The 115,343-nt window shown below is 62.4% G+C and carries 98 protein-coding genes, 4 tRNA genes, 4 other RNA genes and 1 pseudogene (2 of these 107 cut by a window edge); 77 read left to right on the forward strand and 30 right to left on the reverse strand.

What is annotated here, in order from left to right:
- A protein-coding gene (locus VC212_RS11260) for a C40 family peptidase (protein ID WP_193552458.1) crosses the window boundary here: on the reverse strand, positions 1–203 show its start. 451 nt of this gene lie to the left of the window's left edge; only the first 203 of its 654 coding nucleotides appear in the window; the start codon lies at positions 201–203; its stop codon lies off the left edge, out of view.
- Here VC212_RS11260 and VC212_RS11265 point away from each other — a divergent pair.
- The 4 genes from VC212_RS11265 (at position 202) to gorA (ending at position 4,608) form a co-directional block, all read left to right on the forward strand.
- Positions 202–681 (forward strand): peptidylprolyl isomerase, encoded by a 480-nt coding sequence (locus tag VC212_RS11265; protein WP_055849982.1) that lies wholly within the window; start codon positions 202–204, stop codon positions 679–681. The two genes, VC212_RS11260 and VC212_RS11265, sit on opposite strands and share 2 nt — an antisense overlap.
- 233 nt (positions 682–914) lie before the next feature.
- Positions 915–2,159 (forward strand): DUF418 domain-containing protein, encoded by a 1,245-nt coding sequence (locus tag VC212_RS11270; RefSeq protein WP_323514964.1) that lies wholly within the window; start codon positions 915–917, stop codon positions 2,157–2,159.
- A 30-nt stretch (positions 2,160–2,189) separates the two neighbouring features.
- Positions 2,190–3,116 carry a hypothetical protein gene (locus tag VC212_RS11275; RefSeq protein WP_323514963.1) on the forward strand — a complete coding sequence of 309 codons (927 nt, stop codon included), beginning with the start codon at positions 2,190–2,192 and terminating at the stop codon, positions 3,114–3,116.
- Positions 3,117–3,237: 121 nt separating this feature from the next.
- Entirely contained in the window at positions 3,238–4,608 is a 1,371-nt protein-coding gene (gorA, locus tag VC212_RS11280; RefSeq protein ID WP_323514962.1) for a glutathione-disulfide reductase, read from the forward strand.
- A 536-nt stretch (positions 4,609–5,144) separates the two neighbouring features.
- On the opposite strand, the gene VC212_RS11285 is transcribed toward gorA, so the two are convergent.
- Positions 5,145–5,222, reverse strand: a non-coding RNA gene (locus VC212_RS11285) — sX9 sRNA.
- A gap of 90 nt (positions 5,223–5,312) precedes the next feature.
- On the opposite strand from VC212_RS11285, the gene VC212_RS11290 reads away from it, so the two are divergent.
- Both VC212_RS11290 and VC212_RS11295 read left to right on the forward strand, forming a co-directional pair.
- Entirely contained in the window at positions 5,313–5,726 is a 414-nt protein-coding gene (locus VC212_RS11290; RefSeq protein WP_323514961.1) for an MGMT family protein, read from the forward strand.
- Positions 5,727–5,767: 41 nt separating this feature from the next.
- Entirely contained in the window at positions 5,768–6,469 is a 702-nt protein-coding gene (locus VC212_RS11295; RefSeq protein WP_323514960.1) for a rhomboid family intramembrane serine protease, read from the forward strand.
- 575 nt (positions 6,470–7,044) lie between these two features.
- On the opposite strand, the gene VC212_RS11300 is transcribed toward VC212_RS11295, so the two are convergent.
- The 4 genes from VC212_RS11300 to VC212_RS11315 all read right to left on the reverse strand — a co-directional run bounded on the left by VC212_RS11300 (position 7,045) and on the right by VC212_RS11315 (position 16,250).
- Positions 7,045–9,057 (reverse strand): M13 family metallopeptidase, encoded by a 2,013-nt coding sequence (locus VC212_RS11300; RefSeq protein ID WP_323514958.1) that lies wholly within the window; start codon positions 9,055–9,057, stop codon positions 7,045–7,047.
- A gap of 186 nt (positions 9,058–9,243) precedes the next feature.
- The gene (locus VC212_RS11305) at positions 9,244–11,346 is read right to left on the reverse strand and encodes a M13 family metallopeptidase (protein ID WP_323514957.1); all 2,103 of its coding nucleotides are present in this window, start codon (positions 11,344–11,346) and stop codon (positions 9,244–9,246) included.
- 394 nt (positions 11,347–11,740) lie between these two features.
- Positions 11,741–13,843, reverse strand: coding sequence for a M13 family metallopeptidase (locus tag VC212_RS11310; protein ID WP_323514955.1), 2,103 nt, complete (start codon positions 13,841–13,843; stop codon positions 11,741–11,743).
- A gap of 304 nt (positions 13,844–14,147) precedes the next feature.
- A complete protein-coding gene (locus VC212_RS11315; protein ID WP_323514991.1) occupies positions 14,148–16,250 on the reverse strand; it encodes a M13-type metalloendopeptidase in 2,103 nt (700 codons plus the stop codon).
- 367 nt (positions 16,251–16,617) lie between these two features.
- Between VC212_RS11315 and VC212_RS11320 the strand changes: the two genes are divergently transcribed.
- Positions 16,618–18,213 carry an NAD(P)/FAD-dependent oxidoreductase gene (locus VC212_RS11320; protein WP_323514954.1) on the forward strand — a complete coding sequence of 532 codons (1,596 nt, stop codon included), beginning with the start codon at positions 16,618–16,620 and terminating at the stop codon, positions 18,211–18,213.
- A 102-nt stretch (positions 18,214–18,315) separates the two neighbouring features.
- On the opposite strand, the gene VC212_RS11325 is transcribed toward VC212_RS11320, so the two are convergent.
- Positions 18,316–21,399: a TonB-dependent receptor gene (locus tag VC212_RS11325; RefSeq protein ID WP_311238336.1), complete on the reverse strand. Its 3,084-nt coding sequence runs from the start codon at positions 21,397–21,399 to the stop codon at positions 18,316–18,318.
- Between the two features lie 373 nt (positions 21,400–21,772).
- Positions 21,773–22,129: pseudogene (locus tag VC212_RS11330) on the reverse strand (TonB-dependent receptor); the annotation flags it as partial.
- A 384-nt stretch (positions 22,130–22,513) separates the two neighbouring features.
- On the opposite strand from VC212_RS11330, the gene apbC reads away from it, so the two are divergent.
- Together apbC and dcd are read left to right on the forward strand one after the other, a co-directional pair.
- On the forward strand, positions 22,514–23,365 hold the full coding sequence (gene apbC, locus VC212_RS11335; protein ID WP_055850004.1) for an iron-sulfur cluster carrier protein ApbC: 852 nt from the start codon (positions 22,514–22,516) through the stop codon (positions 23,363–23,365).
- Between the two features lie 96 nt (positions 23,366–23,461).
- On the forward strand, positions 23,462–24,031 hold the full coding sequence (gene dcd / locus VC212_RS11340) for a dCTP deaminase (RefSeq protein ID WP_055850006.1): 570 nt from the start codon (positions 23,462–23,464) through the stop codon (positions 24,029–24,031).
- Between the two features lie 161 nt (positions 24,032–24,192).
- Here the strand turns inward: dcd and VC212_RS11345 are convergent, their stop codons facing one another.
- The 4 genes from VC212_RS11345 to VC212_RS11360 all read right to left on the reverse strand — a co-directional run bounded on the left by VC212_RS11345 (position 24,193) and on the right by VC212_RS11360 (position 26,066).
- On the reverse strand, positions 24,193–24,378 hold the full coding sequence (locus VC212_RS11345; protein ID WP_311238337.1) for a DUF5668 domain-containing protein: 186 nt from the start codon (positions 24,376–24,378) through the stop codon (positions 24,193–24,195).
- 395 nt (positions 24,379–24,773) lie between these two features.
- Positions 24,774–24,941, reverse strand: coding sequence for a DUF5668 domain-containing protein (locus VC212_RS11350; protein ID WP_005994260.1), 168 nt, complete (start codon positions 24,939–24,941; stop codon positions 24,774–24,776).
- A 28-nt stretch (positions 24,942–24,969) separates the two neighbouring features.
- A complete protein-coding gene (locus VC212_RS11355; RefSeq protein ID WP_311238338.1) occupies positions 24,970–25,407 on the reverse strand; it encodes an HIT family protein in 438 nt (145 codons plus the stop codon).
- Complete coding sequence (locus tag VC212_RS11360; protein ID WP_055850012.1) at positions 25,404–26,066, reverse strand: dienelactone hydrolase family protein; 663 nt, start codon at positions 26,064–26,066, stop codon at positions 25,404–25,406. The genes VC212_RS11355 and VC212_RS11360 overlap by 4 nt, the downstream gene beginning before the upstream one ends.
- A gap of 183 nt (positions 26,067–26,249) precedes the next feature.
- Here VC212_RS11360 and rimO point away from each other — a divergent pair, with 183 nt between their 5' ends.
- The gene (rimO, locus tag VC212_RS11365) at positions 26,250–27,623 is read left to right on the forward strand and encodes a 30S ribosomal protein S12 methylthiotransferase RimO (protein WP_323514953.1); all 1,374 of its coding nucleotides are present in this window, start codon (positions 26,250–26,252) and stop codon (positions 27,621–27,623) included.
- Positions 27,624–27,905: 282 nt separating this feature from the next.
- On the opposite strand, the gene greB is transcribed toward rimO, so the two are convergent.
- Entirely contained in the window at positions 27,906–28,412 is a 507-nt protein-coding gene (gene greB / locus VC212_RS11370) for a transcription elongation factor GreB (protein WP_055850016.1), read from the reverse strand.
- Positions 28,413–28,523: 111 nt separating this feature from the next.
- Here greB and VC212_RS11375 point away from each other — a divergent pair, with 111 nt between their 5' ends.
- Entirely contained in the window at positions 28,524–29,990 is a 1,467-nt protein-coding gene (locus VC212_RS11375) for a rhomboid family intramembrane serine protease (protein WP_323514952.1), read from the forward strand.
- 256 nt (positions 29,991–30,246) lie between these two features.
- Here VC212_RS11375 and VC212_RS11380 read toward each other — a convergent pair.
- Positions 30,247–30,322, reverse strand: a non-coding RNA gene (locus VC212_RS11380) — sX9 sRNA.
- A gap of 60 nt (positions 30,323–30,382) precedes the next feature.
- Positions 30,383–31,657 carry a hypothetical protein gene (locus VC212_RS11385; protein ID WP_323514951.1) on the reverse strand — a complete coding sequence of 425 codons (1,275 nt, stop codon included), beginning with the start codon at positions 31,655–31,657 and terminating at the stop codon, positions 30,383–30,385.
- Between the two features lie 405 nt (positions 31,658–32,062).
- On the opposite strand from VC212_RS11385, the gene nudK reads away from it, so the two are divergent.
- Positions 32,063–32,662, forward strand: coding sequence for a GDP-mannose pyrophosphatase NudK (gene nudK, locus VC212_RS11390; protein WP_323514950.1), 600 nt, complete (start codon positions 32,063–32,065; stop codon positions 32,660–32,662).
- A 204-nt stretch (positions 32,663–32,866) separates the two neighbouring features.
- On the opposite strand, the gene VC212_RS11395 is transcribed toward nudK, so the two are convergent.
- Positions 32,867–33,388 (reverse strand): hypothetical protein, encoded by a 522-nt coding sequence (locus tag VC212_RS11395; protein ID WP_323514949.1) that lies wholly within the window; start codon positions 33,386–33,388, stop codon positions 32,867–32,869.
- 23 nt (positions 33,389–33,411) lie between these two features.
- A complete protein-coding gene (locus tag VC212_RS11400; protein WP_323514948.1) occupies positions 33,412–34,917 on the reverse strand; it encodes a helicase HerA-like domain-containing protein in 1,506 nt (501 codons plus the stop codon).
- Between the two features lie 284 nt (positions 34,918–35,201).
- On the opposite strand from VC212_RS11400, the gene VC212_RS11405 reads away from it, so the two are divergent.
- On the forward strand, positions 35,202–36,782 hold the full coding sequence (locus VC212_RS11405; protein ID WP_115513352.1) for a transglycosylase SLT domain-containing protein: 1,581 nt from the start codon (positions 35,202–35,204) through the stop codon (positions 36,780–36,782).
- A 44-nt stretch (positions 36,783–36,826) separates the two neighbouring features.
- Here VC212_RS11405 and VC212_RS11410 read toward each other — a convergent pair.
- From VC212_RS11410 to VC212_RS11430, 5 genes are all read right to left on the reverse strand, one after another.
- Positions 36,827–36,903: non-coding RNA, sX9 sRNA (locus VC212_RS11410), on the reverse strand.
- A gap of 60 nt (positions 36,904–36,963) precedes the next feature.
- On the reverse strand, positions 36,964–37,947 hold the full coding sequence (locus VC212_RS11415) for a hypothetical protein (RefSeq protein ID WP_323514947.1): 984 nt from the start codon (positions 37,945–37,947) through the stop codon (positions 36,964–36,966).
- Positions 37,944–38,195: a hypothetical protein gene (locus VC212_RS11420; RefSeq protein ID WP_323514946.1), complete on the reverse strand. Its 252-nt coding sequence runs from the start codon at positions 38,193–38,195 to the stop codon at positions 37,944–37,946. The genes VC212_RS11415 and VC212_RS11420 overlap by 4 nt, the downstream gene beginning before the upstream one ends.
- A gap of 63 nt (positions 38,196–38,258) precedes the next feature.
- Entirely contained in the window at positions 38,259–39,107 is an 849-nt protein-coding gene (gene asd / locus VC212_RS11425; RefSeq protein WP_115513350.1) for an archaetidylserine decarboxylase, read from the reverse strand.
- Positions 39,104–39,754: an SCO family protein gene (locus VC212_RS11430; protein ID WP_115513349.1), complete on the reverse strand. Its 651-nt coding sequence runs from the start codon at positions 39,752–39,754 to the stop codon at positions 39,104–39,106. Before VC212_RS11430 ends, asd begins: the two co-directional genes overlap by 4 nt.
- Before the next feature lie 80 nt (positions 39,755–39,834).
- On the opposite strand from VC212_RS11430, the gene prmB reads away from it, so the two are divergent.
- The 10 genes from prmB (at position 39,835) to VC212_RS11480 (ending at position 49,782) form a co-directional block, all read left to right on the forward strand.
- Positions 39,835–40,761 carry a 50S ribosomal protein L3 N(5)-glutamine methyltransferase gene (gene prmB, locus VC212_RS11435; RefSeq protein WP_323514944.1) on the forward strand — a complete coding sequence of 309 codons (927 nt, stop codon included), beginning with the start codon at positions 39,835–39,837 and terminating at the stop codon, positions 40,759–40,761.
- Positions 40,751–41,239 (forward strand): hypothetical protein, encoded by a 489-nt coding sequence (locus VC212_RS11440; protein ID WP_323514943.1) that lies wholly within the window; start codon positions 40,751–40,753, stop codon positions 41,237–41,239. Before prmB ends, VC212_RS11440 begins: the two co-directional genes overlap by 11 nt.
- The gene (gene aroC / locus VC212_RS11445) at positions 41,229–42,332 is read left to right on the forward strand and encodes a chorismate synthase (protein WP_055850032.1); all 1,104 of its coding nucleotides are present in this window, start codon (positions 41,229–41,231) and stop codon (positions 42,330–42,332) included. Before VC212_RS11440 ends, aroC begins: the two co-directional genes overlap by 11 nt.
- Positions 42,325–43,383: a D-glycerate dehydrogenase gene (locus VC212_RS11450; RefSeq protein ID WP_323514942.1), complete on the forward strand. Its 1,059-nt coding sequence runs from the start codon at positions 42,325–42,327 to the stop codon at positions 43,381–43,383. Before aroC ends, VC212_RS11450 begins: the two co-directional genes overlap by 8 nt.
- An 84-nt stretch (positions 43,384–43,467) precedes the next feature.
- On the forward strand, positions 43,468–44,493 hold the full coding sequence (locus VC212_RS11455) for an aspartate-semialdehyde dehydrogenase (RefSeq protein ID WP_115554133.1): 1,026 nt from the start codon (positions 43,468–43,470) through the stop codon (positions 44,491–44,493).
- Positions 44,494–45,460: 967 nt separating this feature from the next.
- On the forward strand, positions 45,461–47,431 hold the full coding sequence (locus VC212_RS11460) for a FimV/HubP family polar landmark protein (RefSeq protein WP_323514941.1): 1,971 nt from the start codon (positions 45,461–45,463) through the stop codon (positions 47,429–47,431).
- 8 nt (positions 47,432–47,439) lie between these two features.
- The gene (locus VC212_RS11465; RefSeq protein ID WP_193552494.1) at positions 47,440–47,811 is read left to right on the forward strand and encodes a VOC family protein; all 372 of its coding nucleotides are present in this window, start codon (positions 47,440–47,442) and stop codon (positions 47,809–47,811) included.
- Positions 47,812–47,986: 175 nt separating this feature from the next.
- Positions 47,987–48,760, forward strand: a complete 774-nt coding sequence (gene truA, locus VC212_RS11470; protein ID WP_323514940.1) for a tRNA pseudouridine(38-40) synthase TruA — start codon at positions 47,987–47,989, stop codon at positions 48,758–48,760.
- Complete coding sequence (locus VC212_RS11475) at positions 48,757–49,425, forward strand: phosphoribosylanthranilate isomerase (RefSeq protein ID WP_055850047.1); 669 nt, start codon at positions 48,757–48,759, stop codon at positions 49,423–49,425. Before truA ends, VC212_RS11475 begins: the two co-directional genes overlap by 4 nt.
- Positions 49,426–49,705: 280 nt before the next feature.
- Positions 49,706–49,782: non-coding RNA, sX9 sRNA (locus VC212_RS11480), on the forward strand.
- Positions 49,783–49,824: 42 nt separating this feature from the next.
- Here VC212_RS11480 and VC212_RS11485 read toward each other — a convergent pair.
- On the reverse strand, positions 49,825–50,751 hold the full coding sequence (locus VC212_RS11485; protein ID WP_323514939.1) for a LysR family transcriptional regulator: 927 nt from the start codon (positions 50,749–50,751) through the stop codon (positions 49,825–49,827).
- Positions 50,752–50,858: 107 nt separating this feature from the next.
- Here VC212_RS11485 and trpB point away from each other — a divergent pair, with 107 nt between their 5' ends.
- From trpB to VC212_RS11535, 10 genes are all read left to right on the forward strand, one after another.
- The gene (gene trpB, locus VC212_RS11490; RefSeq protein ID WP_055850419.1) at positions 50,859–52,076 is read left to right on the forward strand and encodes a tryptophan synthase subunit beta; all 1,218 of its coding nucleotides are present in this window, start codon (positions 50,859–50,861) and stop codon (positions 52,074–52,076) included.
- Entirely contained in the window at positions 52,073–52,591 is a 519-nt protein-coding gene (locus tag VC212_RS11495) for a hypothetical protein (RefSeq protein WP_323514938.1), read from the forward strand. Before trpB ends, VC212_RS11495 begins: the two co-directional genes overlap by 4 nt.
- Positions 52,588–53,409, forward strand: a complete 822-nt coding sequence (gene trpA, locus VC212_RS11500) for a tryptophan synthase subunit alpha (protein ID WP_323514937.1) — start codon at positions 52,588–52,590, stop codon at positions 53,407–53,409. Before VC212_RS11495 ends, trpA begins: the two co-directional genes overlap by 4 nt.
- Before the next feature lie 304 nt (positions 53,410–53,713).
- Positions 53,714–54,598 carry an acetyl-CoA carboxylase, carboxyltransferase subunit beta gene (gene accD / locus VC212_RS11505; protein ID WP_104615893.1) on the forward strand — a complete coding sequence of 295 codons (885 nt, stop codon included), beginning with the start codon at positions 53,714–53,716 and terminating at the stop codon, positions 54,596–54,598.
- A 148-nt stretch (positions 54,599–54,746) separates the two neighbouring features.
- Positions 54,747–56,096 (forward strand): phosphoglucosamine mutase, encoded by a 1,350-nt coding sequence (gene glmM / locus VC212_RS11510; protein ID WP_323514936.1) that lies wholly within the window; start codon positions 54,747–54,749, stop codon positions 56,094–56,096.
- Between the two features lie 123 nt (positions 56,097–56,219).
- A complete protein-coding gene (locus VC212_RS11515) occupies positions 56,220–57,158 on the forward strand; it encodes a 2-oxoglutarate and iron-dependent oxygenase domain-containing protein (protein ID WP_323514935.1) in 939 nt (312 codons plus the stop codon).
- A gap of 258 nt (positions 57,159–57,416) precedes the next feature.
- The gene (locus tag VC212_RS11520; RefSeq protein ID WP_323514990.1) at positions 57,417–58,100 is read left to right on the forward strand and encodes a methylamine utilization protein; all 684 of its coding nucleotides are present in this window, start codon (positions 57,417–57,419) and stop codon (positions 58,098–58,100) included.
- Positions 58,097–60,463 (forward strand): EAL domain-containing protein, encoded by a 2,367-nt coding sequence (locus tag VC212_RS11525; protein WP_323514934.1) that lies wholly within the window; start codon positions 58,097–58,099, stop codon positions 60,461–60,463. Before VC212_RS11520 ends, VC212_RS11525 begins: the two co-directional genes overlap by 4 nt.
- Positions 60,460–61,332, forward strand: a complete 873-nt coding sequence (locus tag VC212_RS11530; RefSeq protein WP_115554125.1) for a DUF3034 family protein — start codon at positions 60,460–60,462, stop codon at positions 61,330–61,332. The genes VC212_RS11525 and VC212_RS11530 overlap by 4 nt, the downstream gene beginning before the upstream one ends.
- Positions 61,332–61,757 carry a group 1 truncated hemoglobin gene (locus tag VC212_RS11535; protein ID WP_323514933.1) on the forward strand — a complete coding sequence of 142 codons (426 nt, stop codon included), beginning with the start codon at positions 61,332–61,334 and terminating at the stop codon, positions 61,755–61,757. Before VC212_RS11530 ends, VC212_RS11535 begins: the two co-directional genes overlap by 1 nt.
- A gap of 56 nt (positions 61,758–61,813) precedes the next feature.
- On the opposite strand, the gene VC212_RS11540 is transcribed toward VC212_RS11535, so the two are convergent.
- The gene (locus VC212_RS11540; protein ID WP_323514932.1) at positions 61,814–63,208 is read right to left on the reverse strand and encodes a hypothetical protein; all 1,395 of its coding nucleotides are present in this window, start codon (positions 63,206–63,208) and stop codon (positions 61,814–61,816) included.
- Positions 63,209–63,291: 83 nt separating this feature from the next.
- Positions 63,292–64,092 carry an SDR family NAD(P)-dependent oxidoreductase gene (locus VC212_RS11545; RefSeq protein ID WP_323514930.1) on the reverse strand — a complete coding sequence of 267 codons (801 nt, stop codon included), beginning with the start codon at positions 64,090–64,092 and terminating at the stop codon, positions 63,292–63,294.
- A 112-nt stretch (positions 64,093–64,204) separates the two neighbouring features.
- Between VC212_RS11545 and tpiA the strand changes: the two genes are divergently transcribed.
- The 25 genes from tpiA to pnp all read left to right on the forward strand — a co-directional run bounded on the left by tpiA (position 64,205) and on the right by pnp (position 90,194).
- Positions 64,205–64,960, forward strand: a complete 756-nt coding sequence (tpiA, locus tag VC212_RS11550; RefSeq protein WP_055850072.1) for a triose-phosphate isomerase — start codon at positions 64,205–64,207, stop codon at positions 64,958–64,960.
- Between the two features lie 33 nt (positions 64,961–64,993).
- Positions 64,994–65,467: a preprotein translocase subunit SecG gene (secG, locus tag VC212_RS11555; RefSeq protein WP_055850073.1), complete on the forward strand. Its 474-nt coding sequence runs from the start codon at positions 64,994–64,996 to the stop codon at positions 65,465–65,467.
- 49 nt (positions 65,468–65,516) lie between these two features.
- Positions 65,517–65,601, forward strand: a tRNA-Leu gene (locus VC212_RS11560).
- Positions 65,602–65,706: 105 nt separating this feature from the next.
- Positions 65,707–66,063 (forward strand): NADH-quinone oxidoreductase subunit A, encoded by a 357-nt coding sequence (locus VC212_RS11565; RefSeq protein ID WP_005991364.1) that lies wholly within the window; start codon positions 65,707–65,709, stop codon positions 66,061–66,063.
- A complete protein-coding gene (locus tag VC212_RS11570; RefSeq protein ID WP_039420570.1) occupies positions 66,054–66,608 on the forward strand; it encodes an NADH-quinone oxidoreductase subunit B in 555 nt (184 codons plus the stop codon). Before VC212_RS11565 ends, VC212_RS11570 begins: the two co-directional genes overlap by 10 nt.
- Positions 66,609–66,644: 36 nt before the next feature.
- Positions 66,645–67,397 carry an NADH-quinone oxidoreductase subunit C gene (locus VC212_RS11575; RefSeq protein ID WP_115528405.1) on the forward strand — a complete coding sequence of 251 codons (753 nt, stop codon included), beginning with the start codon at positions 66,645–66,647 and terminating at the stop codon, positions 67,395–67,397.
- Positions 67,394–68,701: an NADH-quinone oxidoreductase subunit D gene (locus VC212_RS11580; protein WP_323514929.1), complete on the forward strand. Its 1,308-nt coding sequence runs from the start codon at positions 67,394–67,396 to the stop codon at positions 68,699–68,701. Before VC212_RS11575 ends, VC212_RS11580 begins: the two co-directional genes overlap by 4 nt.
- Positions 68,698–69,225: an NADH-quinone oxidoreductase subunit NuoE gene (nuoE, locus tag VC212_RS11585; protein WP_005991372.1), complete on the forward strand. Its 528-nt coding sequence runs from the start codon at positions 68,698–68,700 to the stop codon at positions 69,223–69,225. The genes VC212_RS11580 and nuoE overlap by 4 nt, the downstream gene beginning before the upstream one ends.
- Before the next feature lie 3 nt (positions 69,226–69,228).
- Entirely contained in the window at positions 69,229–70,563 is a 1,335-nt protein-coding gene (gene nuoF / locus VC212_RS11590; RefSeq protein WP_055850080.1) for an NADH-quinone oxidoreductase subunit NuoF, read from the forward strand.
- Positions 70,560–72,794: an NADH-quinone oxidoreductase subunit NuoG gene (nuoG, locus tag VC212_RS11595; RefSeq protein WP_323514927.1), complete on the forward strand. Its 2,235-nt coding sequence runs from the start codon at positions 70,560–70,562 to the stop codon at positions 72,792–72,794. The genes nuoF and nuoG overlap by 4 nt, the downstream gene beginning before the upstream one ends.
- Positions 72,791–73,882: an NADH-quinone oxidoreductase subunit NuoH gene (nuoH, locus tag VC212_RS11600; protein WP_055850084.1), complete on the forward strand. Its 1,092-nt coding sequence runs from the start codon at positions 72,791–72,793 to the stop codon at positions 73,880–73,882. Before nuoG ends, nuoH begins: the two co-directional genes overlap by 4 nt.
- A 3-nt stretch (positions 73,883–73,885) precedes the next feature.
- Positions 73,886–74,374 (forward strand): NADH-quinone oxidoreductase subunit NuoI, encoded by a 489-nt coding sequence (gene nuoI / locus VC212_RS11605; protein ID WP_055850086.1) that lies wholly within the window; start codon positions 73,886–73,888, stop codon positions 74,372–74,374.
- Between the two features lie 4 nt (positions 74,375–74,378).
- Positions 74,379–75,041 carry an NADH-quinone oxidoreductase subunit J gene (locus VC212_RS11610; RefSeq protein WP_323514989.1) on the forward strand — a complete coding sequence of 221 codons (663 nt, stop codon included), beginning with the start codon at positions 74,379–74,381 and terminating at the stop codon, positions 75,039–75,041.
- A complete protein-coding gene (gene nuoK, locus VC212_RS11615) occupies positions 75,038–75,343 on the forward strand; it encodes an NADH-quinone oxidoreductase subunit NuoK (protein WP_006450557.1) in 306 nt (101 codons plus the stop codon). The genes VC212_RS11610 and nuoK overlap by 4 nt, the downstream gene beginning before the upstream one ends.
- Before the next feature lie 7 nt (positions 75,344–75,350).
- Positions 75,351–77,525 (forward strand): NADH-quinone oxidoreductase subunit L, encoded by a 2,175-nt coding sequence (nuoL, locus tag VC212_RS11620; protein WP_323514926.1) that lies wholly within the window; start codon positions 75,351–75,353, stop codon positions 77,523–77,525.
- A 20-nt stretch (positions 77,526–77,545) separates the two neighbouring features.
- A complete protein-coding gene (locus VC212_RS11625; protein WP_055850090.1) occupies positions 77,546–79,048 on the forward strand; it encodes an NADH-quinone oxidoreductase subunit M in 1,503 nt (500 codons plus the stop codon).
- 36 nt (positions 79,049–79,084) lie between these two features.
- Entirely contained in the window at positions 79,085–80,545 is a 1,461-nt protein-coding gene (nuoN, locus tag VC212_RS11630) for an NADH-quinone oxidoreductase subunit NuoN (RefSeq protein WP_115514561.1), read from the forward strand.
- Positions 80,546–80,750: 205 nt separating this feature from the next.
- Positions 80,751–80,827: transfer RNA gene (locus VC212_RS11635), tRNA-Met, on the forward strand.
- 211 nt (positions 80,828–81,038) lie between these two features.
- Positions 81,039–81,629, forward strand: coding sequence for a ribosome maturation factor RimP (gene rimP / locus VC212_RS11640; RefSeq protein ID WP_323514925.1), 591 nt, complete (start codon positions 81,039–81,041; stop codon positions 81,627–81,629).
- A gap of 4 nt (positions 81,630–81,633) precedes the next feature.
- On the forward strand, positions 81,634–83,145 hold the full coding sequence (gene nusA / locus VC212_RS11645) for a transcription termination factor NusA (protein WP_055850094.1): 1,512 nt from the start codon (positions 81,634–81,636) through the stop codon (positions 83,143–83,145).
- A gap of 95 nt (positions 83,146–83,240) precedes the next feature.
- A complete protein-coding gene (gene infB / locus VC212_RS11650) occupies positions 83,241–85,952 on the forward strand; it encodes a translation initiation factor IF-2 (RefSeq protein WP_055850096.1) in 2,712 nt (903 codons plus the stop codon).
- Between the two features lie 141 nt (positions 85,953–86,093).
- Positions 86,094–86,486 (forward strand): 30S ribosome-binding factor RbfA, encoded by a 393-nt coding sequence (gene rbfA, locus VC212_RS11655; RefSeq protein WP_005991395.1) that lies wholly within the window; start codon positions 86,094–86,096, stop codon positions 86,484–86,486.
- Between the two features lie 81 nt (positions 86,487–86,567).
- A complete protein-coding gene (gene truB / locus VC212_RS11660) occupies positions 86,568–87,494 on the forward strand; it encodes a tRNA pseudouridine(55) synthase TruB (RefSeq protein ID WP_323514924.1) in 927 nt (308 codons plus the stop codon).
- A 156-nt stretch (positions 87,495–87,650) separates the two neighbouring features.
- Positions 87,651–87,911, forward strand: coding sequence for a 30S ribosomal protein S15 (rpsO, locus tag VC212_RS11665; RefSeq protein ID WP_055850100.1), 261 nt, complete (start codon positions 87,651–87,653; stop codon positions 87,909–87,911).
- A 168-nt stretch (positions 87,912–88,079) separates the two neighbouring features.
- The gene (pnp, locus tag VC212_RS11670) at positions 88,080–90,194 is read left to right on the forward strand and encodes a polyribonucleotide nucleotidyltransferase (protein WP_055850102.1); all 2,115 of its coding nucleotides are present in this window, start codon (positions 88,080–88,082) and stop codon (positions 90,192–90,194) included.
- Between the two features lie 369 nt (positions 90,195–90,563).
- On the opposite strand, the gene VC212_RS11675 is transcribed toward pnp, so the two are convergent.
- The 3 genes from VC212_RS11675 to VC212_RS11685 all read right to left on the reverse strand — a co-directional run bounded on the left by VC212_RS11675 (position 90,564) and on the right by VC212_RS11685 (position 92,827).
- Positions 90,564–91,616 carry a DUF2272 domain-containing protein gene (locus VC212_RS11675; RefSeq protein WP_323514923.1) on the reverse strand — a complete coding sequence of 351 codons (1,053 nt, stop codon included), beginning with the start codon at positions 91,614–91,616 and terminating at the stop codon, positions 90,564–90,566.
- A 63-nt stretch (positions 91,617–91,679) separates the two neighbouring features.
- On the reverse strand, positions 91,680–92,561 hold the full coding sequence (gene nadC, locus VC212_RS11680) for a carboxylating nicotinate-nucleotide diphosphorylase (RefSeq protein WP_323514922.1): 882 nt from the start codon (positions 92,559–92,561) through the stop codon (positions 91,680–91,682).
- Positions 92,558–92,827, reverse strand: a complete 270-nt coding sequence (locus VC212_RS11685; RefSeq protein ID WP_055850108.1) for a Trm112 family protein — start codon at positions 92,825–92,827, stop codon at positions 92,558–92,560. The genes nadC and VC212_RS11685 overlap by 4 nt, the downstream gene beginning before the upstream one ends.
- A gap of 58 nt (positions 92,828–92,885) precedes the next feature.
- Between VC212_RS11685 and purE the strand changes: the two genes are divergently transcribed.
- Positions 92,886–93,389: a 5-(carboxyamino)imidazole ribonucleotide mutase gene (gene purE, locus VC212_RS11690; RefSeq protein WP_316686613.1), complete on the forward strand. Its 504-nt coding sequence runs from the start codon at positions 92,886–92,888 to the stop codon at positions 93,387–93,389.
- Complete coding sequence (locus VC212_RS11695) at positions 93,386–94,531, forward strand: 5-(carboxyamino)imidazole ribonucleotide synthase (RefSeq protein WP_323514921.1); 1,146 nt, start codon at positions 93,386–93,388, stop codon at positions 94,529–94,531. The genes purE and VC212_RS11695 overlap by 4 nt, the downstream gene beginning before the upstream one ends.
- 132 nt (positions 94,532–94,663) lie before the next feature.
- On the opposite strand, the gene VC212_RS11700 is transcribed toward VC212_RS11695, so the two are convergent.
- Positions 94,664–95,242 (reverse strand): Fe-Mn family superoxide dismutase, encoded by a 579-nt coding sequence (locus tag VC212_RS11700; RefSeq protein WP_323514920.1) that lies wholly within the window; start codon positions 95,240–95,242, stop codon positions 94,664–94,666.
- 121 nt (positions 95,243–95,363) lie between these two features.
- On the opposite strand from VC212_RS11700, the gene grxD reads away from it, so the two are divergent.
- From grxD to VC212_RS11760, 12 genes are all read left to right on the forward strand, one after another.
- Positions 95,364–95,684 carry a Grx4 family monothiol glutaredoxin gene (gene grxD / locus VC212_RS11705; protein WP_055850119.1) on the forward strand — a complete coding sequence of 107 codons (321 nt, stop codon included), beginning with the start codon at positions 95,364–95,366 and terminating at the stop codon, positions 95,682–95,684.
- Positions 95,681–96,424: an SDR family NAD(P)-dependent oxidoreductase gene (locus tag VC212_RS11710; protein ID WP_323514919.1), complete on the forward strand. Its 744-nt coding sequence runs from the start codon at positions 95,681–95,683 to the stop codon at positions 96,422–96,424. The genes grxD and VC212_RS11710 overlap by 4 nt, the downstream gene beginning before the upstream one ends.
- Entirely contained in the window at positions 96,421–97,020 is a 600-nt protein-coding gene (locus VC212_RS11715; RefSeq protein WP_005996031.1) for a YhgN family NAAT transporter, read from the forward strand. The genes VC212_RS11710 and VC212_RS11715 overlap by 4 nt, the downstream gene beginning before the upstream one ends.
- Before the next feature lie 375 nt (positions 97,021–97,395).
- Positions 97,396–100,602 carry a TonB-dependent receptor gene (locus tag VC212_RS11720; protein ID WP_323514918.1) on the forward strand — a complete coding sequence of 1,069 codons (3,207 nt, stop codon included), beginning with the start codon at positions 97,396–97,398 and terminating at the stop codon, positions 100,600–100,602.
- 106 nt (positions 100,603–100,708) lie between these two features.
- Positions 100,709–102,094: a nucleotide 5'-monophosphate nucleosidase PpnN gene (gene ppnN / locus VC212_RS11725; RefSeq protein ID WP_323514917.1), complete on the forward strand. Its 1,386-nt coding sequence runs from the start codon at positions 100,709–100,711 to the stop codon at positions 102,092–102,094.
- A 125-nt stretch (positions 102,095–102,219) separates the two neighbouring features.
- Positions 102,220–102,738, forward strand: a complete 519-nt coding sequence (locus VC212_RS11730) for a Tfp pilus assembly protein FimT/FimU (protein WP_115554110.1) — start codon at positions 102,220–102,222, stop codon at positions 102,736–102,738.
- A complete protein-coding gene (pilV, locus tag VC212_RS11735; protein ID WP_115554109.1) occupies positions 102,735–103,214 on the forward strand; it encodes a type IV pilus modification protein PilV in 480 nt (159 codons plus the stop codon). Before VC212_RS11730 ends, pilV begins: the two co-directional genes overlap by 4 nt.
- Positions 103,215–103,219: 5 nt before the next feature.
- Positions 103,220–104,380, forward strand: a complete 1,161-nt coding sequence (locus tag VC212_RS11740; RefSeq protein ID WP_115554108.1) for a PilW family protein — start codon at positions 103,220–103,222, stop codon at positions 104,378–104,380.
- Between the two features lie 2 nt (positions 104,381–104,382).
- Positions 104,383–104,910, forward strand: coding sequence for a PilX N-terminal domain-containing pilus assembly protein (locus VC212_RS11745; RefSeq protein ID WP_115554107.1), 528 nt, complete (start codon positions 104,383–104,385; stop codon positions 104,908–104,910).
- A 10-nt stretch (positions 104,911–104,920) separates the two neighbouring features.
- The gene (locus VC212_RS11750; protein ID WP_323514916.1) at positions 104,921–108,655 is read left to right on the forward strand and encodes a PilC/PilY family type IV pilus protein; all 3,735 of its coding nucleotides are present in this window, start codon (positions 104,921–104,923) and stop codon (positions 108,653–108,655) included.
- A 29-nt stretch (positions 108,656–108,684) separates the two neighbouring features.
- A complete protein-coding gene (locus tag VC212_RS11755; protein WP_115554106.1) occupies positions 108,685–109,095 on the forward strand; it encodes a type IV pilin protein in 411 nt (136 codons plus the stop codon).
- Between the two features lie 66 nt (positions 109,096–109,161).
- Positions 109,162–109,238: transfer RNA gene (locus tag VC212_RS11760), tRNA-Asn, on the forward strand.
- A gap of 48 nt (positions 109,239–109,286) precedes the next feature.
- Here the strand turns inward: VC212_RS11760 and VC212_RS11765 are convergent.
- Positions 109,287–109,829 (reverse strand): Tfp pilus assembly protein FimT/FimU, encoded by a 543-nt coding sequence (locus tag VC212_RS11765; protein WP_323525950.1) that lies wholly within the window; start codon positions 109,827–109,829, stop codon positions 109,287–109,289.
- A 140-nt stretch (positions 109,830–109,969) separates the two neighbouring features.
- Here VC212_RS11765 and uvrB point away from each other — a divergent pair, with 140 nt between their 5' ends.
- From uvrB to VC212_RS11790, 5 genes are all read left to right on the forward strand, one after another.
- Positions 109,970–111,991, forward strand: coding sequence for an excinuclease ABC subunit UvrB (uvrB, locus tag VC212_RS11770; protein WP_323514914.1), 2,022 nt, complete (start codon positions 109,970–109,972; stop codon positions 111,989–111,991).
- Positions 111,992–112,087: 96 nt separating this feature from the next.
- Positions 112,088–112,162 (forward strand) — tRNA-Val (locus VC212_RS11775).
- Between the two features lie 613 nt (positions 112,163–112,775).
- Positions 112,776–113,018 carry a hypothetical protein gene (locus VC212_RS11780; RefSeq protein ID WP_055850133.1) on the forward strand — a complete coding sequence of 81 codons (243 nt, stop codon included), beginning with the start codon at positions 112,776–112,778 and terminating at the stop codon, positions 113,016–113,018.
- 36 nt (positions 113,019–113,054) lie between these two features.
- Positions 113,055–114,728: a type IV secretory system conjugative DNA transfer family protein gene (locus VC212_RS11785; protein WP_323514912.1), complete on the forward strand. Its 1,674-nt coding sequence runs from the start codon at positions 113,055–113,057 to the stop codon at positions 114,726–114,728.
- 349 nt (positions 114,729–115,077) lie between these two features.
- Positions 115,078–115,343, forward strand: the 5' portion of a protein-coding gene (locus VC212_RS11790) for a TcpQ domain-containing protein (RefSeq protein ID WP_323514985.1). Its footprint extends 145 nt past the window's final position; only the first 266 of its 411 coding nucleotides appear in the window; its start codon is at positions 115,078–115,080; its stop codon lies beyond the right edge, outside the window.

Genomic DNA, 115,343 nt, shown 5'->3' on the forward strand with positions numbered 1-115,343 from the left:
GCCTGCGCGCAACCGCCCAGCAGGAGCAGGCCCAGCAACAAACAGGCCGCGGCGCGATGTGCGCGGGCGGCGAAAACTGGCGTGATATGCATGGAGCCGGGATAATGGGCGGTTCGAAAGGTCGCCATGATGGCGGCGCACCCGGCGGCCGACAAGCCGTCTTCCACCGTCTGCCACCGGGCAGCCCATTCAGAGCCAGGCATGAAGATCGAAAAAGACAGCGTCGTCCGCTTCCACTACACCGTTTCGGAGATTGGCCAGGAGCCGATCGAGAGCTCCAAGGAGCGTGACCCGTTGGCGATCATGATCGGCCACGGCAACATCATTCCGGGCCTGGAAGCGGCCATGATGGACAAGGAAGCCGGCGAGAGCTTCGGCGTGGACGTCAAGGCCACCGAGGCCTACGGCGAATACCGCGAAGGCCTGAGTCAGCGCGTGCCCAAGAAGCACTTCGGCGCGACCAAGCTGATTCCGGGCACCCAGGTGGTGCTGCAGACCAACTTCGGCCCGCGTGCGGTCACCGTGCAGAAGGTCGGCATGAGCGTGGTCGACGTCGACCTCAATCACCCGATGGCCGGCAAGGATCTGCATTTCGACGTGGAAATCATCGAAGTGCGCGAAGCCTCGCAGGAAGAGCGCGACCACGGGCACGTGCACGGCGACGGCGGTCATCACCACTAAGCGCGACGATCAGCACCGCTGCGTGGCCACTGGCCGGGTACGCCCAGCTGTGGCAACCAGCGCACACCGCGCGTGCACGCTGAGGGCGGCATGCCACCCACAGCGGGTTGGCGATGATGCGCAACCTGGTGTCGGCCGCAGCCAGTGATGTCTGTCTTCCTGACGGCCCGCCCCTTCGGCGGGCCGTCTGCTTTCTGCGGCGCGCCACGCCGTATCCGGTTGCCTGAGCTGCGATGACACAACGCGATCTGCTGTTTCCCACTGCCGCAAGCGAGCGCATCGTCGTGCTGGACGTCCTGCGTGGCTTCGCGTTGCTCGGCATCTTGCTGATGAACATCGAGGCCTTCGTCGGCCCGCTGGATCTGGCGCTCAGCGGTGTGGAGCCGCATTGGCACGGCGCCGATCGCGTTGCCGATGCGCTGGTCTACATTTTTGTGCAGGGCAAGTTCTACACGCTATTTTCGATGCTGTTCGGCATGGGGTTTGCGGTGATGGCCCAACGCGCCGAACGCACCGGACGCGGGTTTCTTGGCATGTATCTGCGCCGCACGGCCGGCTTGCTGGTCATCGGTCTGGCGCACGCGCTGCTGCTGTGGTCCGGCGACATTCTGGTGACCTATGCAATGCTGGCAGTGTTGCTGCTGGGCGCCCGCAATGCGCCGACGGTGACGCTGCCGTGGCTTGCCGCGTTGGTCTACCTGTGCGCGCCGGCCCTGGTGCTGTTGTACGGCGCTGCGGGTGCGCTGATGCAGGCCGACCCGGCTTCGGCAGTGGAGTGGAAAACGGCCATGGCCGATGTTGCGCAGCAGGCTGTGGCCAACGTGCAGGCGCAGCGCGCCGCACTTGGGCACGGCACCTATCTGCAGGCCACCACGCAGCGCTGGCATGACCTGCGCGAAGCGATGAGCGGGCTGAGCATCAACGGCCCGGCCATGCTCGGCATGTTTTTGCTGGGCAGCTGGTTCGTGCGCAGCGGCGCGATTGCCGCGCCCGAACGCTTCCCGCGGCTGTTCCGTGTGCTGCGTTACGGCGCCTTGCCGCTTGGGTTGGGCGTGATGTTGCTGAGCTATGCCATGGAACCCTGGATGGACCCGGCGCGGTTGAGCATGCGCCTGTCCGGCGCGTTTGCGCTGGCGTTGGTGGCCGGTCCGCTGATGAGCCTGGGCTACGCCGCATGGGTGGTTCGCTTTGCTGCGCGTCTGGCCTGGCTTGCGCCGGCCGGTCGCATGGCGTTGAGCAACTACCTGCTGCAGTCGTTGCTGTGTACCTGGATGTTTTACGGCTACGGGCTGGGATATTTCGAGCAGCTGCCGCGGGTGTGGCAACTGCCATTTGCGGTAGGGCTGTTCGCCTTGCAAGTGGTGTTGAGCCAGCTGTGGCTGCGCTGGTTCCGCTTCGGGCCGATTGAATGGCTGTGGCGTAGCGTGACCTATCTGCGGGTGCCGCCGATGTGGCACGGCGACACGCGCTCGCAATAGCGCACACGCTGATGCGCGTATGTTGTGCGCATGCTGCGTTCGATGAAAGGAGAAAGCCGGATGGTGGAAATTCTATTCGAGGCCGATGAGCGCACGATGGAGAACCTGATGGAGGGCCCTTGGGTCATCATCCAGGAAAAATCCTACGGACCGTCGCGCAGGATTGCGTTGTTCAACAAGAGCGGCTTCGAAAAATACAGCCAACTCATCGATACGTATGCGTGCGACGGATTTTCGATCGCGCCTGAGGACGTCGTGCAGGGCGAGCTGAAAGCGCATTTTTCCCCGGATTTTGGCAAGGTGAAAAAACGCGACGCGATTGTCGAGATCGGCATACAGGGCGAAGGCGCCTTTGCCGACGACTTCGATTATGACGTGTTCAAAACCTTTAAGAATGTCAAAGCGCTGACGACGCAGGGGGTATCGTTTGGACCTGTCCTGCCAATGCTTTTTCCCAAGCTGGAAGCATGGGAAAACCTTGCGTGGAAAAGCAATACGCTTCATTCGCTCAACGGCAGTTGGGCCAGGCTTTCGCGTCTGTCCATCCACGGGTTGAGTGGGTCGCTTCACGTGTTCGACGACCGGCCTATCCGAAAGCTTTTCCTGATCGCGTCAACGATCAAGAATATCGCTGAGATTGCACGTTACAAATCACTTGAAGTCTTGCAGTTCGTCTCCTGTCGTATTGCGGGCGACGTTTCATCACTTTCGCAGCTCGCAACGCTACGTTCGGTGCGCTTCGAAGGCAAAAACAAGCTGGAAGGTTGGGACGGCCTCAGGAGCGAAACGCTGCGAAATTTCTGGGCGACGCATCTGCCGTGCGAATTCCTCGAAAAAAATTTCCCAAACATCGAGAACACTGTCGTCAACACCTACCGGAGCAAGGACCCATTCCGGAAGATTGGCGGAGATCCAGACAAGATCGAAGAGGAGTTCGGCAGCATATTCACCGAATGATCCGCTGCCTCACGCTAAGCTGATTGTGTGTCAGGACTGAAAGCAAACAACCAATGACTAACCCGATGACGCGCCGCCTGCCTGCGCGCGAGCTCCACCTTTGCCACTCGGAGCGTCTTGCATGAGTGCGCGCTACGACTACGACGTGGTGATTCTGGGTGGCGGTTCCGGCGGCCTGGCGGCCGGATTTCGCGCGGCAAAGTACGGCGCACGCGTGGCGATCATGGAACCTAATGAACTAGGCGGTACCTGCGTCAATCTTGGTTGTGTGCCGAAAAAAGCGATGTGGTTGGCGGCCGATCTGGCTGGCAAGATCGAGCTCGCCAGTGCGCTCGGTTTCGATGTGCCGCGACCGACGCTGGCATGGCAGGAGCTGGTCACCCATCGGCAGGGCTATATCGCCAACATCCACGCCAGTTATCGGCGTCGACTCGATGAAGACGGCGTGGTGCTGATTCCGCAACGCGGCGTGTTGCAGGACCGCCATACGCTCATGGGGGAGGATGGGGTGCCGGTGACGGCCGAGCACATCGTGATCGCAACCGGTGCGCATCCGCTACGCCCGAACGTGGAAGGCGCCGAACACGGCGAAGTCTCGGACGACTTTTTCAATCTCTGTCATGCACCTGCGCACGTGGCGATTATCGGCGGTGGCTATATCGCGGTGGAAATCGCTGGCCTGCTGCAGGCACTGGGTAGTCGCGTGCATCTCTATGTGCAGGGCGACCGGTTGCTGGAACGTTTCGATGCGGAACTGACGCTGCAGTTGGCCGACAACCTGCGCCATTTGGGAGTGCGCCTGCATTTCGGTTTCACTACTACTGCCCTCGAACGCGATGCGCAGGGCCGGCTGCGCGTGCATGGCCATCCGGCGCACCCGCGCGAGCAGGGCAACGACGTGTTCGACAAGGTGTTCTTCGCCATTGGCCGACGCGCCAATACCGCAGGCCTGGGTCTGGATACGGTGGGTGTGGCGCTGGGCGAGAAGGGCGAAGTAGTGGTGGACGATGCTCAGACCACCAGTGTGCCGAACATCCATGCAATCGGCGATGTTGGCGGCAAGGTCGGGCTGACGCCGGTGGCGATTGCCGCCGGACGTAAATTGATGGATCGGCTGTTCGGCAATCAACCGGATGCGCGCATGGACTACGACGGCGTGCCGAGCGTGGTGTTTTCGCACCCGCCGCTCGGCCATGTCGGACTCACTGAAGAGCAGGCACGCGCGCGTTACGATTGCGCGGTACGCGTGTATCGCAGCAATTTCCGGCCGATGTTGCATGCCCTGGCCGACGCGCCGCAACGCAGCCTGTTCAAGCTGATCTGCGTGGGCGAGGAAGAGCGCGTGGTCGGCGTGCACCTGCTGGGCGAAAGCGCCGACGAAATACTGCAGGGCTTTGCCGTGGCAGTGAAGATGGGCGCGACCAAGCGCGACTTCGACGAGACGGTGGCGATCCATCCCACGTCGTCGGAAGAGATCGTGTTGATGCATTGATGTGTGGGCGTGTGTTGCGCAATGAACGACAGGATCTGCAGTGGCGTGCGGGATAGGGATGGAGGCGGCGCAGGGAAGTCAGGCGGAGCGCGACGTGGAAGCAGAAGGCGAAGCGTGAAACGCAACTACTCCCCTCCGGCAGGGAGTGGTGGGGGCACGGTTGGTCAGTAAGTGTGCTTAGGCAACGCTGACGCTGCGCTTGGCGATACCGACCATGTGCTGATGCGACGTAGCGCCGGGTTCTAAGCGCTTTGCTGTTTGGATGTCCAAGGCTTCGCACGGACACTCACTCCAACCGCTCTCGCAGCGGGAGAGGGGCTTTTGAGTTTTTCTCTGAAGAGATGGATTGTGATGCTGCAGCTTCCAATGTTGCGCACTGCTTGATGCCTTGTTTGCTCGGCTCTGCGTTGCGTCGCCCGTACCCTCACCCCAACCCCTCTCCCAGCGGGAGAGGGGCTTTTGAGTTCTTACGTCGTGAAAGCATCGGGCAACGCGCTCGGTCGCAGAAGCCCAGTGGCCCTGCTGTCATTTAGGGCGGCTCAAAGAACGTCGCGAGCCGTCGTCAGGTGGGTTCGGACGGCGCGCTTAGAACCGGAGTGTACGGAGTGGCACATGCCGCACTGAGCACCGGCCGCGCCCGCCTGGCGGTGAGCACAGTCGTGCTGTTAGCTGTCCTTGGTCGCGTCAGCTGGCATTCTTGCCGGATGTCCAAACCTCGCCAGCCCGCGTTGCGTCCCTTTGCATCTGCCAAGTTCGCAGCGCCTGCCTCTCAAAAGCCAGTAGCGCTCTCAGGCGAGCAGGCACGGCTGCGCATTCTTGACGTCATTCGCGCCATTCCTGCCGGTCAGGTTGCCGGCTACGGTGAGGTCGCTACGCGTGCCGGGTTGCCTGGGCGTGCGCGCATGGTCGCGCGTGTGCTCAGTGGCAATGACGACCCGGATCTGCCCTGGCATCGCGTGCTTCGTAGCGATGGCCGGATTGCCTTGCCGCCGGGATCGCCCGGCTACGACGAGCAGTGCCAGCGGCTGCGTTCCGAGGGGGTGCCGGTGGTGCAGGGGCGGGTACGCCGCGCCACGGCCGCGCAGCGGCTGGATGCGGGCGTGTGGGGTCCTTCATAACGCTGCCGTTATCATCGACAGCATTCAGAAGGAATGCCGCCATGCCTCAATTGCCGCCCGTCACCAAAGCACTGTTGATCGCCAATATCGGTTTGTTCTTGCTGCAGTGGGCCTTGGGCGATCTGGGGGCGGGGGTGTTGCCATCCGACTCCACCTTGTCATGGCTCATGCTGTGGCCGATTTCGAACGGGTTCGATGCGTTCTTGCCCGGCGCCAGCTTCATGCCGTGGCAGTTGCTGACTTACGCGTTTCTGCATGGTGGTTTCAACCATCTGTTCTTCAACATGCTGGCGCTTTTCATGTTCGGCGCGCCGCTGGAACAGACCTGGGGGCAGAAACGTTTTCTGACCTACTACCTGGTGTGCGTGGCTGGCGCTGGTCTCTGCCAGCTGCTGATGGCGTGGTTTACCCAGAGTGGTGCACCGGTGGTGGGCGCTTCCGGTGGCGTGTTCGGACTGTTGTTGGCCTACGGCATGCTGTTCCCGACGCAGCGCGTGATGCTGCTATTTCCGCCGATCCCGATGAAGGCGCGCACGTTCGTGATCGTGTTCGGCGCGATCGAACTGTTTCTCGGCGCCACCGGCTGGCAGCCGGGCGTGGCGCACTTTGCGCACCTGGGCGGCATGCTGTTCGGCTGGTTGATGATCCGCTACTGGCGCGGCCAGTCGCCGTTTGGCGGTAGTGGTGGTCGTAAGGGTGGCGGCGGAAAGGGACGCAAGCCGCCGCTGCGCGTGGTGCGCTGAGTCAAAAGACGGTTTGCCGGGTCGGCATGATCCGTAGCTGCGGGCCTGGCTGCGATTGAAGTTGACGGTCATGCTTCGTCGCGGCCAGGGCCGCTCCTACGAGAGCACGGTGGCGGACGGCTTGTCGCGGCGGAAGTAGATAAGGCAATCGTGGATCTAGCGACCAGCGGATTAGGCAACGAGTTGGCTGAAATGCAGGTCCGGAGAGAGGCTTGGCTAGGCAGAAAGCGGATCTAGCGGAAGGCGAGTCGAGCTAAAAGCGGATCAGGCGAAAGGCAGATCCGGCGATAGGCAGATCAGGCGATAGGCAGATCAGGCGAAAAGCAGATCAGGCGAAAAGCAGATCAAGCAACGACGGTTTGAGCAAAACGCAAATCAATCCAAAGCGGATCAAGCGGAAAAGCAGAGCAAGCGCAAAAACAGAGTAAGCAGGAAAAGCAGAGTAAGCAGGAAAAGCAGAGTAAGCAGGAAAAGCAGAGCAAGCACTTTCCGGCACGAATGCCCAAAACAAAAAAAGAGCGCGGGAATCCGCGCTCTTTTTTATTGCCGATCTGTATTGCCGATCGTATCGGGACTCAGCGCCAGATCTTGATCTGCTCTGCGTCCACGCGTTGCATCGGCTGGCCTGCCTTGCAGGTGAAGGCTGCACCGAACTCCGGCAGGTTGGACAGCGGGCCGTTGGTGCGCCACTGGCCCGGTGCGCGGATGTCGGCGCTTGCGCGCTGCACCGCTTCGTTCGGCGACAACTGCTGTGCCCACAGGCCGGCCCAGGCAGTGAAGAACGCCTGCTTGTCGGCCTCGGTGGCTGCCGGTTGCGCCTTGCTGAAGGCCTGCCAGGCCAGTTCGACGCCGGCCAGATCGGCCAGGTTCTCTTCGGCGGTCTGCGCGCCGTTGACCTTGACGTTGGGCACGCCCGGGTACGGGTAGGCGGCGAACTGGTTGGCTACCTTGCCGGTCAGCTCGGTCCAGCCGCTCTTTTCGGCAGGTGTCCACCAGCTGCGCAGCTCGCCCTTGGCGTCGACCAGCGAGCCCTTGGCATCGATCGCGCGGGTGAGTTCGTGCGCGACCAGCGCACCGTAGGCGCCGTACTGGGCCGCCGGTGTGCCGCCGGTGGTCAGCACCGGTGCCTGCAACACCGCAGCGGTGACGATCAGGCGGTTCTGCGCGATGTCGTAGGCCACTGCCGGCTGCTGCGGCAGCACGTCCCAGCGACGGTCCGCGTTGCCCTTGCCGATGCGCTTCATTTCCTCGCGGTGACGCCAGGTCGAGGCGATCAGCATGTTGCCGCCGAAGCTGCCGCGGCCCATCGGTTGCACGGTGTAGTCCAGATCGCGTCGCGGCGCGCCGACTTCGATCTTCATCGCGGCCAGCTTGGCCTTGGCTTCGGCGACGGCTTCGCCATTGCCCCAGCCGGTACGCTCCAGCGCGGCCAGCTGTGCATCGCGCACCTGGTCGGCAATGGCCTCGGCCTGGCGGCGGGTGTCGCTGCTCAGGTAGCGCGCGACGTATTCGCGACCCAGCATCGGGCCGGCGGCCACGTTGATGGCGTCCAGCACCTGCTGCCAGCGCTGCGGCGGCATCGCATCACCGCGCAGCAGACGGCCGCGGAACTGGTACTCGGCATCGTGGAAGCTCTTGGACAGGTACGGCGCCATCGCATCGCCCACGCGCCAGCGCAGGTAGGCCTTCCACTGCTCCGGCTTGATGCTGACGATCATGCTGTCGAGCTGCTTGAACATCGCCGGGTCGGCCATCGACACCAGGTCGTCCTTGACGCCCTGCGCTTCCAGGAAGTCGGCCAGGCGCAGGTTCTTGTACTGCTTGGTCAGTTCCTTGGTGGCGATCGGCGCGTAGTTGTTAAACGGGTTGTTGATGCCCTGCACCGACTGCGCGCTACGCGCCAAAGCGGTTTCGATCTGCAGCACGGAGGCGGCATCGGCGTCGAGCTTGTCGGCCGGGGTGCCGGTCAGCGCCAGGATCTGCTTGACGTAGGCGCGGTAGCGGCCCATCAGCGCCTGGGTATCGGCATCGGTGCGGGTGTAGAAGGCCGGGTCCGGCAGGCCCATGCCGCCTTGCATGAAATAGCCGATGTGGCGGTCGAGCGCCTTCAGGTCCACGTCCGGGCCGAAGTTGAAGCCGACCGGGATACCGACCTGATGCAGCGCGGCGATCGAAGCGGGCACATCCTTGGCCTTCTTGATTGCGTCGATGCGCGACAGCAAGGGAGCGATCGGATTGGAACCGTCCTTCTCCACCGCCGCCTCATCCAGGCCACTGGCCCAGAAGTCGCCCAGCAGCTTCTGCACGTTGCCCTGCGGCGTCTTCATCGACGCGTCCAGCAGCTCGCGCTGCTGCTGCAGGGCACGCTCGGACAGCTGGCCCAGCGCGGTCACGGCGCCGGCCTGCGGCACCGGGTTGGCCTTGAGCCAGCTGGCGTTGGCGTAGTCGTAGAAATTGGTGCAGGCCGCAGACACGGCCGGGGCCTTGGGAGCTGCCTTCTTCTTGCGAGCGGCGTCGGCGTCGGGGGCGGACAGCAGCGTGATCAGGCTGAAGCCAAGAGCGAGGGCAAGCGGGCGAATGGTGGGCATCGAGAAGAAGGGTGGCCAGAGTAAAGTCGGCGAAGTTTAGCAAGGCTGCGCCTCGCACAGGCGGGCGCCCGCCGCCGTTCGTCATCGGTACCGGCCGTTTGCATGAATGCGACAGGCCCGCGAGTGCGGGCCTGTGCGTGTAGCTATCGTGTTGGAAGCGTTTGCAGGTAGTGACTAGCGCAGCGCCTACCAGATCACCACGCGGTCTTTCTCAGCCCGCACCATTGCGTCGCCAGGTTTGCACGCAAACGCGGCGGCGAACTGCGGCATGTTCGAAGGTGCGGCGATGGCCCGCAGATTGTCGGGTGAGTGGGGGTCGCTCGCGAGGTAGACCAGCTGTTGCTGCTCGCGTGTGAGTCCACGCCAGTTGCGCGCAAAGCCCAGGAAAAACCGCTGCTCGGGGCTGTACCCGTCAATAGTCGCAACGCCCTCGGGGTGCTGACGCAGCGCGGTCTGCAGCGCGTCGTAGGCAATGTTGATACCGCCCAGGTCGGCAATATTTTCGCCCAGGGTGAGTCTGCCGTTGACATGCATGTTGGGGTGGCTGGGCAAGGGAACATAGGCATCGAACTGCTTCACCAAGCCGTCTGCACGTTGCTCAAATGCCTTGCGATCCTGCGCAGTCCACCAATTGACGTTGTTGCCCGCGCCATCGAACTGGCTGCCCTGATCGTCGAAGCCATGCGTGGCTTCGTGCCCGATGATCGCGCCGATGGCGCCGTAGTTCAGGGCGTCGTCGGCGTTGGCATCGAAGAACGGCGGTTGCAGGATGCCGGCCGGGAAATTGATGGTGTTGGTACTTGTGCTGTAGTACGCATTGACCGTCTGCGGAGGCATCGACCAACGCTTGCGATCGGTGGGTTTGCCGATCTGGGCGATATCGTAGTGATAATTGAACTTGGCAGCGGCTTGAAGATTGCGGTAGTAGGCACCGGGAACGATCTCCAGCCCCGACCAGTCACGCCAGGTGTCCGGATAGCCGATCTTGGGCAGGAAGGCCTCCCACTTTGCAAGCGCCTTTGTTTTGGTTTCGTTGCTCATCCAGTCGACGTTTTCGATGCGCGTCTTGAGCGCTGCACGCACGTTGTCGACCAATTCGGTTGCGCGTTGCTTGGCTTCGGGCGTGAACACTTTGGCGACATAGAGTTGGCCAAGGCCTTCGCCCATGGCTCCGTCGACTGCGCGCAGCACGCGTTTCCAACGTGGGCGTTGCTCCAGTTGTCCGGACAGGGCCTTGCCATAGAAGGCGAAGTTGTTGTCGACGAATGCCTTGCTGAGCTGTCTGGATGCCGCGTCGATGGTATGGAAGCGCAGGTAGGCCTGCCACTGTGCGATCGGCGCACTGGCCAATTGCTGGTCGAACGCCGCGAAGAAGCGCGGTTGCGATAGCGAGAAGCCTGCGCCGACATCCACGCCTTGCGCGGCGAAGAAGTCTTTCCATGAAAAGTGCGGGGTGAGCTTGTTCGCCTCGGCAACGCTGACGAAGTGGTATTGGTTCTTGGGTTGGCGTGCATCGGTTGGGGTAAGCGAGGCGGCAGCCAGTCGCGATTCCAGTGCCATCACGTCCTTGGCTTGCGCCTTGGCCGCGTCGGCATCGCTACCGGTGAGTTCGAACGACTTGGCGATGTAGGCCAGATAGGCCGTACGGATGGGAGCGTATTCGGCGGAGGTGTAGTAGTCCTTGGTCGGCAGGCCCAGGCCACCTTCGCTGGCAAAGGCGATTTGCTGGTCTGCCTTGTGGAAATCCGCGCTCGCGCCGAACTCGAAGACATTGCCATCGCCCTCCGCATAGCGGCTGGTGATGTAGCTGGCGACATCCTTGGCGGATTTCAGCGCTTCAATGGCTTTCAGCTGCGGACGGATCGGCTGGTCTCCCGCCGCTTCGATGGCGGCTTCGTCCATCCCCGTGGCGTAGAGCAGACCAAGTTTGCGTGCAAGCGGGTCGGTTTGCTTGTCTGCCTGCTTCGCGGCGCTTTCAACGATCTCTCGCTGCGTGATCAGGCTCTTTTCCGTTAGTGCGTCGAACATGCCCCAGCTGGTGCGGTCGGCTGGAATCGGATTGGCTTTGGCCCATTTGGCGTTGACGAACGTATCCAGGTTCTGGCAAGCGCTTGTTGCCGTGTCCAGCTCGTTGATGTCGAACGAGGGCTTCGTTGTGGCGGCGGTTGCCGATGCGCGCGTCGGCGCAGCCGGTTGCGCCGGCTTGCTGCTGTCGTCGGCTTCGCGCTTGCAGCCCGCCAAGGCCACAACCAGTGCCAGAGCGAGCGTGGAGGTCTTGATCGGTGACATGGAAGCTCAGTCGGGTGAAAGAGCACTTAGCGTAAGCGGGCACGGCCTTGCGGGCGCATGCGGTGAGCTTTGTTGAGGCTTGGCTGGCAGCCGCGGTTCACGCAGCGGCTGCAGCGTACCTGGTGGGAGGAGTGCAGGGCTGGCGGTACCTGGCGGCACTGGCCGATACCCGCAAAAAAACGGCAACCCAATGAGGAGCGAAGGCCAACGTGCCAATGGCGGCATCGAGAACAAGAGTGGCCAACCAAAGGCGCAGGGTGATCAAGACAGCTTGCTGCACAGACAGATGCGCGCTGTCGTCTGTCATCGGTACCGGCCGTTTGCCACGAATGCGATAGGCCCGCGTGAGCGGGCCTATGCAGTGGGTCCAGCAGCGGAGCGCTTGCAGCCGCGCTTACCAGATCACCACGCGGTCCTTGTCGGGCCGCACCATCGCATTGCCCGGCTTGCAGGCGAAGGCGGTGGCGAATTGCGGCATGTTGGCGGGAGAGGCGATGGCGCGCAGCATGCTTGGCGCGTGCGGATCCGAGGCCAGGGCGACCATCTGCTGTTGCTCGCGCACGCGTTGACGCCAGCTGCGCGCAAAAGCCAGAAAGAAACGTTGCTCGGCACTGTAGCCGTCGATCGCCTTTGCCCGCTCGGGATGCTGATGCAGGGCGGTCTGCAGCGCGTCGTAGGCCACATTGGTGCCGCCCAGGTCGGCGATGTTTTCGCCCAGGGTGAGCTTGCCGTTGACGTGCAGCGTCGGGTGTTTCGGCAGTGGGGTATAGGCATCGAACTGTTTGACCAACTGCGCGCTGCGCTGCTCGAACTTGCGTCGATCCTCGGCCGTCCACCAGTTGACGTTGTTGCCTGCACCATCGAACTGGCTGCCCTCGTCGTCGAACCCATGGCTGGCCTCGTGACCGATCACCGCGCCAATGCCGCCATAGTTCAATGCATCGTCTGCGGCGGCGTCGAAATACGGCGGCTGCAGGATTCCCGCCGGGAAATTAATCGAATTGGTGGCAGGGTCGTAGTACGCGTTAACCGTCTGCGGGGTCATCTGCCAACGTGTGCGGTCAGTCGGCTTACCGATCTGCGCGATGTCGTAGCGATAGTTGAACTTGGCCGCTGCCTGCAGATTGCGGTAATACGCGCCGGGGACGATCTCCAACCCGGACCAGTCACGCCAGGTATCCGGATAGCCGATCTTGGGCAGGAAGGTGTTCCACTTGGCGATGGCCTTGGCCTTGGTCTCCGCGCTCATCCAGTCGACGTTCTCGATGCGCGTCTTGAGCGCGGCACGGACGTTGTCCACCAGCTCGCCGGCGCGCTGTTTGGCCTCGGGCGTAAACACCTTGGCGACGTAGAGTTGACCCACGCCTTCGCCCATTGCGCCATTGACCGCGTGCAGGACTTGCTTCCAGCGCGGCGGCTGTTCCGGCTGCCCGGACAGGGTCTTGTCATAGAAGGCAAACTGGTTGTCGACAAAGACCTTGCTGAGTCGCGGGGAGGCGCCATCGATGGCGTGGAAGCGCAGGTAGGCTTGCCACTGCGCAACGGGCGCGCTGGCCAGCTCGTGGTCGAACGCAGCAAAAAAGCGCGGCTGTGCCAGCGAGAATCCGCTGCCGGCGTCCACACCCTGGGCGGCGAAGAAATCCTTCCAGGAAAAATGCGGTGTGAGCTTGTCAGCCTCGGCGATGCTGAGCAGGTGGTACTGGTTCTTGGGTTCGCGTGCGTCCACCGGTGCCAGCGATGCGGCGGCCAGGCGCGTTTCAAGTGCCAGTACATCCTTCGCCTGCGTCTTGGCGGCATCGGCGGTGCTGCCGGTGAGCTCGAACGACTTGGCGATATAGGCAAGATAGGCCGCGCGGATGGGCGCGTGTTCTGCGTCGGTGTAATAGTCCTTGGTCGGCAGGCCAAGACCGCCTTCCTGCGTAAAGGCGATTTGGATCGCGGCATTGTGGAAGTCCGCACCCGCACCGAATGCGAACACCTGCGCATCGCCTTCGCCATGACGGCTGATGATGTAACCGGCGACATCCTTGCCGGACGTCAATGCGGCAATGGCGCCCAGTTGTGGCTGGATCGGCTGGGCGCCAGCTGCTTCGATGGCGGCTTCGTCCATGCCGGCCGCATAGAGCGTGCCGATTTTCTGCTCCAGCGACGTTGGATGTTCGCCCGGCTGGGCGGCGGCAGTTTCAACAATGTTGCGCTGAATGGCTTTGCTTTTTTCGGACAGGATTTCGTCCACGCCCCAGCTGGTGTGATCGGGCGGAATCGGATTGGTGCTTGCCCAGCTGCCGTTGACGAATTCGTCAAGGTTCTGACAGGCGCTGGCTGCTGGGCCGAGTTCGCTGATGTCGAACGCAGGCGTTGCCGGGGTAGCAGGGGCAGTCGCAGATGTCTGGGGTGCGGTGTTTGCCGGCGTGCCGATGTCTTCAGCGTTGCGCTTGCAGCCTGCCAGGGCCACAACCAGTGCAACGGCGAGCGTGGAAGTCTTGAGCAATGGCATGAACGTCGGCCGTGTAAGGAACGAGGAACGCCGAGCATAAGCGGGCGCGGCCCTGCCTGCGTACACGTTGAGCTTTGTTGAGGCTTATGCGCCGATACCGTAATGGATGCAGGTCCAGCCGCGTGCAGTGTGCCGCGAGGGCGGCGGTCGGATGCTTGAAGCGATTGGTTGAGCTGTTGTCGGTCGCAATGCATGTGGCTGGCCGGCGTGATTCACCTACCAGGCAAAAGAAAAAGCGACAGAATCAAAAAAACGGGCGACGATCTTTCGATCGCCGCCCGCCTGATTTACCACGCGTGCGCAATTACCAGATCACGACCTGCTGATCGCCCTGACGCACCATCGCATCGCCTGCCTTGCACGAGAACGCGGCGGCAAATGCCGGCATGTTCGACGGTGCACCGATGGCGCGGAAGTTGGCCGGCGCGTGCGGGTCGGTCTTCAACCGCACCACCAGTTCTTCCGGGGTGAAGTTGCGACGCCACACCGTGGCCCAGTTGAGGAAGAAGCGCTGGTCGCGGGTAATGCCGTCGGTCTTGGGGTCGTCCTTGCCGGCGGTGGCGGTCTTCATGGCGTCGTAAGCGGTGTTGAGGCCGCCCAGGTCTGCGATGTTTTCGCCCAGGGTCAGGTCGCCCTTGACCTTGTCGCCAGCCGGCGTGCGGTAGCCGTCGAACTGCGCGACAAGCTTGCCGGTGCGGCCCTTGAACGCATCCAGATCCTTTTGCGTCCACCAACCCGGATCGGGGATGAAGTTGCCGTCGGCACCGAAGCGGCTGCCCTGGTCGTCGTAACCGTGCGTCATTTCATGCCCGATCACCGCGCCGATACCACCGTAGTTCATTTCCTCCGGTGCATTCGGGTCGAAGAACGGCGGCTGCAGGATGGCGGCCGGGAACACGATCTCGTTCTGCAGCGGGTTGTAATAGGCGTTGACCGTCTGCGGGCTCATGCCCCATTCGGTCTTGTCCACCGGCTTGCCGACCTTGGACAGGTTCCACTTGTAGTTGAATTCCTGCGCGGCCAGCACGTTGCCCAGGTAGCTATCGCGACTGGTGGCAAGGCCGTTCCACTCGCGCCACTTGTCCGGGAAGCCGATCTTGGGCGTGAAGCTTTCCCACTTGGCGATCGCCTTGGCCTTGGTCTCCGGACTCATCCAGTCCAGCTTCTCGATGCGCGCCTTCAATGCGGTGCGCAGGTTGGTCACCAGGGTTTCCATCTTGGCCTTGGAATCGGCCGGGAAGGCGACCTTGACGTACATCTGGCCCAGCGTTTCGCCGGCCTGGCCGTTGATGGTGGCCAGCACGCGCTTCCAGCGCGGCTTGATTTCCTTCTGGCCGCGCAGGGTCTTGTTGTAGAACGCGAAGTTCTCATCGACGAACGGCTGGCTCAGGAACGGCGACGCGCTATCGACGGTGTGGAAGCGCAAGTACGCGCGCCAGATCGCCGGGTCGGTGTCGGCGATCATCTTGCTCACTTCCTGATGGAAGGCCGGGATCGCCAGCGAGAACATCTCCGGCGTGGCCACGCCCTGCGACTTGAAGAACTCGGTCCACGACCAGTTCGGGGTCAGCTTGTCGGCATCGGCCGGGGAGATCGGGTTATAGGCCAGCGAGGCGTCGCGCGACATCTGCGTGCTGGTCTTGGAGACCTTGGCCAGGCGGGTTTCGAACGCGACCACCTGTTTGGCCTGCGCGGTGGCATCGGCTGCCGCGACGCCGGACAGCTCCAGCACCTTGGCGATGTGCGCCTGGTATGCCTCCAGCTTGGCCTTGTTGCCGGCGCTGGTGTAGTACTCCGGGTCCGGCAGGCCCAGGCCGCCCTGCATGGCGTAGGCGATGTTCTGGCTGGACTTCTTGAAATCGGCTTCGGCGCCGAAGCTGAAGAGTGCGTTGTCGCCCTTGGCGGCGCTGCTGCGCAGATAGTCGACCAGCTTGGCCTGGTCGCTGATGGCGTCGATGGCGCCCAGCTGCGGTTTCAGCGGCTCGATGCCCTGGGCGTTGATCTTGGCTTCGTCCATACCGGTCGACCACAGGTCGCCGACGATCTTTTCCACACCGGTGGCGCCGGTGTCGGCCGCGGCCTGTTCGGCCAGCTGCTGCTGGATTGCGTTGGAGCGCTCGTCGAGCATTTCGAACGCGCCCCAGCTGGTGCGGTCGCCCGGCACCGGATTGGCGGCCAGGAACTTGGCGTTTGCGTAGGCGTTCAGATCTGTACAGGCGTTGCCATTGGGATCCAGATCGGCCGCGGTGAATTGGTTCACCGCCGGCAGCTTGCTCTGGTCCAGGGTCAGCGTCTTGGGCGCGGCGGGGGCGGCCGCTGCAGTATCGCCAGCCGGGGCCGCAGGCGCGGCGTCGTCGGACTTCTTGCAACCGCTCAGCGCGGCCGCTACGGCCAGGGTCAGCGTCAATAGATGAGGTGTTCGAATCACAAAGGCTCCAGGAGCGACAGTCGATTGGGAAGCCCCGTCACGGGGCCGTGGCCGGCACTCTACGCCTCGCCAGCCGACAGGCATGGTGTCGAAGGTCATGGATGCGGGGTGTGTAGAAACGCGGGTTCGGGTGCGCTTGCGCTTGCGTGCCGCTGCGTGCGCACCGGGCTGCACCCAGCGGCAGTCCGGTGCTGGCGCGTTCCACGCGCCGCGGCTCCGGACCACACTCGTGGTCGCTTGGCCTGGTCGTCGATGTCTATGGAGGTGAGCGGACAGCGCATAGCGATCGAGGCAGCCGCCATTGCTCGAATGGTCCGGCTGCGCAAGCGGTGCTATATACGGCTGCATGCCTACCGCTTCCCAACCGTTGGACGCTTTGATCATCGGCGCCGGCCATAATGGCCTGGTATGCGCTGCGTATCTGGCCCGGGCCGGCAAACGCGTGCTGGTACTGGAAGCGCGCGATGTCGTTGGCGGCGCAGCTGTTACCGAAGAGTTCCACCCGGGGTTCCGCAACTCGGTCGCGTCCTACACAGTGTCGTTGTTGCAGCCCAAGGTCATCGCCGATCTCGCGTTGGAACGGCATGGGTTGCGCGTGGTTGCGCGCCGCATCAATAATTTTTTGCCGCAGCCCAATGGCGAGTATCTGCTGGCTGGCGCGGGGCGCACCGCTGAAGAAATCGCCAAGTTCTCCGTGCGCGATGCAGCTGCACTGCCAGCGTACGAAGCGCACCTGGAGCGATTGGCCGACGTGTTGCGCGCATTGGCATTGCAGGCGCCGCCGAATGTGACCGAGGGCGGATGGTTGCAGGCGTTGCCGCAGCTGTGGCGCGCGGGCAAAGTGGGGCTACAGCTGCAGGACTTAACGCTTGCGTTGCGACAAGACCTGCTTGATCTATTTACGATTTCGGCCGCCGAGTATCTGGATCGCTGGTTCGAAAGCGCACCGATCAAGGCGTTATTCGGCTTCGACGGCATCGTCGGCAATTACGCCAGCCCGTACACACCGGGCACGGCGTACGTGTTGTTGCATCACGTGTTCGGGCAAAGCAACGGCGTCAAAGGCGCCTGGGGCCACGCGATCGGCGGCATGGGCGCCATCACCCAGGCGATGGCCGCCAGTGCGCGCGAATACGGCGCGCAGATTCGCACCGGCTGTGCGGTGAATCGGGTGTTGGTGGAGCAGGGGCATGCGGTGGGCGTGGTGACGGCCGATGGCGAAACGCTCCGCGCGCGTGCCGTGGTTGCGAACGTCAACCCGAAGTTGCTCTACCAGCGTTTGATGCGAGCCGAGGACGTGCCGGAAGCCACACGCGAACGCATCGTCCATTACCGCTGCGGATCCGGCACGTTCCGCATGAATGTTGCACTGTCGCGTCTTCCCGATTTCACTGCATTGCCCGGTGCCGGCGACCATCTCACGGCCGGTATCATCCTGGCGCCGAATCTGGACTACATGGACCGCGCCTGGCAGGACGCACGCGCCTTGGGATGGTCGCGCGAACCGGTGGTCGAATTGCTGATACCCAGCACGCTGGACGACTCGCTGGCACCGCCTGGCCAGCATGTGGCCAGCCTGTTCTGTCAGCACGTTGCACCCACATTGCCAGATGGCCGCCACTGGGACGACCATCGTGACGAAGTCGCCGATCTGATGATCGCCACCGTGGAGCGCTACGCACCGGGATTTACCGCATCGATCCTGGGCCGCCAGGTGCTGAGTCCACTGGATCTAGAACGTATCTTTGGGCTGATTGACGGCGACATCTTCCACGGCGCGCTCAGCCTCAACCAACTGTTCAGCGCACGCCCGATGCTGGGGCAGGGTGCCTATCGCGGTGCGGTTCCGGGTTTATATCTGTGCGGCGCGGGAACACACCCTGGTGGCGGAGTGACAGGGGCGCCTGGACATAATGCTGCGCGGGTGATTTTGGGGGGATGAGATCCTGGGTAAGGCTGCAAGAAAAAGGCCCCGGAAATCGGAGCCTTTGAGATATTTAACTTATCCCGGAGCACCACATGGTGCTCCGGGACACTTGCGCGGTTAGAAGTCGTAAGAGGCCGACAGGCGAAAGTATCGTGGCGTGTTGTAGCTATAGTTTTCCAGGCCGATGCCATATGTGTTTGAAACCAGACCGGGATCGGTCTCATAAACACCATCGATGCGCGTGACCGAACGATCATTGAACACGTTGAACACTTGCAAGCCAACGGCCAGTTTATGATCGGCGAACGAGGGGCGATATGTCACACCCAAGTCCATGTTCTTAATCCAGGGGGTCCGGCCGGCATCACCAGGTCGCGAGGGCTGGCCGCCGCAATAGTGATACGCCGATCCATAGCTGATCGGATCCGGATTTTCTGGGTCATTGAAATAGCCAAGGCAAGAAACGGGGGTGCCTGACATAACACGCAGGGTGGCTGACGCCATCCATTCTGGCGTGATCTGGTAGGCGCCGAACGCTTTCAGTTGATGGCGACGATCGTTCGCCAGACTACCGCCCGCGTAATACATCAGTGCCGCAGCATCCCAGTCCTGCGTTTTGGAAACGTCAGATTGGCCGATGTCGGACTTGACTTGGCCTTCGGTATTGCCATAGCTGCGCGACCAAGTGTAATCAATGCGGCCATACCATTTCTCATCAAACGGGTGTTCCAAGAAAAGGTCAACCGCAACGTAACTACGCTTGGCCTTGTCAGTGAAGCCCCAGTCCGATTGGGACATCTGCAGCTGGGTGAAACCCGAGCCGTCGAGATTTGCGAGATTGTAGGTGTTGGTCTTACCCGGATTGAAAATTACGCAATAAGGGATATCGATGGTCCTGGGGTCGATTCCTTGTGACGCGAGCTTCAAGTCGCCACGTGCAGTGTAGTCATCGTTGTGCATGTCGCAGACGTCGTCGATTGCAGCTTCCAGCTTCCGATAAGTTACCTTAGCGCCGGAGTTCCAGCTTTCGCCAATGGTCTTTTCAAAGCCGAGAATCAACTCGTCCTGGTACTGCGACTTCAAATCGCTTGGAGCAAATGCCCCTGGGTTGGGTGCTTGACCAAATTCGCCATTGGCCGATACCGGGCCAGGCCCGAACGGCGTCAAGCCAGTTGGTTCGCCGTTGGCGTCGATGCCAGTATAGGTGAAGTATTGATCGGTGTAGGTCGAAGCCGATGCGCCACGGATGGCCACGCTATTAGGAAGTGCCAGATAGTAACGGCCGAGATTGGCGAATATCTTCAACGATGAATCACCAAACACATCCCAGCTCGCTCCCACACGCGGAGCCCACTGGTCACCGCTATCTACGTAAGCGACGTGATCGCTGTTGAAGTTGGTGAACTGATCATTGCGGATACCCAGCGTCACCAGCCAGTTATCGTTAACTTGCCAGCGATCTTCCAAGTAATACGCTTTTTGCTCCACGGCCATGCTTGTGGTGGTCGTGAAAATGCGCTGTTGGGCGTAAAAGCCGTTTGAGCCAGGTCCGGCCGGACCGACTCCAAGCCCGGGGCGCACTGGTGTCTGCTCTGTCAGAGCACGTCCATAGATCCATTGGTAGCCGGGGCCTGTGGTACGTACGCCTTCGTCATAAGCGTTGAAGTACATGTTGTCAACGCCTGCGGTGATGTCGTGATCGCCCAATCGATAATTGAGCTCCAGACGCAGGCTGCGCGTCTTGTTAATCGGATCGTCGGCCTTCGCGCGGTTGGTCGTTTGATTGTTGCGGATCGGCGTGCCGCCGTTAAATGCGGGATTCTGGCTGGTGACGCTGCCCAGGAATGGCAGGTCAGAAACAGCGGGGTTGAATTGCTGATTATGCTGCGTGCTGCGTCCCCAAGTAGCGTTCAAGGTCAGATCGTCAGTCAAGTAACTTGTGTACTTGACGATGTCATAACTATCTTTGATTTTGAATGTGTCAGGAAAGGTTCCAGTGCGCTCACCACTCACTTCGCCGTCATAATCGAAGGAGGTGTAGTAGCCGCTGCGGCGATCAGTGTTCTGAACGCGCGTGTATTCCAGGATATTACTGTCGTTGATATTCCAGTCCAGCTTTCCGTAAAACTTTGGAGTGCTATATTCGTAATTATTGCGCGCTTGAATGCTCGCATTGCTTGCATTCGTTCCTACACCGTCGACCTTTTCCGTTTCACCGGCCACGAAGATGAAGAGCCGGTCTTCGATCAGGGGGCCGCCTGCATACGCGCTATAGACAGTGCGAGTCTGCTTATTGTCCTTGCCCGCGCGATACAGGGTTCCGGGTTGGTCAGGGGTGTCGTATTCGTATCCATCAGGAAGAGCCCTGTTTGGATACCAAACATCGCCACGTGAACTGGCCAGCGAATCCGGCTCCCAAACTGTTTGCACGCCGAAGTGCCATTCATTCGTACCGCGCTTGCCCAACTGATTGATCACGCCGCCAGTCGAGCGACCGTACTTTGCGCTGTAGCCGCCGGTGTAGGTTTCCTGCTGGTCGATGGCGCCATAGGGAAGGCTGACGCCACCCAAGTTGCTGAGTGGATTGCTGACATTGAAGCCGTTGATGTAGTACGCATTTTCGGTGACGCCGGAGCCGCCGAACGACACGACAGAACGCGAGCCGTTATTGAATGCACCTGCGCCGGACACCGCACCCGGTGCCAACAACGCAATCGCTTCTGCGCTGCGTCCCAGCGGCAGGGTGGCCAGCTGCTCGGAGGTGATCACCGAACGCGAACTGGTCGAACTGACATCGATCTTCGGTGCGTTGGCGGCAGTGACCGTGATCGCGCCAAGCGTGGTCGCATCGGCGTTGCCTGCGGCGCTGGCGCCTGCAAACGACACTTCGGTGCCCGAGCCGACGCGCAGCTGCACATTCTTGCGGGTATCGACGACTTGGTCGCCGCGCTTCAGGGTGACGGTGTAGGCGCCAACCGGCAGCGAGCCGAGGTTGTAGCGGCCGTTTGCGTCGATGGTGATGGTGCGGCTCAGGCCGGTGTCGCTCTGCACAACGATCGTGCTGCCGGCTTCGGAGGGAGCGCTGCCGTAGATGCTGCCGGTGGTGCTCTGCGCGTAGACCGCGCCGTTGGTTAGGCAAGCACCGAGCACGACGGCGAGAGCGGTGCGCTTGAGGACTTGGCGACGAAACTGATTGCTCATTCCTGACCTTTCAACTGGGAGTGCGGATAAGGGACGGTCATCGGGGAGTCAGATGGCCTTAACCCGAACGTAATGAATGTCTGCTTTGCAGCGCAAGCAGTTGAAACGATTTATTAATGAAATAGGCGGGATCCGCATCCGAAGTGAGGAATTCGGCACACATTCAAGCCGTGCGACACATGCAAAGAAACAACCTCAACAACAAGATGGTTTCAGTGGTTACATTCGATACAGATAGGCTGAGCAGCGCTAAGCAAGCGCGACCACGGCGCGGGAATCGGTTCCTTTGGAGACACATCGCGCTCCAGCTCGCCACGTCGTCGCCAAAAAAAAGCCCCGACAAGCGGGGCTTTTTCCTACATGTCACTTCCGGTCAAAACCGCACCGTCGTTCCCAGGTAGAAGAACCGGCCGACGTTGTCGTACAGCGCCGAGTTGAAATCCGAGCCGAAGTAGTTGCGCGGCGGATCCTTGTCGAAGGCATTGTCGATGCCGAGGTAGACGTCGATCTTCGAGCCGGGGAATTGATAGCCGAACTGGAAGTTGTGATACGTGTACGAGCCGTTCTTGATCGGGCTGGCCGAACCCGGGTTGCTGTTGTAGCTCTCCGGGGTCACACGCAGGTTGCCGTCCACATAGTTCATGTCCCACGAGGCGCGCCATTCGTTCCAGTTGTACTTGGTCTGGAACTGCGCGCGCCAGCGCGGGTCGGTGACGTACTGTTCGTGTTCGCCCGGTGCGTGGCCAACAGGGTGGCGCTCGAGCGATATCGTCGGAGAGACGACTCGACAGACGCTTGCGGATTCGTTGTTGAGCCGTGACGCTAAAGCTGCGCTTACTGGGCGCGGGTTGAATGAATTGAATTCCTTCAACGGACGTTCTTAACTTCCGCCTGTTCATAATTGTGAATTGGTCGATATTTGGCGAGCACTCCAGCCGCCTCTGCGTACTTCGCAGCGAATGCAACCGGCACGAGCCGGTAAACTGAGCGCCATTCGCGGCGCGCGCTGGGCGTTGGTCCTCGCGACCGCACACGACGAAACGGGACAGGTAATGGCAACGATGTTGGACAACAATGCGCGCGCAGTGACCGGCGACGCAGCAGGCAGCCAGGCATGAGCGGCGAACGCAGGATCGCCGCGCACGCGGTGCAGGGCGCGCTGGCGCCGCATCCACGCATCCGCAATGTCATTGCGGTGGGGTCGGGCAAGGGCGGGGTGGGCAAGTCCACCACCGCGGTGAATCTGGCGTTGGCGCTGCGGCAGCAGGGCGCGCGCGTCGGCGTGCTGGACGCGGATATCTACGGGCCGAGCGTGCCGGCGATGCTGGGGTTGAGCGGCAAACCCGACAGCCCGGACAATAAGTCGATCGAGCCATTGCGTGCGTTCGGGATCGAGGCGATGTCGATCGGCCTGTTGGTCGATCAGGACACGCCGATGATCTGGCGCGGGCCGATGGCCACCTCGGCCCTGACCCAGCTGTTCAACGACACGCTGTGGGACGACCTGGATTACTTGCTGATCGATCTGCCGCCCGGCACCGGCGATATCCAGCTGACCCTGTCGCAGAAGATTCCGGTGGCCGGCGCGGTGATCGTGACCACGCCGCAGGACATCGCCACGCTGGATGCGCGCAAGGCGCTGAAGATGTTCGAAAAGGTCGAGGTGCCGGTGTTGGGCATCATCGAGAACATGGCGGTGCATACCTGCAGCAACTGCGGCCATCGCGAGCATCTGTTCGGCGAAGGCGGCGGCGAGCGCATGGCGGCGCAGTACGGCGTGCCGTTGCTGGGGTCGTTGCCGTTGGCGATTGCGATCCGCGAGCAGGGCGATGCCGGCCAGCCAATCGTGATCGCCGCGCCGGACTCTGCTGCCGCGCAGGCCTACCTGGCGGCAGCCAGGCGGCTGTCGGAAGAGTTGGGCAAGCGTCCGCGCGCCAGTATTCCGATTTCCGCCTCGCTGCTGTAATCCGCCGGCCGGCCTCTGGTGCCGGCCGCTGCTAGACTTTGCCGTCTTTCGCGCGGGCCGACCGGCCTGCCGCCTACCGTCTTCAAGGAACACCGCATGAGCATCAAGAGCGACCGCTGGATCAAGCGCATGGCCGAGCAGCACGCGATGATCGAGCCGTTCGAGCCCGGCCAGATCAAGCACGACGCAGCAGGCCAGCGCATCGTCAGCTTCGGCACTTCCAGCTACGGCTACGACGTGCGTTGCTCGCGCGAGTTCAAGATTTTCACCAACATCAACTCGACCATTGTCGACCCCAAGCATTTCGACCCAGGCAGCTTTGTCGATGTCGAATCGGATGTCTGCATCATCCCGCCGAACAGTTTTGCGCTGGCACGCACGGTGGAATATTTCCGCATCCCGCGCGATACGTTGGTGGTGTGCCTGGGCAAGAGCACCTACGCGCGCTGCGGCATCATCGTCAACGTCACCCCGCTGGAGCCGGAGTGGGAAGGCCACGTGACCCTGGAATTCAGCAACACCACGCCGCTGCCGGCGCGCATCTATGCCAACGAAGGCGTGGCGCAGATGTTGTTTTTCCAATCCGACGAAGTGTGCGAAACCTCGTACAAGGACCGCGGTGGCAAGTACCAGGGCCAGACCGGCGTGACCTTGCCGCGTACGTGATGCGCTGCATGGGTGTCGACGCAAGCGCGTCTGCAGCCGGCGGCAGCAGGGCCGTGACGCGCTGAGGCCATATCAAGGGTGTGCGGTGCACGGGATGCGTCGCGCGCCTGCATTGCACATAGCGTGCGAGGTCGCTATCGCCAGCGCTTCTGGCCCGCAGCTCAGTCGGTTGCCAGCACCGGTTTGCGGCGACGCATCAGCTGGTAGACGCCGGCCCAGATGATCATCAACGGCCACCACGCCGCAATCACGTCGCCCAGGTCGATGCGGCTCAGGCCAAGATTGTTGAGCAGGAACATCCCGCCCATGACGATCAAAAACAGGCCGGAAGTCAGTCGGTAATGCATGGCGGCGTCCTCGTTGGGTGTGAGGCCATGCTGCGCGCGATGGCCCCGCCAATCAGGTGCCGGAAGTCAACAGTTGCGGGTGACAGTCGTCATGTCGCGCTGCTGCCGGGTGCGCGTTGATCGTGAGTTGTCATCAGGGCGCGCGCGGTAACGACGACGGACGCGATGGCCATGGTCGCTGCAACATCGGAAAATGGTGTTGGATCAGAAAATGGTGCTGGATCAGAACGCTTCATCGAATGCACTAGGCTTCGCGCGTACCCTCATCCGCCCCTTCGGGGCACCTTCTCCCGAGGGGAGAAGGGGGCATTGCGGCTGAACTGCTACGCGAGCTAGCGGCGCCGAGACACCGCTGTGACGACTCCCGAATCCCAACTCCCCAATCCCAGCCCCACCTACTTGCCACGCCCGAACAACATGCCGATGCCGCAGGCCACCAGCGCGGCCGGCCACCAGGTGGCGATCAGCTTGCCCAGACTGAGATTGGTCCAGCCCAGGTTGTTGGCCAGAAACAGCAGGCCCACAAGGATCAGGATCAGCGCGGCGACGACATTGGATTTCATGCGAGAGGGCAGCTTGGCGAACGGGCGCCTATCGTAGCCGCTGCGCCCATGCCGCGACACGCTCCTGTAAGGCGTCGGCGGCGAACCGCTGTGCTTGGCCGCTGCCCCAGACCGGCCCCGGCCAGGCCGCATCGCCGGGATGACGGCCGACCAGGTGCACGTGCAGCTGCCGCACGATATTGCCCAGCGCCCCGATATTGAGCTTGGTCACGGCAGGTTCCACGCGCAGCAACTGCGAGAGCTGGTTGATCTCGGCCAGCAATAGGCGCTGCTGGCCACCATCCAGATCGATCCACTCGCTGACATCGGCCACCCGCGGCACCAGCACCAGCCAGGGGAAGCGGGTGTCGTCCATCAAGCGCACCTGCGACAGCGGCCCGTCGGCGACGAACACGCTGTCGGCCGCCAGCCGCGCATCCAGCTCGAAGTCGCTTGCCGCAGGGGCGCTCGATGCCGGTGCGCTCATCCCAGATGCGCCTCGAAGAAGCCCAGGGTGCGTTCGAGCGCACGCTCGGCGCTGTCGGCGTCGTAGTGGTTGGGGTCGATGCTGCGGTTGAAGGCATGGCCGGTGGGATACACGAAGGTTTCCATCTGCGGCAGTTTTTCGCGGTGCGCCTGGATCGCTTCCGGCGGGATGCTGGCGTCCTGTTCGCCGAAGTGGAACATCACCGGCGCCTTGGGCGTTTCGTCCAGCAGCTGGGTGTTGCGGCCGCCGTAATAGCTCACCGACGGCAGGCCCAGGCGGATGGCCGACAGCAGCGCCACCGAGCCGCCCCAGCAATACCCCACCGTGCCCACCTTGCCGGCGCGGGTCAGCAAGGTGGCGGCGGATTTGACCACCTCCACTGCGCGTTCCAGGCCCACCGCGTTGGCCAGGGCCAGGCCGCGTTGCACGCTGGGTTGGTCGTACGGGAGCTGCACGTCCTTTTCTTCCAGATCGAAGAAGGCCGGCGCCAGCACTTCATAGCCGCGTGCGGCGTAGTCGTCGGCGACCGCGCGGATATGTTCGTTGACGCCGAAGATTTCCTGGATCACCACCAGGCCGCCGCGCGGGCTGGAGGCGGGGGTGGCGTGCCAGGCGGCAACCTGGCCGTCGGGGGTGTCGAGCGTGGTCCAGTGACCCATGGGAATTCCTGATGTGCAGCGAGGGAGGCGCGCATTATCGACCGGACCGGCATGGTGAAAAGTGAGGGTTTCGCAAAGCCGGCCGGGCTGGCGCGTCTTTGCGGTTCAGAGCGTTGCCCGCACGCCGCTATAATTGGCCTTGCCCAGGCCCCAGGCCGCTCCACTTCCCAGGCTCCTGCTTCCATGTCCCAGCTGAACCCCAAAGTCGGCTTCGTCAGCCTTGGCTGCCCGAAGGCGCTCGTCGATTCCGAACGCATCCTCACCCAGCTGCGCGTGGAGGGCTACGACATCGTGCCCAGCTACGACGCGGCCGACGTGGTGGTGGTCAATACCTGCGGCTTCATCGATTCGGCGGTGACCGAATCGCTGGATGCGATCGGTGAGGCGATGAACGCCAACGGCAAGGTGATCGTCACCGGCTGCCTGGGCAAGCGCCCCGAGCAGATCCGCGCTGCCTACCCGCAGGTGCTGGCGGTGTCCGGCCCGCAGGACTACCAAAGCGTAATGGAAGCGGTGCATGCGGCCTTGCCGCCGCGCCACGACCCGTTCGTAGATCTGGTGCCGGACTACGGCATCAAGCTGACCCCGCGCCATTACGCGTATTTGAAGATTTCCGAAGGCTGCAACCACCGTTGCAGCTTCTGCATCATTCCCTCGATGCGTGGCGATCTGGCCTCGCGCCCGGTGGACGAGGTGCTGCGCGAAGCCGAGCGGCTGGTGCGTGGCGGGGTCAAGGAGCTGCTGGTGGTGTCGCAGGACACCTCGGCCTATGGCGTGGACCTGAAATACGCCGAGCGCCCGTGGCGCGAGCGCATGTACCAGACCCGCATGAAGGCGCTGTGCGAAGGCTTGTCGGAGCTGGGCGTGTGGACGCGGCTGCATTACGTGTATCCGTATCCGCACGTGGACGATGTGATTCCGTTGATGGCCGAAGGCAAGCTGCTGCCGTATCTGGACATCCCGTTCCAGCACGCCAGCCCGCGCATCCTCAAGCTGATGAAGCGGCCCGGTGCGGTGGAAAAAACCCTTGAGCGCGTGCAGCGCTGGAAGGCAATGTGCCCGGAGATCACGGTGCGCTCGACCTTCATCGTCGGCTTCCCCGGCGAGACCGAGGCCGAGTTCGAATCGCTGCTGGAGTTTCTGGATCAGGCGCAGCTGGACCGTGTCGGTGCATTCGCCTACTCGCCGGTGGACGGCGCCAGTGCCAATGCGCTGCCCGACCCGGTGCCGGAAGAAGTGAAGCAGGAGCGGCTGGCGCGCTTTATGGCCAAGCAGGCGGAGATTTCCGCCATGCGGCTGGAAGCCAAGATCGGCAGCGTGCAGCAATGCCTGGTCGATCTGATCGAAGACGACATCGCCGTGGCCCGTTCGCGCGCGGACGCGCCGGAGATCGACGGCCTGGTGCATATCCAGAACGGCGGCGAGCTTGGGCTGAAGGTCGGCGACCTGATCGATGTGGAAATCACCGACAGCGATGAACACGATTTGTTCGGCGACGCATTGCCGCCCACCGGCGCTGCCCAGCAGGGACGTGCGCTGAATCTGCAGATGGTGTAACCGGGCGCAAGCCGGCGCACGTTGCGCAACAGCAACGTGCGACACCAAGCCGTCACAGGCCTATCGTAGGAGCGCGCCAGAGCGCGACAGGGCTGTTCCCGATCAAGCCAACCGCGCACGCTGCGCCCGTATAGCGCAGCCGATCGCATCAGTTGCCTGCGCGTGGCTCCGCGCCGAGCCCATCGCCCAGCAGGGTGGCGCTCACGTCAGCGCGCGATGCTTCTTGCCGATAACACCATCGCGCAAAGGCGCCTCTGCAGCTCAGCCGCCTGCGTCACCTGCTTACTGACTGCCGTAATCCACCGACACCACTACAAAGGTGTGCTTTCCGGCCGGCAGTTGCGCCTCAAACTCATCGTCCACGCGTTTTTTCAGCAGCGCGCGCGCCAGCGGCGAATCGATGCTGATCCAGCCCAGGCCGGCATCGGTTTCGTCCGGGCCGACGATCCGATAGCGCAACAGCTCGCCGCTATCGGCATCTTCCAGCTCCACCTGCGCGCCAAAAAACACCGCGTGCGGGTCGGTTGGCGCGGTATCCACCACGCGCAACGCTTCCAGGCGTTTGCTGAGATAGCGCACACGGCGGTCGATCTCGCCTAGCTGCTTCTTGCGATAGGTGTACTCGGCATTTTCCGATCGATCGCCCTCGGCCGCAGCGGCGGCCAGTGCGCGCACCACCTCGGGCCGGCGCACCCGCCACAGATCTTCCAGTTCGACCTTCAGACGGGTGTGACCTTCGGGCGTGATCAACGCAGTGCTCTTTTCGGCGGGCGGGCGCCAGCGGCTCATGTCGGGCTTGGGGTGTCGAACAGCGGGGGCGCGATGCTAGCGCGCATGGACGGCTTGCGCATCTGCCGCCGCCCGGCGAAGCTTTGCGCCATCTCGGACACGGACGTTGTCATGTTGCTCATGCCGCTGCACAAACCCTGGTCGCGCCAGAACATTCCGTGGGTGACGCTGCTGCTGGTGCTGATCAATGTCGTTGTCTATCTGGGCTATCAGCGCAAGGACGATGCGCTGGTCGAAAACGCCGTGCATTACTACGTCGCGTCGGGGCTGGGCACACTGGAAGCGCAGGCCCACGCACGCTACCTGGCGCAGACTACCGACCCCAAGCTGCGCACCGCGCGACAGGGCAAGCTGGACAGCGTGCCGGCACCGCAGCGCATCGCGTATCTGGCGCATTTGACACTGCACGATGTCGCCTTTGCGCAGGCGTTGCGCGGCGGCGCGTTATTCAAGGACGAGGAGCAGATGCGCGAATGGCGCGGTCTACGTGCGCCTTACGATGCCCGCCTGTCCAGGGTGTTCACGCTGCGTCATCTGCAACGCAGTTCGGAGTGGTCGCCGGCGCGGATGCTGACGGCCACCTTCTTGCATGGCGACTTCGATCATTTGCTCGGCAACATGGTGTTTCTGCTGGCGCTGGGCACCTTGCTGGAAGGGGCGATCGGCAGCGGCTGGTTTCTGCTGCTGTATTTGCTGGGCGGGTTTGGGGCCAGCGCAGCGAGTCTATGGTGGCGCTGGGGCGAGCCCGGTGGCGGGCTGGGCGCGTCCGGTGCGATCGCCGCATTGATGGGGGCGTTTTGCGTGGTGTGGGGCCGCCGTCGGGTGCGGTTTTTCTACTGGTTTTTTGTGGTCTTCAACTACGTGCGTGGGCCGGCGATTCTGCTGCTGCCACTGTGGCTGGGCTGGGAGTTGTACAGCCTGCTGGGCAGCGATAACGGCGGTGTCGCCTTCGAGGCACATGCCGGCGGCTTGGTCAGCGGTGCGCTGCTCGGTGCGTTGCTGGTGGCGGTGCGGCAAACCCGCCCGGCCTTCATGGAAGAGGACGCCGCCACGCAGGTGGACGACCGCTGGGAGCGTGCGCAGCGCCATCTGGGACGCATGGAAAACCTTGAAGCCGAGCGGCTGCTCGCCGAGCTTGCCAGCGAGACCCCGCACAGCCCGGACGTTGCGCTGGCCCGTTACCGCGTTGCCCGTAACGCATGGCGCACGCAGGACGCCGTGCGCCATGCGCAGACGCTGTTGCACCTGCCCAGCCATAACGCACAACAGACACGCGTCCAGCTGGGCGTGGCAGCAGAACTGAGCAAGGACACGATCGCCGTTGCGCTACCGGCACGCATGGCCCTGGTCGGCGCGTGCCTGCGTACCGGGTTGCTGGCCGATGCCGAGCGTTTGTTGAAGGAGTGCGAGATCGATGCGCCACGCGCCGAACTGGCCCAGCAGTGGTTTGTGCTGGCGCTGCGGCACGGCGAACTGCAGGCTGGCGAACAACGCACGCGGGTATTGCAGCTGGTGCGCGATCAATTTCCGGAGCAGGGGCAGGCGGTCAAAGCGCGGTTTCTGCTTGAGAATGGTTGATGCAGCTGCGTGTTCGAGTGGATTTTGGCGGTATCGGTGGTAGGCGTTTTAAAGCCGTATCAGCAGTGGCTAGCCGAGCCCAGCGAGCGGTCGTCGGTGCCATTGTAGGGCGCGCTCAGTACTCACTACATGCCGTTCTGAGAGCCGAGCGCACGCACTTGCTGCTATGCAGGCACTTTATGAGGTGGGTCAAACCGGTTTTGAGGTCTGGCCGCCACCGTCCGGCTGCGGCGATGTGTGTTGGACTGCCAAGAGCGGCTAACAGAACGTAGCCAGTAGTCGTCAGGTGGGTGTGGACGGCGCGGCCGAACCGGAGTGTACGAGTGGTCCATGCCGCACCGCGCACCGGCTGCGCGCGCCTGGCGGTGAGCGCAGTCGTTTTGTTAGATGCGCTACGCCGGTTGGATCGCAACCGCCCGCAACGCCGCGTCCAGCTTTGCGCGTTGTGCGGCATCGTCGCAATGCTCCAAGGCGCTTTGCAGGATGACGCGCGCCTGCTCATCGCGGCCGAAACGCTCGGCCAGCATCAGCCCGGCATCCAGCGACCAGCTCGGCAGCATCGGATCGCGTGGCCAGCCTGCGATGGCGGCCAGCAGCCCATCGGTCGCAAGCTGAAACTGCCCGGCCATCTTGGCGCGCTCGGCCAGCAACGTGGCCTGTTCCGGGAGCAGCGGGGTAAACGCGGCGTCGCTGTCCAGGGCTTCGCGCTGCAACGCAAGCGCGCGGCGCTCCTGCCTCTCCTGCAGCAAGCGGTTGATGTACTGCCGGGTGTGCTCGCGCAGCTCGTCGTTGCGATGGTGCTGACGCAGCAGGCGTTGATACAGCTCGTGCACTGCCAGGCTCACCGCGCGCGAGCGGACCGCGCCACGCAGTGCTTGGAACGCCTCGTCGGAATGCCCGTCGCGCACGTACTGTTCGGCCTCGTCGAGCAGGCGCTGATCCGGGTCGGCGCGTTCGTGTGCTGCCCCAGCGCTGGGGACATAGCCCAGCGCTTCGTGGTACTGGTACACCAGATACCCGAGCAGATGAAAACTGGCGAACAGGGTCCAGATCGAGGTCATCATCACCGTCGCCTCGCGTACCAGCGGCGGCAGATATTTCAGTGCGACGAAGACCGCTGCGGTACCGCTGCCCTGGATCACATAAAGCAGGCCGTAGGCGGCCAGATATGGCCAGCCGATCCGCAGCGCCATGTCGATCGACACCGCCGGATTGAGCGCGCGGCGCAGGCTGCCATCGATGGCGAGCGAGATCAGCATGCCTGGCAACAACAGCATGGTGCCCAGATAGGCGATGGTTAGCCCGAATTTACCTGCGAGCGCGGCGGCGACGCCGATCACGATGGCCAGCGCGACCGCCAGCAGGATCAGACGCAGTACCGCACTGTCGAAGCTGTTGTAGCCGAGCTTCGGCGCATCGGGCTGACCATCGGCGGTATGGCGCAGGATGTCGAAGGCATAGGTGTAGGTCGCCATACCCAGCACGCCCATGGCCACCAGTTTGAGGATGCCCGGCAAGACCAGCAGCGCGCTGCACAGCGTCAGTGCGATCAGCGCATACAGCGCCGAGCCGCGCAGTGGATAAGTGGCGATCGCCGGGATGCGGGTCCAAAACGGTGCAGGTGCAGCCTGCGCGGCAACCCTGTGCGCGCGAAAACGGTCTTCCATGACGCTCCCCAAGCGTGTGATGTGCCGGGATTGTGCGGCGATGCGTGGCTGGGTGCAATTGGGATAGCGCGGCTGCCCGGGGACGTCGAGCTGGGTGGGATCCGCTGCCTGCCGCACGCAATCCTGCGGCTGCGCTGCCTGGCGCCGTAGGCGGGGCCTGCGTGGTCAGCTGCACGAAGACGCCGATGGTGCTGCCGGCACGTAGCTGGCTCACAACGATTGAACGCAGTGCGACGAGCGAGCCGCCGGGCATCAGGAACCATCGGCCGCGCAATGGACTTCTGCGTGGAACCTATGGTTCGCTAGCTGTCGGCTGCCGGCTATGCGGCGACGTTGCTACAGGCGGCACGCGCTGACGTGCAATCGCGGTGGCGCAGTCATTCCCCCTATCGCAAGGAGTTCTGCTTGAATCCATCTGTCGCCGACACCCCGCAGGTTCGCATTCGCAGCATCGATGTGCTGTCCGACAACTGGTATGTGCTGCGCAAGGTCACCTTCGATTTTCAGCGCAAGGACGGTCGCTGGCAGACGGTGTCGCGCGAGGCATATGACCGCGGTAACGGCGCCACCATCCTGCTCTACAGTCGTGCCAGGCAGACGGTGATGCTGACCCGGCAATTCCGCCTGCCGACGCTGCTCAATGGCAACCCGGATGGCATGCTGATCGAAGCCTGCGCCGGCTTGCTCGACCACGACGATGCGCTGACCTGCATCCGCAAGGAAACCGAAGAAGAAACCGGCTACCGCATCGACAACGTGCGGAAGGTATTCGAGGCCTTCATGAGCCCGGGCTCGGTCACCGAACGCCTGTACTTCTTCGTCGGCGAATACTTCGACGGCGACAAGGTGAGCGACGGTGGCGGCGTGGAAGAAGACGGCGAAGAGATCGAGGTGCTGGAACTGTCGCTCGACGCTGCGCTGGCGATGATCGCGTCCGGCGAGATTGCCGACGCCAAGACCATCATGTTGCTGCAGTACGCCAAATTGCATGGCGTGCTGAGTTAACTTGAACATAAGCTTCGTTAGAGCACTGGCGTTGCTAGACGGCGGAGGTGTCGCTTCGGAGTCTAGCGATGACTGCGAAATTGCGAGTCTTGCACATCAGTGCTCGTAGTCAGTAGAAGTAGAGCTGTTGTAGATGGCCAACCCATCAAAAAATACTGGCCTTTACTCGCCACAGTCCATCGAGCAAACCAAGGCGTGCCGTTGTCAGGGCACCCTTCTAAGCACCTTGTCGTCGTATTCCGGTGATTTGCCGCTGTGGCAGTTATGGCCGTCTTGAGCGAGAACGTAAATGTGATGCTTGTGGTCCGAGTGGAGAGGATCCTCTTCGACGTCAAACCCGTAGATGTTCGGTCCTACCATCGGATCGTCGACGTCTATGAAGTTGAGCACCAGACAGCTACCGCTTGCCTCGTCCATGTCCCAGGCGCCGGTAATCGTCCGGGTAGGGCCGTTCAGTTGGTTGCCAGCGATGCAGGTGGTTTTTAACGTGTAACGCTGCATGTTTCTGCTGGGAGTCGGCATCGAAAGAAAAAGCTCTGCGCGGACAGTCTGGCAGTCTTGCGTGTAGGAGGTGAGTTGCCCTGTGTAGGTGCCGGTCAGTACCTGCTGCCGCTTTAGAGGCCAAAGGTCACTCCGATCTTTCTGTTCTGCTGAGGCCGTGCTGACGACGACAAGCACGAGGGCAATCGTGCAGGCCAGCAGGGTCTTCTTTGCATCCTTGCTCATGGTGCTTCCTCATTTGTTTGGGTTCAACGCTTCCCACCAAAAATACTGCCGAAAATCCCGCGCACGATCTGCTGCCCGATCTTGCTGCCGATGGTGCGCGATGTTTGTTTGGCCATCGTTTCCAGCATGCCCTGGCGGCGGCCGGTGCCGAACACCGCGTCCTTGACCGCTTTTCCGAAACCGCTGTCCTGGGTTTCTTCTTCCTCGCGGGTGCGGGCGGGCGGGGCGGCGGTCTGCGCGGCGACCTGTTCGACGCGGCGTGCCAACAGCTCGGCTGCCGATTCGCGGTTGATCGCGGTGTCGTAGCGTGTGCCCACCGGGCTGGCCGCGCGTACCTGCGCGCGTTCGGGTGCGCTGATGGCGCCCATGCGGCAGCGCGGCGGGGCGATCAGGGTTTGCTGCACCGGCGCGGGCACGCCCTTGCCCTGCAGTGGCGACACCAGCGCCTCGCCGGTGCCCAGGCTGGAGATGGCGGTGGCCACGTCGAGCTTGGGATTTGCCACGAAGGTCTGCGCCGCGGTCTTGACCGCTTTCTGGTCGCGCGGCGTGTAGGCACGCAGCGCATGCTGCACACGGTTGCCGAGCTGGCCAAGAATGTTGTCTGGAATATCATCGGGAAACTGCGAGCAGAAATAGATGCCCACGCCCTTGGAGCGGATCAATCGCACCACCTGCTCGATGCGTTGCACCAGCGCCGCAGGCGCGTCCTCGAACAGCAAATGCGCCTCGTCGAAGACGAACACCAGCTTGGGCTGGTCCAGATCGCCCACTTCCGGCAGGCCTTCGAACAGTTCCGACAGCAGCCATAGCAGAAAGGTCGAATACAGCCGCGGCTTGAGCACTAACTGGTTGGCCGCCAGGATGCCGATCACCCCGCGGCCGTCTGGCGCGACGCGCATCAGCTCGTCCAGCTCCAGCGCCGGTTCGCCGAAGAACTGCTCGCCGCCGTCCTGCGATAGCCGCAGCAGCGCGCGCTGGATCGCGGCCACCGACTGGCTGGATACCAACCCGTAACTGGTGGACAGCTCCTTGCGTTCTTCCACCACCAGCGCGAGCAGGGCACGCAGATCGTCCAGATCCAGCAGCAACAGGCCGCGGTCGTCGGCCAGCTTGAACACGATGTCCAGCACGCCGGATTGGGTATCGTTGAGTTCCAGGATGCGGGCGAGCAGGGTGGGGCCCATTTCGCTCACCGTGGTGCGCACCGGGTGGCCGAGCTGCCCGTACAGGTCCCAGAACACCACCGGGCTGGCGGCCGGCGCGTAATCGGCGATGCCTACATCCGTGGCGCGCTGCAGCACGCCGGGCGCGCCGTCGCCGGCCACGGCCAGGCCGGCCACGTCGCCTTTCACATCGGCCAGGAACACCGGCACCCCCAAGCGCGAGAAGCCTTCGGCCAGGGTCATCAGGGTCACGGTCTTGCCGGTCCCGGTGGCGCCGGCCACCAGACCATGGCGGTTGCCGAAGCGGCCTTCGAGCACGACCGGGATATCGTCGGTGACGCCTTTGCCGAGCAGGAACGAGGCCATTGGGCAGATCCGGTGAGGAAAGACCGGATTCTAGCGGGCAACGTTGCCGCACAAATCGGCGGGCGACGTATGAGTTCTGACAGTCAGGCTGTGCGGCGAGCCGGCGCCTGTCTCCAGGCAAGGTCGACACCGTGCGCGCCGCTGCCAGACAACCGGCTCCGCCCGTTTTCAATGGATCGGGCAGGCGCGCCAAGCTAACGCGCCACTGACCTGCCGGCGGCATCGCCTTGCCCCGGTGTCGTCCCGGCGGCTACCCTGCCTGCCTTTCCGCTGCACTGTCTCCGATGCCGCTCGCTCATTTTGGTTTGCGCCCATGGCCTGTCCTGGCTGTGGTGGCGCTGATGTCTGTTGTCCCCGCCGCCCACGCCATCTCCAAGCGCGACACGGAGAAGGCTGCCGTGCTCGATACACGCATGGCCGCAGCCGAAAAGCGCTACCGCGATGCGCTGGTGCTGGTGAACAACTCCGACCCGAAGGGCACCGCCGAAGGCGACGCCGCACTGGAGGACATGGAGGATGTCATCGACGCCTGCATCAAGCAGCGCGGCTGTCTGGTTGCCAATCAGCTGGCCACCTACAAGCGTCTGCTCAAGGCGCGTGCCGATGCCGAAGCGCCGGCCGCCGAAGACCCGGAAGACGACGACACCTTGCTGCAGGCCGACCCGGATCATCTCGGCCCGGCCGCCAATGGCGTGCCCGAGGCGGCGCGTGCGGCCACCCTGCTCAACGACCAGCGCCACGAGTTCGACAAGATGGTGCAGTACAACCCGGCCGTGCAGGCCGGCATCCGTCGCTGGCTGACCGATATGCGCCCGGCGTTGATGACCAGCTACGACAACTACAGCAACCTGCGCGGCGTGATGTGGCCGGAATGGCAGAAACGCGGCCTGCCCGAGGCGCTGCTGTTCGGCATCATGGCCAAGGAATCCAACGGCAAGGTGCACGCCAATTCGCGTGCCGGTGCGGCCGGGCTGATGCAGTTCATGCCGGCCACCGGGCGGCGTTTCGGGCTGGGCCCGGACGGCAGCGGCTTCGACACGCGCTTCGATGCACGCAGCGCCGCCGAAGCCAGCGCTGCCTATCTCAACGAGCGCATGGCCGGCCTCAACCGTAGTATCGAGCTGGCGCTGGCCGCCTATAACGGTGGCGAAGGGCGTGCCGCACGGGTGTTTTCGCAGACCGGCGGGCGCGGATTCTGGGAACAGGACGTCTACAACCAGTTCCCGGCCGAAACCAAGGACTACGTGCCGATGGTGATCGCTGCGGCGTGGATCTTCCTGCACCCGCGCCAGTACGGCGTCGATTTCCCCAAGCTCGACGCGCAGCCGGCCACGCTCAAGCTCGCCAAGTCCACCACAATCTATGAGTTGACCATCTGCCTGGGCGGCATGGGCGTCCGCGAGGGCTACATGCGCGCACTGCGCAACCTCAACCCGCGCTATGAACCCGATGGCTGGATTCCGGCCGGCACCGTCATCAACGCCACCAACCGCATCGCCAGCCTGTACACGCGTTACTGCGTGAACGGTCCGCGTGCGGACCTGGCGCGCACCTTGATCACTGCCGATCTCAACAGCGCCATCGTGCGCAGCAGCGCAACCGAGTACACGCCGACCGTGGCGGTGGGCGATGTCAGCCCGATGGCTGGCGTGCCGACCACCGTGGCCACCGGCCAGCCGGCGGTCACCAAACCGAAGGCAAAGCAGGCGCGCAGCTACACTATCGCCAAGGGCGACACGCTCGGCCGCGTTGCGCAGAAGTACCAGTGCGAGATCAAGGAACTGGCCAAGGCCAATGGCCTGAAGGCACCGGCCTATGCGTTAAAGCCAGGGCAGAGCATCAAGCTGGCGGGCTGCGACCGCTGAGTGTGAGGTGTTGCGATCGCAGATTGCAGCACCTCACTTGGAGCGGCTGAAAAAACGTAGCGAGCAGCCGCCAGTTGGGTGTCGACGGGACGCTCAGGAACAACGTGTACGCGTGGTCCATGCGGCACCGAGCACCGGCTGCGCCCGCCTGGCGGTGAGCGCAGTCGTTTGTCAGCGGCGTTTAAGCCGGCGGCGCAGCTGGTGCCGTACCTGCCTGCGAGGAGGGCGGCGAGGCGCTGTCCTCGCTCCAGCGTGCCTTGAGGCCGTCCCACCATTGCGTCCACCGCGCACGCCAGCTCTGGCGCAACGCCTCGGGACCAAAACGCTGGGCCTGCTGCTCTGCAAACTGCATCGCCTGCTGCATCACCGGCGAGCCGTTCTGCTTGATCGCCTGCCACATGAAACGGCTGAGGATGCGGGCGATGACCAGATTGGAATCCAGGTCGCCGCTCTCGGCTTCCACATGCAGGATCAAGGTCTGCAGTTCGGCGCGCACCTCCGGCGGCACGCCGGGATTTTCGCTGAGCCGTTTCAGACGGCGTAAGCCAGCCAGATAACGGTGCTCGGCCAGGTCCAGCCCGGCGCGTGCCAGTTCGCCCAGCCACGGTGCACGCACCGCCAGCGCAATCGCGTCGACATGCAGCACCACGTTTTCCCAGCGTTTGTCCTGCATCGCGGCATAGGCCATCACCACGTGCAGCATCACCAAGGTGGCGAAGTCGCCCTCCGGATCGGCGCTGTTTTTCCACAGGCTGTCGCTGGACTGCTGCGCCAGTTGTGGCCATTGCTTACGTTCGTAGGCCACCGAGCGCAATGCGGTGGCGATGACGCGCCCCTGTGGAGCGCAATCGCGCTCCAGTAGGTCGGCCTCGGCGATCGCCGGCAGCAGTTTGTTCGCCGATAGCGCCGTGTAGGACAGCATGGCGTGCAGCATGCAGATGTCGTCGGCGGTCAACGGGGCGGGCGGGGTCTCCAGCAGGGCACCGCCGCGTTGATACGCCGCAAATGCGATCGGTAAGCCCTGTTCGCTGAAGTGCCGGTAGCCACGGTATTGCAGGCCACCGCGCAGATCGTCCAACTGTTGTTGCTCGCTCTTGTGGCCGCAGCCGGTCACTGCCGTGAGCAGCGCAATCGCCAGCGGCCAGCGCAACATCCGTGTTGTCATCGAAGATCCTGAAAACCGCCGATATCCGGCGGCTGGAAGTGCAGGTGAAAGAGCGGGTGCAGCGTGCGCTGGCTGTTTCCAGCGATGCAACGTGCTTTGAAAGAATGCGATGACGAGTAATGACAACCAACAACAACGCGACCGGCCGCGTCGCTGCGGCCCAGGCCACTAGCGCCTGCCCCCAGCCGCAGCGAGGTTTCTACAGCCAATCTACCGGCAAGCGTGGCCACACCAAGTGGCAGCAACACGATCAGCGTCGAGCCGCGCCTCAATCAAATGCAGCATCCAAATGCTGTCCGCTTTGCCCAGCGTCAACCCACCTGGCGACGTGCCAGTGCCTGCCCCAGCCGCACCGCCGTCTCTGCGGCAAGTGCGCCATCGAGCTTGGCCACGCCCGGTGGCAGCAGCACGATCACCGTCGAGCCGTAATTGAAGCGCGCCATCTCCGCAAACCGCTCCAAGACGATTCCCTTGCCACGGTAATCCTTGCGCGTGATGCGGTCGCCATAGCGTGGAATTTCCACGCCGCTCCACACCGTTTCCACGCCGGACACCAGCAGTGCGCCTACCATCACCGAGGCCATCGGGCCGAACTCGGTATCGAAGTGGCACACCAGGCGCTCGTTGCGGGCGAACAACCGCGGCACGTTGCGCACCGCATCCGGGCCCACGCTGAACAGGCGGCCGGGCACATGCACGGTTTCGCGCAGGGTGCCGGTCCACGGCATGTGGACGCGGTGGTAGTCCTTGGGCGACAGATACACCGTCGCGAACAGGCCGTCGTTGAACGGCGCCGCCGCTGCCGCGTCGCCGAGCAATTCGGCTGCGGTGAAGGACTGGCCCTTGGCCTGGAAAATACGCCCGTTCTCGATCGGGCCGAGCTGGCTGATACGGCCATCGGCAGGCATCAATACGGTTGCCGGGTCGGCATCGGGCACGCGTGCGCCCGGCTTCAAGGCGCGGGTAAAGAACGCATTGAAGGTGGGGTACGCGCGCGGGTCCGGTTCCTGCGCTTCGCTCAGGTCCACCCCGAACTTGCGCGTCACCGTGTCGATCAACCATTGCTTGGTCGAAGGCGTGTCCGAGTACGCCAGCGCGCGTGCCATGGAGGACAGCAACCGATGCGGCAGCACGTAGGTCAGGGAAGTGACGAAACTCACGGAGCGGTTACCTTGGTCAGCTGTTGGAGGTCGGCGGCAATCGCCTTGGGGTCGAGCGGCGGACGGATCAGGCCGGTCAGGCGGCCTTGTGGATCGAGCACGGCGATGCCGGCCGAGTGATCCATGCTGTAGTCGTTGGGGTTCTGATCGAAGTTCTTGCCCGGCACCTTCTGGAATACCAAGCCCAGCGCGGTGGCAAAGCGTTCCAGCGCCGGCACGTCTGCGGTGGCCGCCAGCGTGTCCTTGTGGAAGGCGTGGGCGTACTCGCCCAGCCGCGCAGGCGGGTCGCGCTGCGGGTCCACCGACACGAACAACACGCGCGGGCGCAGCCCGTCGGGGATGCTTTCCCACTGCTGCTGCGCCACCGCCAGATCGGTCAGTGTGGTCGGGCAGACATCCGGGCAGAAGGTGAAGCCCAAAAACACCAGCGTCCAATGCCCTTTCAGTTCGCCAGACACCAACTGGGTGCCATCGGACTGGCGCAGGCTGAACTGCGGCAAGGGGCGCGGCTGCGGGTAAAACGTGATGGTCTGGGTGGGCGGCCAGGGCGAGCGGGGCGTCCCGCCGAAGAACTTCTGGCCCAGCAACAACCCAAGACCGGCGGCCAGCGCCACCAGTAGCACGATGCCGGTATTGCGATTGAACATGGCGGTTTCCAGTGCAACGGACGCTCATGATACCGATCCGACCTCTATAATCGTGGGCCGATTCCTTTTTAGTTGTTGCCATGACTGCCGCCGCGGCCGACGAACTGCACACCATCATCGACCTGATCCGCTACGGCACCAGCCGTTTCAACGAAGCCGGTCTCACCTTCGGTCACAGCTACGACAACGCGCTGGACGAAGCCACCCAACTGGTGCTGCACAGCCTGCATCTGCCGCACGACCTGGGCCCGGCGTATGGGCAGGCGCGTCTGCTGCGCGACGAAAAAGAACGCGTGCTGGGCCTGTTCGAGCGCCGCATCACCGAACGCGTGCCGGCGGCCTATCTGACTGGCGAAGCCTGGTTTGCCGGCCTGAGTTTCAAGAGCGACGCGCGCGCCCTGGTACCACGCTCGCCGATCGCTGAATTGATCGAAGCCGGCTTCGAACCTTGGCTGGGCGGTCGCGAAGTCACCCGCGCGCTGGACCTGTGCACCGGCTCGGGTTGCATCGCCATCGCCATGGGCCACTACAACCCGCATTGGGAGGTGGATGGCGTGGACATCAGCGACGACGCGCTGGCGCTGGCCGCCGAAAACAAGGCGCGCCTGCATGCCGACAACGTCACCTTGCTCACGTCCGACCTGTTCACCGGGCTGGCTGGCCGTCAGTACGATCTGATCGTCACCAATCCGCCGTACGTCACCAATGACGAGACCGACGCGCTGCCGCAGGAGTATTCCTACGAGCCGGAGCTGGGCTTGCGTGCCGGCGACGATGGCCTGGACCTGGTGCTGAAGATCCTGCGCGATGCGCCGCAGCACCTGAGCGAAGACGGCCTGTTGATCTGCGAAGTGGGCGAGTCCGAGCAGCATCTGATCAAGCTGCTGCCGGAAGTGGATCTGGCCTGGGTCGAGTTCAAGGTTGGGCAGATGGGCATCTTTGCGGTGGAATGCCGCGAGTTGATCGCGCACAGTGCGCGCATCACCGAGTTGGCCGGTGCGCGCTAAGGCGCCCGTATCCCGTCCGCAGCTGATCGATATCGTGCTGCTGACGCCGGTGTCCGTCTTCGGGGCGGCCATTCCGTTCGCTTTGGTCGACGTGGTATTGCAGTTGTTCGACCCGATGTACGGCGGTCCGACCGCGCAGGGCTGGTGGAGCGTCGCAGCGCAGATCGGCTTCGGGTCGATCGCGTTCTTCGGCCTGGTATCGGCCTGGATCGTGGCGGCCAACTCGGATGCGGCATTGCGTGCGCATCCGCGCCGCAGCGTGGGCGTGGCGCTTGGCTTGCTGGGCGGGGTCGGCACGGCGCTATATCTGCTCGCCGAGTGGCTGCTCAGTGAGCGGTTCGCGCTGGACCTGTTTCTGGTGGTGGTCGGCAGTGTGTTGGCCGTGGCACCGATGCTGGTGGCGGCACGGCACCTGCCGCGCATCGTGCGCGCGCTGCCACCTGCTGCAATGTTGAGAGGATGCCGTTATGGGCAGTAACAGTTTCGGCCGCCTGTTGACGGTCACCACCTTCGGCGAATCGCACGGGCCGGCGATCGGCTGCGTTGTCGATGGCTGCCCTCCGGGCCTGGAACTGGCGCCGGAAGAGTTCACCCTGGACCTGCAACGCCGTGCCAGCGGCAAGAGCCGGCATACCTCGGCACGCCGCGAAGCCGACGAGATCGAGATCCTGTCCGGCGTGTACGAAGGCCGCACCACCGGCACGCCGATCGGGCTGCTGATCCGCAACACCGATCAGCGCAGCAAGGACTACAGCAACATCGCCCAACAGTTCCGCCCCGGCCATGCGGACTACAGCTACTGGCAGAAATACGGCATCCGCGACCCACGCGGCGGCGGGCGCTCGTCCGCGCGCGAAACCACCATGCGCGTGGCTGCGGGCGTCATCGCCAAGAAGTGGCTCAAGCAGCGCTACGGCGTGCTGGTGCGCGGGTATCTGTCGCAGCTGGGCGAGATCCGTCCGACCGGTTTCGACTGGAATGCGGTCGAAGACAACCCGTTCTTCTGGCCACACGCCGAGCAGGTGCCGGAGCTGGAAACCTATATGGACGCGCTGCGCAAGTCCGGCGATTCGGTCGGTGCGCGCGTGGACGTGGTGGCCGGCGGCGTGCCGCCAGGCTGGGGCGAGCCGATCTACGGCAAGCTCGATGCCGAGCTGGCTGCCGCGATGATGAGCATCAATGCAGTCAAGGGCGTGGAAATCGGCGACGGGTTTGCCAGTGCCGCGCAAAAGGGCACCGAACACCGCGACCTGATCACCCCGGAAGGCTTCCTCAGCAATCATGCCGGCGGCATTCTGGGCGGCATTTCCACCGGCCAGGCAGTGACCGCGTCGATGGTGCTCAAGCCGACGTCCAGCCTGCGCCTGCCCGGTGCAACCGTGGACGCAGACGGCACGGTCGTGGATGTGATCACCACCGGTCGGCACGACCCATGCGTGGGCATCCGCGCCACCCCGATCGCCGAAGCGATGATGGCCTTGGTGCTGATGGATCAGGCGCTGCGTCATCGCGCGCAATGCGGTGATGTCGGCGAGATCTCGCCGCGCATCCCCGGTCAGATCGATGTCTGAAACGACACGCCCCAAGGTCTGGGTCAGCCAGCCGCTGTTCGACGACGTTGTCGAACAGCTGAGCGCGCATTTTGCGCTGACCACCACTGCGGGCGTCACCGCGTATTCGTCGCAGCAGCTGGCCGCGCACCTGGCCGGCGTCGATGGCGCACTGATCACGCTCAACGAGCGCGTGGGCGCGGCCGAAATCGCATCGGCCCCGCAGCTGCGCGCCATCGCCAATGTCGGTGTGGGCTACAACAATCTGGATATCGACGCGCTGAGCGCGGCCGGCATCCTGGCCAGCAATACGCCCGACGTGTTGACCGAAACCACCGCCGACCTGGGCTTTGCGTTGTTGATGGCCACCGCGCGCCGTATCACCGAGGCCGAGCGCTGGTTGCGTGACGGGCAGTGGGGGCAGTGGTCGTTCAAGACCATGCTCGGTGCCGATATCCACGGCAGCACGCTCGGTATCCTGGGCATGGGCCGGATCGGGCAGGGCATTGCACGCCGCGGCGCACACGGCTTCGGCATGCGCGTGCTGTATCACAACCGCAGCCGGTTGCCGGCGCAGACCGAGCAGGACCTCAACGCGCACTACGTCGACCTCGACAGCTTGCTGGCGCAGTCCGATCACCTGGTGTTGGTGCTGCCCTACGGCAAGCAGTCGCACCACATCATCGACGCTGCCGCGCTGGCCAAGATGCGGCCCACCGCCACGCTGGTGAACATCGCGCGCGGCGGCATCGTCGATGAGCTCGCGTTGGCCGATGCGTTGGCCAATGGGCGTCTTGCCGGTGCCGGCCTGGATGTCTACGAAGGTGAGCCTGCGGTGCGCCCGGAGCTGCTGGCGCTGCACAACGTGGTGCTCACCCCGCATATCGGCAGCGCCAGCCTGGCCACACGCCGTGCCATGGTGCAGCTGGCGGTGTACAACCTGATTGCCGCGCTCGGCCATGGCCCCAACGCCGGGCATCCGCCAAGCGCGCTCAATGCCGATGCGATCGCAGCCGCCAAACGCGGCGGTACGATCGTGGACGCCAGCAAAACCGGCGCGACCAAACGATAGGGAACCTCCACAGCCAGCGTTGGAGGTTCCCCGAACCCACGCGCAGCGCGTTCCCCTCTTCACTCTTTCGATAAAGACATTCTCATGAGCAACGAAAACCGTCGTTTCAATGTCGCGGTCGTGGGCGCCACCGGCGCTGTCGGCGAAACCATGCTGAGCATCCTGGCCGAGCGCAACTTTCCGGTCGCCAATTTGTACGCGCTGGCCTCGGCGCGCTCGGCCGGTGGGCAGGTCGAGTTCAATGGCGGCAAGGTCGACGTGCTGGATCTGGCCGACTTCGACCCGACCGGCGTGGACATCGCGCTGTTCTCCGCAGGCGGTAGCGTGTCCAAGGAATACGGCCCCAAGTTCGCCGCTGCCGGCGCGGTGGTGATCGATAATTCCTCCGCGTTCCGCTACGACGACGACGTGCCGCTGGTGGTGTCGGAAGTCAATCCCGAAGCGCTCAAGCAGCGCCCGCGCGGCATCATCGCTAACCCCAATTGCTCGACCATGCAGATGCTGGTGGCGCTGGGCCCGATTCACCGCAAGTACGGCATCGAGCGCATCAACGTGGCGACCTACCAGTCGGTGTCCGGCGGCGGCCGCTCGGCGATGGAAGAGCTGGGCAAGCAGACCAGCGAGCTGTTGAGCTTCCAGCAAATCGACCCGCAGCGCTTCCCGGTGCAGATCGCTTTCAATCTGATCCCGCACATCGACGACTTCCAGGACAACGGTTACACCAAGGAAGAGATGAAGCTGGTCTGGGAGACCCGCAAGATCCTGGGTGATGAGAACATCCAGGTGAATCCCACCGCGGTACGCGTGCCGGTGTTTTTCGGCCACTCCGAAGCGGTCGCCATCGAGACCCGCGAAAAGATCACCGTCGAAGCCGCGCGCGCGCTGCTGGAAGCCTCGCCGGGCGTGGAAGTGGTGGACGAGCACAAGGCGGGCGGCTACCCGACGCCGGTGACGCATGCCTCGGGCAAGGATGCGGTGTTCGTCGGCCGTATTCGTGAGGACTTATCGCACCCGCGTGGTCTCAATCTGTGGATCGTCTCCGACAACATCCGCAAGGGCGCCGCACTCAACGCCGTGCAGCTGGCCGAACTGGTCGCACAGGAAGGTTGATCCATTGCCATGTAGGGGCGCGCCTGAGCGCGTGGGCTGTCCCCATGACGCGTCCTCGCGCTCAGGTGCGCTCCTACAAGAGCTGGTGGGTTTTGGCCGTCAACGATCTAGCGCGGCGGTAACGAAGTGTCCTTTGTAGAAGGGCACTTGCATGGGGCATGCATTCCCTGCAACTACCTTCGAAGCAAAGCACTTGACCGGTCTGGTCACAAATGAAAGTCGATCCACCTGTCGTGTAGGGGCGCACCTGGGCGCGAGGGCTGTCCCCGTGACGGCTCATCGCGCCCAGGTGCGCTCCTACAAGAGCTGGTGGGTTTTGGCCGTCAATGATCTAGCGTGTTGGTAACGAAGTGTCCTGCGTAGAGGGCACTTGTATGGGGCATGCATTCCCTGCAGCTACCTTCGAAGCAACGCACTTGACCGGTCTGGTCACACAGGAAAACCGATCCACCTGCCTTGTAGGAGCGCACCTGGGCGCGAGGGCTGTCCCTGTGGCGCCTCATCGCGCCCAGGTGCGCTCCTACAAGAGCTGGTTGGTTGAGGCTTTTGACGACATGGTGGCGGGGTAAGGAAGTGCCTGTCGTAAGAAGGCACTCGCATGTGACGTGCATTGGCGGCGAAGACTGATCGCACTGCACTGCACTGCACTGCACTGCGCCTTCGAACGAGCCCCGGTTGGCCCAACTCGTGAAGGTCCGGCCGCGATCGATCTCTGCACAAGTCGATATCGATCAAGGCAGCAGTAGAAGCTGCTGCGCTCTACGCACCCCCCGCAGCAGCCGCAGCAGGTCTTCTTCCTTCTTATGTGATGGGCTGATCGGCTTACCGATTTACCGCCCGCAGCTGTGCAGCTGCACCGATGTCGCATTGCGGCATCGCAAGTGCGGCGCATGTGCGGGGCACGAACGACTTTTTCGCTCATTCAGCGGCTATATTGATGTCCATGAAGCATAGGGGCAGGGGCGCGATGCGTCCGATACAAGGGATAGGTGCGTTGCTGCTGATGGTGTGCAGCGGCGCCGCCATGGCGTTGGGCTTGGGCGATATCCGGGTGCTGTCCAAACCCGGGCAACCGTTGGTGGCCGAGATTCCGGTCATTTCCAACGAGCCGGGCGAGCTCGACAACGCGCGCGTGGCGCTGGCATCGGCGACCACCTTTGCGCGCGTCGGTCTGGAGCGGCCGCAGGGTCTGGTCAGCAGCCTGCAGTTCCAGTTCGCGCAGGACGCGCGCGGGCGTGCGGTGATCCGCGTGACCAGCAGTCAGCCGGTGGACCAGCCAGCGATCAATTTTTTGATCGAAGTGGAGTGGAGCCAGGGCCGTCTGGTGCGCGAATATGCTGCGTTGGTCGATGCGCCCAACACCGCTGCCGCGATTACCGAACCGGCCATCGACGCGCCGCGTGCCGGCGCCAGCAACACGATTGCACGCGAGCCGGCGGCGGCTCCGGCGGTGGAGCGCACTGACCGGGACGCTGGCGCTGCAGCTGCGCCAACGCGTGCCGCCGCAACCGCAACCGCCGCCACGCAGACCGGCGATGCATTGCCGGCTGTGCGCTCGGGCCAGACCTTGTCGGAAATTGCAGCGGGCCTGGCACGCTCCAGCGGACATTCGCTGGATCAGACCATGCTGGCGTTGCTGCGGACCAATCCGGACGCTTTCGTCAACGGCAACATCAATCGCTTGAAACAGGGCGCCGTGTTGCGCACGCCGCAAGAAGACGCGCTGGCGCAGGTCGGTGCGGCCGAAGCGGCGGTGATGGTGCGCGAGCAGGCCGCCCAGTGGCGGCAGGCGCGCTCGGCCATTCCGCAGCCGGCCGATGCCGGTGCCGCTGCTGCAGCGACGCCTGCCCCCGCCGCACCGGCGGCATCCACCGCGGCCGGTGCCGGCGCGCGGCTCGAAATCGCCCCGGCAGTGGCGAATCAGACCAACACCGCCGGCGCCACGTCCGGCACCAGTGCCGAAGGCGAGGGCGAGATGGCGGCCAACCAACAGTTGCAACAGGCCAAGGAAGACATCGCCACCCGCGATGCGGAATTGCAGGACCTGCGCTCGCGCGTGGCCGATCTGGAAAAGCTCAAGCAGCAACAGCAAGCCTTGATCGCCATGAAGGACACCGATCTGGCCGCCGCGCAGAAGCGTCTGGCCGACGCGCCGCAGGCCACCCCGCAAGGCGGCGGCTTTCCGCTGTGGTTGATCGGAGGCCTGGTGTTGATCGTGGCGGCCGTGGTCGCATGGCTGGCGGCGCGTCGACGCAAACCCTCGCCGCTGCCGCCGTTGCCGCGCCGCCAGTTCGACTTCGCACCGCCCCTGGCTCCAGTGGAGACCACCGAGCAGCAGGACGACCCGCAAGCTACCGAGCCCAGCGAGCACGATGTGCTGCACGAAACCGAATTCGAACAGGCCAACCTGCGCGAGGACGAGCGCGCCCATGATGCGCAAACGCCGCTGTCGGACGTGTTGCGTCGCGAACCACTGCTATCCGAACCGGTGGCTGTGGCTCCAGTGATCAACAGCGACGAATGGCGTGCGCTGCGCGCATCCCCGCCGGCGCCGGTGGCGGAGCCCGAAGCGACCTATCAGGAACCTGAGGTTGCTCAGGACTCTGATGTGTCGTCGCCACAGATCGAGCCGGAGTACGCCCTTGGCGAGCGCCCATCGGCGCCAGCGGCTGCCTCTGTCCAGGATGGCTTCGACTTCAATCACATGCTGCAACATCCCGACGATGTCGAGCAGGCCCCGGTCGTCCCGGTGGGGGCGCCCAATGCGGTGAGCAACAGGGAGTTCGCCTCGGCCGGGCGCGATCGCCTGGAATTGGCGGTGGCCTACATGGACCTGGGCGACAAGGACACCGCACGCGGTCTGTTGCTCGAAGTCGCCGCCACCGGCGACGACGCCACCCGCGCCGAAGCGGCCCAGTTGCTGGAGCGGCTGACGTGAGTCCGGCCATGGATAGCGTCACGGTGCGCGAGCGGCGAATCGATTACGTGGAGTTCGCCTCCATCGATCCCGACGCCAGCCGAGCCTTCTTCGAGACCGTGTTCGGCTGGCAGTTTCAGGCCTATGGCCCGGACTACCTGGCCTTCAACGACGGCCGTCTGGACGGGGGCTTTTATCGCACCACGGTGCCCGCCCCGGCAGAAGGTGGCCCGTTGGTGGTGCTGTATGCCGACGACCTAGCACCGATGCTGGAGCGCGTGCGCGCGGCAGGCGGCGAGATCGTCAAGCCGGTGTTCGGCTTTCCCGGTGGCAGCCGGTTTCATTTCCGCGAGCCCGGTGGCAGCACGCTGGCGGTCTGGTCCGAGCGCGCCGCGGCTTGACGCCAGCCGTCGACGAAGGCGTGTCGCCGGCAAACGCTGTGGGCGAGTGGCCGGGATGTACCATGCACCGGCAGCATCCGTAGCGCGCTGTCGGCGTCACTGCTCGACTGCGCGCTTAGCGGTTCGCAACATGTGATGCAGACGTCTCACCGATTCAATCAACAGGCAGGTACCGATGCGTTACGCGCTGGGCGTGGAGTACGACGGCAGCGAGTTTCAGGGCTGGCAGCAGTTGGGCGAGCACGGTGGGCCGAGTGTGCAGGCCAGCGTGCAGGCGGCGTTGTCGTCGGTCGCCGACGCGCCGATCCAGGTGGTGTGCGCGGGTCGCACCGATGCCGGCGTCCATGGCGAATGCCAGGTGGTGCATTTCGACAGCGACGCGCGGCGCGAACTGCGTGGCTGGATGCTGGGCACCACCGCGCGGCTGCCGCCGTCGATCGCGGTGCGCTGGTGTGTGCCGGCCGCCGATGACTTCCATGCGCGTTTTTCCGCGCGTGCGCGCCGTTATCGCTACCGCCTGCTGAACCGTCAGATCCGTCCGGCGCTGTATCGACAGACGCTGAGCTGGGAGCGTCGGCCGCTCGATGCCGATGCCATGCATGCCGCCGCGCAGGCGCTGTTGGGCGAAAACGACTTCAGCGCCTTCCGTAGCGTGCAGTGCCAGGCCCTGCATGCGCGCCGCAACCTGCAGGCCATCACCGTGCAGCGCATCGGCGAGGTGGTGGAGGTGCAGGTACAGGCCAATGCATTCCTTCATCACATGGTGCGGAATATTGTGGGCTCGCTGATTTTGATCGGAACCGGCGAGCAACCGTCCGACTGGATCGCGACGTTGCTCGCCGGGCGCGACCGCACGGTTGCCGGGCCAACAGCGCCGCCACAAGGCCTGGTGTTTATCGGGCCTCTGTATCCTGCAGAGTGGCATCTGCCTGCCGAGGTGACCCAATGAATCGATCGCTGTACCGCACCCGTATCAAGTTCTGTGGCATGACCCGCGCCGGAGACATCCGACTGGCCGGGGAGCTGGGTGTGGACGCGGTGGGTTTCATCTTCGCGCACGGTAGCCCGCGCCGCGTGGCGCCGGCCGAAGCGCGCGCGATGCGCCAGGCCACCGCGCCGATGGTCGATGTGGTGGCCCTGTTCCGCAACAACTCCAAGGAAGAAGTGCGCGAAGTGGTGCGCACCGTGCGGCCGACCCTGCTGCAGTTCCACGGCGAGGAAGACGACGCGTTCTGCCGCAGCTTCAATCTGCCCTACCTCAAGGCCGTGCCGATGGGCAGCGCCGGGGTGAACGGTGAGGATGCCAACGCGCGTACCTTGCAGTTGGCCTTTCCCAATTCGGCCGGTTTCCTGTTCGACAGCCATGCGCCTGGCGCAGGCGGCGGTACCGGCAAGACCTTCGACTGGTCGCGCCTACCCACCGGGCTGCATCGCCCGTTTCTGCTCGCCGGCGGCATCACGGCCGACAATGTGTTCGACGCGATCGTGGCGACGTTGCCGTGGGGCGTGGATGTGTCCAGCGGCGTGGAGCTGGCGCCCGGCATCAAGGACGGCCACAAGATGCGCAAGTTCGTGGAAGAAGTGCGGCGGGCCGATTGCCACGAGATGTCGTAGGTTGGGGATTGGTGAGTTGGGATTGGGGATTGGTAAGAGCGGGTTTGCTGCGGTGGTGTGATTGGTTGTGGACGGCTGCTTGTGGCTCGTGGTTGCTAATGGCGAGCGGTCGCGCGCAGTCGTTCGGTCATTCGTCACCTGGCCGTCTGCTCAGACTCTTTGATCGCTGCAAATCCCTTGAGCCGTTGCGCTCGTCTTGTAACGCGCGCAGTCGCCTTCAGTGCTGCTGAGAAAGTTGCTGCGCTCACCGTCGGCGGGCGCGGCCGCTGCTCGTTGTGGCATGTAAGACGCATGCCCTCCGGTTCCAAGCGTACCGTCCACACCCATCCCACGACTGCTTGTTACGGTCTGTCAGCCGCGCTTGCGCGCTGCTTGGCGAGGCGATTTCGTGATGGAAGCTCAGGCTCCTCCCGTGTTCGGCGTCGTTGGCGTGAACTGATCCTTGGCCAATGCCTCGCCTAACCAGCCGGCAAGGCGTTCGATGCGTGGGTCCGGATTGCGCCTGGCGGCGCACAGCACCCAGCGCCCGCGTGTCGCGGTGAATCCCCACGGTGCCAGCAGCCGGCCGGCCGCCAGATCGGCAGCAACCAGCGGGTAGGGGGCGATTGCGATGCCCAGGCCGGCGGCGGCAGCTTCCAGCAGGTACACCAGATGCTCGAACTCGGTGCCGAAGCGCAGCGCGTCGGGCGCCACGCCATGCGCCTGTGCCCATTCCGGCCAGGCTTGCGGTCGCGAGCGTGTGTGCAGCAGGCGGTGGTCGCGCAGGGCGGCCGGAGGTTTTCCGTCGATCTGCAACGCAATTGCCAGCTGCGGACTCAGCACCGGGCCGATCCATTCCACGCCCAGCTCGTGCACCTGCCATTCGCCGGGCCACGGCGGGGTGTCCAGCAGCAAGGCGGCGTCCAGGCCGTCCAGATCCGGGCCGGGCGGTTGTTCGTTGGCCGACAGGTGCAGGCGCAGGTCGGGCAGGTCGCGCTGCAGCAGGCCGAGCCGCGGAATCACCCAGCGCGCCAGCAGGCTGCCGGAGCAGCCCAGCACCAGCGGTGCTTCGCTGGCCGGGCGTCGCAACGCGGCCCAGGTATCGGCGATCAGCGCGAAGCCTTCGCCGGTGGCATCGCGCAGGCGGGCGCCGGCAGCCGTCAGCACCAGGCCGCGGCCCTGGCGGGCGAACAACGCCGCGTCCAGCGCCTGTTCCAGCGAACGGACGTGGCGGCTGATGGCGCCATGGGTGACGTGCAGTTCCTGCGCGGCGCGGCTGACGCTTTGCAGGCGTGCGGCGGCCTCGAAGGCGCGCAGCGCCGCCAGCGGTGGAAGCACGGTGCTCATATGTGAGTCCAGATCACAGGTTGCGGCAATCTTATCGATTTATCGCATTGCCTGGCTGCGGTAAGGTGACGGCTTCGCGTATGACCGCATTGCTGCAGAGGATCTCCATGTCGGCCCAGCCCATCAGTGACTTTTACGCCTATCCGGACGCTGCCGGCCACTTCGGCAAGTTCGGTGGCCGGTTTGTCGCCGAAACCTTGATCGGCCCGCTGCAGGAACTCTCTGCCGCCTACGATCAGGCGCGTCAGGACCCGGCGTTCATCGCCGAATACGATAAGGACCTCAAGCACTACGTCGGCCGGCCCAGCCCGATCTATCATGCCGAGCGGCTCAGTCGTGAAGTGGGCGGGGCGCAAATTCTGCTCAAGCGCGAAGACCTGAACCATACCGGCGCGCACAAGATCAACAACACCATCGGCCAGGCCCTGTTGGCCAGCCGCATGGGCAAGACCCGCATCATCGCCGAGACCGGCGCCGGCCAGCATGGCGTGGCCAGTGCCACGGTGGCGGCACGGCTGGGCCTGGAGTGCGTGGTCTACATGGGCGCCACCGACATCGAACGGCAGAAGATCAACGTCTACCGGATGCAGCTGCTGGGCGCGAAGGTGGTTCCGGTAACGTCGGGCTCGGCCACGCTCAAGGACGCGCTTAACGAAGCGATGCGCGACTGGGTCACCAATGTGCGCGACACCTTCTACATCATCGGCACGGTGGCCGGCCCGGATCCGTATCCGCGCATGGTGCGCGACTTCAACGCGATCGTGGGCCGCGAAGCACGTGAGCAGATGCTGCAGGACTACGGCCGCCTGCCGGATGCGATCAGCGCCTGCGTCGGTGGCGGCAGCAATGCCATCGGCCTGTTCCACGCGTTCCTCAACGATCCGGGCGTCAAGATCTACGGCGCCGAAGCCGCCGGCGACGGCATCGCCACCGGCCGCCATGCCGCGTCCATCGCTGCCGGACGCCCCGGCGTGCTGCACGGCAACCGCACCTACGTGATCTGCGACGACGACGGCCAGATCACCGAAACCCATTCGATCTCCGCCGGCCTGGATTACCCCGGCGTCGGCCCCGAGCACGCGTTCCTGTCCGACAGTGGTCGCGCCGTGTATCAGGGCATCACCGATGACGAGGCGATGGCGGCCTTCCATCTGCTGGCACACACCGAGGGCATTCTTGCGGCGCTGGAATCCAGCCACGCAGTGGCGCAGTCGATCAAGCTCGCGCGCGAGATGCCCAAGGACGCGCTGATCCTGTGCAACCTGTCCGGGCGTGGCGACAAGGACGTGCACACCATCGCTGCGCGCGAAGGCATGGTGCTGTGATCGCAGCGCAGATGCGCACGCTGGGCGGTGGTGTGTCGCTGCTGTGCATGTCTGCGCTGGCCTGTGCTGCGGCAACTGCCCCCGTGCTGGACCGCAGCGGTGAGGTACGTGTTGGCCAGCGCTTCAGTGAGCTGGAGCCACGTGCGCGCTGGGCGCCGCTCAACGCGGGGCCGCTGGGACATTGCGGCTATGTGGAAGCCGGGCTGTTACCCAGCGGCGTGGCGATGATGGTCGAAGCCGATCGCATCGTCCGTTTCGACGTTACCGACCCCGGCCCGGTGGGCCCGTTCGGTATCCGCGTTGGCGACAGCGAGGCGGAGGCGCGTGCGCGCCTGCCATCGGGCTACAGCGTCCAACCGCATAAATATGGCCGCGATGGCGGCAACGCTCTTTATTTGACGTGGCGCGACCCGCAAGGCGAGTTCGCCGTTCGCTATGAAACCGGAGAAGGCACTGTGACATCGATGTATTGGGGAAGCTGGGACGCCGTGCAACTGGTGGAGGGCTGCGCATGAGCCGTGCGCCAGACCGTATCGCTGCGCGTTTTGACGCCCTGCGTCAGGCCGGCCGCAAGGCACTGATTCCCTTCATTACCGCCGGCGACCCATCGCTGGAAGCCACCGTGCCGGTGATGCATGCGCTGGTGCGCGCCGGTGCCGACGTGATCGAACTGGGCGTTCCGTTCTCCGATCCGATGGCCGACGGCCCCACCATCCAGCGCAGTTCCGAGCGCGCGCTGGGGCGTGGCGCTGGCCTGGCCTACGTGCTGGAAGCGGTGCACGAATTCCGCCGCGAAGACGCCACCACCCCGGTGGTGCTGATGGGCTACCTCAACCCGATCGAGATTCACGGCACACGCCGCTTCGCCGAAGCCGCCGTCGCTGCCGGTGTGGACGGCCTGCTGCTGGTCGATCTGCCTCCCGAAGAGGCGGCAGAAACCCGCGAAATCTTCACCGAGGTCGGGCTGGCGCTGATCGCGTTGGCCTCGCCGACCACCAGCGAGCAGCGCCTGGACATGCTGTGCAGCACCGCACAGGGCTATCTGTATTACGTCAGCTTTGCCGGCGTGACCGGCGCCTCCAACCTGCTCGATACCCACGCCGCCAGCGATCGCTTGCGCCAGTTGCGCCAGCGCGCCGGCGCACCAGTGGTGGCAGGATTCGGCATCAAGGATGCTGCCAGTGCCGCCGCGATGGCGGTCGATGCAGACGGTGTCGTGGTCGGCAGCGCGCTGGTCGCGGCCCTGGCCGAAGCCGAAGATGTGCGCAGCGCCCGCGAATGCGCCGAAGCCTTCCTGGCCCCGCTGCGGCAGGCGCTGGATCAGGCGCAGTGAGGCACCTGTGCAGCAGGCCCGGTTAGCGCTCGCTGCGTGGGAAAGGCGGTGCGGCGTTAGTCCTTACTCCTGTGGGAAGGGAAGGGGGTAGACGTCAAGCGGTGCGAGGCTGCGCAGGGCTGTTAGCGGACGTTGCGTCAAGTACCAGCCCGCAGCGCAGCGCCTAATAGCCATCTCCAGCAGGCCCCGCCAGAACCCCGGCCATCCGCCACTGCCCCACGCGCTGCACCAGCCTGGGGCGCTGCGTTAGACTGTCGCCCCTCTGCGGCCCGCATCGCCGCCCTGCATGGATTGTCATAAACGCATGAGTTGGCTCAGCAAATTGATGCCCTCCGGCATCCGCACCGAGAACACCCCGGCCAAGAAGCGCAGCGTCCCCGAGGGGCTGTGGGAAAAGTGCAGCAACTGCGGCAGCGCGCTGTACGGCCCGGAGCTTGAGGAGAACCTGGAGGTGTGTCCGAAGTGTGACCACCACATGGCCATTCGCGCCCGCGCGCGCCTGAACTCGTTGTTCGACCCGGAAACCGCGACCACCGAAATCGCCGCCCAGCTGAGTCCGGTCGACGTGCTCAAGTTCAAGGACCAGAAGCGCTACGGCGAACGCATCAAGGCCAGCCAGAAGGCCAGCGGCGAGTACGACGCGCTGATCGCCATGCGCGGCACACTCAAGGGCAACCCGCTAGTTGCTGCCGCCTTCGATTTTCCCTTCATGGGCGGCTCGATGGGCTCGGTGGTCGGCGAGCGCTTTGCGCGTGCGGCCGAAGTGGCGCTGGAAGTGGGCTGCCCGTTCGTGTGCTTCTCCGCCAGTGGCGGGGCGCGCATGCAGGAAGGCCTGTTTTCGCTGATGCAGATGGCCAAGACTTCCGCAGCGCTCGGTCGCCTGCGCGAAGCCGGCTTGCCGTACATCTCGGTGCTGACCCATCCCACCACCGGTGGCGTGTCGGCGTCGTTCGCGATGCTCGGCGATATCAATATCGCAGAACCGCATGCATTGATCGGCTTCGCCGGCCCGCGCGTGATCGAACAGACCGTGCGCGAAACATTGCCGGAAGGCTTCCAGCGTTCGGAATTCCTGCTCGATCACGGCGCCATCGACCAGATCTGCGACCGTCGCGAGATGCGCGACCGCATTGCCGACCTGACCGCGATGATGATGCGTCAGGCGCGTCCGCAGGAGGCGGTGGCGTGAGGATGGCACTGATGAACACCGGGCCCGGGACCCAGGGCCGGGGACTCGAAAACGCTGTGCTCGCTCGCATGGCATTTTGCGATTGCGACGGTTCTTGCCAGGTCTCAGGGCCACGGTCCCTGGTCTCGGCCCTCAAGGTCCAGGCCCTGTGAGCACCCGCAAATACTTCGGCACCGACGGCATCCGCGGTCGGGTCGGGCAGGGCGTCATTTCTGCCGACTTCGTGCTGCGTCTGGGCAATGCGCTCGGGCGCGTGCTGACGCAAGGGCGCAGCAAGCGTCCGCTGGTGTTGATCGGCAAGGACACCCGTATTTCCGGCTACATGTTCGAAGCGGCGCTGGAAGCCGGCCTGGTCGCTGCAGGCGCCGATGTGCAGATGATCGGCCCGATGCCGACGCCCGCCATCGCGTTCTTGACCAGCACCTTGCGCGCCGATGCCGGTGTGGTCATCAGCGCTTCGCACAACCCGCATTACGACAACGGCATCAAGTTCTTCTCCGCCGAGGGCGAAAAGCTCGATGACGCCACCGAAGCGGCGATCGAAGCCGCGTTGGACGAGCCGTTCCACACCGTGGAATCCGAGCGCCTGGGCAAGGCGATTCGCACCCGCGATGCGATCGGGCGTTACATCGAATTCTGCAAGGCCAGCGTGGCGCGCGGCTTCACCCTGCAGGGCCTGAAAATGGTGCTGGATTGCGCGCACGGTGCCACGTATCACATCGCGCCGATGCTGTTCCGCGAGCTGGGTGCCGATGTGGTGGTGATCGGTGCGGCGCCGGACGGGCTTAACATCAACGATGGCGTCGGCTCGACGCATATCGACAATCTTGCCGCCAAGGTGCGCGAGAGCGGCGCGCATCTGGGCATCGCCTTCGATGGCGATGGCGATCGCGTGCTGATGGCCGACGACCAGGGCAACCCGGTTGATGGCGACGATCTGCTGTATCTCCTGGCGCGCTCGTGGCAGGCCAGCGGCCGGCTCACCGGCACCGTGGTCGGCACCTTGATGACCAATTACGGCCTGGAGCCGGCACTGGCCGCGCTGCGGATTCCGTTCCAGCGCGCAAAGGTGGGCGACCGCTACGTGCATCAGGCGCTGGTCGAAGGCGGCGGCACGCTGGGCGGAGAGACCTCCGGCCATTTGCTGTGCCTGGACCGCGCCAGCACCGGCGACGGCATCGTCAGCGCACTGCAGGTGCTCGAAGCGCTGGGCCGCGATGGGCACAGCCTTCGTCAAGCGCTGAGCGGCCTGGCCAAGGTGCCGCAAAAGACCGTGAATGTGCGTCTGGAGGGCGGCGCGGCCAAGGCCATCGTCGAAGCGCCCGGCGTGCAGCAGGCGCTGCAGCAGGCGCAAGCCGCCGTGCAGGGCCGCGGACGTGCGTTCCTGCGTCCGTCCGGCACCGAGCCGGTGGTGCGCGTGACCGTGGAGGCCGACGACGCCGGCCTGATGCAGGACACGCTCGACCGGCTCTCCGGAGCGGTGCGTGACGCGGCGTGAGTCGCTGATCATTGGCGTTTGCGTGGTCTTCGCCAAGGCCGCAACGTTCTATGTGTTGTATCGCCTGCTGTCCTGAGCGGCAGGCGTCCTCCCGACTTTTCGACTTCGACTGCAGATATCCGTATGAGCGCGCGCATCCCCACCCTGGACATCACCCGTTTCGATACCGATCGCGACGCTTTCGTCGCCGAGCTCGGTGCGGCCTACCGCCAATGGGGCTTTGCCGGCATCCGCAATCACGGCATCGCGCAGACCGAAATCGACGCAGCCTACGACGTGTTCAAGGCATTCTTCGCCTTGCCCGAAGAGGTCAAGCGCCGCTATCACGTGCCGGGCAGTGGCGGCGCACGTGGCTATACCGCGTTTGGTGTGGAAACCGCCAAGGACTCCAAGCATTTCGATCTCAAGGAGTTCTGGCACATCGGCCGCGAGATTCCGGACGATTCGCCGTACCGCGAGGTGATGGCGCCGAACCTGTGGCCGGAAGAAGTGCCCGGATTCCGTGACCGCGGCTACCAGCTGTATCAGCAGCTCGACCAGCTGGGCTCGCGCGTGCTCGCAGCACTGGCGCTGCACATCGGCCTGCCGCAGGACTATTTCGTCGACAAGACCAACAACGGCAATTCGATCCTGCGCCCGATCCATTATCCGCCGATCACCAGCGACGACATTCCCAATGTGCGCGCCGGTGCGCATGGCGATATCAACTTCATCACCTTGCTGGTCGGTGCGAGCGCGGCCGGTCTGGAAGTGCGTTCCAACGACGGCGAGTGGGTGCCGTTCACCGCCGACGCCGACACCATCGTGGTCAATATCGGCGACATGCTGCAGCGCCTGACCAACCATGTGTATCCGTCCACGATTCACCGCGTGGTGAACCCGCCGGGCGAAGCGGCGCGCAAGCCGCGCTATTCGGTGCCGTTCTTCCTGCATCCGAATCCGGACTTTTTGATCGACGTGCTGCCCTCGTGCATCAGTGCCGACAACCCCAGCCGCTACCTCGAGCCGATCACCGCACACGGGTTTCTGGAAGAGCGCCTGCGCGAGATCAAGTTGAAGTAACTCGGCAGAGAGGTCGACTGTTTGGCGCTGTTGGTTTTTTCGGCGCCAGGTGCGCAATGCGTGGCCGATCGCTCACACAGCGAATGGCCGCGTCCGCAACATGCGCCATGACAGGTGCCACACTTCTATTCATAAAATTCCGCTCGTGTCTGGTTAAAGCTTGCGTTCACCCGCGCCGATAACTCAGTCTGATCGCTAGCGCGACGTCGGATTCGCCTGGCGCCCGCTGCCGATTGCACGAGGTAGGGGCGCATGCGGATGCCGTGGTTCAAACAATTAGGTGCGATGTCGTTGCTTGCGCTGTCTGGCGCGATTGCACCGGCTGCAGCAACGCCGGTGAGCGTGACCGTGACCGATGCCAACGGTGTCCTGGTCGATGCGGTGGTCAGTCTGGAACTGCCGCGGCCCGCCGCAGCCAGCGCGGGCAAGATGCTGGAGATGGATCAGGTCAATTCGCAATTCGTGCCGGCGGTCTTGGCGGTGCGCACCGGCACCTCGGTACGGTTTCCGAACAACGATCAGATCCGTCACCAGGTGTATTCGTTCTCGCCCGCCAAACGCTTCGAATTGCCGCTGTTTCAGGGCACTACCGCCGCGCCGGTGCGATTCGATCAGGCCGGTCTGGTTACGGTGGGCTGCAACATCCATGACTGGATGCTGGGCTATATCGTGGTGCTGGAGACGCCGTATTTCGGCAAGACCGGTAGCGATGGTCGCGTACAACTCGATGCCCCGGCAGGAACCTACACGCTGCGCGTGTGGCATCCACGCATCAAGGGCGCTGCGGTGGGCGAGCCGCTGGTGATTGCGCGTGATGCCTTGCAACGCAAGGTCACCTTGCAGACCACTGGCGCCGCTCCGGCGGTGGCGCCGCCGGACGAGCGGATGCGCGCGCTGCAGGACAAGTTCCGCAGCGCCGACCCCAAGAAGCCGCACCCATGAGGGCGATGCGCCTGCACACGCGCATCGCGGCTCTGCTGGTGCTGGTCGTGCTGGCCACGCAGGCGTTGACCTTCATCGCCGTGCAGCTGGCCACCGAGCGCAGCGTCAAGGCGCAATTGGGCGAAGAACTGCAGATCGGCGAACGCGTGTGGCAGCGCATCAATCTGCGCCGTGATGAGCAATTGTTGCAATCGGCCTCGGTACTGGCAGACGACTTCGGGTTTCGTGCCGCGGTGGCCAGTGGCGATGTGCCCACCATGCAGTCGGCGCTGCGCAACCATGCCGCGCGCATGTCTGCGCAGACCGCAGTGCTGCTTTCGCCAGATGGTGAATTTTTGACCGGGTTGGCCGACCTTCCGCAGGCAGAACAGTTGCGTGCTGTGCAGGCGTTGTTGCAACAGGCGCAACGCGATGGACGCGCAGTCGGCGTGGTTGCCCTGGATCAACATATCGTGCGCCTGGCCGTGGTGCAGGTGCTGGCGCCCAGTCGCGTTGGCTGGATCGCGATCGGCAACGAATCCGGCGACGGCCTGGCGCAGGACTTCCGCAGCACGACCGGACTGGATGCCACGTTCTTTACCGATGGCCCACCGGTGCGCGTGCTGGCATCCACCCTGGAGCCGGCAGCGCGTCGCGAGTTTGCGCAACAGTTGCCTGCCGCCGAGCACACGCAGACGGAAGCGATTCCGCTCAACCTGGGCGAATCACGCTACCTGGTCAAACTGCAATCGCTCCAGGGCGACAGCCACGTGCGGGTGGCCTTGCAGGCCTCGCTCGATCGCGCGGTCGCGCCCTATCGCACGCTCAAGTTGCGCATCCTGCTGCTCGCAGGGTTGGCCACTGCTGCAGCCCTGTGCGTGGCGATCGTTCTGGCGCGCAGCGTCAGCAAACCGGTCGCGCAACTGGTGCAGGCGGCGCGACGCATCCAGCGCGGCGATTATCAGACGGCGGTGGAGGTTCCGCCGGGTCGCGAGCTCGCCGAACTGGCCGATAGCTTTGGGCGCATGCAGCATCAGATCGCCAGCCGCGAGCAACACATTCTGCATCAGGCGCGGCACGACGCATTGACCGGGCTGCCCAATCGAGTGTGGTTGCTCGAACGACTGAAAGACGTGACCGCGCAGACAGTCGCCTCCGGCGGAACGGCGGCGGTGCTGATCCTGGATCTGGAGCGTTTCAAGGAACTCAACGACAGCCTTGGTCATGATTTCGCCGACCAGGTGCTGGTCGAGGCCGGCCGCAGGCTTGCAGAGGTGGTGCAGGAACCGAACCTGGTCGGGCGGCTGGGCAGCGATGAGTTCATGGTGATCGTGGCGCATGCCGATGCGACCACCGTGCAGCAGGATGCACAACGCCTGCTGCTGCAACTGCGTCGCCCATTGGTGTTGCCGCAGGCACGTATCCAGCTCGAAGCCAGCATCGGCATCGCGCTGATTCCCGAGCATGGCGCAGACCCGGACACCTTGTTGCGCCGTGCCGACATCGCGCGGCGGCAGGTGGACGATGCCGCCACCATCGGTGCCAGCGTCTATCGCATGGGGCAGGACGAACAGCATCTGCGACGGCTGCGCCTCACCGGCGATCTGCGCCAGGCTATCGGCGGTAACGAGCTGACCTTGCGCTTCCAACCCAAGATCTGCCTGCGCAGCGATCGCGTCGAACAGGTCGAAGTGCTGGTGCGTTGGCATCACCCGACGCTAGGTCCGATCGGGCCCGACGAATTCATACCGCTGGCCGAGCATTCGGGTGTCATCCATCCATTGACCCGCTTCGTGCTGGACGAGGCGCTGCGCTGTCAGGCGCACTGGCGCACGCAAGGGCTGGAGCTTGGCATGGCGATCAATCTGTCGGCATTGGATCTCTCCGATCCGGGGTTGCCCGATTACGTGCGTGCGCGGCTGGAACAGCATGCGGTGCCGGCGCAGTCGGTCACGCTGGAACTGACCGAAAGCGCCTTGATGCGCGATGTTGAATCCGCGCTGCACATGCTGCATCAACTGCGTAGCGTCGGCGTGCGTCTGTCCATCGACGACTTCGGCACCGGCTATTCCTCGTTGGCCCAACTCAAGCGCATGCCGGTGAACGAATTGAAGATCGACAAGAGCTTCGTCATGCAGCTGGCTGAAGGCACCGACGATGCGTTCATCGTGCGCAGCACGATCGATCTGGGGCATAACCTGGGCCTGAGCGTGATCGCCGAAGGCGTCGAGAACACCACTGCGCTCGGTCTGTTGCGCGGCTATGGTTGCGACATGGTGCAGGGCTATCTCTACGCGCCGCCGCTGGAGCAAGCTCCCTTCGTGGCGTGGTGCATGCGCCAACTTGGAATGACCTCGCCCTCGCAGATGGGAGCGCAACGATGAAGCATCGTCTCCGCGCTGCGCTCGCCTCTGCAGTGTGCGGTGTTGCGCTCATGCCAGCGTTTGCGGTCGCCGGCGACGGGCGCCTGCTCGCTACCGGTGGCGTGTCGATGATCGAAGGCAGCAGCGGTGGCGGCATCGTGCCATGGGCCACGTTGTCGGGGTATGGCACGCGCGACGAGCTCGGTACCGTGCTGTTCGCCACGCATGTGGACAGCGGCGATTACCGGCTCGATGTACAAGGCGCGGCGCTGACGGTCGGCAACCGCCTGGAACTGTCGCTTGCGCGCCAGCGCCTGGACCTGGGCACCTTGCAGGATCGCCTGGCGCTGCCGTGGAACGCGCTCGGCCAGGATGTCTTCGGCGCCAAGCTGCGCGTGTACGGCGATCTGGTCTACGGGCGCGCCCCGCAAGTCAGCGTCGGCGTGCAGTACAAGCGTCTGCGCGACGGCACGCTGCCACTGGCCATCGGTGCACGTGACGACCACGGCACCGATGTCTATGTCAGTGCCAGCAGGCTGCTGTTGCAGGGCGCCGGCGGCTATCAATTGCTGCTCAACGGCACGCTGCGCGCGACCCGCGCCAATCAGACTGGGTTGCTCGGCTTCGGTGGCGATCGGCGCAACAGCTATCGACTGGTCGCTGAGGCCAGTGCTGCGGTCGTGCTGTCGCCGTCGTGGGTGGTTGGTGTGGAATATCGCGGCAAACCGGACAATCTGGGCTTTGCGCGCGAACAGGCCTGGGCCGACGGTTTTGTTGCCTGGTTCCCCAGCAAGCATGTGTCGTTGACCGCAGCCTGGGCCGATCTTGGCGACATCGCCACGCTGACCAACCAGCGCGGCCCGTATCTCTCCTTGCAGGTAGCGTTCTGATGAATCGATGGCTGCGGTGGTCCCTGCTATGTGTGCTGAGCCTGAGTGCCTGCGCCACCACGCAGCCGCCTCAAACGCTGTACGACGAACTTGGTGGCCAGGCCGGCATCGAGGCGCTGGTGGAAACCATGTTGTCGCGCATTGCTGACGATCAACGCATCGTCGACACATTCGCGCGGGTCAATATCGTCATGCTCAACGCGCGCCTGGTGCAGAAGTTCTGCCATGTCGCCGATGGCCCGTGCCCGGATACCGCCAAATCGATGCAACAGGCGCATGCGCATCTGGCCATTCGCGAGGGCGATTTCAACGCCTTGGTCGAAGATCTCAACTGGGCAATGGATCAACAAAAGATCCCGCGCCGCACCCAGAATCGCCTGTTGGCACGGCTGGCCGCCATGCACGGCGAGATAGTCAATCACTAAGCCTCGCTTGTTGAACTCGCGACTGAATGCTGCGGCGGGCATTGACTTTAAGGAATCTAATTTGGTGTGGCTGGGATGTATGACTCCGGTCGGGCGTGAATCGGATTTTCTACTGAATCGGCAGCAAAGCAATAGATGCCTGCCGCCAGTGTCGCAGTCAAGACCATTTGGAGGGCGAGCGTTTTGCTGTTGATTCTTTGAAATGCTAGTGCGCAATAAGACATGCAATACAAGGGCAGAAAGAATCGCGTTTCAATTGCGCCGGGGACGATGGCGATGCATGGTGCTATCAAAGTCAGTGCGTATAAGGCTTTGGTACGTCTGGGCTCCTGGGATGTGGAGAGGATAGCCTTTCCCAGTTGAGTAATTCCGAAGGTGACGATAACTAGAAAAATGAGTGACTTAACATTTTTTTCGGAAGAAGGTTGTCTTGTATAAATCTCGCCATCTCTTGCATCCAGTGCTGATGCTGTGTGGCGCAAATAGATTTCAGCGAAAGTGATGGGGTTATCCGTCATCATCGCGAAGATTTTCGTGAAAGATTGATTTTCAGCGAACCCGCCGTTTTTCTCGAGTACTGCGGCGCCGCGATCGTTTGCGTAGAAGGTTGGTATTGCTTGTTGTGTGTCAGGGTCAATGAACGTTTCGTATCTATCGACGACCATGCCCCATGTCAGCTGCCTGGCAAAAAGCGATGCGCCACGGACATCGGTTACCACCAATGGCGATGCGATTGCATGGTGTTTGTAGTTGATCGCCATCTGTGGCAGCGCGCCGATTAGCGAGCCCAGCAGAAAGAAGGTTAGTGCAAGAGCCTTGCGTTGAATATCTTTGGCAAAAAAACATGCAATAACGATGGCTAGGCTGATGAATGAAAATAGGTAGATGGTTCTCACATTATATGTGAAGTAGCAGATTATTCCGGTAAGCAGGAGTCCTGCGAACGATTTCGATCTGATTGAACTGATCGCCAAGTGTAAAGAAAGTGCCATCAAGCCGAGGGATGGCGCATCACTCAGGGGGTAAGAAACAAGGCCTGGAAAAACGACTGCCGTCAAAAGCGACGGGATGATTCGTCTGACTGTCGTTAATTTTCCGCCGAACATCGATCGGTAAAGGTTTGGAATCAGAATGGAGAATGCGTAGCCGTATCCGATGGATTGCCCTACTTTTAGAAAAAAAAGCCCGGCAGTCTGTGAGTGGTCAAAGACAAGCCTGAAGGGAGTCAATAGAAGTGGATACGCATAACCCCGGATTGTTTGCGGGAAGGTGCCCTCAAGAATGGCTGAGCTTATTGCCCAGTAAGCGCCAGCGTCACCTGTAAAGTCCTTGGCATTGATGACCAGTTGGATTGTGAGGAAGATAGCGACAGCAGCAAGAAATGGAAGCAGCCTTGCATCGTCGTTGAGCGCCGGTGGTGTAAGCACGGGTCTTGTTTCCAGCTTGGTCATTATCTTGTCCGCATCCTTGATGGTCGTGACGTGTGCCGACCCCAATGCATTTTAGTGTCTGTTAGTTGAAGACTTGCCTGTTCTCAGTCTAGCGGTCTTACCCGATGCGAGCCGCGCGCCATCAGGCGCAGCGCAACCGAATGCGGCAGCAGGCGCAGTGCGGCATTGACCAGCCGATAGCGCCAGCCCGGCACTGCCAGCACCTGGCCACGCTCCAAGGCGGCGATGCCGTACTCGGCAACTGCATCGGCCTGCAGCCAGGCCCAGCCGGGCAGGGTGGACATCGCCTCGCGGGTGCCGGTGACATCGTGGAATTCCGACCACGCAAAGCCCGGGCACAGCGCACACACCTTGACCGCGCAATCGGCGTTTTCCAGCGCCAGCGACTCGCTGAAGCGCAACATGAAGCTCTTGCTGGCCGCATACAGCGTCTGCCCATCTGCACTTGGCGTAAGAGCGGCAAATGATGCGACGTTGAGAATGCGGCCCTGGCCACTGGCGCGGATCATCGGCAACAGCCGCCAGGTCAACTCGCACACCGCGCCGATCATCACCTGCAGAAAGCGCGCATGCGTGGCCCAGTCGTTGTGCAGGTAGCGGCCCGGCACGCCGTAGCCGGCGTTGTTGACCAGCGTGCCTACCGTCCAGCCATTGCGCTGGATCTGCGTCACCAGCGCCTCGGCCGCCGCAGGGTCGGCCAGGTCGGCCGGCAGCACCTCTACACGTACCTGCGTGCCCAGTTCGGCGGCCAGCGCCTGTAGTCGGTCCACCCGGCGTGCGGTCAGGATCAACGGCACGCCCCGTTTGGCGTACGCCCGCGCAATCTCGCGGCCGATCCCGCTGGAGGCGCCGGTGATCAGCGCAAAGACAGGTGAAACGGACATGGCAGGTTCCTGTTGAACGAGGGGTGGGACATGCGGCGGACAGAAGTGTGCCGGTTGCCGACAGGGCATGGGCTATTCTGTCGCCTGTCTTCCACTCAGGAACCTGCGCCTGATGCGTCGAAAGATCGTTGCTGGAAATTGGAAGCTGCATGGCAGCCGCGCCTTCGCCACCGAATTGGTGGCCCAGGTCGCTGCGCACATGCCCCTGGAGGGTGTCGATGTCGTCATCCTGCCGCCACTGCCTTACCTCGGCGACCTGATCGAGGATTTCGAGGCGCATCACCTGTCCTTTGGAGCCCAGGACGTCAGTAGTAACGAGAAGGGCGCCTACACCGGCGAGGTTTCGGCCACGATGCTGGTGGATGTCGGGGCCGACTACGGCCTGGTCGGTCACTCCGAGCGCCGCCAGTACCACCAGGAGAGTAGTGAGCTGGTGGCGCATAAGTTTGCCGCTGCCATCCACGCCGGCTTGATCCCGGTGCTGTGCGTGGGCGAGTCGCTGGAACAGCGTGAGGCCGGTCAGACTGAGGCAATCCTACGTGCCCAGCTCGAGCCGGTATTGGCATTGGTCGGCAGCGAGGGCTTTGCCCGCGCGGTGCTGGCCTATGAACCGATCTGGGCCATTGGGACCGGACGGACTGCCAGCCCGGAGCAGGCACAGGCCGTGCACGCCTTCCTGCGTGGCGAAGTCGCGAAGGCGGATGCTAGAATTGCCGACTCTCTGCCCATCCTGTACGGGGGCAGTGTCAAGCCCGACAACGCCAGCGAGCTGTTCGCGCAGCCCGATGTCGATGGTGGGCTTGTCGGAGGCGCCTCCTTGGTGGCCGAAGATTTCCTGGCCATCGCGCGTGCGGCGGCCGCTTGTTAACCCATTAAGTTTTGTCCGGGGACGGATTTCGAAATGCTGATGTTGATCCTCAATGTGGTCTACGTGCTGGTCGCGCTGGCGATGATTGCGCTGATCCTGATGCAGCGTGGTGCGGGTGCGGCAGCCGGTTCCGGCTTCGGTGCCGGCGCCTCGGGCACGGTGTTCGGTTCGCAGGGTGCGTCGAACTTCCTGTCCAAGTCGACCAAGTGGCTGGCGGTGGTGTTTTTCAGCATCAGTCTGTTCATGGCGTGGTACGCCACCCACGGTGCCCGTCCGACCGATCAGAACCTGGGTGTGATGTCGCAGTCCGCCACCCCGGCGCCGGCTGCAGCCGGTGAGTTGACTCAGCCGTTGCCGCAGGCGCCCGCCGCCGGTGCGGTACCGACCGCTCCGTCGCAGCCTGCTCCTGCCGCCGCACCCGCTGCTGCGCCAGTGCAGTCCGCACCTGCGCCGTCGGCGCCAGCGGCCAGCGAAGAAAACGCTTCAGAACCAGCACAAAAACGCTGAAGCCGGTTACAATACGCTGCGCACTGGGATGCCCAGCGGCGCAACGTATGCCCAGGTGGCGGAATTGGTAGACGCACTACCTTGAGGTGGTAGCGACTTAGGTCGTAGGGGTTCGAGTCCCCTCTTGGGCACCATTGTTTGGCTGCAGTTCCTGTGCATTGCGACACGTCGCGCGCAGGGTCTGCCTATACCCCATGCCGGCACGCGGCGCGTGCGGGCAGAGGCAAGAGAGAATCGCTGTGCTGGCCGAATATTTGCCGAGTCTGCTGTTTCTGATCGTCGCCACTGGCATCGGCATCGTGCTGATGCTGATTGGTCGGTTCCTCGCTCCGCGCAGCCCGGACGCGCGCAAGCTTTCGCCGTACGAGTGTGGCTTCGAGGCATTCGAAGACGCGCGCATGAAGTTCGATGTGCGCTACTACCTCATCGCGATCCAGTTCATCGTGTTTGACCTGGAAATTATCTTCATCGTGCCGTGGACGCAGGTGTTCATGGAGATCGGCGCACGTTCGCTGGTCACCATGGGGCTGTTCGTCGGCATGTTGTTCCTCGGCTTTATCTACGTGTGGAAGAAGGGAGCGCTGGAATGGGAGTGATTCAGACCCTGGATCGTCTGATGACCAACCCGATGCCGGAAGGCCGGGTGGAAGACATCCTGCGCCCGGACGGCGAAAACCCGCTGCTCGAGAAGGGCTACGTGACCACCAGCGTCGACGCATTGTTGAACTGGGCGCGGACCGGCTCGATGTGGCCGATGACCTTCGGTCTGGCCTGCTGTGCGGTCGAAATGATGCATGCTGGCGCCTCGCGTCTGGACCTGGATCGGTACGGCGTGGTGTTCCGCCCGTCGCCGCGCCAGTCCGACGTGATGATCGTCGCCGGTACTTTGGTCAACAAGATGGCCCCGGCGCTGCGCAAGGTCTACGACCAGATGCCGGACCCGAAATGGGTCATCTCGATGGGCAGCTGCGCCAACGGCGGCGGCTACTATCACTATTCGTATTCGGTGGTGCGCGGTTGCGATCGCATCGTGCCGGTGGACATCTATGTCCCGGGCTGCCCGCCGACCGCCGAGGCGCTGGTCTACGGCATCTTGCAGCTGCAGAAGAAGATCTGGCGTACCCAGACGATCGCGCGCTGATACCCGTCTTCTCCTACCGAGAGCAGCCAAGCCCCCATGGCAGAGCAAGCATCCTCCTTCACTGACCGACTTGCGGCACGTTTCGCCGGTGCCCAGATCGCCGTGGCATTGCCGCGCGGCGAAGTCACGCTGGAAGTCGCCGCGGCCGATTGGCACGCCACCTGTCTGGCGCTGCGCGACGAGCTCGCTTTCGAACAGCTCAGCGACCTGTGCGGCGTCGACTACCTGGGTTATGGCAGCGACGAGTGGGATACCGCCGACGTGTCCTCGCAGGGCTTCAGTCGCGGCGTCGAAGGCAAGGGCATCGGGCGTTTCGGTTGGGGTGAGTTTCCCAGCCAGGAAGGCTCCACCGGCGCGCATGCGCAGCACATGCCCAAGCAGCGTTTTGCGGTCGTTGCCCAGCTGATTTCCTACCAGCACAACCAGCGTTTGCGCGTGCGTTGCTACGCACCCGACGAGCAGGTGCCGGTGGTGGCGTCGGTGACCGATATCTGGCCGGGCGTGAATTGGTTCGAGCGCGAAGCATTCGACCTGTTCGGCATCGTGTTCGATGGTCACCCGGACCTGCGCCGCATCCTGACCGACTATGGATTCGTCGGCCATCCGTTCCGCAAGGATTTCCCGCTGATCGGTAACGTCGAAGTGCGTTACGACGAAGAGCGCAAGCGCGTGGTGTACGAACCGGTTACCTCGGTCGAGCCGCGCGTTGGTGTGCCGCGCGTGATTCGCGACGATGCCCGTTATGAGACTGCCGCCGGTGAAGTGGGCAAGTCGGAGACCGCCAAGTGAGTGAGTTCCGCCAGGCAACCGATGCCTTCGCGAGCAATCCTGTCGAAAGCAAGCAGGAAATCCGCAATTACACGATGAACTTCGGCCCGCAGCATCCTGCGGCGCACGGTGTGCTGCGTCTGATCCTGGAAATGGACGGCGAGACCGTGGTGCGTGCCGATCCGCATATCGGCCTGCTGCACCGTGGCACCGAGAAGCTGGCCGAGTCCAAGCCGTTCAACCAGTCGGTTCCGTACATGGATCGCCTGGATTACGTGTCGATGATGTGCAACGAGCACGCCTACGTGCGCGCGATCGAGTCCCTGATGGGAATCGAAGCGCCGGAGCGTGCGCAGTACATCCGCACCATGTTCGACGAGATCACCCGCATCAAGAACCACCTGATGTGGGTCGGTTCCAACGCACTCGATCTGGGTGCGATGGCGGTGATGTTGTACGCGTTCCGTGAGCGCGAAGAATTGATGGACGTGTACGAGGCGGTCAGCGGCGCGCGCATGCACGCGGCCTACTACCGCCCGGGTGGCGTGTACCGCGATCTGCCCGATTTCATGCCCAAGTACAAGGAGTCGCGCTGGCACAAGGGTGGGGCGCTGAAGGAGCGCAACGCTGCTCGTGAAGGCACGATGCTGGATTTCCTCGAGGATTTCACCAACACCTTCCCGTCGCGCGTGGACGAGTACGAAACGCTGCTGACCGATAACCGCATCTGGAAGCAGCGTACTGTCGATGTCGGCATCATCAGCCCGGATCTGGCGCGTGCCTGGGGCATGACCGGTCCGATGCTGCGTGGCTCGGGGATCGAGTGGGATCTGCGCAAGAAGCAGCCGTATGCCAAGTACGACGCGGTGGATTTCGATATCCCGGTCGGCACCAACGGCGACTGCTACGACCGCTATCTGGTCCGCGTGGCCGAGATGCGCGAATCCAACCGCATCATCAAGCAATGCGTGAAGTGGCTGAAGGCCAATCCTGGTCCGGTCATGGTCACCAATTTCAAGGTCGCTCCGCCAAGCCGCGAAGGCATGAAAGACGACATGGAAGCGCTGATCCATCACTTCAAGCTGTTCAGTGAAGGCTATTGCGTGCCGGCCGGCGAGACCTATTGCGCGGTCGAAGCGCCCAAGGGCGAGTTCGGCTGCTACCTGATGTCCGATGGCGCCAACAAGCCGTTCCGCCTGCATCTGCGCGCACCCGGCTTTGCGCATCTGTCGTCGATGGATGCGGTGGTGCGTGGTTATTTGCTGGCCGACGTCGTGGCGATGATCGGTACTTACGATTTGGTTTTCGGTGAGGTTGACCGATGAAGGCGACGGGTAATTTCGAAGCGGCGCGCGACGTCGATCCGCAGGTGGTGCTGAGCGATAAAACGCGTGCGCACATCGATCATTGGCTGGCCAAGTTCCCGCCCGATCGCAAGCGTTCGGCGGTGCTGCAGGGCTTGCACGCGGCGCAGGAGCAGAACCAGGGCTGGCTGACCGACGAGTTGATCGTTGGCGTGGCCAAGTATCTGGAACTGCCGCCGGTGTGGGCCTATGAGGTGGCCAGCTTCTACTCGATGTTCGAGACCGAGAAGGTCGGCCGCCACAACGTGGCGTTCTGCACCAACATCAGCTGCTGGCTCAACGGCGCCGAAGATCTGTTGGCGCACGCCGAGAAGAAACTGGGTTGCAAGCTGGGGCAGTCGACGGCCGATGGCCGCGTCTACCTCAAGCGCGAAGAAGAGTGCCTGGCGGCCTGCTCTGCAGCGCCGATGATGGTCATCAACGGCCACTACCATGAGCACCTGACGAAAGAGAAGGTCGACGCGCTGCTGGACGGGCTGGAATAAGACATGGCACATCATCACGCACCTACAGGTCCGGTCGGTCCGGCGCCGTTGCCGCATCAGGTCGTTTACACGACCCTGCATTACGACACTCCGTGGTCGTACGAGAGCTACCTCAAGACCGGTGGCTACGCAGCGTTGCGCAAGATCCTGGAAGAAAAGATCGCGCCGGCCGACGTCATCGAAATGGTCAAGGCGTCCAATCTGCGTGGCCGCGGCGGCGCCGGTTTCCCGACCGGTCTGAAGTGGTCGTTCATGCCCAAGGGCACGATGCAGAAGTACATCCTGTGCAACTCGGACGAATCCGAGCCGGGAACCTGCAAAGACCGCGACATCCTGCGTTACAACCCGCATTCGGTGGTGGAGGGCATGGCGATCGCCTGCTACGCCACCGGCTCGACGGTGGGCTACAACTACCTGCGTGGCGAGTTCCACCACGAGCCGTTCGAAAACTTCGAACTGGCACTGGCTGATGCGTATGCGAACGGCTGGCTGGGCAAGAACATTCTCGGCAGCGGCGTGGATATCGATATCTACGGTGCGCTGGGTGCTGGCGCGTACATCTGCGGCGAAGAGACCGCATTGATGGAATCGCTGGAAGGCAAGAAGGGCCAGCCGCGTTACAAGCCGCCGTTCCCGGCGAACTTCGGCCTGTACGGCAAGCCGACCACCATCAACAACACCGAGACCTATGCCTCGGTGCCGGCGATCATTCGCAACGGCCCGGAGTGGTTCCTCGGGTTGAGCAAGACCAAGAACGGCGGTCCGAAGATTTTCTCGGTGTCCGGCTGCGTGCAGAAGGGCGGCAACTTTGAAGTGCCGCTCGGCACCACCTTCGACGAACTGCTGGAAATGGCCGGTGGCCTGCGTCCGGGCCGCACCCTCAAGGGCGTGGTGCCTGGCGGCGTGTCGATGCCGGTGCTGAAGGCTGATCAGGTTGCCGGTCTGCAGATGGATTACGACACCTTGCGTGCGCTGGGCACCGGTCTGGGATCGGGCGCCATCGTGGTGCTGGACGACAGCGTGTGCTGCGTGCGTTTTGCCTGCCGCATCTCGCAGTTCTTCCACAAGGAATCGTGTGGCCAGTGCACCCCGTGCCGCGAAGGCACCGGCTGGATGCACCGCGTGCTGGAGCGCATCGTCGCCGGCAAGGCCACGATGGAAGACCTGCACCAGCTGCGTACCGTGGCCGGTCAGATCGAAGGGCACACCATCTGCGCGTTCGGTGAAGCGGCAGCGTGGCCGATTCAAGGCTTCCTGCGCCAGTTCTGGGACGAGTTCGAGTACTACATCGTCAACGGTCGTTCGATCGTCGACACGCACGTCGGAGTGGCCGCATGAGCGCCCAACCAGTGAACCCGGACGTGCCGCCGGATCATGTCACCGTCGAAATCGACGGGCAGAGTCTGGTCGTGCCGAAGGGCTCGATGATCATTCAGGCCGCCGACAAGGCCGGCATTCCGATCCCGCGCTTCTGCTATCACGAGAAGCTGCCGATCGCTGCCAACTGCCGCATGTGTCTGGTGGATGTCGAAAAGTCGCCCAAGCCGTCGCCTGCCTGCGCCACGCCGGTGATGGATGGCATGAAGATCGCCACGCGCAGCGAAAAGGCGCTGAAGTACCAGCGCAGCGTGATGGAATTTTTGCTGATCAATCACCCGCTGGATTGCCCGATCTGCGATCAGGGTGGCGAGTGCGAGTTGCAGGACGTCTCGCTCGGCTACGGCCGGTCGGTGAGCCGCTTCAACGAGCGCAAGCGCGTGGTGCCGGACGAGGATATCGGTCCGCTGGTCGCCACCGAAATGACCCGCTGCATCCAGTGCACCCGCTGCGTGCGCTTCACTGCAGACATCGCCGGCACCTACGAGCTGGGTGGCATGTATCGCGGTGAAAACCTGCAGATCGGCACCTACGATGGCAAGCCGCTGACCACCGAAATTTCCGGCAACGTCATCGACGTCTGCCCGGTGGGCGCGCTGACCAACAAGGTGTTCCAGTTCCGCGCACGTCCGTGGGAATTGATGGCGCGCGAATCGCTGGGTTACCACGATGCGATGGGCTCGAACCTGTTCCTGCACGTGCGTCGTGGCGAAGTGCTGCGCACCGTGCCGCGCGAGAACGAAGCAGTCAACGAATGCTGGCTGTCCGATCGCGACCGCTATTCGCATCAGGGTCTGTACGCTGAAGACCGCGCGGGCAAGCCGCTGAAGAAGGTCAACGGCGAGTGGACCGAAGTGAGCTGGACCGAAGGTCTGGCCGCTGCGACCCAGATCCTGCGTGACAACGCCGGCGATCAGCTTGGCGTGCTGGTGCATCCGTCCACTTCGAACGAGGAAGGTGCGCTGCTGGCACGTCTGGCCGAAGGCCTCGGCAGCGGTAATCTGGATCACCGGCTGCTCAATCGGGATTTCTCCGACGCTGCGGTTGCCGAAGCCTTTGCAACGCCGCTGGCCGAGATCGAGCAGGCCGATGTGGTGGTGCTGTTCGGCACCAACGTGCGTCACGAGCTGCCGTTGCTGCATGCACGTCTGCGCAAGGCGCACATCCAGAACCGCACGCAAATCCATTCGGTCAACCCGGTCGATTTCGATTTCGCATTCACGCAGGCGAGCCGCGCCGTGGTCGCGCCGTCGCAGCTGGCAAGCGCACTTGACGACGCCGCGCTACGCGATGCGGTCAAGGGTGCAACGCGCGCCGTGATCGTTGTCGGTGCATTGGCTGAAAATCATCCGCAGGCTGCGACACTGCGTGCTGCTGCACGCGACTTCGCTGCCGCAACGGGCGCATCGTTGTGCCGTATCCCGCAGGGCGCGAACGCGGTGGGTCTGGTGTCGCAAGGTGTGTTGCCCACCGCGCGTGATGTGGCCGGCATGCTGGCGCAGCCGCGTCAGGCGTACGTGCTGTACGGCATCGAGCCGGGCCTGGATTTTGCCGACGCCGCCGCTGCACGCAGCGCGCTGGCCGGTGCCAAGGTCGTTGCCTTCAGTCAGTTCGCCTGCGCTTCAACGCGCGATGTGGCTGACGTGATCCTGCCGATCGGTGCATTGCCGGAAATCGATGCCTCGTTGACCAATCTCGACGGTCGCGTGCAGACGGCGCGTGCCGCAGGCCGCTTGCCGGTCGAAGCGCGCGAAGGCTGGCGTGTGCTGCGTGCGCTGGGTGGCGAGCTGGGTCTGGCCGGTTTCGAGTTCATCGATCTGGTCGGCTTGCGTGCCGCCATGCAGAATCGCGATGTGCGCCCGGTGGCCTCCGCTCAGCCGCAGGCGACTAGTGACGGGCTGGAAGTCGCAGCGACCGCTGCGATCTACCGCACCGATGCGGTGGTGCGCCGCGCCGCTGCGCTGCAATCGCATCCGCTCAATATTGCACCGTGCGTGGCGATGCACCCCGAGCAGGCTGCGCAGCTGCAGATCGCCGATGGCCAGATGGTCAAGGTTGGCACCGACGCGGGTAAGGCGACGTTGCCGGTGGTGCTGGACAAGCGTGTTGCACCTGGCACGGTGTGGATCGAATCCGGCCATGGCGCAACCGCGCCGCTTGGTGCCGGTCGCGTAACGGTGGTGGCTGCATGAACGAATTGCTGTTGAACGTGGTCGACCCTCTGCACCAGTGGTTTCTCGGACTGGGCGATGGCGGCATCCTGCTGTGGACCGTGTTGAAGATCCTGTTGATCGCCGTGCCGGTGATCGTCTCGGTGGCTTTCTACGTGGTCTGGGAACGCAAGCTGATCGGCTGGATGCATGTGCGTCACGGGCCCATGTACGTGGGCATGGGCATCTTTCAGGCCTTCGCCGACGTGTTCAAACTCCTGTTCAAGGAGATCCTGCAGCCCAGCAGCTCGCACAAGGCGATGTTCATCATCGCGCCGTTGTTGACGCTGGCGCCGGCATTCGCCGCATGGTCGGTGGTGCCGTTCGATGCGCAGCTGGTGCTGTCCAACGCCAACGTCGGTTTGCTGTATTTGCTGGCGATGACCTCGCTGGGCGTGTACGGAATCATCCTCGCTGGCTGGGCTTCCAATTCCAAGTACGCGTTTCTGGGTGCGATGCGCTCGGCGGCGCAGGTGGTCAGCTACGAAATCGCGATGGGGTTTGCCCTGGTCGGCGTCATGATCGCCTCGGGCAGCGTCAACCTGAGCCAGATCGTGTTGGCGCAGGGCGGTAATTCGGGTTTCTTCGACTGGTTCCTGATTCCGTTGTTCCCGTTGTTCATCGTGTACTGGGTGTCCGGTGTTGCCGAAACCAACCGCGCGCCGTTCGACGTGGTGGAAGGCGAATCGGAAATCGTCGCCGGCCACATGGTGGAATACTCGGGCGGTGCGTTCGCGCTGTTCTTCCTGGCCGAATACGCCAACATGATCCTGGTCAGCTTCCTGATCTCGATCTTCTTCCTCGGTGGCTGGCTGAGCCCGATCCAGGGTTGGGTCACTGCGGATATCTCGCCGTGGATCGACTGGGTGTGGAAGGGCGGTTGGCCGTGGCTGCTGATGAAGGTGTTCTTCTTCGCCAGCGCTTACATCTGGTTCCGTGCCAGCTTCCCGCGCTACCGCTACGACCAGATCATGCGTCTGGGTTGGAAGGTGTTCATTCCGCTCACGATCGTGTGGATCGCAGTGACGGCGTTGATGGTGTTTTACGGCGTGATCCAGAAGGGCGTGTAACCGATGAACAAGATCACCCATTACTTCAAGAGCCTGCTGCTGCTCGAACTGCTCGCAGGCTTGTGGCTGACGTTTAAGTACACGTTCAAGCCCAAGTACACCGTGCTGTATCCGATGGAGAAGTTTCCGCAGTCGCCGCGTTTCCGTGGCCTGCATGCGTTGCGTCGCTACCCCAATGGCGAAGAACGCTGCATTGCCTGCAAGCTGTGCGAAGCGGTGTGCCCGGCGCTGGCGATCACCATCGACTCGGCCAAGCGCGAGGACGGCTCGCGCCGCACCACGCGTTACGACATTGACTTGTTCAAGTGCATCTTCTGCGGCTTCTGCGAAGAAAGCTGCCCGGTGGACTCGATCGTCGAGACGCACATCCTCGAGTACCACTTCGAGAAGCGTGGCGAGAATATTGTCAACAAGCCGCAGCTGCTGGCGATCGGAGACCGGCTAGAAGCCGAGATCGCCGAGCGTCGCGCTGCCGATGCCGCCTTCCGTTGAGGTCATGATGGACTGGGTCTCTATTGCTTTTTACGCCTTCTCCGCAGTCGCGGTGGTGTCCGCCGGTGCGGTGATCAGCGTGCGTAACCCGGTGTATGCCGTGTTGTGCCTGATCCTCACCTTCTTCTCGATGGCGTGTATCTGGTTGCTGGTCGGTGCCGAGTTCCTCGGCGTCACGCTGGTGCTGGTCTACGTCGGCGCAGTGATGGTGCTGTTCCTGTTCGTGGTGATGATGCTGGACATCGACACCAGCCGGCTGCGCGAGGGCTGGGTCAAATACATGCCGCTGGGCGTGATCGTTGCGGTGGCGATGCTGGCACAGATGGTCACCTTGATCGGGGTCAAGGCGCGCACTGCCACGCCGTTCCCGGTCGACAACGCGGCAGCGCAAGCCGCCGACAGTTCTAACCTGACCTGGCTGGCCAAGAGCCTGTACACCGAGTTCCTGCTGCCGTTCGAATTTGCCGCCGTGATTCTGACCGTGGCCGTGGTGGCTGCAGTGATGCTGACCTTGCGCAAGCGCACCGGCATCAAGCTCCAGAACGCCAGCGAGCAATCCCGCGTGAAGGCGGGCGACCGTCTGCGCATCGTCAAGATGGCAGTCGAAAAGCCAGCACAGGTTACGCCGCGCGTCGATGCGGCCGACGGACAGGAGGCGAAGTCTTGATTACCTTGGGCCACCTGCTTGGACTGGGCGCGGTGCTGTTCTGCATCTCCCTGGCCGGCATCTTCCTCAACCGCAAGAACGTCATCGTGTTGCTGATGTCGATCGAGTTGATGCTGCTGTCGGTCAACGTCAACTTCATTGCGTTTTCGCGCGAGCTGGGCGACCCCGCCGGTCAGTTGTTCGTGTTCTTCATCCTGACCGTTGCCGCTGCGGAGGCCGCCATCGGCCTTGCGATCCTGGTGACTCTGTTCCGCACGCGCCGCACGATCAATGTGGCCGAAGTCGATACGTTGAAGGGCTGACCTGTAGATGGAAATCACTCTCTCCAAGAGTCTGTTGATTGCGGTGGTGCTTGCACCGCTGATCGGCAGCATCATCGCCGGCCTGTTCGGTCGCCAGGTAGGGCGCAAGGGCGCGCAATACGTCACCATCCTCGGCGTGGCGGTCAGCTGCGTACTGTCGTGCCTGACGCTGTACCAATTGGTGGAGCAGGGCGCCAGCCCGTTCAACCAGAACCTGTACACCTTCTTCGACGTCGGTAATTACTCCGCGCATGTCGGCTTCATGGTCGACCGCCTGACCGCGATGATGATGGTAGTGGTGACTTTCGTGTCGCTGCTGGTGCACATCTACACCATCGGCTACATGGAAGAAGATCCCGGCTACCAGCGCTTCTTCAGCTACATCTCGTTGTTCACCTTCTCCATGCTGACGCTGGTGATGAGCAACAACTTCCTGCAGCTGTTCTTCGGCTGGGAAGCGGTGGGTCTGGTGTCGTACCTGCTGATCGGCTTCTGGTTCAAGCGCCCGACTGCCGTGTTCGCCAACATGAAGGCGTTCCTGGTCAACCGCGTGGGCGACTTCGGCTTCATTCTCGGCATCGCCGGCGTGCTGTTGTGGTTCGGCTCGTTGGATTATTCCACCGTGTTTGCCAACGCGACCACCATGGCCAACGCCAAGGTGCAGTTGTTTGCGGGCCACGAATGGAGCGTGATGACGCTGATCTGCATCTGCCTGTTCATCGGCGCGATGGGCAAGTCGGCGCAGGTGCCGCTGCATGTGTGGCTGCCTGACTCGATGGAAGGCCCGACCCCGATCTCGGCACTGATCCATGCTGCGACCATGGTCACCGCCGGCATCTTCATGGTGGCGCGCATGTCGCCGCTGTTCGAGTTGTCGGAAACCGCGCTCAACTTCATCCTGTTCATCGGTGCGACCACGGCCTTCTTCACCGGCCTGATCGGCATCGTGCAGAACGACATCAAGCGCGTGGTCGCGTACTCGACGCTGTCCCAGCTCGGCTACATGACCGTGGCGCTTGGCGTGTCGGCCTATTCGGCCGCCGTGTTCCACCTGATGACGCATGCCTTCTTCAAGGCGCTGCTGTTCCTGGCGGCGGGCTCGGTCATCATCGGCATGCACCACGAGCAGGACATGCGCAAGATGGGCGGCCTGCGCAAGTACATGAAGGTGACCTACTGGACCAGCGTGATCGGTACGCTGGCACTGGTCGGTACGCCGTTCTTCTCGGGTTTCTACTCGAAGGACACCATCATCGAAGCCGCTGCGCACCACGCGCACGAATCGCATAGCTGGATAGCGACCTACGGCTACTGGTCCGTGCTCGGTGGCGTGCTGGTCACCAGCTTCTACAGCTTCCGTCTGCTGTTCCTGACCTTCCACGGCAAGGAGCGTTTTCGCGATGCTCATGCGCACGACGCGCATGCACATCACGACAGCGCGCATGCCGATGCAGAAGCACAGGTGCATGCCCACGACAGCCACGCGCACGATGCACATGCGCATGACAGCCATGGTCATGATGATCACGGCCATGGTCACCACGGTGTTCACGAGCCGCACGAGTCCAAGTGGGTGGTGACGTTGCCGCTGATCCTGCTGGCGATTCCGTCGGTGGCGATCGGTTTCTTCACTATCGGCCCGATGTTGTTCGGTACCGATTGGCAGGGCCACCACGCGGCGCACGCGCTGAAGGGGCACGCCGTGTCGTTCTTCACCGGCATCGTTGACTTCTATGACCCGGCGCGCGATACCGTTGGTGCGCTGGCCGAAGAATTCCATGGCCCGGTGGCGTTCGCGTTGCACGGCATGATGGCGGCGCCGTTCTTCCTAACGGTCGCTGGTCTATTGCTGGCCGCGCTGTTCTATCTGTGGAAGCCCGACCTGGCCACCAAGTCGCGCAAGGCGTTCGCGCCGATCGTGTGGCTGCTGGAAAACAAATACGGCTTCGACAAGCTGTGGATCAATGGCTTCGCCGGTGGCGGTGTTGTCCTTGGCAAAGCGTCACGCGCAATCGACACCCATGTGGTCGACGGCGTGGTCGTCAATGGTTCTGCCCGACTGATCGACCTGGCTGCAAATCTGCTGCGTCGCACGCAATCCGGTTTCCTCTATCACTACGCCTTCGCAATGATCATCGGTTTGATCGCCTTGTTGGCGGTACTGATGCATTTCTGGCGTTGACCTGTACGGAATAAGAAAACGTGTCGAACTGGCCTTTACTGTCTATCTTGATCTGGCTGCCGATTATCGGTGGCGCCCTGATCCTTGCGTTGCGCAACGCCGAGACTGCCCGCTGGGCGTCCTTGGCGGTGGCGGTGGCGACCTTTGTGCTGAGTCTGCCGCTGTTGGGCTACGACACCGCCAATGACGCGATGCAGTTCATCGAACTGCATGCCTGGATTCCGGCTTACAACATCGGCTACAACCTGGGCGTGGATGGCATCGCGGTCGCGTTGATCGTGCTCACCACATTGGTGACGGTGCTGGCGCTGATCGGCGCCTGGCGCTCGATCGACAAGCGCGTCAATCAGTACGTCGCCGCGTTCCTGATTCTGGAAGGCGTCACCGTCGGTATCTTCGCTGCCACCGACGCGATGCTGTTCTATGTCTTCTTCGAAGCCATGCTGATCCCGATGTTCCTGATCATCGGTGTCTGGGGTGGTCCGCGGCGTATCTATGCGGCGATGAAGTTCTTCCTCTACACCTTCCTCGGCTCGGTGCTGATGCTGGTGGGTCTGGTGTACCTGTATCTGAAGGGCGGCAGTTTCCAACTCGCCGACCTGTACGCGCTGCAGCTGACCGCCAAGGAGCAGACCTGGATCTTCTTCGCGTTCTTGATCGCCTTTGCGGTCAAGGTGCCGATGTTCCCGGTGCACACCTGGCTGCCGGATGCGCACGTCGAAGCGCCGACCGCCGGTTCGGTGATCCTGGCTGCGATCGCGCTGAAGATCGGCGGCTACGGTTTCCTGCGCTTCAACCTGCCGATCGTGCCGGATGCCAGTCACGAGTTCGCCTGGTTGGTCATTGCGTTGTCGTTGATCGCGGTGGTCTATGTCGGTCTGGTGGCATTGGTGCAGGAAGACATGAAGAAGCTGGTGGCGTACTCGTCCATCGCGCACATGGGCTTCGTCACCCTGGGTACCTTCATTGCCTTCACGCTGGTGCGTGAGTACGGCAGCACCGACGCTGCACGTCTCGGCTTGCAAGGCGCGATGGTGCAGATGATTTCGCACGGCTTCGTGTCCGGCGCCATGTTCTCGTGCATCGGTGTGTTGTACGACCGCATGCACACGCGTCGCATCGCCGATTACGGCGGGGTGGTCAATGTGATGCCGTGGTTCGCCACCTTTGCGATGTTGTTCTTCATGGCCAATGCCGGTCTGCCGGGTACCAGCGGTTTCGTCGGCGAGTTCATGGTGATCCTGGCCAGCTTCCAGAAGCATCCGTTGGTTGCCTTCGCTGCCGCCACCACGCTGGTGATCACTGCGGCCTACACGCTGTGGCTCTACAAGCGCGTGTTCTTCGGCGAAGTGGCCAACGCGCACGTGGCCGAGCTGAAGGACATCAATGGCCGTGAGGCCTTCGTGCTGGGGGTGTTCGCTGCTGGCGTGCTGGCCCTGGGCCTGTATCCGAAGCCGCTGACCGATCTGATGGAACCATCGATCGCCAAGCTGGCTACCCAGATTGCCGCGACCAAGCTGTAACTGCTTGCCGTACGTACCGATTTTCAGGATTTGATGATGACCACGCCAACGCTCGCGCCGTTGACCACCGCTGACCTGGCTCCGCTTGTTCCGGAGCTGGTGCTGATCGGCGGCGCCTTCGCACTGCTGATGCTCGACCTGTTTATGAGCCAGCGGAACAAGGTCTGGACCCACTTGTTCTCTATCGCTGTTCTGGCCGTGGTGTTTGCGTTGTTGGCAACCGGCACGGGCGGGCAGGGCGACATCTTCAACGGCATGTTCGTGCGCGATACCGCCGCGGATGTCATGAAGACGGTGATCGTGCTCGTCAGCGGGTTGAGCCTGGTTTATGGCTGGACTTATCTGCGCGAGCGCAATCTCTATCAGGGCGAAATCCCGGTGTTGGTGTTGTTCGCCACCGCCGGCATGATGCTGCTAGCCTCGGCAGGCAGTCTGCTGATGGTCTATCTGGGGCTGGAACTGCTGGCGCTGTGTTCGTACGCGCTGGTCGCATCCAATCGCGACAACGGCCTGGCCACCGAAGCGGCGATGAAGTATTTCGTGCTGGGTTCGCTGGCGTCGGGTCTGCTGTTGTACGGCATGTCGCTGGTCTACGGCGCTACGGGCACACTGAGCCTGGCGGGCATCCATGACGCGATCGACGGCTCGGGTGAGCGCACACTGCTGCTGACCGGCACCATCTTCATGATCGCTGGTGTTGCATTCAAGCTGGGCGCCGCGCCGTTCCATATGTGGCTGCCCGACGTCTATCAGGGCGCCCCGGCACCGATCGCGTTGTTTATCAGCTCGGCACCGAAGTTGGCTGCATTCGGCATGGCCTACCGCCTGCTGGAAGTGGGTATGGGTCCGTTGTCGCCGCAGTGGCATCTGCTGATTGGAGGGCTGTCGGCACTGTCGTTGGTCATCGGCAACCTGATGGCCATCGCGCAGACCAATCTCAAGCGCATGCTTGCGTATTCGACGGTGTCGCATATCGGCTTCCTGCTGATGGGCGTGGCCGGTGGCGGGGAAGAAGGGTATGCGGCTGCGATGTTCTATGCAGTGAGCTACACCATCATGTCGACCGCTTCGTTCGGCGCGATCATTGCGTTGTCGCGCAATGGCTTTGAAGCGGAGAACATCGACGACTTCAAGGGGCTCAACGCGCGCAATCCGTGGATGGCTGGCCTGGTGCTGTGCATCATGGCTTCGCTCGCGGGCATTCCGCCGTTCCTCGGCTTCTGGACCAAGCTCGCCGTGCTGGGCGCGGCGGTGAAGGGCGACATGCTGTGGCTGGCGCTGGTAGGTGTGTTGTGCGCGGTGATTGGTGCGTACTACTACCTGCGTGTCATCAAGGTCATGTACTTCGACGAACCGGTTGGTGAGCCGTTGCCCGCCAACAACGATCGCGTCCTGGGCACGGTGCTGGGCGTCAACGCACTCGCATTGCTGGCGCTTGGTCTGGCCTGGAGCCCGATCATGGTGTGGTGCCAGCGCGCGTTTGCTGGTCTGGCGTAAGCGGGCAGGCGCGCGCGACGCTGACGCAGCGGCGTTTGCTGCAGGTGTATGGCGCGGATCTGAAATAAAGTTGTGATTGGTGTTTCGTTTTTGTTGCATTGCGGTTATCATTCGCCGCGACGTTGGACACTCGCCAAAGTGTTCAACAGATGAAAAACTTAGGGCTTGCAATTGCCGCTCAAGTTCTTCATAATTCCGCTTCTGCTGCGGGGTGGAGCAGTCTGGCAGCTCGTCGGGCTCATAACCCGAAGGTCGCAGGTTCAAATCCTGCCCCCGCTACCAAGTTTGAATTGCTGCTTTAATGCAGTTTGCCTTAGGGCAGCAGTTCATGTTCTTGGATCGCAAAGACGCATGTTCCCGTCTTTGCGCCGACCCTGAGAGGTCGGGCTTTTTTCACGCAAGGGGCCCATCGGGCCCCTTGTTTTTTCCGGAACCGGAAAGTTTGCTGCCGGTTGCCGGGGTTCTACTGGCAATCATTTGATCAGGGCAGTCTGTGAGCGAAAAAGCGACCGAAATCGCGAATCTGCTGAGTCCAACGGTTGAGTCCCTGGGCTTGGAACTGCTGGGCGTGGAGTATCTCCCCGCGCCAGGTGGCGCCACGTTGCGCCTTTACATCGATGTGCCGTCGGCCGAACAGCCCGAGCGTGTGATCAACGTCGACGACTGCGAGCGCGTGAGCCGTGAAGTGTCGGCCCAGCTCGACGTCGAAGACCCGATCAGTGGCAACTACACCCTGGAAGTGTCATCGCCGGGTGTGGACCGTCCCTTGTTCACCCTCGAACAGTTCGCGCGCCATGCCGGCGAGTCCGCAAAGATCGTATTGAAGCTTGCGCAGGATGGTCGGCGCCGTTTTCAGGGTCAGATCCTGCGTACCGAGTCTGAGTCCGAGGCCGTAGTGTTTTCGGTCGATGGCAAGGACGTCCAGATCGGCTTCGACAACATCGACAAGGCGCGCATCCTGCCGGATTGGGTTGCCTTGGGCCTGGCGCCGCAAAAACCGAATAAGCCCGGCCCGAAAAAACCCGGGCACGACAAGAAGAAACCATCCAACGAGTCGGCGGCTGGCAAGCCGCGCGCGGAGTGACTAAATGAGCAAGGAACTTTTGCTGGTAGTGGATGCGGTGGCCAACGAAAAGGGCGTGCCGCGCGAAGTGATCTTCGATGCGATCGAGGCCGCGTTGGCTTCCGCAGCGAAGAAGCGCTATCCCGACCAGGACGTGCTGGCACGCGTGACCATCGACCACAAGGACGGTAACTACGAAACCTACCGTCGTTGGGAAGTCGTCGCCGACGATGTGGTGATGGAGTCGCCGGATCGCCAGGTGCGTCTGATGGATGCCATCGACGAAGCCGACGGCGTGGATGTGGGCGACTACATCGAAGAACAGATCGAAAACCCGGATTTCGGCCGCATCGCCGCGCAGGCTGCCAAGCAGGTAATCGTGCAGCGTGTGCGCGAAGCCGAGCGTCAGCAGGTTGTGGACGCATGGAAGGATCGCGTCGGCGAGTTGATCACCGGTGTGGTCAAGCGTGCCGAGCGCGGCAATATCTTTGTCGATCTGGGCGGCAATGCTGAGGCCTTCATTCCGAAGGACAAGGGCATTCCGCGCGACGTGCTGCGCCCGGGCGACCGCGTACGCGGCTATCTGGCCGAAGTGCGTTCCGAACCGCGTGGCCCGCAGCTGTTCATCAGCCGCGCTGCGCCGGAATTCATGATTGAGCTGTTCAAGCTCGAAGTGCCGGAAGTCGGTCAGGGTCTGGTCGAGATCAAGGCCTGCGCACGTGATCCTGGCGACCGCGCCAAGATTGCGGTGATTGCGCACGACACGCGTACCGATCCGATCGGTGCTTGTATCGGTATGCGCGGCTCGCGCGTGCAGGCAGTGTCCAACGAGCTCAATGGCGAGCGCGTGGACATCGTGTTGTGGAACGAGAACCCGGCCAACTTCGTGATCAACGCGATGGCGCCTGCTGAAGTGCAGTCGATCATCGTCGATGAAGACAAGCACTCGATGGACCTGGCCGTGGCGGAAGACCGCCTGGCGCAGGCAATCGGCAAGGGCGGCCAGAACGTGCGTCTGGCCAGCCGCCTGACCGGTTGGCAGCTCAACGTGATGACTGCCGACCAGGTGGCTGCAAAGTCCGAAGCTGAACAGGCATCGGCGCGCCAGCTGTTCATGGATCGCCTGGAAGTGGACGAAGAAATCTCCGCGATCCTGGTGTCCGAAGGCTTCAACACGGTCGAAGAAATCGCCTACGTGCCAGTCGGCGAACTGCTGGCGGTGGAAGGCTTCGACGAAGACATCGTCGAAGAACTGCGTGCCCGTGCCCGCGATGCGCTGCTCAACGCCGCGCTGGCCGAGGAAGAAGGCCTGGAAGGAACTCAGCCCACCGAGGACCTGCTGGCGCTGGAGGGGATGGACGAGGAAACGGCCTTTGCTCTGGCCGAGCACGGCGTGCGTACCAGCGAGGACTTGTCCGACCTGGCAGCGGACGAGATCGTCGACTTCGGCATCGAGGGCATGACCCAGGAGCGCGCCTCGGCGCTGATCCTGGCGGCCCGCGCCGAGGAGATCGCCCGTTTGGAGCGCGGCGAATGAGCCGGCAATGAACCGCGCCCTGACCCCATCAGGGCTTAGAATCAGCGTTTCCCTTGCTCTGGGCGAGGGGGCGCCAACCAGATCATAGGATCCGAATGTCGCAGCAAACCACCATCCGCAAGCTTGCCGAACTGGTCAACACGCCGGTCGATAAACTGCTGGTTCAACTGGCCGAGGCCGGAATGAAGTTCAGCGGTCCCGACCAGGTCGTGACCAGCACCGAGAAGATGAAACTGCTTGGCTTCCTGCGTCGCACGCATGGCAAGTCCGATGCACCTGCCGAAGCGGCAAGCGAGGCAGCCAAGAAGATCACGCTGAATCGGCGCAAGCTGCAGGAAGTCACGGTCAGCGCCGGCCGCACCAAGACCACGGTCAACGTGGAAGTGCGCCAGAAACGGACGTACGTCAAATCCGAGAACGAAGTCGGCGGCCGTGCCGTGCCGATGACGCCGGACGAAGAGCGTGCCGACATCCTGGCCAAGCTCGCTGCATCGCGTCAGCGCAATCTCGACGAGCAGCAGGCCCTGGCCGAAAGCGACCGTGTGCGCGATGAAGCGATTCAGCGCAAGCGCGACGAAGAACAGGCCGCAAAAGACCGTGTAGAAGCCGAGCGCAAGGCTGCCGAGGAAGCCGCTGCGGCTGCCAGTGCGCCGGCCCCGGTTGCCGCTGCGCCGACGCCGTCTTCGGCGCCTGCTGCGCGTGCACCGTCCTCGCCGTCTTCGGCACCGCGTCCGGCCCGTCCGGCTGGTGCGTCGCCCGCTTCGCGTCCGGCGACGCCGGCCCGTCCGGATGATCGCAATAACGCAGCCAAGCACAAGACGCGCGGTTCGCACGTCATGGTGGCTGGCGTCGAAGACGACGATGCGACCAAGCGCTTTGCTGGTCAGCTGCATCTGTCGGCCGCCGATCGCGCGCGTCGTTCCAATGTGCGTGGCAAGCCGACCGGTCGTCCGGGTTCGTCGTCGTCGCGTCGCGGCAATGATGGCGGTCGTGGCAGCAACCAGAGCAACAGCGGCCCGCACGGGTTCGAGCGTCCGACTGCACCGGTGGTGCGTGAAGTGGCGATCGGCGAGACCATCACCGTGGCCGATCTGGCGCAGAAGCTTGCGCTCAAGGGTGGCGACGTGGTCAAGGCGCTGTTCAAGATGGGCGTCATGGCGACCATTACCCAGAGCATCGATCACGACACCGCTGCACTGGTGACCGAAGAACTCGGCCACAAGGCAGTGCGTGCGGACAATGCCGACTTCGAAGATGCGCTGCTGGCGCATTCCGAAGACGCGCAGGGCGAGACCACCTCGCGTCCGCCGGTCGTGACCATCATGGGTCACGTCGATCACGGCAAGACCTCGCTGCTGGACTACATCCGTCGCACCAAGATCGCTTCCGGCGAAGCTGGTGGCATCACTCAGCACATCGGTGCGTACCACGTCGAAACCGGTCGTGGCGTCATCAGCTTCCTGGATACGCCCGGCCATGCCGCGTTTACCTCGATGCGTGCGCGCGGCGCCAAGATCACCGACATCGTGGTGCTGGTGGTTGCGGCCGACGACGGCGTCATGCCGCAGACCAAGGAAGCGGTTGCGCATGCCAGGGCGGCAGGCGTTCCGTTGATCGTGGCGGTCAACAAGATCGACAAGGCCGGCGCGGATCCGCTGCGGGTCAAGAACGAATTGCTGGCCGAAAACGTGGTTGCCGAAGATTTCGGCGGCGACACCCAGTTCATCGAAGTGTCGGCCAAGGTCGGTACCGGTGTGGATACGCTGCTGGATGCGATTTCGCTGCAGGCCGAAGTGCTGGAACTCAAGGCAGTGGCCGATGGCCGCGCCAGCGGTACCGTGATCGAATCCTCGCTGGACAAGGGCCGTGGCCCGGTGGCAACGGTGCTGGTGCAGCAGGGCGCGCTGAAGCGTGGCGACTACCTGGTGTGCGGCATTCAGTACGGCCGCGTGCGTGCGCTGTTCGACGAAACCGGCCATCAGCCGGCCTCGGCAGGCCCGTCGATTCCGGTGCAGGTGCTCGGCCTGTCCGGCGTGCCGGAAGCTGGCGATGACTTCGTGGTCGTCGACGACGAGCGTCTGGCCAAGGACGTGGCACAGCAGCGCGAAACCAAGCGCCGCGAATCGCGTCTGGTCGCCTCGGCAACCAACCGCATGGAAGACATCCTGGCCCAGATGGGCAAGGGCGAAGGCCAACAGGTGTTGAACCTGGTGATCAAGGCCGACGTGCAGGGTTCGGTGGAAGCGCTCAAGCAGTCGCTGGTGGCGTTGTCCAACGACGACATCCGCATCAACGTGATCCATTCCGGCGTGGGCGGCATCACCGAGTCGGATGCGAATTCGGCAGCGGCGTCCAAGGCAACGATGATCGGCTTCAACGTGCGTGCGGATGCATCGGCGCGCAAGATCGTCGAGTCCAACGGTATCGATCTGCGTTACTTCTCGATCATCTATGACGTGATCGATCAGGTGAAGCAGGTGGCGTCCGGTCTGCTCGGCGTGGAAATCCGCGAAGAGATCATCGGTATTGCGCAGGTCCGCGACGTGTTCCGCAGCTCGAAGTTCGGTGCGGTTGCAGGCTGCATGATCATCGAAGGCGTGGTGAAGCGCAGCAAGCCGATCCGCGTGCTCCGCGACAGCGTCGTGGTGTTCGAGGGCGAGCTGGAATCGCTGCGTCGCTTCAAGGAAAACGTCGACGAAGTGCGCAACGGTACCGAGTGCGGTATCGGCGTGAAGGCTTACAACGACGTCAAGCCTGGCGATCAGATCGAGTGCTTCGAGCGTATCGAGGTTGCCCGCACGCTGTAATGGCTGCCGGGGCCTGCGGCCCCGGTCTTCCACACAGGCGATGGTGTACGCAAGTTCTGCAAGGCGAGGGCGGCATGGCCGCCCGCGTTCGTTTTTGGCTTCGGTGCCATCTGGCCCTCCGAATCAACCAGGTCCACGACCATGCCAACCAAATCATTCCATCGCACCGATCGCGTTTCTGCGCAGGTGCGTCGCGACCTCGGCACGATCGTGCACGCGGCCGTGCGCGACCACGGCTTGCCGTCGGTCAGCGTTTCCGATGTCGAAATCAGCCGCGATCTGGCGCACGCCAAGGTGTTCGTCACCGCGCTGCAGCAGGAGCGTTCGGCTGAAGCGGTCAAGGGACTCAAGGAAATTGCCGGGCAGCTGCGCACGCAGCTGGCGCGCGCGATGAAGCTGCGTCACGTGCCCGAGCTGCACTTTCACTACGACGACTCGGTCGATCGTGGCGAGCGTATCGATAACCTGCTGCGTGACCTGGACGATGTCGGTCCGCAGGCCACGTCCAGCGATGAAGACGCTGAGCAGCGCTAAGCGCTGTGTGGGCGGGGCAAGATTGCCGCGCCCCCTGGATTCCCGCGGACGCGCACAGCGCCCGATTCGAGCACCGATCTTTTGAAACCCCGCATCGTCTATCGCCCGCTGCACGGCATCCTGTTGCTGGATAAACCGGCCGGGCTCAGTTCCAACAACGCATTGCAGGCCGCGCGCCGTCTGTTGCGAGCCGAGAAAGGCGGCCACACCGGTAGCCTGGATCCGCTGGCCACCGGCTTGCTGCCGTTGTGCCTGGGCGAGGCGACCAAGATCGCCGGCTTGCTGCTCGGCTCGGCCAAGGCGTACGACGCCGAGGTGGTGCTGGGCGTCACCACCGATACCGACGATGCCGACGGTGAACCGCTGCGCGAGCGTGCGGTGCCTGCGCTGACCGAAGACGCGTTACGCGCAGCCTTGGCGCCGTTGATTGGCCGCATCCAGCAGCAGGCCCCGATCTATTCCGCGCTGAAGCAGGGCGGCGAGCCGCTGTATGCCAAGGCACGCCGGGGCGACGTGATCGAGGCGCCGGTGCGCGAGGTCGAGGTGCATGCGATCGAACTGATCAGTTATCACGCGCCGCGTCTGCAGTTGCGCGTGACCTGTGGCTCCGGCACTTACATCCGCAGCCTGGCCCGCGATCTGGGCGAAGCGCTCGGTTGCGGGGCGCATATCGCCTCGTTGCGCCGGCTCTGGGTCGAGCCGTTCCGGTCGCCACAGATGGTGACCCTGGAGGCGTTGAGCGCGGCATTGGAATCGGGTGCGCGGGCCGAAGATTTGCTGCTGCCGATCCAGGCCGGGCTGGCCGATTTTGCGCAGATCACCCTCGACCAGGCCCATGCGACCCGCTTCCGGATGGGGCAGCGGCTGCGCGATCCTGCATTTCCGACCGGGCAGGTCGCGGTATTCGACCCGGATGGAAGCCCGTCAGGCCTTGGCCTTGTTGACGCTGACGGCAGGTTGTCGCCGCAGCGCCTATTCAATGGACTGAACGGAATTCCGGGTTGTTAAGGTTTAGTCAACTTGTTCCCGGCGCCGTGCAACGGTACAATTTCGCGGCCCCGATCGGGGCACCTCAGCGCCAAGCGCGCTTATCCCTAGCAAACGGCGAGTCCGACGGTGCGTCATGCACGTTTCTGTCGACCACGCATCTATCGAGAAAACATCATGTCTGTTGACACCCAGAAAGTTATTGAAGACAACAAGCGCAGCGCCCAGGACACCGGGTCGCCGGAAGTGCAGGTCGCTCTGCTGACCGCACGCATCGAGCTGCTGAGCGGTCACTTCAAGACCCACAAGAAGGATCACCACAGCCGTCGCGGTCTGCTGCAGATGGTCAACCGTCGCCGCAGCCTGCTCGACTACCTGAAGAAGAAGGACAACGAGCGTTATAAGTCGTTGATCGAGAAGCTCGGCCTGCGCCGCTAATCGAGTCCTACCACCGCGGTGCAGCGATGCGCCGCGGTTTTGTTTTGGTCGTTCGCAAACGCGTCATCGCACCATCAAGTTTATGGGCCGGAGCCTCCCGGCCGCCCGTTCTCGGCATGGGTCGACGACGGTCCAACGAAGACAGTTACACCTAAGGAAAAAACCTCCGTGGCAAAAATCACCAAAACCTTCCAGTACGGCAAGCACACCGTCACCCTGGAGACGGGCGAAGTCGCTCGCCAGGCGAGCGGTGCCGTCATCGTCAAGATGGACGACACCGTACTGCTGGTCACCGCCGTCGCCGCAAAAACCGCGCGCGAAGGGCAGGACTTCTTCCCCCTGACGGTCGATTATCAGGAGAAGTTCTATGCCGGCGGCCGCATCCCGGGCGGCTTCTTCAAGCGCGAAGGACGTGCGACCGAGAAGGAAACGTTGATCTCGCGCCTGATCGACCGTCCGATCCGTCCGCTGTTCCCGGAGGACTACAAGAACGAAGTACAGATCATCGCGACCGTGATGTCGATGAACCCGGACATCGACGGCGACATCGCCGCGCTGATCGGCGCATCGGCTGCACTGTCGCTGGCCGGTACCCCCTTCAACGGCCCGATCGGCGCCGCCAAGGTGGGCTACAAGAACGGTGAGTACATCCTCAACCCGACCATCGCCGAGCTGAAGGATTCGCAGCTGGAGCTGGTGGTTGCCGGTACCGCCAATGCGGTGCTGATGGTCGAGTCGGAAGCGGAGCTGCTGTCCGAAGAAGTGATGCTGGGCGCAGTGACCTTCGGTCATCGCGAACTGCAGAAAGTCATCAACGCGATCAACGAGCTGACCGTCGAAGCCGGCACCAAGCCCAGCACCTGGGTTGCGCCTGCCAAGAACACCGCGCTGATCAACGCGCTGAAGGAAGCCGTCGGCACGCAGCTGGCGAGCGCCTTCCAGGTGCGCGACAAGCTGCAGCGTCGCGACGCCATCTCGGCGATCAAGAAGGACGTGCTGGAGTCGTTGGCCGGCCGCGTCGCCTCCGAGGGCTGGAACACCGCTGAGCTGTCGAAGGAATTCGGCGAGCTGGAATACCACACCATGCGCGACTCGGTGCTCGACACCAAGGTGCGTATCGATGGTCGTGCACTGGATACCGTGCGTCCGATCGCTGTGCAGGCCGGCGTGTTGCCGCGTACTCACGGCTCGGCGCTGTTCACTCGCGGCGAGACGCAGGCGATCGTGGTCACCACGTTGGGCACTGCCCGCGATGGCCAGGTGATCGACGCGGTCAGCGGCGAGTACAAGGAAAACTTCCTGTTCCATTACAACTTCCCTCCGTATTCGGTGGGCGAGTGCGGTCGTTTCGGTGCGCCGAAGCGTCGCGAAATTGGCCACGGCCGTCTGGCCAAGCGCGGCGTGCTCGCCGTGATGCCGAGCCTGGAAGAATTCCCGTACACCATCCGTGTGGTCTCGGAAATCACCGAGTCCAACGGTTCCTCGTCGATGGCATCGGTCTGCGGCAGCTCGCTGGCGCTGATGGACGCTGGTGTGCCGATCAAGGCGCCGGTCGCAGGTATCGCCATGGGTCTGGTCAAGGAAAACGACCGCTTCGTGGTGCTGTCGGACATCCTGGGTGACGAAGATCACCTGGGCGACATGGACTTCAAGGTGGCCGGTACTGCCGAAGGCGTGTCCGCGCTGCAGATGGACATCAAGATCGAAGGCATCACCGAAGAAATCATGAAGCAGGCATTGCAGCAGGCCAAGGCTGGCCGTCTGCACATCCTCGGCGAGATGGCGCATGCACTGACCACCCCGCGTCTGGAACTGAGCGACTACGCGCCGCGTCTGCTGACCATCAAGATCCACCCGGACAAGATCCGCGAAGTGATCGGCAAGGGTGGTTCGACCATCCAGGCGATCACCAAGGAAACCGGTACGCAGATCGACATCCAGGACGATGGCACGATCATCATTGCCTCGGTCAACGCCATCGCCGCGCAAGCTGCGAAGTCGCGCATCGAGCAGATCACCTCGGACGTGGAGCCGGGCCGCATCTACGAAGGCAAGGTCGCCAAGATCATGGACTTCGGTGCGTTCGTCACCATCCTGCCGGGCAAGGACGGCCTGGTGCACGTCTCGCAGATTTCCAGCGAGCGCGTGGAGAAGGTCGGCGACAAGCTGAAGGAAGGCGATCTGGTCCGCGTCAAGGTGCTGGAAGTGGACAAGCAGGGCCGTATCCGTCTGTCGATCAAGGCAGTGGAAGAAGGCGAGGGCGTTCCGCCGTCGGCCGAGTAATCGCCGCTGGTTGATGCGTCACGAAAAGCGGGCTTCGGCCCGCTTTTTCGTTGTCGATTCGGAATAGCCCATGCCGTGTTCCTTTTCCCTTTGGGAGAAGGTGCCTGAAGGAGCGGATGAGGGGTCGGGCGCAGCCTCATGCAGTTGAGGCATCACCATGTTCGCCCCGTACCCGCCCCCCTCTCGGCGGGAGAATGGCTAGAGCGTGGCGCCACGTGTCTGTTACTTCTCCCCTCGGGAGAAGGTGCCCCGAAGGGGCGGATGAGGATACGTGCGCAGTCCGGTGCAGTTGAGGCAGCACCAGGGCTTCGCCCGGTACCCCCAAACCCCAGCCCCTCACTCGCAGGGAGAGCGGCTTTGAATCTTTGCTCACCCAGGCTGCTGCGTCGGCGCCGGCTGCGTTTCCGGGCGCGGGGGCACCACGCGTGGGAAACCTGGAGGCATCGTCTGCTCGGCAGGCAGTGCGGTGGGCGCAGGCAGTGGCTCGGTTGGCGGTGGCGCCAGCATTGCTGCGTCGGGACGCAGCTTCAGCAGTGCCGCCCAGTCGCGTCGGTTGAAGTCGCACAATTCTTCGTGTGCCGGCGTGCATTCGCTGGCGACGCCAAGGCTGTCTTCATTCTGATCTTGCGCGCTGTCGGACTGCGGCGTCGGCAATACCACACGGCCGGCGCGGTCCAGCGGCATCTTGCGCATCATCACGGTGTTGAACACGTTGCCGCCAATCAGATACAGCGTGCGATCGCCACCGACATTAGCGGCCACCACCACATCGCAATGCGATTGCCATGGCATCGGTGCGCTACCGCCCAGCGCGGCCTTCAAACCCGCGTAGCCGAGTGCAACGTTGCGCCCACGCAGCAGGCATAGCAGATCGCCGGGTGCGGGTTTTTCCACCGCAGGGTCGGTGAACTGGTACGGGCCGGTGGCGCCGTCGTTGTAAGCGCTGCGGATGTAATCCAGATGGCGTGCGGAGCGATGGAATCCGCTCAGTCTCGCTTGCGTCATCACCCATGAAATGAAGGCGGCCGACCACGGGTTGTCGATCAGGAACGCACGACAGTCGCTGGCGGTATAGCGGGTGCCGTCCAATGCAGCGCAGCTCGATGCGCCGGGACGTCCGCCCATCGAGGCAAGCGTGCCGCTATCGCGCCAATAGCCTGCGACGCGTTGCCAGGCCACGACGCCATGGTCGGCGAGATAGCCGGATTCGGCCTCGGTCACGCCCAGGCTGGCAAGGCGGCCTTTGGCGTCGATAAACGGGTGCTGCCATAGACGATGCTCATTGCAGGCCGTGCGCACGATGGCGATGGCTGCAGGGCTGGTGCCGAAGCGCGGTGGCATATCGCACACTTCCGCAGCCGCAGCGCTGCCACCCAATCCTGCAAGCAGCAGGCACATCCACGGCCAGGGTCTTACGGTCATCGAACATCCTGCACGAAATCAATCGCAGCAGGCTGACAGAGCAGCCTGCGCGCACGCGTGAAATCAGCGCGGGGCCGGGCCGAGTTTGAGCGACAGATCCACCGCCTGCACATGCTTGGTGAGCCCGCCGATGGAAATGCAATCCACGCCGTCCTGCGCAATTGCGCGGATGCTGGCCAGGTCGACGCTGCCGGAGACTTCCAGCGGGATACGTTGATCCACCGGCAACGCGGCGACGATACGCACGGCATCGCGACGCATCGCCGGATCAAAGTCGTCGATGAGGATGCGCGTGCAGCCCACCTGCAATGCCTCGCGCAGCTGCGCCAGCGTTTCCACCTCGACCACCAACGGTAGCTGCGGTTGCTGAGCACGTGCGGCCTGCACGGCTGCGCTCAACGAGCCGGCGGCGCGGATGTGATTTTCCTTGAGCATTACCGTGTCGAACAGGCCGATGCGGTGATTGTCGCCGCCGCCGCAGCGCACTGCGTATTTCTGCGCAATGCGCAGGCCCGGCAGCGTCTTGCGCGTGTCCAGGATGCGGGCGCCGGTGCCTGCGACTGCGGCCACATACGCTGCGGTGGTGGTAGCCGTGGCCGAAAGCGTCTGCAGAAAGTTGAGCGATGTACGTTCGGCACTGACCAGGCTGCGGCTGCGCCCTTGCAGGATGGCCAGTACCGTGCCGGCGCTGACGTGCTGGCCTTCGTGCACGTGCCAGTCGATGCGTACCTGCGGGTCGAGCGCGCGATGCGTGGCATCGAACCAGGGCCGGCCGGCAATCACCGCATCCTGCTTGCACAGCAGATACGCACTGTCGGCTTGATCGGGAAGCAATGCGGCAGTTACATCGCCAGTACCGATGTCTTCGGCCAGCGCGCGCGCCACATCGGCGTCGACCAACGTGGCTGGCGGCGCCTCCGGCATGGTGCGCACGGACGAATTCACTTGTCGGGAAAGTCGGTGATCTGGGCGGTGCCGATGGCTTCTTCGGCCAGCAGTACCGGAATGCCGTCGTCGACGCGGAAGATCTGCTTGCGGTCGCGGGTGATCAAGGCCTCGCGCAGCGGCTGGCTTTGCGCGGTACCGTCGGCGCGCTGCAGGTTTCCGGCGGCGATGGCGGTGTTGAGTGCTTCCAGGCCTTTGCCGTCCAGCAGCGAGAGTGGCTGGCGGGTGTCGGGCGAGCACAACAGGTCGAGCAGTTTGCGATCCATCGAAGTCTTGTCTTGCGTGGAGATTGGCTAGAATACGTCTTTACCGCAGGGCAGGGCCATGACCTCCAACCACTCCGCGCCGCTGGTCGGCATCGTGATGGGCTCCCGTTCGGATTGGGAGACCATGCAACACGCAGCTCAGAAGCTCGATGCGCTGGGCGTGCCGTACGAAGTCAAGGTGGTGTCGGCGCACCGCACGCCCGATGTGCTGTTCACCTACGCCGAGCAGGCGAGCGCGCGTGGGTTGCGCGCCATCATTGCCGGTGCCGGCGGCGCGGCGCACCTGCCGGGCATGCTGGCGGCCAAGACGGCGGTGCCGGTGCTGGGCGTGCCAGTGCAGTCCAAGGCGCTCAACGGCATGGATTCACTGCTGTCGATCGTGCAGATGCCGGCGGGCATCCCGGTGGCTACGTTTGCGATCGGCAATGCCGGCGCTGCCAATGCGGCATTGTTCGCCGCTGCGATGCTGGCGCCGGAGCAGGCACAGATCGGCCAGGCACTGGCGCAGTTCCGTGCCAAGCAGACCGATGATGTGATGGCCAGCGACGACCCGCGCCAATGACCACAGTCGGCATTCTGGGGGGCGGCCAGTTGGCGCGCATGCTGGTGCTGGCCGGCGCGCCGCTTGGGCTGCGGTTTGCAGTGTTCGACCCGGCAGCCGATGCCTGCGCAGGGCAGGTGGCGCCGCTGCAGGTGGGCGCGTTCGACGATGCTGCCGCGCTCGCTGCGTTCGCCGCGCAGGTGGATGTGATCACCTTCGATTTCGAGAACGTGCCCGCAGCCAGCGCGCAGCAACTCGCCGCGCAGGTGCCGGTGTTTCCGCGCCCGGATGCCTTGGCGGTGGCGCAGGACCGGTTGAGCGAGAAAACCTTGTTCCGCGAACTCGGTATTCCGGTGCCGGAGTTTGCTGCCATCGACGACCGCGCCGGGCTTGACGCTGCGTTGGCGCGTATCGGCACGCCGTGCGTCCTCAAGACGCGCCGCTTCGGTTATGACGGCAAGGGCCAGTTCCGCATCAAGACGCTTGCCGATGCCGATGCGGCATGGGCTGCGCTGGGTGCACAGGCAGCCAAGGTCGGGCTGATTCTTGAGGCATTCGTGCCATTTCAACGCGAGGTCAGCGTGGTGGCGGTGCGAGGCCGCGATGGTGAATTCCGTGCGTGGCCGCTGACCGAAAACTGGCATGTCGATGGCGTGCTGTCGGCCAGTCTCGCGCCTGCCAATGTGGACGCAACGTTGCAGGAGGTCGCCGAAGCACACGCGCGCGCCATTGCCGATACGCTCGACTACGTGGGCGTGTTCGCCCTGGAGCTGTTCGTGCGCGATGGCACACTGCTCGCCAACGAAATCGCCCCGCGCGTGCATAATTCCGGCCATTGGACCATCGAAGGCGCGGAGACCTCGCAGTTCGAAAATCACGTGCGTGCGGTACTCGGGTTGCCGTTGGGCAGCACGGCAATGCGTGGTCATGCGTGCATGCTCAACTGGTTGGGTGAGATGCCGGATGCTTCGGCATTTCTGGCGGTACCCGGTGGGCATTGGCACGACTACGGCAAACAGTCGCGCGATGGTCGCAAGGTGGGCCACGCAACGCTGCGGGCCGATACGCCGCAGATGCTGGCGCAGGCGCTCGTCGAGGCCGGCATGGCGTTGCAGCGCAAGGCGCACGTTGAACCGGTGATTGCGCGCCTGCGCGAAGGCTGAGTGTCAATCCCGAGAGATCGCGACGCAGCAGTGCGGCGTCGCGCTGGTTGTTGTGCCGACTGCGTGCGCTTCGATTGAGTGCGCGCAGGCGGGTGCATCGGCGAGCGCTCAGTCGCTAACGAGGCGCGTCTGCTAGCCCAACCGGCTGGCCACAAAATCCCAGTTGATCAGCTTCCAGAATGCCTCCAGGTACTGCGCACGGTCTTGCTGGTAATCCAGGTAGTACGCGTGTTCCCAAAGGTCGCACGCCAGCAGCGGCGTATCCGGCCCGGTCTGCGGGGTGGATGCATTGGGTGTTGCGACAACGGCCAATGCACCGTCCGGACGCTGCACCAGCCATACCCAGCCCGAGCCGAAGCTGCTCAAAGCGACGCGATTGAATTCCTGCTTGAAGTGCACGAAATCGCCGAAGGATGTGCCGATGCTGTCGGCCAGCTTGCCGAGCGGCTCGCCGCCGCCGCGTGGCCGCAGGCATTGCCAATAGAAATTGTGGTTCCACACCTGCGCGGCCAGATGAAACAGCGTGCCCTGTGCCTGCGCGATGATCTCTTCGAGCGTCAGCTCGGCAAACTCGCTGCCTTCGATGCGCGTATTGAGCCGTTCGACCTCGCCGCGATGACAGACGCCGTGGTGCGCCTCCAGGGTCGCGGACGAGAGATGCGGCTCCAGAGCGGCGCGGGAGTAGGGCAGTGCAACGTGTTCGATCGGCATGATGGCAATGGCAGCGAAGGGAGTGCGGCGACAGGTCGCGCTGAAGGCTTACAATGCGCGCCTTTGCGGAAGTCTATCCGACCCGGCGGTCGGGCCTGCCGCTCCCAGTCAGGAGAGTCCAATGCCGGTGATGGAACGGATCCAGGCCGAAGTCGAACAACACCCGATCGTGTTGTTCATGAAAGGCACCCCGCAGTTCCCGATGTGCGGGTTTTCCAGTCGCGCAGTGCAGGCGTTGATCGCCGCTGGCGCAGACCAGGTGCGCACGGTCAACGTGCTGGAAGAACCCGAAGTGCGCGCCAATCTGCCGCGCTATTCCAACTGGCCGACCTTCCCGCAGTTGTTCATCCATGGCGAGTTGATCGGCGGGTGCGACATCACGCTGGAACTGTTTGAAGCCGGCGAGCTCAAGCGCATCGTCACCGAAGCGTACCAGCCGTGAGTGCAGTGCAGGGCCAGCCTCTACCGCCATCATTGACCGGGCGGGTCGTGCTGATCACCGGCGCGGCCGGTGGGCTGGGCACCGCTGCCGCACAGGCATGCGCATCCGCAGGGGCGACCGTGGTGCTGCTGGGCCGCAAACTGCGCCCGCTGGAACGCGTCTACGATGCCGTCGCCGCGCTAGGGCCGGAGCCGTTGCTGTATCCGCTCGACCTGGCCGGGGCGACCCCGGAAGATTACGCAGCATTGGCGCAACGGCTGCAGTCCGAATTGGGCGGCGTCCACGGCCTGCTGCATTGCGCGGCCGAGTTCGGAGGGCTGACGCCTGCCGAACTTGCGGCACCTGCGGACTTCGCACGCAGCATCCACGTCAACCTCACCGCACGCGCCTGGCTGACCCAGGCCTGCCTGCCCTCGATGCGGCAGCAGGACGACGCGGCCGTGGTCTTCGTCGTGGACGATGCCGTGCGCGTCGGGCAAGCGTACTGGGGCGCATACGGCGCCGCCCAGCACGCACAGCTCGGCGTGATCGCCAGCCTGCATCATGAAACTGCAGCCGGTCCGGTGCGTGTCCATGGCTTGCAACCTGGCCCCATGCGTACTGCGTTGCGCGCGCGCGCCTTTACCCATCAGGAAGACAGCGAGGCGGCCGATCCTGCCCGTTACGCGTCCGCCTGCGTCACCCTGTTGTCCATGGCAGGTGTCCCGCACCGCGGTGCGATCTGGAGCCCTTCCACATGACCATTCTGTCGGCGGCGTTGCTGCTGTTCCTGATCCTGGACCCGCTGGGCAACATCCCGGTCTTTCTCAGCGTGCTCAAGCCGTTGCCGCCGAAGCGTCAGCGCTTCGTGCTCGCACGCGAGCTGTTGATCGCGCTGTGTGTGCTGATGGCGTTCTTGTGGGGCGGCAAATACGCGCTGGAACTGATGCATCTACGTCAGGAATCGGTGGCCATCGCCGGCGGCATCGTGCTGTTTTTGATCGGCATCCGCATGATCTTCCCGCGCCCGGAAGGCCTGATGGGCGAGATCCCCGATGGCGAGCCCTTCATTGTGCCGTTGGCCATCCCGCTGGTGGCCGGCCCGTCCGGTATGGCCGCGGTGATGCTGATGGGTAGCAACGAACCCACGCGTCTTTGGGACTGGAGCCTGGCGCTGATGATCGCCTGGATCGGCGCTTCCACGATCCTGGCATCGGCACCATTGCTGTACAAATTGCTCGGCCACCGTGCACTGACCGCAATCGAACGGCTGATGGGCATGCTGCTGGTCGCGATTTCGGTGCAGATGTTCCTGGACGGGTTGGGGACGTACTTCAAGCTGCCGGTGTCCATCTAAGGCGATTGCCATATTCGGGAACGACCCGGGCCGCGCGCCGCGTCTTGCGCGCGCGGTTGCGCAGAGTGGGCGAACGGCATTCCCGCCGGCTTTCCGCGCGTAAGAAACTCCCTGTCGAGACGCACGTCTCGCTCCCGCTGCGACCTTGCGCAGTCTGGCGGTTGCGCCGTCACATGCGAAGTTCATGTTGCAGTGCGCGAACTTTGTCACGCCGCCGTCACAATCAGGCCTTAGCGTGTTAATCTGTTGTTAACCGTTGCGGCAGCAACCAGCCGCGCGGCAAGGGACCCCCAGATCATCGGCAGCCCACCCCCGGGAACGGTTGGGCTGACTGCGCCTTTTTGTCACTGCCCAACCTGTATCGAGGCTACCGAAATGACCCACCCCCGTTGTCTCCGCATGTCCAAGCTCACCCTTGGTCTCGTTGCCGCACTCGCCGCTGCGCCCGTATTTGCCCAGAGCACCTCCGCCGGCGTCGCTGGCCTGGTCACCAGCAGCGGCGGTCAGCCGGTGCCGAATGCCGAAGTCACGATCACCCACGTCGAATCGGGCACCGTCAGCCGCGCCACCACCGATGCCAGCGGACGCTACAACGCGCGCGGCCTGCGTGTGGGTGGGCCGTACACGATCTCGATCACCAAGTCGGGTGAAGGCACCAAGACCGAAGAGGGCGTGTACCTCAACCTCAATCAGGTCAATAGCGTCGACGCTTCCCTGGGCGGTGACGTCACCACGCTGGGTGCTGTGCAGGCCATTGGTGGCGACTACGGCTCGGCTCTGTTCAGTGCTAACAAGATGGGCACCGGCACCAACGTGACCCGTGAGCAGATCGAATCGCTGCCGTCGATCAACCGCAACCTGCAGGACTATGTGCGTCTCGACCCGCGCGTGGCGCAGACCGATAAGGCGCGCAACGAAATCTCGGTAGGTGGCCAGAATCCGCGCTTCAATCTGATCCGCGTTGACGGTATCAGCACCAATGACGCGTTCGGTCTCGAGTCCAACGGCCTGCCGACTCCCCGCCAGCCTTTCTCGATGGATGTCATCGACGAAATCTCGGTAGACGTTGCGAACTACGACGTCACCATCACCGGCGCCACGGGCGGCGTGATCAATGCGGTCACCAAATCCGGTACCAACGAATTTCACGGTTCGGTCTACAGCACCTATCGCGAGAACGATTGGTCGGGCAAGAACCAGAACGATATCCGCCCGCAGCTGTTCGATAACGAGACCACCTACGGCCTGACCCTGGGCGGTCCTATCATCAAAGACAAGCTGTTCTTCTTCGCCAACTACGAAAAGTACAAGGGCAAGGGCGTGTTCACCGGTGCGTCCGGCTACGGTCCGATTGGTTCTGGCGAGAGCAATATCGTCCAGATCTCGCAGGCGCAGGTCGATGAAATTATCGACATTTCGCGCAATGTCTACGGATTCGATCCGGGTACTCTGGCACTACCGGCACTGGATTCGGATTCGGAAGAAAAGGGCTTCAAGCTTGACTGGAATATTTCCGACAAGCACCGCGCTTCCTTCCGCTACGGCGAGACCGAGCAGAGCACCGCGAACCTTAACGGTTTTGGCAATCAGGCGCTTTCGCTGAATTCGTATCACTACGTTCGCGATTTCAGTCTCAAAACCTATACCGCGCAGTTGTTCAGCGATTGGACCGATACCTTTTCGACCGAAGCCAAGGTTTCCTATCGCGATTACTCGGCCGCGCGTACGGCCGCTTCGCAATTGCCGGCCGTAGCTGTGCGTATCGGCAACAACACCGTCAACCTGGGCACCGAGCAGAGCACCCAGGCTAACGAGCTGCGTACCGAAACGTGGAACGCCTTTTTCGCGGGTACGTTGTTCTTGAACGACCACACCGTCAAGTTCGGCTTTGACTACGAAGACAACGATCTTTTCAATCTGTTTGGGCAACGCGTCTTTGGTTCTTACACGTTCAACTCGATTTCGGACTACCGCAACAATATTGCCCAGAATTATCGTTACTCGCAGTCCAACAGCGGAAATATCGACGATATCGCTGCGAAGTGGGGAATGCGCAACGTGGGCGTATTTGTGCAGGACACTTGGGCAGTCAATAACAACCTGACGCTAACCTTCGGTCTGCGTTACGACGAGCCGATGGTGAAAAACAGTCCTGCCTACAATGCGACGGCATCCTCGGTGTTCGGTTTCCGCAACGACCAGACCATCGACGGGAATGGCCTGTTCGAGCCGCGTTTTGGTTTCAATTATACGTTTGACAGTGATCGCCCGACTCAGGTGCGTGGTGGCGTAGGCCTCTTCCAGGGCGCAGCGGCAACGGTTTGGTTGTCGAACCCATACTCCAACACCGGCCTGGCCTATACGGATTACAACTTCTCTAGCCCGGCACTGGTACGTGACAATGGCATCCGCTTTACTCCGGATATCAACAATCAGCCGCGGGGCACGACTGTCGCCGGAAGCACGCAATCTGTCGATTTCGTCGATGGCAAGCTGGGGCAGCCCTCAGTGTGGAAGGCGAACCTCGCCTTCGATACGGAATTGCCGTGGAACGGAATCGTTGCATCTGCTGAAGCTGTAGTTACGAAGGTCAACGAAGCCATCTACTATCAGCAGCTGAACCTGGGTGCGGCGAGTGCAGTGGGCCAGGATGGCCGCAACATTTACTGGAACGCGAACGGTCTTCGTCCTTCCAGTTGGAACGTCAACGGCCTGCAGCCAACTGGTGTTTCAGTGGATGCACGCGGCAATCGTGATCGCCGATACAACGATGCGCTGATCGCGCGTCCAACCGACAAGGGCGGCAGCGAGAGCTTCACCGTCGGTCTGAACAAGCCCTTCAACGGTGGTGATTGGTCGTGGGGCCTGTACTACACCTACACCGATGCCGACGAAGTCAGCGGCCTGACCAGTTCGACCTCGGGTTCGCAGCTGGGCAATAACGCGGTATTCCAGGCCAACGAAAACGTCGCTTCGACCGCCGCGTACGAAGTGAAGAACAGCATCCTCGGTACGTTGAACTGGAAGCATGCGTTCTTCGGCGATTACGAGACCAAGTTGGGCCTGATCTACCAAGGCCGCAATGGTCGCCCGTATAGCTATGCGTTCGACAACGACGCCAATGGCGATGGTCGCTTGAACGACCTGTTGTATATCCCGGCCGGCCGTGGCGACGTGCTGTTCGGTACCGCGCGAGAAGAACAGGCGTTCTGGAACTACATCGAAGGCAACGAGTATCTGGCCGCCCGTCGTGGTCAGGTCGCCGAACGTAATGGCGCACGTAACTCCTGGATCAACCAGTTCGACCTGCACATCGAGCAGGAGATTCCGGGCTTCTTCAAGGACAACAAGGCCTCCCTCTGGCTTGACGTCATGAACGTGGGCAACCTGCTCAACAAGAAGTGGGGCCGTGTCGAGGAATATGGCTTCCCGGGTATGCGTGGTGTCGTGGAATACGGCGGTATCGATGCGGCCAGCGGCAAGTACGTATATCGCTTCAATACGCCGGACCAGTCCACCGTGTACGACGACCGCGGCATCTCCCGCTGGGCACTGCAGCTGGGTTTCCGCTACCAGTTCTGATCGCGTTTAGCGTGTCATGTGTTGCGAAAACGGCCGGGTCTTCCCGGCCGTTTTCTTTTGGGCGGGTGAGTACGTTAAAGTCCTTGAGAGACGACAGGAGCAAGCTATGGAACTCAGCAGTACGGCGGCACGGGCGCTGCCGGTGGTGGATGCGCGGATCTACCCGCGTGGTGGCCTGGACGTGTTGTCCAAGGCGGAAGTGGCCCGGTTGCGCGATGCATCCAGCGGCGGCATGCACGAATTGCTGCGCCGTTGCGCGCTGGCGGTGCTGACCAGCGGCAGCGCTTCCGACGACCCGCGCGCCGCGCGCGATCTGTACCCGGATTTCGACATCCAGGTGAACCAGCAGGATCGCGGTATCCGCATCGACCTTAGCAATGCACCGGCAATGGCGTTCGTCGATGGCGAGATCATCCGCGGCGTCGCCGAGCTGCTGTTTGCCGTCGTGCGCGATCTGGCCTACATGGCCATCGAGCTGGAAGCGCAACGCGGCGATTTGGACACCAGCGAGGGCATCACCAACGCAGTGTTCGGCCAGTTGCGTAACGCGCGCATCCTGCAGCCGTCCGACCCGAATCTGGTCGTGTGCTGGGGCGGGCATTCCATCTCGCGCGACGAATATCTGTATACCAAGCAGGTGGGCTACGAGCTAGGCCTACGCGGGCTGGACATCTGCACCGGCTGTGGCCCGGGCGCAATGAAGGGCCCGATGAAGGGCGCCACCATCGCACACGCCAAACAGCGCAAGCACCACACGCGCTACATCGGCGTAACCGAGCCTGGCATCATCGCGGCCGAATCGCCGAACCCGATCGTCAACCACCTGGTGATCATGCCGGACATCGAGAAGCGCCTTGAGGCCTTCGTTCGTATCGGTCACGGCATTCTGGTGTTTCCGGGCGGCGTCGGCACTGCCGAAGAGATCCTGTATTTGCTCGGCATTCTGCTGCGCGAAGAAAACGCGGACCTACCGTTCCCGCTGATCCTGACCGGGCCGACCATCGCCGCGCCGTATTTCGAACAGATCGACCGCTTCATTCGCCTCACCCTCGGCGACGCGGCAGCGTCACGCTACGAGATCATCGTTGGCGACCCGGTCGCCGTTGCGCGCCGCATGGCAGAAGGCATCCACGAGGTGCGCGCGCATCGCAAGGACCAGAAGGACTCGTACTACTTCAGCTGGTCGGTGCACATCCCGCTCGAGTACCAGCAGCCCTTCGTCCCCAGCCACGAAGCCATGGCCGCCCTGGACCTGCACCACGGCCGCCCGGCACCCGAACTGGCGGCCGACCTGCGCCGCGCCTTCTCCGGCATCGTCGCCGGCAACGTCAAGGAAGACGGCATGCGCCGCATCGAAGAGTTCGGCCCCTTCGAGATCCACGGCGACCCGGACATCATGCAGGCCCTGGACGAACTGCTGCGCGGTTTCGTCGAGCAGCGCCGGATGAAGATCTCGGGAGACTACCGGCCTTGTTATCGGGTGGTGACTTAAATCTGTTGAGGATTTCAGGGGCCGATTCAGGCGTTCATCGGGCCAATACGCCGCTTATCTGCGCCTGATTGCTTTCGGCGGCGTTGTTGCCAATGCTGTGGGGGTCAACGCAGGGGAGCGTCTGAATGTCTGTTATCCGTCCGCGCGGATTCACCTTGATTGAGCTTATGGTAACCGTGGCCGTGCTTGCGATCATGTCTGCCATCGCTTATCCGAGTTTTCAAGGTGTATTGCGTTCTAACCGCGTCGCTGCAGCAAATAATGAGTTGATGGCTCTTTTGAATTTGGCCCGAAGCGAAGCCATCCGTAACGGTCAGGGTGGGGGAGTATGCGGCAGTTCCAACGGCACCGCATGCGACGGTAGTTGGAGCGCTGGGGTCATGGCCTGGGGCGATACTAATGGGAACGGTGGCTTTGACGCAGGCGAGGCTGTCCTACGTTTTTCTACTGGAAATCCCCGTCTCATCGTCCAAGGGCCTACCACTGGGACGGTGATAGGGTTCGATGCGCGCGGCCGCCGCCGGGCGGTCGCCGACCAGCAACTCGGACTTCGACCTGATCAATGCGGGGGTCAGGCTCTCAAAAGATCACTGACCGTCAATGCGTCCGGCCAGATCCGTAGCAAAAAGGAAGCTTGCTCATGAGACGTAATGGATGTGCTGGCGCGCGCGCACGGAGTGGTTTCACTCTTATCGAAGTATTGATTGCCATTTTGGTGCTGGCTTTCGGGCTGCTTGGATTTGCACTTCTGCAGACTATGAATGTCCGCTTCGTCCAGAGTGCGAACTACCGCACTCAGGCAACAAACCTGGCGTACGACCTCATCGATCAGATGCGATCGAACAGGTACCTGGTTACCCAATACACTGCTGCTACCTTTGCCGCAGGGTCTGTGACAATTGGTGGCGCCTGTGGTTATCCGACTGGTGCGACGGTAGCCGTTGCACAAAATATTGCGCGTTGGCAGTGCCAAGTTGCGAAGGCGCTGGGAGATAAGGCAGCTGCTACGGTTACATACACAAATGGAGTTGCAACTGTATCGATTAGCTGGGGCGACCAGCGTTGGGACAAGGACAACCCCGATACGTTAACCAGCTTTGCGTTGCGCACGGAGATTTGACCAAAATGAGTCTTTACAGACGCAGTGCCGGTCTTTCTCTAATCGAGCTGATGATTGCGATGGTAATCGGGCTGGTGCTGTTGTTGGGCATCATCCAGATCTTTTCAGCTTCGCGCACGGCTGCCCAGCTTTCTGAAGGTGCGTCGCGTGTGCAGGAAAATGGACGATTCGCATTGGACTACTTGGCGCGGGATATCCGCATGGCCGGACATTTCGGTTGCGTCAATGACCAAGCTCAGTTTGTGAGGGCACAGGGAGATCCGCGAGTGAATCTTTCTGCCGCTACTGGAAGCGGAAGTCCGCTGGATTTTTCCGTGTCGATCCAGGGGTACGAGGCACCAGGAACAGCGCCTGGCGATGCTCTAACGATCGGAGCCAGTGCGGGCGCCATCAGTGGACTGCCAGCAGCCATTCAAAATCTCAGCCCGGCTCCACGAGCTGGTAGCGACATCATTGTCTTACGGTTTCTATCGGCAGAGGGGGTCCCAGCGACCGGTATTGCGGCAGCGGGTTCCAACACAACGCTGACGATGGATGCGAGCCGTTGGGCACGCCTTACCGATGATGGCGTCGCGGCACCGACGTTGTTTGGAATCGCCGATTGCGCACATGCGGATGTTTTTGCCGGTACAACTACGGCGGGAACCGTGGTTGCATCAGGCGTCAATCTGTCCGGTCGCTATGTCGTGCAACCTACGGGACAGACGATGGTTTACCGAGCTGAGTCATTGGTTTACTACGTCGCCAACAATCCCGACACGGGTGAGCCAGCTTTGCGGCGCGCCCGGGCTGGAAGCAATGGTCAGTACACCAGTGAAGAATTGGTGGAGGGAATCGAAAGTCTGCAATTCCTTTATGGATTGGATAGCACTGAAACTATTTCTACACAGACTCCGCCCGCAGGAAATATCACCGCCCAGCGCGTGGCAAGCGGTGTCGCTGTCGCGACCGACGCAGTAGCGTCCAATCAGTGGCGTAGGGTTGGTCAGGTTCAGGTAGGTGTTCTCGCGCGAAGTCCGACCGCTGCGTCAGCAGCTGCGCCGGTCCAAAACAGCCGCCAAGGCGTAATCGGAGTCACGGTAGTTCCGCCTAGTGTTAGTGATGGACGCTATCGCGCTAGCTACGAACTTTCAGTAGCGCTGCGCAACCGCTTGTTCGGGAACTGATTATGCCAACGACAGGTTTCAATGAAGATCGCAAGTTGGATTTGGTTGGCGGCAATCGGCAGCGAGGCGCCGTCTTATACGTGGCGCTTATCATCCTAGTGCTTCTGGCGCTGATCGGTATTGCTGGCATCCAAGTATCTGGCATGCAGGAAAAAATGGCATCGAATTATCGTGCCGTAAACCGCGCATTCGAAGAGGCCGAAGGTACGGTGAGAAATGCAGAGAATTCGGTGGAGAAGATTTCTAACCGGACCACGTCATCTAGCGACGTAACTAGTTTGGTGGGTTCTGGTGACATTAAGCGTGTTTGTGATGATGGATTCGATCCAATGCAATGGGCACAGTCGCAAACCTCCAATCGTGCCGTCAATGTCCGTCAAATAGACCAGTGCATTCAAGGTGAGGCAAATATCGGCATGGGGCAGCCTGTAGATCCAGCATCTCCGGTATTCCAGATCACCGGTGTTGCCGCCGATGACGCTAATAATCCCACCTCTGAGGCGGCGATCGACACCGTCTTCAAACTTTGAAGAAACGTATATGACATCTCGCAGAACGAAAGTCATTCTTGCTTCTACGGTATCCGGTGCCATTGGATTGGGTTTCTTCATCTACGCTTTGGTGGCAGCACAAGGGCAAGGAGTACTGGCCCAAGCACCTATGAATGATGAGGTGCAGACACCCCCAGCATTCGTGATGGCGGTTGATGACTCCGGCTCCATGACATTTCAAACCCAATTCCCCGGGCAAGATGGACAAGGCTGCTGGAGTACGACTAGGCAAAGCTTCTTCAGCAGCGCTGGAGTCCTAAATACGGAAGACTCTCCAAGCGTAGTCTGCGGCTACAACCATGTTCTGCCGGGTGTCCGCATTGATGAGAATCGCCTAGGTGTTCCTCCGTTGGATGGTTTGGGCTTTGCGCGTTCGGCGACTTACAACCCAACTTATTATGATCCTGCTGTGAAGTACGATCCATGGGTGAATAGCGACCGCAATATTTTTCCTCAGGCTAATGTAGTCAATACGCGTATCAATCCGTTACAGACTGCTACGGTTGCACTCTCGTCGAACTATATGGGCGAAGATTTTAGTGGCAGTTTTCGTATACAGAATGGAATGGTGCTTCCTAGAGGGACTGGTTATAGGCAGCGTTTCCGCGACAACAATAACGCTCTCTTCTTCGGTGCGGAGCAAATCACCACTTCTGACGTGACTTGGAACGCAGGAGCGCAGACGCTTCTGATCCGTTTTTGGCCTGCTACTTTTTTTGTTCCTTATACTGGAGCAAACGATGCACGGCCAGTGCTACAGGGCAGTGTCGGTGCATACGACTCTGCGTTACGTGAGCGTGTGCGAGATGCGTGTGGCGCCGGCTGTGATCTCTGGAAGTATACTATCCGTGCTAGTGACGCAGATGCTCTCCAAAACTTTGCTAATTGGTTTTCATTTTATGGAAATCGAAATCGAGCAATTATCGCTGGCATGACGCGATCATTGGCGGATGTCAATAATATGCGGGTAGGTTTCTTTAGAATCAATCAAAATGCCAGTTACGATGCTGTAAGTGAGCTGTTGCCTATGCGCAACATGGGTACCCCCAGCGAGAAGGTGGCACTCTATAATTCAATTCTTGCGCTGCCTGCGAGTGGCGGTACGCCAAATCGGCAAGCAGTTAATGCGGCGGGGATCCAGTTTCGGCGTACTGATAGCGCAGCACCAGTTCAATTGGCGTGCCAGAAGAATGCGGTCATGCTATTTACGGATGGATATAGTAACCAGGATGGTCCATCTGTTAGTAATGCAAGCGGTGATGGTGATATGGGAATCCCGTTTAGTGATGGGTACGACAACACTATGGGCGATATCGCTGCCAGGTATTACAAGAATATTAATGGTGGATCTCCTATTCGAGCAGATCTACCTGCTGGGCTAGTTCCAGTCCCGAGCTCATGCAACACCGCAAATGCGAGCGTGCGTCTGGATTGTCAAAAGAATCTGCACGTCAATTTCTACGGCATTACGTTAGGGGCGCGCGGCAATCTTTTCAATCCAAATGTAGTGCAGGATGCGTACACCACACCAGCGGTCTATCAAAACTGGCCATTTCGCGAGAATGACGAGCGAAGCACTGTTGACGATATTTGGCACGCAGCAACCAATACTCGTGGTCAATATATCAACGCCCGAACTCCAGCTGAGATCACTCAAGCCATGCGGCGAGTGCTTTCTTCTGTGACATCAGGTTCCTCCCCGTCCGGGACTCTGGCCCAGAGTGGGGCGCGTATTGGCACTGGATCTTTCTCGGTCGCCCCCAGTTATGAGATTGCCAATGAAGGGACAGACTGGTTTGGTCGGCTAACAGGGTACACAGTGACGGTCAACCAGCAAACACGTGAGGCAGTCAGTACCGCCGCTTGGGAGGCTAGCGCACGCATGCCATCAGCTACGGCTCGTAATGTGTTGGTTAGCAAGGCTGGCGTGGTCTCAGCCTTTAATGACGCTAACGTTTCGCTTGCCGATCTCTGTACTAAATCGACAGCACTCTATCCGGGCATGTCTCTTTGCACCGGTTCAGACCTTTCTAACCTTGGGGCTACTGCTGCGACAGCGAGCGCTTACTTGCGTGGCGATGCGTCTGGCGAGGTGCGTAGCGGTGGTCGCTTGCGCGATCGCACTACTGTCCTGGGAGATATTGTTAATTCTGCCCCGGTCATAAGCTCTCCGTTAGATGATTATGGCTATCGCAGTTTACCTGGCGCTCCGGGAAGTACTTACCAGGCTTATCTAAATGCCAAGAAAGCGGGTCGGAATTACATGGTCTACGTCGGGGCCAATGATGGAATGCTGCACGGCTTTGACGGCGGCATGAATGGCGAGGGGGTCATGGCCTCGAACGGTGGGGTTGAGCGTTTCGCTTATATACCATCGACGGCACTTGGGCACATGGGTAACTTACTGTTGCCCTACGACCCAGCAAATCAAAATGACCAGAAGTTTAGTCACCGTTATTACGTTGATGGGCCACTGGCTGTATCGGACACTTATTATGGGGGGGCTTGGAAGACAAGCTTGGTTGGCACCTCTGGTGCGGGCGGGCGCGGTGTGTTCGCATTTGACGTGACGACGCCCACGAGTGTTACTGCAACTAGTCGCCTTTGGGAAATTAGCGATCTTGATAACTCTTTGGCCGCGACGGTTCGCAATAACATCGGTTTCGTTCTGGGTAAGCCTGTTATCGTTCCGATCTTGAATTCGGCTGGTGCCGTAACCTGGAAGGCCATTTTCGGAAATGGCTACAATAGTGCCAGTGGGAAAGCCGTACTTTTTCTTGTCGACATAAAGACTGGGGCGCCGACGATCACCATGATCGAAGCTGCTGAGCCGGGCAACAGCATTTCCGGCAGTAATGGCTTGGGGAACATTGTTGTTGTCGACCGGTGGGGTGGTGCCAACCAACTGGATAGGTTGCGTGACGGCTACGCCGATACGGTCTACGCTGCAGATCAAAAAGGTGCTGTTTGGAAATTTGATTTGCGTAATATAACAACTGCGCTTACTGTGCCTCTATTCACTGGTCGTACATCAGTGGAGAATGGAGCAACATATCGTCAGCCTATTACTGGGGGCTTAGTAGCGACTGCGGGTGAAAATGGAGGCGTAACATTGTTCTTTGGTACGGGTAGTTTCTCGTTCCAGAATGATCCGTTTGACACGGCGGTTCAGTCGCTTTACGGCATCAACGATGTTAGTGCTGGGGTCATTACAACTACACTCACGCGCTCTAACTTGCAGGCGAACTCAGTCGCGACAGCTGGTACTTCCCGTAGTCTTGTGATGGGCTCTAATGTGACAGGCGGGCAAGGTTGGTATGTGGATCTGCCTGCCGGGGAGCGCATGGTCGGCAATCCTAATGTTGCGTCTGGTATCGTTTTTATACCGACGTACGTTCCCAATCCCAACAGCGTTGGCTGTGCTGCGCAGGGTAGTAATTGGCTCTTTGGATTGGATACCCGGACAGGCGGTGCAGCCTTGGATGTTGCTCGAAACGGCTCTCCTACTGGTGCCGCATTTGCTTCTGGGACGGCTGCAACTTCCTTGACTACTCAGGGAACAACGCCTGTAAAAGACGTGGGTGTCTCAGCGATCCCTCGCTTGACGCCAGCTGATACGGCTCCTGGTGGTAGCTCATGTTGGATGGTGATCAACGTGGCGGGCGCGCAGCCGATGTACGTTCCTTATCCATGCGGAAGGCAATCGTGGAGGCAAATTCAGTGATCGGACTACACAAGCGCTCTCGTGTCCAAATGTTGAAGTATTCTTCGAGGCAAGAGCATGGTTTTACGCTTATCGAGCTGATGATTGTTGTTGCTGTGGTTGCGATCCTGTCAGCGATTGCATATCCCAGCTACTCTGAGCATGTTCGAAAGTCAAGACGCGCTCAAGCCAAGGTCGATCTCGTTGAATACGGGCAGTTGGCAGAGCGATTTCACACGGTGCAAAACACGTACGTTGGTTTCAGCCTACCAACAGCGGTTTCACCACGAGAAGGAGGAACGGCGGCATACGCGCTTAACCTGTCTCAACAGACGCAGTCTGGCTACATCATCACTGCAACGCCGAGTGCTGTCCAATCTGCCGACAAGTGCGGTACCTTGAGCATCGACCAGGCAAGTCGCAAGACGAATTCAAAAGGCAACAAGTCCGACTGCTGGTAGGGATGAAGATTTTTTTCGCTCTGGGGGTGTTGCATTGCGGTCGGATCTTGCTACAATGCCGACCCCGCCCGAATAGCTCAGCCGGTTAGAGCACTTGACTGTTAATCAGGGGGTCGTTGGTTCGAGTCCAACTTCGGGCGCCAAAATGTTGAGAAGGCCGCGACTTGTCGCGGCCTTCTCGTTTTTGATTCTCAGCGCGGCCGGCAGGGGGCGGGTGTCGTGTAGCGTACGGCGCGGGTTCTTCCCGCGTTGTTCACGATGACGTCGACTAGCTTGGTGGCGTTTCTGCAGACGCTAAGAGTGATGTTGCTGCCGCTGCTCCTGCCGCTTGGTAGGAAGCGCACAATAGGGCGGCCGAGTGTCGCGGTGACGTCGATGCCACTGTTCTCCTGGTAATGAGTGGCCCTCAGAATTGAAGCTGTATCTGCTGGTTGTCCTCGGCGATTCGGGTCCTTGAACAGGATCCAGCCTTGGCTCCAAATGCGGTCACTCCGGCAAGTTGCTCCTTCCGCAGATGGGCACACACTTACAGGCGCCCGCTGCGTCACTGCCATGCTTCTAGCCATGGCAAGGTGTGATGTCAGTAGGTGAACGCGTGTTGTTGCCTGCTGCCACTCTAAAACCTGCTGAAAGCTGGGCAAGCCGATGGTCGCCAGAATGCCGATGACCGCCATCACGATCAGCAACTGGACTGCGGTGTACCCTCTCGCGCTCGAATGAGTCACTGCCCGCATCGCGCCTCTCCTTAGGGTCGAGCGAGCAGTCTCAACGTTGACCGGCGGCCAGGTAACGCCTGCTTCACTCAAGCAGGCGTCAGACTTTTCCTGACACTGACCTCCGTTATTTCGTGCAGCCTTCCCCCGAGATTCGCTCCATGACCGACCGTTTTGAGCTCGTATCCCCGTACTCCCCAGCCGGCGACCAGCCGGCGGCCATCGACAAGCTGGTGGCCAACTTCGAAGCTGGCCTGGCCAAGCAGACCCTGCTCGGGGTGACCGGCTCGGGCAAGACCTACACCATCGCCAATGTCGTGCAGCAGGTGCAAAAGCCCACCTTGGTGATGGCGCCGAACAAGACGTTGGCGGCGCAGCTGTATGGCGAGTTCAAGTCGTTCTTCCCGAACAATGCCGTCGAATACTTCGTCAGCTATTACGACTACTACCAGCCCGAAGCCTACGTGCCGTCGTCGGATACCTTCATCGAGAAGGACAGTTCGATCAACGAGCACATCGAGCAGATGCGTCTATCGGCGACGAAGACCTTGCTGTCGCGGCGCGATTCGCTGGTGGTTGCCACGGTATCGGCGATCTACGGTCTTGGCGCGCCGGAGGACTATCTGTCGCTGCGTCTGATCCTGTCGGTGGGCGAGCACATCGATCAGCGTCAGTTGATCCGCCATCTCACCGATCTGCAGTACACCCGCAACGAATTCGAGCTCACGCGCGGCGCGTTCCGTGTGCGTGGCGAGGTGCTGGATGTGTTCCCCGCGGAGTCGGACACCGAAGCATTGCGCATCGAATTGTTCGATGGCGACATCGAGCAGCTCACTTTGTTCGACCCGTTGACCGGCGAAACCCTGCGCAAGCTGCAGCGTTACACCGTGTATCCCAAGACGCATTACGCCACCACGCGCGAGCGCACGCTCAGTGCGGTCGACACGATCAAGGACGAACTGAAGGAGCGGCTGGAGCAGTTGTATTCGCAGAACAAATTGGTCGAAGCGCAGCGTCTGGCGCAGCGCACCCAGTTCGATCTGGAAATGATGGCCGAAGTGGGCTTCTGCAACGGCATCGAGAACTACTCGCGGCATCTCACCGGCAAGGCGCCAGGCGAGCCGCCGCCGACGTTATTCGACTACCTGCCACCAGATGCGCTACTGGTGATCGATGAGTCGCACGTGACCATTCCGCAGATCGGTGCGATGTACAAGGGCGACCGTTCGCGCAAGGAAACGTTGGTGGAATTCGGCTTCCGCCTGCCGTCGGCGCTCGACAACCGGCCGTTGCGCTTCGAAGAGTGGGAGGCGCGTTCGCCGCGCAGCATCTACGTGTCCGCGACGCCTGGTCCTTACGAGTTGCGCGAGTCTGCCGGCGAAATCACCGAGCTGGTGGTGCGTCCTACGGGGTTGATCGATCCGATCGTGGAGATACGCCCGGTCGGCACGCAGGTCGACGACTTGATGTCCGAAGTGCACGAGCGCATCAAGCTCGGCGATCGCGTGTTGGTCACAACGCTGACCAAGCGCATGTCTGAGAACCTGACCGAGTACCTGAGTGAGCACGGCATTCGCGTGCGCTATCTGCACTCGGATATCGATACGGTCGAGCGCGTGGAGATCATTCGCGATCTGCGTCTGGGCAAGTTCGATGTGCTGGTCGGCATCAATCTTCTGCGCGAAGGTCTGGATATGCCGGAAGTGTCATTGGTGGCGATTCTGGATGCGGACAAGGAAGGCTTCCTGCGGTCGACCGGCTCGTTGATCCAGACCATCGGTCGTGCCGCACGCAATCTGCGCGGCAAGGCCATTTTGTATGCCGACAAGATGACGCGCTCGATGAAGGCCGCGATCGACGAGACCGACCGTCGTCGCGAGAAGCAGGTGGAGTACAACCTCGAACACGGCATCACGCCGAAGTCGGTGGCGCGCCCGATCTCCGACATCATGGAGGGCGCGCGCGAGGATGCGGCCGAAAAACGTGCCGGCAAGGGGCGGTCGAAGTCGCGCCAGGTTGCCGAAGAGACGCCCGACTATCGTGCGATGAAGCCTGCGGAAATTGCCGGCAAGCTCAAGAGCCTGGAGCAAAAGATGTATCAGCACGCCAAGGATCTGGAGTTCGAGGCAGCGGCGCAGATTCGCGACCAGATCCAGAAATTGAAGGCGGCAAGCCTGGGGTAGGGCGGAGTGACAGGCGAAGCGCAGGGAGGGCTTGTGGTCGGCAAAACCCTGCGCTAGAATGCGCGCCCTGCACAGCGCAATGCTGACGCAGGATTCGGGCGGTTAGCTCAGCGGTAGAGCACTACCTTGACATGGTAGGGGTCACAGGTTCGAACCCTGTACCGCCCACCACTTCAAGTCCAGAAAGCAAGGGCTTGAGTGGGTAAGAGACTGGTAGCAGAGAAGCTGCCATTTACTTGGACGTGAGCGACTCAGAGGCTGGTGCAGCTCAGGCAGGCCTTTTGCCAAGTCCTCGACACTCATCCCACTCCCTCCTTTGCCTCGTCAAAATACGTCGAATCGAACGTCGTGTAACTGTGGGTGTTGCTAGCTGCGCGACGACCTGGCAAGCCCGACATTTCCCGCGCAGGTGCACCGCATGGCGCAACCGTATCGCGATGGTGGGGCGGAAAGCCTCTGGTATGAACCATGCCGTCGCCAGTGCGGCGTAATCTTCGCCGAGCGCCCCCCATTCGATTGCCGCCATGCAACCTGCCAGCTCGCGATCTAGCTCGATCGCGTGTCGCGCATGAGGTGGGCGTCCACTGCTGATAGCGCTGAAACGGCCGGTCGATGCTTGTTTGGCTTCGGCCAAACCGGCAGAGAGGTCGAGCCAGGTTCGACAGCTCAGGTCCTGAAGCGAGGCAGGTTGGCTTGTGCGGTCACGCGTGTCGCCGAAACCGCTTTCTCCGTCACACGTCTTGCTTTAGCATCGCCTCCGCGCTGACGGAAAGGAAGGCTGGCGATGGACGAGTATCAGCACACCGTGCTGACCAGGGGTGGTTACCGTATCGTGGCGATTACGCGCGACGAGGTGTATGCACCCGATGCGGTGGTGGCGTATGCGGTCGTGACCGATGCGGGAACGCGAATAACGCCGGATCTTTCTTTGGATCAAGCCAATGTATGGATCGACTCGCTCGTCGAAAGTGAGAGCGGGGGCCGCAAGACGGACCTGATCGACCACAAGCCTGTCGTCCGTCGCTAGAACGCCGTCCAGATACAAGCCTAGGGAGAAGGGCGCATGTCCAAAGTCAACATAATCGCGATTGCCACTGCGGTGGCAGTGCTCGCCGGATATCTGCTGTCCGGCTATGTGACCCTGCTACTGCTGCGGCTCGATACAAGCCTGTACAGCTGGGACACCTATTACCGCTACTACAGCGCGTTGGGGTTGCCGCAAGTTGCTGCCTATGCCACCAAGATCAAGATGTCTGGTGTCATCGGCTTCGGTTTTCCGGCGCTCGTTTGGATCATCGGCATTGCCCTGATTCTCAAGCCCAAGACGCCCGCGCTGCACGGCGATGCGCGCTTCGCCGGGGCTGCCGATCTTGCCAAGCACGGGCTCTTCAAGCCGAGTGGGAACGGCATCGTCGTCGGCAAATTCAACGGCAAGCTGGTGCGTCTGAGCGGGCAGCAATTCGTGATCCTCGCCGCGCCAACGCGCTCGGGCAAGGGTGTGGGTGTGGTCATCCCGAACCTGCTTGAGTACCAGGAATCGATCGTTGTGCTGGACATCAAGCAGGAAAACTTCGATCTGACCAGCGGCTGGCGTGCCAGCCAGGGGCAAGAGGTCTTTCTGTTTAACCCGTTTGCCGAAGACCGGCGCACGCATCGCTGGAATCCGCTGACGTACGTGTCGAACGATCCCGCGTTTCGCGTCTCGGACCTGATGAGCATTGCTGCCATGCTGTACCCGGATGGATCGGACGACCAAAAATTCTGGGTCAGCCAGGCGCGCAACGCGTTCTTGGCCTTTGCCCTGTACTTGTTCGAGAATCAGGACGAAGAGCTTGCTCTCGGCTTTCCGGGCGGGGCAGGCGCTCCCACGCTGGGTGGAATCTACCGCCTGTCGTCGGGCGACGGTAGCGACCTCAAGAAGTACTTGAAGTCATTGTCAGAGCGACGGTTCCTCAGCAGCAATGCCAAGTCGGCCTTTTCCAATATGCTGTCCCAGGCGGATGAGACCTTCGCGTCCATCATGGGCACCCTGAAAGAACCGCTCAACGCATGGATCAACCCTGTGCTGGATGCGGCCACCAGTGCCGACGACTTCCTGCTCACGGATCTACGCAAGAAGAAGATGACGATCTACATCGGCATCCAGCCCAACAAGCTGGCCGAAAGCCGTCTGATCATCAATCTGCTGTTCAGTCAGATTATCAACCTCAACACCCGCGAGTTGCCGAAGTCCAACCCAGAACTCAAGTACCAGTGCTTGCTGCTCATGGACGAATTCACCTCGATCGGCAAAGTCGACATCATCGCGACGGCGGTCGCCTATATGGCCGGCTACAACATCCGTCTGTTGCCCATCATCCAGAGCATGGCGCAGCTGGATGCGACCTATGGCAAGGACCTGTCGCGCACCATCATCACCAACCACGCCTTGCAGATTCTGTACGCGCCGCGCGAACAGCAGGACGCGAATGACTACTCGGAGATGTTGGGCTACACGACGATCAAGAAGAAAAACATCACCCGGGGCAGGGAGACGACCCGCAGCGTGTCGGAAGAGCGGCGGGCATTGATGCTTCCCCAGGAACTCAAGGCGATGGGCAACGAGAAGGAAGTGTTCCTGTACGAGGGCATCCCGCATCCTGTGAAGTGCGACAAGATCCGCTACTACGAAGATCGGTACTTCACGGCGCGGCTGTTGCCCAAAACAGATGTGAAAACGCTTTCCATCAGAGTGTGATGGTTGTCACAAATTAACGGTGTGCACGTGCTGGTAATTCTTGACTCATGTGCTCGTTAAGGGCAAAGTTACCCAGAATTCTTGCATTGTTGATTTTTTGTTAAGGGGGCGGCGCCGGACGGGGTCGTATAGGAGTAAGGCTATGGATGGTTCTTCGTTGTGTTCATCTTCCTCGTTCGCGCGTATGCGCTGCGCTGCCCCTGCTGTCTGGGCGGGCCAGGTGCGCCTCGTGTGTCCAAACATTTCTACAGGTTCGTCATCGCTTCGCCACCTCTAGGTGTGCGGGGCCGCAGTGCTGTCCTTCGTTAAGCCCGAAATTTCCTGAGTTGGAGAAGTCAGAGTGAATCCGATGTATGTGTCCAAGCTGTCATTGGTGTTGGCGGCCGCCATGTTGGCTGGCGCTTGCGCGACCAAGCCTGCTCCTGACTTTGGTGGGCGCTGGAAGCACGTCAATCACTTTGACGAGGCTCCGACCGAAATTCCTCTTTACACCTCCTACACGTATCAGGCGACGCCGATGGACGGCACGCTGAAGACGATGCTGGAACGTTGGGCGGCGGACTCCAATATGCAGTTGTCTTACAACTTGCCGTCGGACTACACGCTTATCGCACC

It is taken from the genome of Xanthomonas sp. WHRI 8932A, assembly GCF_035012785.1.
Classification (GTDB): Bacteria; Pseudomonadota; Gammaproteobacteria; order Xanthomonadales; family Xanthomonadaceae; genus Xanthomonas.

What these genes read in the sequence shown, in the direction of transcription:
- VC212_RS11265 (WP_055849982.1), top strand. Translation starts at nt 202, where the DNA reads ATGAAGATCGAAAAAGACAGCGTCGTCCGCTTCCACTACACCGTTTCG.
- VC212_RS11270 (WP_323514964.1), top strand. Translation starts at nt 915, where the DNA reads ATGACACAACGCGATCTGCTGTTTCCCACTGCCGCAAGCGAGCGCATC.
- VC212_RS11275 (WP_323514963.1), top strand. Translation starts at nt 2,190, where the DNA reads ATGCTGCGTTCGATGAAAGGAGAAAGCCGGATGGTGGAAATTCTATTC.
- gorA (WP_323514962.1), top strand. Translation starts at nt 3,238, where the DNA reads ATGAGTGCGCGCTACGACTACGACGTGGTGATTCTGGGTGGCGGTTCC.
- VC212_RS11290 (WP_323514961.1), top strand. Translation starts at nt 5,313, where the DNA reads ATGTCCAAACCTCGCCAGCCCGCGTTGCGTCCCTTTGCATCTGCCAAG.
- VC212_RS11295 (WP_323514960.1), top strand. Translation starts at nt 5,768, where the DNA reads ATGCCTCAATTGCCGCCCGTCACCAAAGCACTGTTGATCGCCAATATC.
- VC212_RS11300 (WP_323514958.1), bottom strand. Translation starts at nt 9,057, where the DNA reads ATGCCCACCATTCGCCCGCTTGCCCTCGCTCTTGGCTTCAGCCTGATC.
- VC212_RS11305 (WP_323514957.1), bottom strand. Translation starts at nt 11,346, where the DNA reads ATGTCACCGATCAAGACCTCCACGCTCGCTCTGGCACTGGTTGTGGCC.
- VC212_RS11310 (WP_323514955.1), bottom strand. Translation starts at nt 13,843, where the DNA reads ATGCCATTGCTCAAGACTTCCACGCTCGCCGTTGCACTGGTTGTGGCC.
- VC212_RS11320 (WP_323514954.1), top strand. Translation starts at nt 16,618, where the DNA reads ATGCCTACCGCTTCCCAACCGTTGGACGCTTTGATCATCGGCGCCGGC.
- VC212_RS11325 (WP_311238336.1), bottom strand. Translation starts at nt 21,399, where the DNA reads ATGAGCAATCAGTTTCGTCGCCAAGTCCTCAAGCGCACCGCTCTCGCC.
- apbC (WP_055850004.1), top strand. Translation starts at nt 22,514, where the DNA reads ATGAGCGGCGAACGCAGGATCGCCGCGCACGCGGTGCAGGGCGCGCTG.
- dcd (WP_055850006.1), top strand. Translation starts at nt 23,462, where the DNA reads ATGAGCATCAAGAGCGACCGCTGGATCAAGCGCATGGCCGAGCAGCAC.
- VC212_RS11345 (WP_311238337.1), bottom strand. Translation starts at nt 24,378, where the DNA reads ATGCATTACCGACTGACTTCCGGCCTGTTTTTGATCGTCATGGGCGGG.
- VC212_RS11350 (WP_005994260.1), bottom strand. Translation starts at nt 24,941, where the DNA reads ATGAAATCCAATGTCGTCGCCGCGCTGATCCTGATCCTTGTGGGCCTG.
- VC212_RS11355 (WP_311238338.1), bottom strand. Translation starts at nt 25,407, where the DNA reads ATGAGCGCACCGGCATCGAGCGCCCCTGCGGCAAGCGACTTCGAGCTG.
- VC212_RS11360 (WP_055850012.1), bottom strand. Translation starts at nt 26,066, where the DNA reads ATGGGTCACTGGACCACGCTCGACACCCCCGACGGCCAGGTTGCCGCC.
- rimO (WP_323514953.1), top strand. Translation starts at nt 26,250, where the DNA reads ATGTCCCAGCTGAACCCCAAAGTCGGCTTCGTCAGCCTTGGCTGCCCG.
- greB (WP_055850016.1), bottom strand. Translation starts at nt 28,412, where the DNA reads ATGAGCCGCTGGCGCCCGCCCGCCGAAAAGAGCACTGCGTTGATCACG.
- VC212_RS11375 (WP_323514952.1), top strand. Translation starts at nt 28,524, where the DNA reads ATGTTGCTCATGCCGCTGCACAAACCCTGGTCGCGCCAGAACATTCCG.
- VC212_RS11385 (WP_323514951.1), bottom strand. Translation starts at nt 31,657, where the DNA reads ATGGAAGACCGTTTTCGCGCGCACAGGGTTGCCGCGCAGGCTGCACCT.
- VC212_RS11395 (WP_323514949.1), bottom strand. Translation starts at nt 33,388, where the DNA reads ATGAGCAAGGATGCAAAGAAGACCCTGCTGGCCTGCACGATTGCCCTC.
- VC212_RS11400 (WP_323514948.1), bottom strand. Translation starts at nt 34,917, where the DNA reads ATGGCCTCGTTCCTGCTCGGCAAAGGCGTCACCGACGATATCCCGGTC.
- VC212_RS11405 (WP_115513352.1), top strand. Translation starts at nt 35,202, where the DNA reads ATGCCGCTCGCTCATTTTGGTTTGCGCCCATGGCCTGTCCTGGCTGTG.
- VC212_RS11415 (WP_323514947.1), bottom strand. Translation starts at nt 37,947, where the DNA reads ATGACAACACGGATGTTGCGCTGGCCGCTGGCGATTGCGCTGCTCACG.
- VC212_RS11430 (WP_115513349.1), bottom strand. Translation starts at nt 39,754, where the DNA reads ATGTTCAATCGCAATACCGGCATCGTGCTACTGGTGGCGCTGGCCGCC.
- prmB (WP_323514944.1), top strand. Translation starts at nt 39,835, where the DNA reads ATGACTGCCGCCGCGGCCGACGAACTGCACACCATCATCGACCTGATC.
- aroC (WP_055850032.1), top strand. Translation starts at nt 41,229, where the DNA reads ATGGGCAGTAACAGTTTCGGCCGCCTGTTGACGGTCACCACCTTCGGC.
- VC212_RS11450 (WP_323514942.1), top strand. Translation starts at nt 42,325, where the DNA reads ATGTCTGAAACGACACGCCCCAAGGTCTGGGTCAGCCAGCCGCTGTTC.
- VC212_RS11455 (WP_115554133.1), top strand. Translation starts at nt 43,468, where the DNA reads ATGAGCAACGAAAACCGTCGTTTCAATGTCGCGGTCGTGGGCGCCACC.
- VC212_RS11460 (WP_323514941.1), top strand. Translation starts at nt 45,461, where the DNA reads ATGCGTCCGATACAAGGGATAGGTGCGTTGCTGCTGATGGTGTGCAGC.
- VC212_RS11465 (WP_193552494.1), top strand. Translation starts at nt 47,440, where the DNA reads ATGGATAGCGTCACGGTGCGCGAGCGGCGAATCGATTACGTGGAGTTC.
- truA (WP_323514940.1), top strand. Translation starts at nt 47,987, where the DNA reads ATGCGTTACGCGCTGGGCGTGGAGTACGACGGCAGCGAGTTTCAGGGC.
- VC212_RS11475 (WP_055850047.1), top strand. Translation starts at nt 48,757, where the DNA reads ATGAATCGATCGCTGTACCGCACCCGTATCAAGTTCTGTGGCATGACC.
- VC212_RS11485 (WP_323514939.1), bottom strand. Translation starts at nt 50,751, where the DNA reads ATGAGCACCGTGCTTCCACCGCTGGCGGCGCTGCGCGCCTTCGAGGCC.
- trpB (WP_055850419.1), top strand. Translation starts at nt 50,859, where the DNA reads ATGTCGGCCCAGCCCATCAGTGACTTTTACGCCTATCCGGACGCTGCC.
- trpA (WP_323514937.1), top strand. Translation starts at nt 52,588, where the DNA reads ATGAGCCGTGCGCCAGACCGTATCGCTGCGCGTTTTGACGCCCTGCGT.
- accD (WP_104615893.1), top strand. Translation starts at nt 53,714, where the DNA reads ATGAGTTGGCTCAGCAAATTGATGCCCTCCGGCATCCGCACCGAGAAC.
- VC212_RS11515 (WP_323514935.1), top strand. Translation starts at nt 56,220, where the DNA reads ATGAGCGCGCGCATCCCCACCCTGGACATCACCCGTTTCGATACCGAT.
- VC212_RS11520 (WP_323514990.1), top strand. Translation starts at nt 57,417, where the DNA reads ATGCCGTGGTTCAAACAATTAGGTGCGATGTCGTTGCTTGCGCTGTCT.
- VC212_RS11525 (WP_323514934.1), top strand. Translation starts at nt 58,097, where the DNA reads ATGAGGGCGATGCGCCTGCACACGCGCATCGCGGCTCTGCTGGTGCTG.
- VC212_RS11530 (WP_115554125.1), top strand. Translation starts at nt 60,460, where the DNA reads ATGAAGCATCGTCTCCGCGCTGCGCTCGCCTCTGCAGTGTGCGGTGTT.
- VC212_RS11535 (WP_323514933.1), top strand. Translation starts at nt 61,332, where the DNA reads ATGAATCGATGGCTGCGGTGGTCCCTGCTATGTGTGCTGAGCCTGAGT.
- VC212_RS11540 (WP_323514932.1), bottom strand. Translation starts at nt 63,208, where the DNA reads ATGACCAAGCTGGAAACAAGACCCGTGCTTACACCACCGGCGCTCAAC.
- VC212_RS11545 (WP_323514930.1), bottom strand. Translation starts at nt 64,092, where the DNA reads ATGTCCGTTTCACCTGTCTTTGCGCTGATCACCGGCGCCTCCAGCGGG.
- tpiA (WP_055850072.1), top strand. Translation starts at nt 64,205, where the DNA reads ATGCGTCGAAAGATCGTTGCTGGAAATTGGAAGCTGCATGGCAGCCGC.
- secG (WP_055850073.1), top strand. Translation starts at nt 64,994, where the DNA reads ATGCTGATGTTGATCCTCAATGTGGTCTACGTGCTGGTCGCGCTGGCG.
- VC212_RS11570 (WP_039420570.1), top strand. Translation starts at nt 66,054, where the DNA reads ATGGGAGTGATTCAGACCCTGGATCGTCTGATGACCAACCCGATGCCG.
- VC212_RS11575 (WP_115528405.1), top strand. Translation starts at nt 66,645, where the DNA reads ATGGCAGAGCAAGCATCCTCCTTCACTGACCGACTTGCGGCACGTTTC.
- nuoE (WP_005991372.1), top strand. Translation starts at nt 68,698, where the DNA reads ATGAAGGCGACGGGTAATTTCGAAGCGGCGCGCGACGTCGATCCGCAG.
- nuoF (WP_055850080.1), top strand. Translation starts at nt 69,229, where the DNA reads ATGGCACATCATCACGCACCTACAGGTCCGGTCGGTCCGGCGCCGTTG.
- nuoG (WP_323514927.1), top strand. Translation starts at nt 70,560, where the DNA reads ATGAGCGCCCAACCAGTGAACCCGGACGTGCCGCCGGATCATGTCACC.
- nuoH (WP_055850084.1), top strand. Translation starts at nt 72,791, where the DNA reads ATGAACGAATTGCTGTTGAACGTGGTCGACCCTCTGCACCAGTGGTTT.
- nuoI (WP_055850086.1), top strand. Translation starts at nt 73,886, where the DNA reads ATGAACAAGATCACCCATTACTTCAAGAGCCTGCTGCTGCTCGAACTG.
- VC212_RS11610 (WP_323514989.1), top strand. Translation starts at nt 74,379, where the DNA reads ATGATGGACTGGGTCTCTATTGCTTTTTACGCCTTCTCCGCAGTCGCG.
- nuoL (WP_323514926.1), top strand. Translation starts at nt 75,351, where the DNA reads ATGGAAATCACTCTCTCCAAGAGTCTGTTGATTGCGGTGGTGCTTGCA.
- nuoN (WP_115514561.1), top strand. Translation starts at nt 79,085, where the DNA reads ATGACCACGCCAACGCTCGCGCCGTTGACCACCGCTGACCTGGCTCCG.
- nusA (WP_055850094.1), top strand. Translation starts at nt 81,634, where the DNA reads ATGAGCAAGGAACTTTTGCTGGTAGTGGATGCGGTGGCCAACGAAAAG.
- infB (WP_055850096.1), top strand. Translation starts at nt 83,241, where the DNA reads ATGTCGCAGCAAACCACCATCCGCAAGCTTGCCGAACTGGTCAACACG.
- rbfA (WP_005991395.1), top strand. Translation starts at nt 86,094, where the DNA reads ATGCCAACCAAATCATTCCATCGCACCGATCGCGTTTCTGCGCAGGTG.
- rpsO (WP_055850100.1), top strand. Translation starts at nt 87,651, where the DNA reads ATGTCTGTTGACACCCAGAAAGTTATTGAAGACAACAAGCGCAGCGCC.
- VC212_RS11675 (WP_323514923.1), bottom strand. Translation starts at nt 91,616, where the DNA reads ATGACCGTAAGACCCTGGCCGTGGATGTGCCTGCTGCTTGCAGGATTG.
- VC212_RS11685 (WP_055850108.1), bottom strand. Translation starts at nt 92,827, where the DNA reads ATGGATCGCAAACTGCTCGACCTGTTGTGCTCGCCCGACACCCGCCAG.
- purE (WP_316686613.1), top strand. Translation starts at nt 92,886, where the DNA reads ATGACCTCCAACCACTCCGCGCCGCTGGTCGGCATCGTGATGGGCTCC.
- VC212_RS11695 (WP_323514921.1), top strand. Translation starts at nt 93,386, where the DNA reads ATGACCACAGTCGGCATTCTGGGGGGCGGCCAGTTGGCGCGCATGCTG.
- VC212_RS11700 (WP_323514920.1), bottom strand. Translation starts at nt 95,242, where the DNA reads ATGCCGATCGAACACGTTGCACTGCCCTACTCCCGCGCCGCTCTGGAG.
- grxD (WP_055850119.1), top strand. Translation starts at nt 95,364, where the DNA reads ATGCCGGTGATGGAACGGATCCAGGCCGAAGTCGAACAACACCCGATC.
- VC212_RS11715 (WP_005996031.1), top strand. Translation starts at nt 96,421, where the DNA reads ATGACCATTCTGTCGGCGGCGTTGCTGCTGTTCCTGATCCTGGACCCG.
- VC212_RS11720 (WP_323514918.1), top strand. Translation starts at nt 97,396, where the DNA reads ATGACCCACCCCCGTTGTCTCCGCATGTCCAAGCTCACCCTTGGTCTC.
- ppnN (WP_323514917.1), top strand. Translation starts at nt 100,709, where the DNA reads ATGGAACTCAGCAGTACGGCGGCACGGGCGCTGCCGGTGGTGGATGCG.
- VC212_RS11730 (WP_115554110.1), top strand. Translation starts at nt 102,220, where the DNA reads ATGTCTGTTATCCGTCCGCGCGGATTCACCTTGATTGAGCTTATGGTA.
- pilV (WP_115554109.1), top strand. Translation starts at nt 102,735, where the DNA reads ATGAGACGTAATGGATGTGCTGGCGCGCGCGCACGGAGTGGTTTCACT.
- VC212_RS11740 (WP_115554108.1), top strand. Translation starts at nt 103,220, where the DNA reads ATGAGTCTTTACAGACGCAGTGCCGGTCTTTCTCTAATCGAGCTGATG.
- VC212_RS11745 (WP_115554107.1), top strand. Translation starts at nt 104,383, where the DNA reads ATGCCAACGACAGGTTTCAATGAAGATCGCAAGTTGGATTTGGTTGGC.
- VC212_RS11750 (WP_323514916.1), top strand. Translation starts at nt 104,921, where the DNA reads ATGACATCTCGCAGAACGAAAGTCATTCTTGCTTCTACGGTATCCGGT.
- VC212_RS11755 (WP_115554106.1), top strand. Translation starts at nt 108,685, where the DNA reads ATGTTGAAGTATTCTTCGAGGCAAGAGCATGGTTTTACGCTTATCGAG.
- VC212_RS11765 (WP_323525950.1), bottom strand. Translation starts at nt 109,829, where the DNA reads ATGCGGGCAGTGACTCATTCGAGCGCGAGAGGGTACACCGCAGTCCAG.
- uvrB (WP_323514914.1), top strand. Translation starts at nt 109,970, where the DNA reads ATGACCGACCGTTTTGAGCTCGTATCCCCGTACTCCCCAGCCGGCGAC.
- VC212_RS11780 (WP_055850133.1), top strand. Translation starts at nt 112,776, where the DNA reads ATGGACGAGTATCAGCACACCGTGCTGACCAGGGGTGGTTACCGTATC.
- VC212_RS11785 (WP_323514912.1), top strand. Translation starts at nt 113,055, where the DNA reads ATGTCCAAAGTCAACATAATCGCGATTGCCACTGCGGTGGCAGTGCTC.